We start from the raw sequence: 115,343 nt of genomic DNA on the forward strand, positions 1-115,343 counted from the left end.
GGACGTCAGGGGCGCTTGCGACCATGACGCCCGTAGGGTGAGCGCAGCGAATCAGCCCCTCTCTCACCGCCATCTTTAAAGAAGAGCTCGCATGCAAATGCGGGCTTTTTTTTCGCCCGAAACCCGTTGAGAGATGGGTGAGAACCCTCGACCCGAGGTTCGACAAATGCTTTAGCATTTGGACGTCAGGGGCGCTTGCGACCATGACGCCCGTAGGGTGAGCGCAGCGAATCAGCCCCTCTCTCACCGCCATCTTTAAAGAAGAGCTCGCATGCAAATGCGGGCTTTTTTTTCGCCCGAAACCCGTGGAGAGATGGGTGAGAACCCTCGATCCGAGGTTCGACAAATGCTTTAGCATTTGGACGTCAGGGGCGCTCGCGACCGTGACGCCCGTAGGGTGAGCGTAGCGAATCAGCCCCTCTCTCACCGCCATATTCCAAGAGAAAGTCTGAATTCGCGTTCAGACTTTTTTTTGCCTAAAATCCGGCATCGTTCATGCCTTGACCAAACGGTATAGAAACAGAAGATTAAACTTGACCGAATGCGGTCTACTCCCTATAGTAGCGCCCCGTTGCCCCGTGATATTGGCAACTGATTCAAAACGGTGAGGTGTCCGAGTGGCTGAAGGAGCACGCCTGGAAAGTGTGTATACGGCAACGTATCGAGGGTTCGAACCCCTCTCTCACCGCCATATTTAAAGAAGAGCTCGCATGCAAATGCGGGCTTTTTTTTCGCCCGAAACCCGTGGAGAGATGGGTGAGAATCCTCGACCCGAGGTTCGACAAATGCGCCAGCATTTGGACGTCAGGGACGCTTGCGGCCATGACGTCCAAATGCTGGCGCAGCGCAGTCAGCCCCTCTCTCACCGCCATACTCCAAGAGAAAGTCTGAATTCGCGTTCAGACTTTTTTTTCGTCCTTAATTTGTCATCTGATACCGCTTTGTCCATAAAAAAACCCGAACCTTAGTTCGGGCTTGTCAGTGCTGTTATGCCTTACCTTTGCTAAACCGTTTTCGTATCACCACAAAGAACACCGGCACAAAGAAGATGGCGAGCAAGGTTGCCGAGAGCATTCCGCCCATTACCCCTGTCCCCACTGCATTCTGCGCCCCGCTACCTGCACCGCTGCTTAATACCAGTGGCATCACCCCCAGAATAAATGCCAGTGATGTCATCAGGATAGGTCGCAGACGCATCCGTACTGCCTCAAGCGTGGCCTCTATTATCTCTTTGCCTTCCTTTTCCATCAGGTCCTTAGCAAATTCGACGATTAGAATTGCATTCTTCGCCGACAGACCAATAGTGGTCAACAATCCGACCTGGAAATAAACGTCGTTATTCATTCCCCGCATTACCGCCGCCAGAAGTGCGCCAACCACGCCTAATGGCACAACCAGCATGACCGAGAATGGTATCGACCAGCTTTCATAGAGTGCAGCCAAACAAAGGAACACGACCACTAACGAGATGGCATAGAGTGCAGGAGCCTGGTTTCCAGAAAGCCTTTCCTGATATGACATTCCCGTCCAGTCATAGCCTATTCCAGCGGGTAACTTTGAAGCCAATTGCTCCATTAACACCATGGCCTCTCCGGTGCTTTTACCCGGTGCAGCTTCGCCCAATAGTTCCATCGATGGCAAACCGTTATATCGCTCAAGACGCGGCGATCCATACATCCAGTGCGATGACGAAAATGCCGAAAGTGGAGCCATTTGACCAGAGCTACCACGGACATAGAGATTATTAATATCCTGCGGCAACATGCGGAAGCGGGCATCAGCTTGCACATAAACCTTCTTCACGCGGCCGTGATCGATAAAATCGTTCACGTAAGTACCACCCAGTGCACTGGCTATGGTTTGATTAATATCCGCAAGGCTAATGCCAAGGGCTTGCGCCTTTTCCTGGTCAATTTCCAGCTTGTACTGTGGGGTGTCTTCAAGCCCATTAGGGCGAACTCGCGTCAATATATCGGGATATTTGGAGATCATCGCCAATAATTGATTACGTGACTGCGTTAATTGCTGATGGCCAAGGTTTGCCTGGTCAATCAGTTCAAAGTCAAAACCCGTCGCCGTACCTAATTCGATAATCGCCGGTAAGTTAAACGGGAACACCAGTCCATCATGAATCCGACCAAATGCTTTGGTCGCGCGTTCAACAATCGCACCGACCGCATTCTCTTTTCCAGACCGTTCCTCCCAGGGTTTCAGGCTAATAAAGGCAATCCCGGAGTTTTGCCCCTGCCCGCTGTAGCTAAAACCATTCACCGTAAACACGGATTCGACGTTGGCTTTTTCGGTATTCAGGTAGTAATCGGTGATTTGATCGAGCACTTTTTGTGTTCTTTCCTGCGTCGCACCAGCGGGCAGCTGCACCATCGTCATAAACACACCCTGATCTTCTTCGGGCAGGAATGCGGTAGGTAAACGCAGGAATAGCACCGCCATTCCTGCAACAATAATCACATACACCAGTAAATAACGCCCGGTGCTGCGTAAAATGTTACTGACACTATCTGTGTAGTGATGAGCACTTTGGTTGAATTTCTTGTTAAACCAGCCAAAGAAGCCCGTTTTTTCATGCGCCTGCGGGTCAACTGGTTTTAGCAAAGTCGCGCAGAGTGCTGGTGTCAGGATCAAAGCAACCAACACCGAAAGCGCCATTGCCGAAACGATAGTAATCGAGAACTGGCGATAAATAGCTCCGGTCGAGCCACCGAAAAAGGCCATCGGAATAAACACCGCCGACAGCACCATAGCGATACCGACTAACGCCCCCTGGATCTGGCTCATCGATTTCTTGGTGGCTTCTTTCGGTGAGAGATGCTCTTCGACCATCACGCGCTCAACGTTTTCCACCACCACGATCGCATCATCAACCAGCAGGCCTATCGCTAACACCATGCCAAACATCGTCAGGGTGTTTATCGAGTAGCCAAAGGCGGATAGGACGGCAAATGTCCCCAGTAATACGACCGGCACCGCGATAGTCGGTATCAGCGTGGCGCGCAAATTTTGCAAGAAGAGATACATTACCAGGAACACCAGGATGATCGCTTCGAACAATGTTTTCACCACCTCATGAATGGATATTTTCACAAACGGCGTGGTGTCATAGGGATAAACAACCGTCATCCCTTGGGGGAAGTAAGGTTGCAGCGAGGCCAGCTTTGACTTGATAGCAGCAGCGGTATCCAGCGCATTCGCCCCCGTCGCAAGCTTAATTCCCAGGCCTGCCGCAGCCTGGCCATTAATTTTCGCAACCGTATTGTAGTTTTCACCACCCAGCTCAATGCGTGCCACGTCGCTTAAATGAACGACTGAACCATCCGGGTTCACTTTCATGGTTACTTTGCCGAACTCAACCGGATCACGTAAGCGTGTCTGCGCAATAATCGATGCGTTAAGCTGCTGATTTTTAACCGCAGGTGTGCCACCGAGTTGCCCGGCAGCCACCTGGTCATTCTGCAATTTAAGCTGATTGACTACATCGCCCGGATTAAGCTGGTATTTGTTCAGCGCATTCGCATTAAGCCAAATACGCATCGCGTACTGAGCGCCAAATAGCTGCACATCCCCCACCCCGTTGGTTCGGCTGATAGCATCTTTAATATTTGATGCCACATAGTCGGAAATATCATCCTGTGTCAGGCTTGGGTTATTAGAGATAAAACCGGCGACCAGCAAGAAGCTGCTCGAGGATTTTTCGACACTAATCCCCTGCTGTTGTACTTCCTGTGGCAACAGTGGCATCGCCAGTTGCAGCTTATTCTGTACCTGAACCTGGGCAATGTCCGGGCTGGTGTCTGATTTGAAGGTCAAGGTAATAGTCACGCCGCCCGCAGAATCACTGGTGGAGGACATATACATCAGGTTATCGATACCGTTCATATTTTGTTCGATAACCTGCGTCACGGTATCCTGCACCGTCTGGGCATCAGCACCAGGATAGGTTGCCGTCACCGCAACAGCCGGTGGCGCAATCGTTGGATACTGTGCGACGGGAAGCTGTAAAATTGCCAAGCCACCAGCAATCATCAAAATGATCGCCAGCACCCAGGCAAAAATTGGTCGTTCGATAAAAAACTTAGCCATTGTGCAGACCTTAGCGTGTTTGAGTGGCAGCGCTATCTGGCACTATCTGAACAGCAACCCCAGGACGCACGCGCTGAAGCCCACTGACGATGATTTTATCGCCAGGCTTCACACCTTTGGTTACCAGCCATTTATCGCCAATCGCCTGAGGGGCCACCACTTCGCGGACGGCCGCTTTATTATTCTGGTCGACCACCATCACGGTGGCGTCACCACGCGGATTGCGCGTCACCCCCTGTTGCGGCACTAAAATCGCTTCGGGCTGAATGCCTTCATCGATTTTTGCCCGCACATACATACCTGGCAGCAATTGATGCTGTGGATTGGGGAATACGGCTCGCAAGGTAATGGAGCCGGTCGTTTGATCAACAGTGACATCGGAGAACTCCAGATCGCCATTTAGCGGATAGGGTTGGCCATCCTCCATAAGCAATTGCACCGTAGTTTTACCGTTTGCTTTTTGCAAACTGCCCTTTTCCACAGCTTGTTTCAGTTGCATAAAGTCAGTGCTGGATTGCGTGACATCAACGTAGATTGGGTCAAGCTGTTGAACGGTAGCCAGCGACGAGGCCTGCCCGTTTGTCACTAATGCCCCTTCGGTGACATTCGATTTTCCAATACGCCCATTGATTGGCGAGGTGACTTTGGTATAAGCGAGGTTAATTCGCGCATTTTCCACTTCAGCCTGCGCAGCTTTCACTTCTGCATCAGCCTGTTGTGCGTTCGCGACTGCCTGATCGTATTCCTGCTTGCTGATGTAATTGGTACCGAGCAATGGCACATAACGTTTCACTGTTAAATGTGCAATGTTTGCAGCAGCTTTAGCCTTTGCGAGTGCGCCTTGTGCGCTATTCCAGGCGGCCTGATACGTGGCCGAGTCAATTTGATAGAGTGAATTTCCAGCAACGATATCGCTGCCTTCAATAAAGTTACGTTTCAGGATAATGCCGCTCACCTGCGGGCGAACTTCCGCCACACGAAAGGCATCTGTACGCCCTGGAAGTTCAGTCGTCACAGCCAGTGGCGCCGCTTTAACGGTAAACACATTGACCTGCGGCGTCGGCATTGCTGCCTTCTCGTCGCCTTTATCATTACAACCCGTTAAGGCACCCGTCGCTAACAACAGCATGGATGACAGGATGATGAACTCGCCATATTTCTTCATTACGATTCCTTAAAGCATGACTCTTAAAGTAAAAACCGAACGTCGATGGGGAAATGAAACCCACCGGCAACGTATTCCTGTTATTTCGCCTTACCAAAGCGGCGGCTAATCACGACAAAAAATACCGGGACAAAAAAGACCGCCAGCAGCGTTGCGGAAATCATCCCGCCCATAACGCCTGTACCGACGGCATTCTGCGCACCACTCCCCGCCCCACGGCTAATCACCAGAGGCATAACACCGAGAATAAATGCCAGCGAAGTCATGAGAATTGGGCGCAGACGCATACGCACCGCGTCGAGCGTGGCTTCAATTAATCCTTTACCTTCTTTATCAATAAGATCTTTGGCGAACTCGACTATCAGAATGGCGTTTTTGGCCGACAGTCCAATGGTGGTCAACAACCCAACCTGGAAATAAACGTCGTTATTTAATCCGCGCAGCGTGGCGGCAAGCAGTGCACCGATGACGCCAAGTGGTACCACCAACATGACTGAGAACGGAATTGACCAACTTTCATAGAGTGCCGCCAGGCATAAGAAGACAACCAGCAACGAGATGGCGTACAGAGCCGGGGCCTGATTACCGGATAAACGTTCCTGGTAAGACATGCCGGTCCAGTCAAAACCAATACCCGCGGGTAATTTCTCGGCCAGACTTTCCATCAGCAACATAGCTTCACCGGTACTTTTACCCGGAGTCGCTTCACCAAGGATCTCCATAGAAGGCAGACCGTTGTAGCGTTCAAGTCGTGGTGAACCATAGATCCAGTGTGAACTGGCAAAAGCGGAAAACGGCACCATTTGCCCACTGCTTCCGCGCACATACCAGGTATTGATATCGCTCGGCAGCATACGGTTCGATGCCCGCCCCTGAAGGTAAACTTTTTTCACACGTCCGTGGTCGATGAAGTCATTGACGTAAGTGCTACCCAATCCAGTGGCAATAGTCTGATTAATATCGGAAATGCTAACGCCCAGCGACTGTGCCTTTTCCTGATCAACGACCAACTTAAATTGCGGCGTGTCTTCCAGCCCATTCGGGCGCACGCGCACCAGCAAATCCGGACGTTTGGAAATCATGCCTAAAAGTTGGTTTCGCGCTTGCGTCAACGCCTTATGGCCCTGACTTGCCTGATCGATTAATTCAAAGTCAAAACCTGTGGCAGTGCCCAGCTCCGTAATTGCGGGCAGATTAAAAGCGAATACCATTCCCTCGTGAATTCGGCTAAAAGCGCGGGTTGCGCGACCCACGATAGCCGTCACTTCATTCTCTTTGCCAGGGCGTTTACTCCAGTCTTTCAAACGCACAAAAGCCAGGCCGTTGTTCTGGCCTTTGCCGCTGAAACTAAAGCCATTAACGGTGAAGACTGAATCAACATTGGCGGATTCATGAGTCAGGTAGTAATCGGTTATCTGATCCATGATTTTCTCAGTTCTGGCCTGCGTCGCCCCTGCGGGCAAAGTCACCATAGTGAGGAAAACGCCCTGGTCTTCTTCGGGCAAAAATGAGGTAGGTAAATGAAGGAAGAGTGCTGCCATGCCCGCAACAATCAAGACATAAACCACCATATAGCGCCCGGTAGAACGTAAAATCAGCCTTATGCTATTGGTGTAATGGTGGGTACTTTGCTCAAAACGAGCATTAAACCAACCGAATAGGCCATGGGTTCTACCATGGCTGCCTTTGACGACCGGCTTGAGCAAAGTGGCACAAAGCGCAGGGGTGAGGATCAACGCAACCAACACCGACAGGGCCATTGCCGAAACAATGGTTATCGAGAACTGGCGATAAATAACCCCAGTTGAACCACCGAAAAAGGCCATCGGAATAAACACCGCCGAGAGCACCATCGCGATCCCTACCAGCGCCCCTTGTATCTGCGACATTGATTTTTGGGTTGCTTCTTTAGGGGACAGTCCCTCTTCAGCCATCACGCGTTCAACGTTTTCCACCACCACAATGGCATCGTCCACCAGCAAGCCTATCGCCAGCACCATGCCAAACATCGTTAATGTATTAATGGAGTAACCGAACGCCGCGAGCACAGCAAAAGTGCCGAGCAACACAACCGGTACGGCAATGGTAGGAATCAGTGTTGCGCGGAAGTTCTGTAAAAATAGATACATCACCAGGAAGACCAGAATGATGGCTTCAACCAGGGTTTTAAATACTTCGCGAATGGAGATTTTGATAAATGGCGTGGTGTCGTAGGTGTACACCACTTTCAAGGAGTGCGGGAAAAAGGGTTGCAGGCGGGCCATTTGTGCCTGAACAGCTTTGGCGGTATCCAGCGCGTTAGCACCCGTCGCTAATTTGATCCCGATACCCGCAGCTGGTTTTCCGTTGTAGCGGGCGATAACGTTGTAATTTTCGCCGCCCAGTTCAATGCGAGCGACATCACGTAACTGAACTTTGGAGCCGTCTGCCTTCACCTTGAGCTGAAGGTGCCCGAACTGTTCGGGGTCACGCAAGCGAGTCTGCGCAATAATAGAAGCATTCAGCCGCTGGCCAGGAATGGCTGGCGTGCCACCCAGTTGCCCAGCTGCCACCTGTGCATTCTGGGTTTTTATCTGGTTAATCACATCAAGCGTGGTGAGTTGGTATCTATTTAGCTCATTAGGATCAAGCCAGATACGCATTGCATATTGTGCCCCGAAAAGCTGCACATCTCCCACCCCCGCAGTGCGGCTAATCGGGTCTTTAATATTCGAAGAAATATAGTCAGCGATGTCGTCCTGACTCATGCTGCCATCTTCCGAGATAAAACCGGCAACCATCAGGAAACTGCTGGAGGACTTCTTCACACTGATTCCTTGCTGCTGCACTTCTTGCGGCAGTAAAGGCATGGCGAGCTGAAGTTTATTCTGTACCTGAACCTGCGCGATATCTGGATCGGTGCCTGACTTGAAGGTAAGCGTCACCGTCACACTACCCGAGGCATCGCTGGTAGAAGACATGTACATCAGGTTATCCAGACCATTCATGTTCTGCTCGATAACCTGGGTCACGGTATCCTGAACAGTACTGGCATCGGCTCCAGGGTAGGTTGCGTTAATGGCAACCGCAGGTGGAGCGATTGTCGGGTACTGCGCCACTGGCAAATTAATGATCGACAGGACACCCGCCAGCATCAAAATGATCGCCAGCACCCAGGCAAATATGGGGCGCTCGATAAAAAACTTCGCCATGTGAAAAGTTCTCTGTTTAAAGTCTAATTTTGTAATGGATATAGAGAGAATTAGCTTAACAGAGGCTTTATCGATTAATGATTCATGCTTGTATGTATAATCTTCTATATCGCTACTGGACAACGAAAAATTTAAAGCCCACAATAATTCCTCATTTAATTAAAAAACCGTTTTTAAATAAAACCTAAAAGAAAAATAATATTTAAACCTGTTAATTCTTGTAACTAAAATCCACAAAGAGTTAATTAACCATGGCAAGAAAAACCAAAGCTGAGGCATTAAAAACGCGTCAGCATCTGATCGATGTCGCAATCACGCTTTTTGCTAAAAATGGCGTATCTACTACCACTCTTGCTGACATTGCCGATGCGGCGGGCATGACTCGAGGTGCGATTTACTGGCATTTCGATAGTAAGGTCTCGTTATTTAATGAAATCTGGAACGCTCAACCTTATATCGGTGAAGAGATAAGAAAGAAACTTAAAGCGAAATATCACGATAACGATTTAATACTGCTTCGTGAAAGGATTATTGAGGCCTTAAGATTCATTGCTACCGATCGTTGCCAGCACGAATTACTACAAATTCTTTATCATACGTGTGAATTTACTGGGGACATGTATTCAGAGAGGGAGATAAGAGAGCGTTTTTGGTTTAACCGGGAAAGAATGAGGAAGATATTACGCAATTGTATTTCGAAAGGTCAAATTCCTGTTAATACTAATATCGATCTCACTATAACGCTTATTCATGGCTATCTGAGTGGGATCATTAAAAACTGGCTAATGCAGCCGGAGAATCTTAATCTTTATGAGCAAGCACCTGATGTGGTCGACAGTCTTCTCATCATGCTGACAAAATCGGTCTGACAAAAAGGGCAATGGTTTGAACCATTGCCCCTGGAGACTACAAATCTTTAAACGAACCCAACCGATAACCACGTTCTGCAATCGCATATTTTAACGACGGTGAGGTCAATACATCCAGTTCAGCAAGACGTGGATAGCAATACTTGCTGTTAAGAATGGTGTTATCAATAAAGGAAGGGTGACTCATTATTTCTAACGATTGCTCACCACGCGCCATGGAACGGTCAAGTGTATCGAGGAATAACGTTTCCGATATCGCCTCACCATAAAAACCACTATCAAAACCTTCCGCTGTTTTTACGCCCAGGCACTCAAGCCCGCCAGGTATTGCAGCATCGTAATCAAAGCGGATTGCCACGCCCTGCTCTTTCGCAAAGACTTCAACTATCGGATAGATCTGCGGGATCATATGCACATGGTGATGGCTGTCGAGATGCGTAGGTTTGCGGCCAAATAATTCGACGAATCTCGCGAACTGACATGCCAACTCTTGCTCAATTTCCGCAAGTGGCAGAGTGTCTTCTTCCGCTCGCTGCCAAATCCATTTACCCAGCTCGCCCTTTTCATCAACCAGGCCTGGCATAGCAGACAATGGTCGACCCAACGTCAGTACAAAATGCATCCCAATAGCCAGACCTGGATGTTTTGCACTGAGTGCAACAGCATGCTCAATGCCTGCGGCGTTAACCATCGCGGTGGTAGACGTCACTACACCGTTGGTGAATGCGTCGATAATTCCGTAATTTTGCGCCTTACACAGCCCAAAATCGTCCGCGTTAACAATTAATAACTTATCCATTGTCGCCTCGGTAAGCTGCCTTCCCTTTATAGGGAAGGCTTCCAGTTATTTAAGTGCAGCAATCGCCTGCGCAAAGTTTGGCAAATTCGCTTCGTGAGCTAACAGCATATCGCGGGCAATTTTCTCGGCATCTTTATCAGAATGAATCAGCGGGCTTAGATTTAACGCCAGCAGAACATCATTAAAGTTTCCGCTAAGCGCCGCTTCACTGGCCGCCACTTCGAAACCTTTGATGGTGTAAATCAGGCCCAGCACTTTTTCATCAAAATGAGTGATGCGTGAGCTTGGTGTTGCGCCATCACGGCCGATGGTACAGGTCATTTCAACCGCCCAGTCAGCAGGAATATTATCAACATGCCCATGGTGTGGCACGTTAACGTAATGCTCGCTTTGCTTGTCGTTATAGATATCGCTGATAACTTCACAAGCCGCATCAGAGTAGTAAGCCCCGCCACGCAGTTCCAACTCTTTTGGTTTCACATTCAAAGCAGGGTCTTTGTACAGCTCGAAGAGCTGCTTCTCGACCTTCTGCACCACTGTTGCGCGCGCGCCGCCTTTGTAGAACTCGCCCATTTCGATAGCCAGCATCTCTTTTTGCTTGAAGTAATAAAGCAAGTAAGAGCACGGCAGCAGGCGCAGAGAACGAATCAGACCTTCACTGAATGGCAGATCAAAGATGTTTTTCACTGAACCTGCGGTTAGCGTACCGGATGCCACGCCATCAAGCAGTTCGTCAAAGCGAGAAGTGCCGTTAACGATGACATCTTTGATGAAGACCATGTGGTTCAGACCGAACAAATCGATATTCAACTCATCTGTTGGTGCGAGTTTCAATACATCTTTAATGAACATTTTCATGCCCACTGGAATGTTGCAAACACCGATGAATTTTTTGAAGTCAGTGTGGCGATAAACCGCTTCGGTTACCATACCGGCCGGGTTAGTGAAGTTGATAACCCAGGCGTCCGGGCAGATCTCTTTCACATCATTAATGATGTCGAAAATCACCGGAATAGTACGCAGGCCTTTAAACAAACCACCCGCACCGTTAGTTTCCTGGCCCAAATAGCCGTAGCTTAGTGGGATACGCTCATCAAGTTCACGGGCTTTAAGTTGCCCAACACGCAATTGCGTAGTAACAAAATCGGCATCAACCAAGGCTTCGCGGCGATCAAGGGTTTTATACAGTGCAATTGGCACTGCCGCGCGTTCAATCATACGCAAGCAGAGATCGAAGATAATATCTTGTTTCTCTTTACCCGCCTCAACATCAACCAGCCATAATTCAGTAATCGGCAATTCTTCGTAACGTTTAATAAAACCTTCGAGTAATTCAGGGGTATAGCTGCTACCACCACCGATTGTGACGACTTTCAATTTTTTACTCATGAGGACTCCGCTAGAACTTTCGCTCGATATAAGTGAGATCTATAGATGTATTATTGAAGGTTATATCCAGTAATTAATTTTACTGGAGCCAAAGACCAACCATCATTAATACATTTACAAGTTATTTAATGCTATATAACTGCTTCCGATAATGCTGTGGTGTAAATGATGTCAACTTTTTAAAGTTTTTAATAAACATACTGGCACTACTGTAACCTGATTCAAAAGCAATATCGGTAACAGAATAGTTCGTGATCTCCAGTTGTTTCTTGGCAAAATTAATTCTTATCTCATTGATAATTTGCATCGGTGTTTTGCCATAGTGGCGCTGTGTAGCACGGGTTAAGTACTCCTGTGACTTACCGGACAACTCCACCATATTCACTAATGCTTTATCACCAAACATCGACTTGCCATGCATCAACTCGACGGTATTTTTTAGCCAACCAGGAATATCACCACCTGACTCAGATTCTTTATGATGACGCAGGCGGTTCACAATATAAAACGTCACCATTTCAAGAAACTCACTAAACTCGCCCTGACGGAAGTTTAATGAAGCAGTCACAGATTCAATATAAGTCAAAAATTCATTCTTAATTTGATAAACCTGTGACGCAATAAAATATGCTGGGAATAACGGTAAATAATGCTGTTCGAAAAAAGCCTTGCTAATCCCAACATTCAAAATTCGGGTCGCACCAAAATCATAAAAACTTTGATGATAAGAGCCGAGTGGAATGAAAACAAAACTCCCTCTCTCCAGCAGCACACGTTTACCGTTGATTTCTTGGTAATAACGTCCCGTCAATACCACCGTGAATTCGTAATAATCATGCTGGTGCAGCCCGGAGACACTTTCGACTTTGTTGTGGATGAACATGTGGAAATGTTGACCATCAAAAAGCTGGCTCTCGCGTGCCGTGTTGATTTCCATACTGATTACCGGTGGCTGCATAGGGACTCCAACTTATTTTATTTTTTCGTGAAGCTCAATAAGTTCTGTCACCAGTTCGCGCGCCAGCATAGACGTCATCAGGTGATCTTGCGCGTGAACCAGCACCAGGCTGACTTTGGTTTTGCCTTCGCCCTGGTCGCCTTCAATCAGTTTGGTTTGTACCAGGTGGGCTTCATTCAGTGCTTCGCGGGACTGAGCCATCAGTTCCCAGGCTTTTTCGAAATCGCCAGTTTTAGCGATTTTCAGTGCGCCGTATGCCAGGCTGCGCGCCTGACCAGAATTGATGATTAAACCCATCACCACTTCTTCAAGATCGTTGGTATCGACTTCGTTATCGACCGCATTTTCTAAATCAAACATCAAATTCTCTCCCGGTACATTTAAAGTGGTTGGGGACAGGGGGCCATCCCCAACCAAAGTTACTTATAATTGAAGATTAGAATTTCAGTGCGTTAGCAATATCTTCTTCGCTTTCTTCTTCTTCGATGACAGCCTGCGCTTTGTTAGACAGGATGACGAACGGTATGTAGACACAGGTCGCGACACCCAGGTTGAACAGCGCGACTAACAGAGCAGCGATACTACCGTTACTGTTAAAGAAGGCGCCCAGACCGGTTGGCATTGTCCACGGTGCAAGGTTGGTAACCGGCGGGATAATACCCATCGAATACGCCGCAAGAGTGATAGCCGCCAGAATCGGCTGTACCAGTACGAACGGGATAAACATAACCGGGTTCATGATGATTGGCAGACCGAACAGGATAGGTTCGTTAATCTGGAAGATGCCTGAAGGCAGTGCCAGTTTCGCCACCTGACGGTGATCTGCACGACGTGAAACCATGAAGATTGCGATAATCAAGCCAAGCGTCGCACCAGAACCACCCAACAGGATGTAGGAGTCGAGCATTGGTTTAGCCCAGAAGTGGAACTGTTTACCCGCGTCAATTGCCGCCTGAACAGAACCATACTGGTTATAGAGTGCGATGTTTTCCAGCGCCCATGGCGTCATGATGCCGTTATCCAGCGCGGTCAGCGCCAGTGAACCATGCACACCGAAGAACCACAGTAAGGAGTTAAAGATAACGTACGCCCAACCTACTACGGCACCCATTGACGCCAGCGGCGTTGAAATGGAATCCATAATAATCTGGTGGAAGTTGCTACCGTGGTTTGCCAGCAGCCAGGAAATAATCCCGAAGATAGACAGGATAATAAAGCCTGGAATTAATGCAGAGAATGAACGTGATACCGAAGTCGGCACGCTATCTGGCAAAGTAATAACCCAATTGCGACGAATAACAAATGTAAATAATTCCGCCACTACCAGGCCAATAACAATACCGGAAATAATATTCTGACCACCTAACCAGTTCGCGCCGACAGCATAAGCTTCGCCAACACTATATGGAGTCACAGTCATGAATGCCGCAACGGATAATAAACCGGCAGCCAATGGATCAACTTTCCGTTCTTCAGCCAGCGCCATGCCAATGAAAAAAGGCGCCATTAGCGACATAATACCTAACGTACCGTTATATACGTTGCCGCCAATGGCTTTAAACCCATTAAGGGTTGCAATGGTTGAGGGGTCTAAACGAATACCTAAAGAATAGAAAAATGAACCTGTATCAAAACTCAGAAAAACGTTATTGATTAAAACAAACATTGCCCCAGCGAGGGTCAATGGCATTAATTTGATGAAGCCGTTTTTAATTGCGTTGACGTGCGGTTGCTTCCCAATTTTCACTGCGAAAGGAAGCAATATCTTTTCAAGTGAATCAATGACTTTACTCATTTGGAATTTCCTTTATTGCCGCAAGAGTCTTGCGGCCAGGTTGTGTAAGGTCGTTCTTTGACGGAAAAATAAAACAAAATAAAAAGTTAACTATTTGCTGCTGCTTTCTTGATCGATGCGACTGCTGCTTTCAGCACGCCTAATCCATCAATTTTGCCGTACATTGCCGAGTCAATAACTTCGACTGGTTTGCCCGGTAATACTTTTTGAATTTCTGGAAGCATGTACGCAATTTGTGGCCCGAGTAATACCAGATCCGCATCCTTGCCTTTTTCAGCAGCCAGAGTTTCAGGCCAGGCTTCGATAATTACAGGCACTTCATACTTCTCTGCCTGCGCCTTCATTTTTGATACCAGCAATGAGGTGGACATCCCGGCAGAACAAAATAGGTAGATACGTCTTTTGGTCATAATAAATTCCTCACGTTGCAATAGCCTGCATGTCTGAAATCAGCACAACCCACGCCTGCAAAAGGGACTGATTGGAAAGTTCTGATTGTTTCTTGTTGAGAGAAGTATACGGCAACACGTCGGCGGGGAATAATATTATGGAGCCCAAAATTGTCTCTCCTTGACCATCCGTTTTGATACCCTTCACATTTTGGGTAAATAATTCGCGCAAAGAAAAAAGCCCAAACAGAGTTTGGGCTTTACAATTCTTTCACACCAGAAATCAGTCGTAGGCATTCAATGCGCGCTGGCAAAGGGCCGAGCGCACACAATCTTGTTTGCCAAAGCGGACCACACCTACCATTTCATCTTCTTCAAAACGTTCCAGAGCATCACTCAGGCCGGACTTAACACCCCGCGGCAAATCGCATTGCGTGATATCGCCATTGACGATGACCGTCACATTTTCCCCAAGGCGCGTTAAGAACATTTTCATTTGCGCTGCGGTGACATTCTGCGCCTCATCAAGAATAACCACCGCATTTTCGAAGGTACGTCCGCGCATATAAGCGAACGGCGCAATCTCTACTTTGCCAATTTCGGGACGCAGACAGTACTGCATAAAAGACGACCCTAAACGTCGCACCAGGATGTCATACACCGGGCGGAAATAAGGAGCGAATTTTTCCGAAATATCCCCAGGTAAGAAGCCGAGATCTTCGTCAGCTTGCAGGACCGGGCGGGTGACAATTATCCTGTCGACATCCTTATGTATCAGGGCCTCAGCGGCTTTCGCCGCACTGATATACGTTTTGCCGCACCCGGCTTCACCGGTGGCGAATATCAGATGCTTTTTCTCGATGGCGTTAAGATAGTGCTCCTGAGCCTCATTTCGCGCCGCTATCGGTGAGTTATCACGGCAATCTCTTGCCATACCGATAGATTCAACGCCGCTCATCTGCACAAGCGTTGTGACCGATTCCTCTTCGCGTTGTTTGTGGCTACGCGAATCCCGTCTCAGCACACGTTTTGCTTCACGACGAGCTTTGATCACTGCTTTCTGTCTTCCCATGGATGGCACCTTACAGTTGGTTTCATTTCCCGCGCCACAACACAGTGCGCGATTATGTTCACTAACGGATGAGGTTTGGCTTCCTTTTAAGCCATGAACTGCCGGTTGAGAGGATGCACCAGTTAGACGAATTACGCCGCTTAGCGCATCGTTAATACATTGAGTTGTAAAAGGATCAGGTTTTTTAGCGGTGAAGATAGCGAAGCCGGAGGAGACACCTCCGCGCTGGGTAGTGCGGGTAAGAAGTTTGCTCAATCGTCCAGTACAGGACCCTACCATTCGCGATCTCCATTGTGATTAAGATTCACAGCCGGGAACTACCGCTCGTGCTTTAATTACATCAAAAATTATCTAAATTGCAACTTTTATTTTACTTTAAATCAACATTCGCGTTTCGTCATGCGCTTATCAAATTTATGACATAAAAATATTACAGTTTTATATCAATGGGGTAGTCATAGATAAATTGAATGGATACCTGGCAGGCAAATTGTTAGCAAATGAAAAATTAGCAGGAGAAGAGAAAGTTAAGCATCCCCTTCTTATATAGAAGAAGGGGATGCTTAGGATGAAGTGATTTCGAGATTACAGAATCATGCTTCCAGAAGCCCTTGCCCTAAATAGTGCTGCTTATCCACAACACCCGGCAATACAAAGAAGTACCCACCGCCAATTGGCTTCACGTACTCCTCCAGCGCTTCGCCGTTAAGACGTTGCTGCACAGCCAAAAAACCCTTCTCAAGGTCATGCTGGAAGCAGACAAATAACAATCCCATATCCAGTTGCCCGGACTTTGATACACCCAATGAATAGCTGTAACCACGGCGCATCATCAGGTTGGACTGCGTCTCTTTAGTGCGCGGGTTCGCCAGACGAATATGAGCATCCAGCGCAATCACATTACCGTCTGGGTCTGCTGCATAGTCTGGTTCGTCGTGCTCATTCTTCATACCAAGCGGCGCACCACTGTGTTTATCGCGGCCAAAAATAGTCTGCTGCTCTTTTAGCGGCGTTCGGTCCCAGGACTCAACATGGAACTGAATAATACGCACGGCCTTATAGCTGCCGCCTACCGCCCATGCTGGCTCTTGCTGATCTGCCGTCACCCACACCACATCATTCATCAGCGGTTTGTCTTCGCTGTTAGGGTTCGCCGTACCGTCTTTGAACCCTAACAAATTGATAGGCGTCTCTTTGCCACGCGAACGCGCTGCGTGGTTGGAGATAAACCCTTCGCGCTTCCAACGCACACTTAGCAGATCCGGCGTGTGTTTGATGATATCTCGCAAGGCATGGATAACCGTATCCGCTGTATTCGCGCAAATCTGGATCAGCAAATCACCATGACACAAGCTGGCATCCAACGAATCATTAGCGAAGCGCTCCATCTTTTGCAGCTTTTTCGGCATCTGCCCTTTCAGCCCAAAGCGCTCATCAAACAACGATGTTCCCGCAGAGAGCGTGAAAGTCAGGTTATCCGGGTAAATCTGCGCACCAAGAATCCCTGAGTCCATCGGTGGCATCCGTGGATTAGGGGTATCCGGCGCAGGCCCACCCGTGGTGAGGAAATCGAAACGCGCAGACAGCAACTTGAATAAACGTTCAAGGTCAGCTTTATCACTGGCCAACACATCAAAGGCAACCAACATCATTGCCGCTTGCTGCGGCGTCAGTACACCAGCCTGATGCTCACCGTAAAACGGCTGTTTTTCCATGCGCGCATCTGGGGGTAATGTGCCAGGAGAAGTCTCTTGTTTCGCCGCATGAGCCACTGGGCATCCGCCCGCAACGGCAAGGGCGCCACCGAGCGCGCCCAAACCTTTCAGTAAGCGGCGGCGAGCCGGAATATGCCCGCCGTTTTTATTTTTATCTTCCATAAAAACTAGTCCAGACCCAGTACGCCACGCAGTTGTGACAAATCTTCTGCCAGCGCCGTTACCGGCCCTTTCAGCGCATTGCGGTCTGCATCGGTCAGTTTGTCATAAGTCTCGAAGCCGTCTTTAGTACGGTATTTAGCAAGAATGGTGTCCACTTTCTTGAAGTTGGCATCCACTTTTGCCAGCAATGGCGCGTTATCTTTAGTCAGCAACGGGCGCAGCAAGTTAACAATTTTCTGTGCACCATCAACGTTTGCCTGGAAGTCCCACAGGTCAGTGTGGCTGTAGCGATCTTCTTCACCACTGATTTTGCTGGCCGCCACTTCTTCAATCAGGCCCGCAGCACCGCCGACAACTTTGCTTGGTGGGAATGCCAGTTCAGAAATACGTGTTTGCAGATCCAGCACGTCGCTGTTGAGCTGATCGGCATATTTTTCCATGCCTTTAGTGGAGTTATCACCAAACAGCGCTTTTTCCAGACGGTGGAAACCAGTGAATTTTGGATCATTGGCTTTCTGCTCGTAATCATCTTCGCGGGCATCAATGCTGCCGTCGAGATCCGAGAACAGTTCAGCAATAGGTTCGATGCGCTCGTAATGCTGGCGTGTTGGCGCATACAGAGATTTAGCTTTTTCGATATCGCCAGCTTTCACTGCGTCAGTAAAGGCTTTTGTGCCTTTAACCAATTCTGCAACTTCGGCAGTCACATAAGCTTTGTATTCGGTGATTGGCCCGGCCAATGCCATCAGGTCATTTTTCGGTGCAGCCTGATCGCCCGCCGCTTTAACGATAAGCTTACCCTTAGGGTTGCTTAGCAGGCCGCAGGTCATGTCGTACTCGCCCGCTTGCAGGTTAGCCGTCATTTTCTGAGAGAAACCAGGTGCGATGTTCTCACGCTCTTCAACTACCATCACCCCTTTCAGGATTTCCCACTCAAGTGCTTTCTGGCTGTTGTTTTGAATGATGAACTGGGTTTTACCGGCGTTAACAGTAATGTTCATCGGTTCGCACTGTTTATCAGTCACAGTGACTTTTACCTGAGGAACATCAGCGGCCTGTACGGCAAATGCAGAAGATGCCAGCGCGAAAAGCGCGGCGTGCAAGGCTTTACGACGAAAGTGTGTAGTCATGGCCAATCCCTATCAAAATTAGTATGTTGTAACTAACGGATGTTATTTGTTGCCTGAACGCTCAAGCGAGGCGGCATAAAGAACAGCACCAGCACGGGGATCAGGTAGATAAAGTACATCGCCACTTCGCTGACGCTCGGCGCTTCCTGGTAACCGAAAATACCTTCGAGCAGCGTACCGGTCAGAGAATGAGTGGTAAGAACATTACTGAGGTCAAAAGCGATATCCTGGAAGTGATTCCAAAGTCCCGCTTCGTGGAAAGCACGTACTGCACCTGCTGCAAGCCCTGCGGCCACCAGCAGAATAAACAGGCTGGTCCATTTGAAGAACACGGCCAGGTTCAGACGAATACCGCCCCAGTAAAGTAAGAAACCAAGCACAATCGCGGTGCCCAGGCCAAGCATCGCACCGAGTGGTGGCATGATGCCCACGTCCTGCTGGAATGCTGCCAACAGAAAGAATACTGACTCCAGTCCTTCACGGGCGACAGCGAAGAACACCATAAAAATTAGCGCCCAACCGTGGTTGCCTCTGCTGTGCAGCGCTTCGTCAACTTTCTGCTCGAGTTGCCCTTTCACATTGCGCGACACTTTGCGCATCCAGAACACCATCCACGTAAGGATGAAGACCGCGATGACTGCCACGATGCCTTCAAATAACTCCTGCTCTTTTTGCGGGAATTCACCAGTGGTTTCGTTGATAAAGATACCCAGCGCCAGGCACAGTGCAGCTGCCGCCACAACGCCAATCCACATGACGCCAATCCATTGACCGCGTTGAGTACGCTTCAGATAACTGGCAATCAGGCTAACAATCAGCGCGGCTTCCAGGCCTTCGCGTAACATAATGAGAAACGGGACAAACATTACTGACACCCCAACTGTGAACTCAGGTCAAATGGCGTAAAGAAAAGTAAACCATAACGATTGTGATTATCATTACCGAAAAAATAAACACAAGCAGAGAATTTGTATATTTTTGTACAGCTGTAAAAAAGGCCGCGATAAGCGGCCTTCAAAGGGTGTTATGAATTACTCAGGTTGTAATTTGCTCGGCGGTGCGGAGTGATAAATTTCGTCCGCTTGTTCGAAGCGTTTTTGCATAGTCGCACTTGGCGCTTTGCCAAGCAGGCTTACCGCGACAATACCGATGCTGCCGAAGATGAAACCTGGGATGATTTCATACAGCCCCAACCAACCGAACTGTTTCCAGACGATAACAGTCAGCGCACCAATGATCATCCCTGCCAGCGCACCATTACGCGTCATGCGTGACCACATTACCGAGAACAGCACAACCGGGCCAAACGCGGCACCGAAACCTGCCCATGCGTAACTGACCAGGCCAAGTACACGGTTTTCAGGGTTAGCCGCCAGCGCGATGGCAATCAGAGCGACTAACAGCACCATAAAGCGCCCGACCCACACCAGCTCTTTTTGCCCCGCATCTTTACGGAAGAAGGCTTTATATAAGTCTTCAGTGATCGCACTGGAACAAACCAGCAACTGGCAGCTCAGAGTGGACATCACCGCCGCCAGAATGGCCGACAGCAAGATACCGGCAATCCATGGGTTGAACAGAAGCTGTGCCAGTTCAATGAACACACGCTCGCTATTCTGATTGACCGCACCCGCAAGCGCCGGGTTGTTGTTGAAATACGCGATACCAAAGAAGCCAACGGCACACGCCCCCGCCAGGCACAGAATCATCCACGTCATACTAATGCGACGTGCTTTAACGATTGTGTGATGTGAATCTGCCGCCATGAAGCGCGCAAGAATATGCGGCTGACCAAAGTAGCCCAGGCCCCAACCCATCAAAGAGATAATCGCGACGAAGTTCAGCCCTTTGAGCATATCGATATTTTCAATGCTCTTTTGCTTGATAACCGCCATCGAATCGTCAAATCCGCCAACCGCAATCACCACCATTACCGGTGTCAGGATCAGAGCAAAGATCATCAAACTCGCCTGTACGGTATCCGTCCAGCTTACTGCCAGGAACCCACCAACGAAGGTATAAATGATGGTTGCCGCAGCACCTGCCCAAAGTGCGGTTTCGTAGCTCATGCCAAAGGTGCTTTCGAACAGACGCGCACCGGCCACGATGCCAGATGCACAATAGATGGTGAAGAACAGCAGAATCACTAACGCGGAGATAATGCGCAGCACACGGCTTTTATCTTCAAAACGCCCGGTGAAATAATCTGGCAGCGTCAGCGCATTGTTGTTCACTTCTGTGTGAACACGCAGGCGCCCGGCGACCAGTTTCCAGTTGATATATGCGCCAACCGTCAGGCCGATGGCAATCCAGCTTTCCGAAATACCGGAAAGGAAGATGGCACCCGGCAACCCCATCAGTAGCCAGCCGCTCATGTCGGATGCGCCAGCTGATAATGCAGTAACCACACTACCCAGGCTGCGACCGCCCAGAATGTAGTCATCAAAGTTTTTCGTTGAACGCCAGGCGATAAACCCTATCAATATCATGCCAAAGATATAGATAAAGAAGGTCACCAGCATTGGTGTGCTCATGGTGGTCATGCAAGTTCTCCAAAATTTTTTTGCCATACCGGAACGCAGCATGGAGCTTTAATAGTTTCTTACCGCAAGCGTTTTAACACACTATTCACAATAAATTCACCGTACAAAAAATAGCTTTTTTCACCAGGTTGCACTCGCTCACGCTTTTCACGGTTGCACCCTTAGAAAGTGTTAACTCTGTCAGTTAATTCACCCTGTCTGCGAATAATTAGCCCGCTTGTTTTCTAATTCCAAATTTAACAATTCAATCTATTTCCCAGCTTGCTATCTGGCTCACATTTAACAAGGTTGCACAAAGTTGCAACATGATAGATATTGCCCGATAACTTTTATCAACCCTTCAATATTTACCCGAGTGATAACGGGTATGGGAGTTACTGGCATGGCCACCACCATGGGCGTAAAACTGGACGACGCTACCCGCGAGCGTATTAAAGACGCCGCTTCACGTATTGACCGCACACCACACTGGCTAATTAAACAGGCGATTTTTAATTATCTCGAACGCCTGGAAAATAACGATGAACTGCCAGAACTTCCGGCCATGCTGGCTGGTGCCGCGAATGAAAGCGAAGAAGCTGCCCCGCACATTGAAGAAACACACCAGCCGTTCCTTGATTTTGCAGAACAAATTCTTCCTCAGTCCGTAACTCGCGCAGCTATTACCGCAGCCTGGCGCCGCCCGGAAACCGATGCGGTGCCGATGATTCTGGAACAGGCGCGTTTGCCTCTGAATATTGCGGAACAAACTCACAAACTGGCGTACCAACTCGCTGAAAAGCTTCGTAATCAGAAGAGCGCATCAGGCCGGGCGGGCATGGTACAAGGTTTGCTGCAAGAATTCTCACTTTCCTCACAAGAAGGTGTGGCATTGATGTGTCTGGCCGAAGCATTACTGCGCATCCCGGACAAAGCCACGCGCGATGCGTTAATCCGCGACAAAATCAGCAACGGCAACTGGCACTCGCATATTGGCCGTAGCCCATCACTGTTTGTGAACGCTGCCACCTGGGGTTTGCTGTTTACCGGCAAACTGGTGTCCACCCACAATGAAGCGAGTCTGTCGACATCCCTGAACCGCATCATCGGGAAAAGCGGTGAGCCGTTAATACGCAAAGGTGTGGATATGGCGATGCGCCTGATGGGCGAGCAGTTTGTGACCGGCGAAACCATTTCCGAAGCATTAGCTAACGCTCGCAAACTGGAAGAGAAGGGTTTCCGCTACTCCTACGATATGTTGGGTGAAGCAGCACTTACTGAAGCCGATGCACAGGCTTATATGGTTTCTTATCAGCAAGCGATTCACGCGATTGGTAAAGCCTCTAACGGGCGTGGCATTTACGAAGGCCCTGGCATTTCCATCAAGCTTTCCGCACTGCACCCGCGCTATAGCCGCGCGCAGTACGATCGCGTAATGGAAGAGTTGTACCCGCGCCTGAAATTCCTGACGTTGCTGGCCCGCCAGTATGATGTCGGCATTAACATCGACGCCGAAGAGGCCGATCGCCTGGAGATCTCACTCGATCTGCTGGAAAAACTCTGCTTCGAACCTGAACTGGCGGGCTGGAACGGTATTGGTTTCGTGATTCAGGCGTACCAAAAACGCTGCCCGTTTGTGATTGATTACCTGGTCGATCTCGCCACCCGCAGCCGTCGCCGCCTAATGATTCGTCTGGTGAAAGGCGCGTACTGGGACAGCGAAATCAAACGCGCCCAAATGGATGGGCTGGAAGGCTACCCGGTTTATACCCGCAAGGTTTATACCGACATCTCTTATCTCGCCTGCGCGAAAAAACTGTTGGCAGTACCAAACCTGATTTACCCACAGTTTGCGACACACAACGCCCATACGCTGGCAGCAATCTACAATCTTGCCGGGCAGAACTACTATCCTGGCCAGTATGAGTTCCAGTGCCTGCACGGCATGGGTGAACCACTTTACGATCAAGTGGTGGGCAAAATTGCCGATGGCAAACTGAATCGACCTTGCCGTATTTATGCACCTGTTGGCACCCACGAAACGCTACTGGCGTACCTGGTGCGTCGTCTGTTAGAAAATGGCGCGAACACCTCGTTTGTTAACCGTATTGCCGACAACACCTTGCCGCTAGATGAGCTGGTTGCCGACCCGGTTACCGCCATTGAAGCTATCGCGGTTAAAGAAGGCCGACTCGGTCTACCCCATCCAAAAATCGCTATACCGAAAGAGCTATACGGAGTGAATCGCACCAACTCCAGCGGCCTGGATCTGGCGAACGAACACCGCCTCGCCTCTCTCTCCTCTGCCCTGCTTAATAGTGCGGCACAAAAATGGCAGGCGCTGCCGATTCTGGAGAATGCCGTCGCACCAGGCGATATGGTGGCAGTGAAAAACCCAGCGGAACCGACAGATGTCGTTGGTTATACGCGTGAAGCCACGCACGGAGAGGTTTCACAAGCACTCGTGAGTGCCGTTAACAATGCACCAATCTGGTTCGCCACCCCGCCACAAGAACGCGCCGCGATTCTTGAGCGAGCGGCCGTGATGATGGAAGGCCAGATGCAGAAGCTGATTGGCGTTCTGGTGCGTGAAGCCGGTAAAACCTTTAGCAACGCAATTGCCGAAGTGCGTGAAGCCGTAGATTTCCTGCACTACTACGCAGGCCAGGTACGCGATGATTTCGATAACGAAACCCACCGCCCGCTTGGCCCAGTCGTTTGCATCAGCCCATGGAACTTCCCTCTGGCTATCTTTACCGGGCAAATTGCTGCAGCCCTCGCCGCCGGTAACAGTGTGCTGGCAAAACCGGCTGAGCAAACCCCGCTGATTGCCGCCCTCGGTATCAATATTCTGCTGGAAGCCGGTGTGCCTGCGGGCGTGCTGCAACTTCTGCCAGGCCGTGGTGAAACCGTTGGCGCACAGTTAACAGGCGATGCCCGCGTACGTGGCGTGATGTTTACCGGTTCCACCGAAGTGGCTACTTTGCTGCAACGCAATATTGCCGACCGCCTTGATCCACAAGGTCGCCCGACGCCGCTGATTGCTGAAACCGGCGGTCTGAACGCGATGATCGTCGACTCCTCAGCGCTTACCGAACAAGTGGTGGTTGATGTGCTGGCTTCGGCCTTTGATAGCGCAGGCCAACGCTGTTCCGCACTGCGCGTACTGTGCATTCAGGAAGATGTCGCCGAGCACACGCTGCAAATGCTGCGTGGTGCAATGGCGGAATGCCGCATGGGCAACCCAGGCCGCTTAACCACGGACATCGGCCCGGTTATCGACGCCGAAGCAAAAGAGAATATCGAGAAGCATATTCAAACGCTGCGCAGTAAAGGCCGCAAAGTATTCCAGGCGGCTCGTGAAAACAGCGTGGATGCGAAAGAGTGGCAGAGCGGTACTTTCGTCGCGCCTACGTTAATTGAGCTGGAAAGCTTCGATGAGATGCAAAAAGAGGTGTTTGGCCCGGTATTGCACGTGGTGCGTTACAACCGCAGCAACCTGGAAACGCTGATTAACCAAATCAACGCCGCAGGTTATGGCCTGACGCTTGGTGTACATACGCGTATTGACGAGACCATTGCTCAGGTGACCGGTTCTGCGCATGTCGGCAATATGTACGTTAACCGCAATATGGTCGGTGCAGTCGTCGGTGTGCAGCCATTTGGTGGCGAAGGTTTATCGGGCACCGGTCCAAAAGCCGGTGGCCCACTGTATCTGTATCGCCTGCTGGCAAACCGCCCGGACAACGCGCTGCAAACTACCTTTAACCGCCAGGATGCTGAGCTACCGGTGGATTCCACGCTTAAAGCCAGCCTTCAGGAAACTCATCAAGCGTTCGCACAGTGGGCGGTAAAAAAAGGCGAATTGCCTGCTATCTGCGCACGCTTCGCGCAACTGGCGCAAAGCGGCACGCTGCGCCAGTTGCCGGGGCCAACCGGTGAGCGCAACACTTACGCATTAATGCCGCGTGAGCGCGTGCTGTGTATCGCAGATAACGAGCAAGACGCGCTGGTGCAACTGGCAGCGGTAACCAGCGTGGGCAGTCGTGCGCTATGGGCTGAGGACACACTGCATCGCGAACTGGCGAAAGCGCTACCGGATTTGGTACAGAAGCATATCGACTTCGCGAAAGAAGATACGTTGCTGAACCAGCCGTTTGATGCGGTGATTTACCACGGTGATTCCGACCAGTTACGCGCATTGTGTGAAAAGGTAGCGGCGCGGGATGGGGCCATTGTTTCGGTGCAAGGCTTCGCACGCGGCGAAACTAACCTGTTGCTGGAGCGTTTATACGTTGAACGCTCACTGAGCGTGAACACGGCAGCAGCAGGTGGTAACGCCAGTTTGATGACAATCGGCTAAGGTTTCACTAAGCTTTCGGGAACAATTTGCAAGGTCTTGTAGGGTGGATAAGCGAAAGCGTCTTCCACCCTACCAAGGCCCTTTTCTTCGAGGATTGATGATGAAACGCTTTTGTTTACTGATGACGGGCCTGTTGCTAAGCGCAAACGTTCTGGCCGATAGTTGCGACTCGGCAACTTCACAAGCAGGGCTTAACGAGTGCGCCGGTAACGAATATAAAAAGCAGGATGATTTACTTAATCAGGCTTACAAAGAGGCGATAAAACTCGCCACGGATACCCAGAAAACCCAGCTCAAAGCGGCGCAAAATGCGTGGATTGCTTTTCGCGACGCCGACTGTGCATTCTTAACCTCTGGTGCTGACGGCGCATCAGTCGCACCGATGGTTCACGCGCAATGTATGACGGATAAAACCCGCGAACGCACTGAACTGCTGAAAAGCACGCTCCAGTGCGAAGAAGGCGATGTGAGCTGTGTCTTCCATTCAAGCGCGAATTAACGCACTCGAATACCTTCAATAATCATCCGCTGCACGTTTTCCACCGTGCGGCGGAAAAATACTTCATCGTTTAAATTGCTACCTGCCACTGCTTCAACCTGGCTTGCGAAATCAGCATAGTGTTGTGTGGTGGCCCACAGCATAAAGATCAGATGATGCGGATCGACCGCCGCCAACTTCCCGTTCTCAACCCAACCGGCAATAATCGCCGATTTCTCATCAACCAGCGCTTTCAAATCGCCAGTCAATTCCTCTTTCAGCAATGGTGCACCTTGCAGCATCTCAAGGCAGAACAGACGCGAGGCTTGCGGGTAATCTCGAGAAACTTCCAGTTTTAACCGGATGTATTCGCCTATCGCCACCAGCGGCTGCAAATCCTCGCGAAACGCACGCAAAGGGGCAAGCCAGATATCAAGGATCTGCTTAAGCACTGCAATATAGAGCGCTTCTTTGGAAGGGTAATAATAGAGAAGGTTTGTTTTTGACACTTCCGCACGCTCAGCTACCTGTTCGATGCTGGTGCCGTGAATGCCAAATTGGGAAAAGAACTCAAGTCCTGCCGCCAGAATAGCCTGCTTTTTCGCCGCTACCGCTTTTGAACGCCGTCCGGTTTCTTTCGTTGCTGCCGCACCTTGTGCCATGCGCCCTCTCATCGTTCTGTTTTGCCCGACAGCATAGCAAAGACCACGCCAGAAGTGCGCGTTGTATGCACCCTGAACGCGCACGAACGCCTGTTTTTTGTGCACCAGTTTTGACCAAACAGTCTGGTTTTAACACACCAAAAATAGAAGCCAATAATCAACATAATGATAACAAAAGCATTTTCCAACCTGGCATCAGGTTTGCAAAGACTGAAATGACAAATCAATACCCATTAGCATTCGAGTGGCAGCAAGGCGGCAAACGCCGCTGCGGCTTGAAGGATGATGGGTATACCACCTGTGATGAGAGGTCTGCGATGAAAATTGGCGTATTCATTCCTATCGGCAACAACGGCTGGTTAATTTCTACTACCGCGCCGCAGTACATGCCCACGTTTGAGCTGAACAAAGCGATTGTGCAAAAAGCGGAATACTACGATTTCGACTTTGCCCTTTCGATGATCAAACTGCGTGGCTTTGGCGGAAAAACTGAATTCTGGGATCACAACCTTGAGTCGTTCAGCCTGATGGCAGGCCTTGCGGCAGTGACCTCCAAAATTCAGATCTACGCCACTGCCGCCACGCTGACCTTGCCGCCCGCCATTGTGGCTCGAATGGCATCAACCATTGACTCCATCGCGCCGGGCCGTTTTGGCGTCAATCTGGTGACCGGTTGGCAAAAACCTGAATACGAGCAAATGGGGATCTGGCCAGGGGACGAATATTTCGCACGCCGGTATGACTACCTTTCGGAATATGCCACCGTGCTGCGCGATTTGTGGGGAACCGGGCAAAGTGACTTAAAAGGCGAGTTCTTCACCATGAACGACTGCCGTTTAAGCCCGCGCCCTGCTCAACCGGTAAAAATGATTTGCGCCGGGCAAAGCGACGCGGGGATGGCGTTCTCCGCCGAATATGCCGACTACAACTTCTGCTTTGGCAAAGGTGTGAATACGCCAACTGCTTTTGCCCCTACCGCCGCGCGCATGATGAAAGCGGCTGAGAAAACCGGGCGCGATGTCGGCTCTTACGTGCTGTTTATGATCATCGCCGATGAAACCGACGAAGCCGCTCGCGCGAAATGGGAGCACTACAAAGCCGGGGCCGACGAAGAAGCATTGGCGTGGCTCACCGAGCAAAGCCAGAAAGACACCCGTTCGGGCACTAACACTAACGTACGGCAAATGGCTGACCCAACCTCAGCGGTGAATATCAATATGGGCACCCTGGTTGGCTCTTATGCCACGGTCGCCCGCCTGTTGGATGAAGTGGCTACCGTGCCGGGCGCTGAAGGAGTACTGCTAACCTTTGATGATTTCCTGAGTGGCATTGAAGCCTTCGGCGAAAAAATCCAACCGCTGATGCAATCACGCGCGCACCTTTGCCCATCAACCCGCGAGGTGGCGTAATGAAAAACATCACCCTTGATGCACGCCCGGAAGCCATTACATTCGCACCTGAACGGACGGCACTGATTGTCGTGGATATGCAAAACGCTTATGCAAGCAAAGGTGGCTATCTCGATCTTGCCGGGTTCGATGTTTCGGCAACTAAGCCGGTTATCGAAAACATCAAAACTGCTGTTGCCGCCGCTCGTGAAGCGGGGATGTTGATTGTCTGGTTCCAGAACGGTTGGGATAGCGATTACGTCGAAGCGGGTGGCCCGGGCTCGCCTAACTTCCATAAGTCCAATGCATTAAAAACCATGCGTACACAGCCGGAATTACAGGGAACGCTGCTGGCAAAAGGCGGCTGGGACTACCAGCTGGTGGACGAACTGGTACCACAGGCAGGTGACATCGTTCTGCCCAAGCCTCGTTACAGCGGTTTCTTTAACACGCAGCTCGACAGCATCTTGCGTTCGCGCAGTATTCGCCACCTGGTATTCACTGGTATCGCCACAAACGTCTGCGTGGAATCGACGCTGCGCGACGGGTTTTTCCTTGAATATTTTGGCGTGGTGCTTGCCGATGCCACCCATCAGGCCGGGCCTACTTTTGCGCAGCAGGCCGCATTATTCAATATCGAAACCTTCTTTGGTTGGGTAAGCGACGTCGGCACATTTTGCCAGGCGTTGCAGCCGTAATCTTTCGCCCGCATTGCCTGATAAGGAATAAACCCATGCCGAAATCCGTAATCATTCCGCCAGGAACCACAACGCCTATTGCCCCATTTGTACCCGGCACGCTCGCCGATGGCGTGGTGTATGTCTCTGGCACGCTACCGTTCGATAAACAAAATAATGTGGTGTACGTCGGTGATGCCAAAGCCCAGACGCGCCATGTACTGGAAACCATTAAGTCGGTGATTGAAACCGCAGGTGGCACCATGGATGACGTTACCTTTAATCAAATTTTTATTACCGACTGGACGAACTACGCCGCAATAAACGAAGTGTATGCCGAGTTTTTCCCAGGTGATAAGCCTGCACGGTTCTGCATTCAGTGTGGTCTGGTGAAACCGGATGCGTTGGTCGAAATCGCAAGCATCGCGCACATCGGGAAATAGCTTATGCAGATTGAGCTGACTCAAGCGCCCTTCCCCAACGCCCCGGTCTTGCTGCTAATAGCCGGGCTCGGTGGCATGGGCAGTTACTGGCTGCCACAACGTGCGGCACTGGCTGAACACTACCAACTGGTGGTTTATGACCAGCGCGGCATCGGTGTGAATAAAGAGCCGTTACCCAATGATTATTGCCTCGCGGATATGGCACATGAAATCCACACCGCCATGCTGCAACAGGGCATCGTGCATTACAGCGTGCTTGGACATGCACTGGGTGGTCTGGTCGCGATGCAGCTGGCGTTGGATTACCCCGCAGCCATCGACAAGCTGGCGATAATCAACGGCTGGTTGCAGCTCAATGCCCATACCCGGCGCTGCTTTTCGGTTCGCGAAACGCTGCTGCACGATAGCGGCCCTGCGGCTTATTTGCAGGCTCAACCGCTGTTTCTTTACCCGGCAGACTGGATGGCCGCCAACCAGCCGCGCCTTGAAGCCGAAGAAGCGATGCATAACGCGCACTTTCAGGGGCAAGAAAATCTTACTCGCCGCTTGAATGCGCTGAAGGCCGCTGACTTTTACGCCACAGCCGCCCGCATTCACCAGCCGGTGCTGCTGATTTGTTCCCGTGACGATCTGCTGGTGCCGTGGAATTGTTCTGAAGAATTGTACCATGCACTACCGGACAGCCTGCTGGAAATCATGCCTTGGGGCGGACACGCCTGTAACGTCACCGCGGCCAGTGATTTTAACCAGCGACTACTGAGTTTGCTGGCAACCGAACCTGCTTATCACAAGGAAATTGTATGAGTCATGCTATTACGTCCGAAGCAATGGAAACCTTGTTCACGGGTGCGCATACCCATAGCGCGTGGCTGGATAAACCAGTGAGTGATGAACAAATTGCTGAGATTTATAACCTGCTGCGCCTGGGCCCAACATCAGCCAACTGTTCACCTGCCCGCTTTTTGTTTGTGCGAAGTACTGAAGCGAAAGCGCGCCTGAAACCCACACTTTCTGCGGGCAATATCGAGAAAACTATGACCGCCCCGGTTACCGCGATTGTGGCGTGGGACCCGGCATTCTTTGAGCAACTGCCGAAACTGTTCCCTTACGCCGATGCCCGTGCGTGGTTTACCTCAAGCCCGGAACTGGCGCAGGAGACCGCATTTCGCAATAGCTCGATGCAGGCGGCTTACCTGATTTCTGCCTGCCGGGCACTCGGTTTAGATACCGGGCCAATGTCCGGTTTTGAGCGTGAAAAAGTGGATGCCGAGTTTTTTGCCACAAGCGGCTGGAGAAGTAATTTGCTGGTTAATATTGGCTACGGTGACCCGGCGAAAACCCATTCACGCTTGCCACGTTTAGCGTTTGAAGAGGCATGTGTTCTCGCCTGAGGAGTTAAAGATGATCGAAAAACAAGACTTTCGCGATGCGATGTCATGCCTTGGCGCGGCGGTGAATATTGTCACCACCGATGGCCCCGCCGGACGTGCTGGGTTTACCGCCTCGGCGGTATGTAGCGTAACGGATGAGCCACCAACATTGCTGGTTTGCCTGAATCGTAGCGCTTCCGTGTGGCCGATTTTTAGCCGCAATCAGGCGCTGTGTGTCAACACGCTTGCGGCCGGGCATGAAGATCTTTCGAATTTATTTGGTGGGAAGACGGCGATGAGCGAACGCTTTTCAGCTGGCCGCTGGCGGCACGGTGTAACCGGCTGCCCGCAACTGGAAGGCGCACTCGTATCGTTCGACTGCCGCATTGGCCAGGTCGTCAGTGTAGGTACGCATGACATTTTATTTTGTGAATTAGTCGCCCTTGAACGTAACGACGATACCCATGGCCTGGTGTGGTTTGACCGTGGCTACCATCAACTGATGCGGCCTGCCTGTTAGCCGACACGATATCTGCTGGAGATGAATATGGCGAATACCTGGTTTCCACAATGGCGTAAAAAAACTGCGGTAGAAGGTGGTGTGGTGGCTCCGGACGAAACGTTGCCGCTGGGCCAGACGCTGGTGATGGGGGTGCAACATGCGGTAGCGATGTTTGGTGCCACGGTGCTGATGCCGCTACTGATGGGGCTTGACCCGAATCTGTCGATATTGATGTCGGGTATTGGGACATTGTTATTCTTTATCGTGACTGGCGGACGGGTGCCGAGTTATTTAGGCTCAAGTGCTGCGTTTGTTGGTGTGGTGATAGCCGTTACTGGTTTTAACGGGCAAGGGCTGAATCCACATTTGAGCGTAGCGCTCGGCGGAATTATCGCCTGCGGTTTGGTATATACGCTGATTGGTTTTGTGGTGATGAAAGCCGGAACAGCCTGGATTGAGCGTTTAATGCCACCGGTCGTGACCGGTGCGGTGGTGATGGCGATCGGCCTTAACCTCGCGCCAATCGCGGTGCGCGGCGTTTCAGCCAGCAGTTTTGATAGCTGGATGGCAGTCATGACGGTGTTGTGTATCGGGCTGGTCGCGGTGTTTACCCGCGGCATGATTCAACGCTTACTGATTCTAATTGGCCTGATCCTCGCCTGCGCCATTTATGCGGTTCTGGCGAATGGGTTTGACTTCGGCAAACCGGTCGATTTCGCACTGCTAAGCTCAGCCACCTGGTTTGGCATTCCGCAAATCACCTCCCCGACATTTAACGCGCAGGCGATGATGTTGATCGCCCCCGTTGCGGTGATTCTGGTGGCTGAAAACCTTGGGCACCTGAAAGCCGTCGCCGGGATGACGGGAAAAAACATGGACCCGTATATTGGCAAAGCCTTTGTTGGCGATGGACTTGCAACGATGCTTTCGGGTTCCGTTGGCGGCAGCGGTGTCACGACCTATGCCGAGAATATCGGCGTGATGGCAGTAACCAAAGTCTATTCAACGTTGGTATTTGTGGCGGCATCCGGGATTGCGATGCTTTTGGGGTTTTCACCTAAATTTGGCGCCTTGATTCATACCATTCCTGCCCCGGTTATCGGCGGGGCCTCTATTGTGGTATTTGGTTTGATTGCCGTGGCAGGCGCACGCATTTGGGTGCAACACAATGTTGATTTAAGCCAGAACGGTAACCTGATTATGGTGGCGGTAACCCTGGTTTTAGGCGCTGGGGATTTCGCCTTAACACTGGGTGGCTTCACGCTTGGCGGCATTGGCACGGCAACGTTCGGCGCGATTATATTGAACGCTATTCTGAGCCGACGCCCGGTTGTTATAGGCCAAAGTACAGTCATTCCGTAGGCCGGATAAGCGAAGCGTCATCCGGCACAATTGCTGGAGTGGGTGGATGGCGCTATCTTACAAAGCTGATAATGATGTTTCTTTCTTCTTACGTTTAAGCTTCAGCTCACTTACCAGAACACCCAATACAATTAACGCGCCGCCAAGCAGAGCTAAAACGGGTAAGCGCTCCCCTGCTATACGCCCAAAAATTCCCGCCCATACTGGCTCACCGGTGTAAATCACCGTGGCACGGGTTGGTGAAACGCTGCGTTGTGCCCAGTTCATCGTCACCTGAATAATGGCGCTGAAAATACCTAGCCCTAATGCAATCACCAGCAAACCCGGGGTAAACGATGGCACTCTTTCCCCGGCGGGGATCATGGTGGCAAACGCCACAATCGAGGCAGTAGCAAGCTGAACAATGGTGACACGCTTAATATCCACTTTGCCCGCCCAGGCGCTGATGAGGATAATTTCTGCGGCAATCGCAAGAGCGCTTATCAGCGTGATAATTTCGCCCGCACCGAGCGTGAGTGAGGTATTTTCCGGCCCGGCAAGGAAGACCAAGCCAATAAATGCCAGCACCACACCCCCCCAGGACATCACACCCGGCATTTTGCCGAGACAAATCCATTGCAGCACTGGCACCAGCGGGACATACATCGCCGTGATAAACGCCGATTTACTGCTGGGAATGGTTTGCAAACCCCATGTTTGCATGCTGTAACCGATGGCAATAGAAACCCCGATAAACACGCCAGCCTTCACTTCAAGCCAGGTCAGGCCACGCAGCGATTTTATCGACAGCAACCCAACGGCTAACGCAGCCGTCGCAAAACGTAAACCAACAAAAAAGAATGGCCCGCTCATGGTCATCGCATATTGCACGGCGAGGAACGTTCCGCCCCAGAACATGGTGATGAGGATCAGAATCGCTTCTTGAGGTTTGACGGATAGTTGATAACGACGAAGTAAGGCAGACATGACATAACCTGGACGAGATAAGCAAGCCGGATAGTTTGCGATGAGGTGCTGAGCCATGCAATGGGAGAGGCAAAATAAAACCGCCGGTGAAAACCGGCGGTTGGGGTTAGTCTGGCGAGTGACTACTTACTACTGCCTTTGCCGTGACTATTTTTGCCCCCTTTTTGGCCTGCTTCTGAGGCGCGCTGCGGGTCATTCTTGAAATTCCCGCCACTATGCTGGCCACCTTTACGACCTGCTTCTGATGCTCTTTCACGGTCTTCAGCGAAATTACCTGAACCACCACGATGGTTTGCCATTTCTAACCTCCGGATTGGTGAAATAGTTAAGTCATCATATTGCATTCAGTCAAAGAAGATTCTTTCACCGCGCAGCTTAAGTACCGCTACGTGGAACTAAGCTTAGTGCAGTCAGGGCAATTGACCAGTTAACCGTAATATCTTGCAACATGTAATCGCCAAAACGGGTGATTTTTTTGCCGCTTAATCCATAAGACTTTCTTATTTTTAATGAAATAGTCACCTAATGAAAATGTGACGTAATTTTACGGAAATAGGCCCCCCTCTTGTGCAGAATCAAGGAAACGGCGCTCTAAGTTGCACTCTGAGCCACAGCACATATCTTTAGAGGAGTGCAGCAAATCGCTGCGTCACAGTAGGAGTGAAGCGAAATGGCTAAAGTTCTGGTGCTTTATTACTCAATGTACGGACACATCGAAACCATGGCACACGCTGTGGCAGAGGGTGCACAGAAAGTAGATGGCGTGGAAGTGACGGTGAAGCGAGTCCCGGAAACCATGTCAGGTGAAGCTTTCTTAAAAGCCGGGGGTAAGACGCAAAATACCCCGCAAGCCACACCGCAAGAGCTTGCCGATTATGACGCTATTATTTTTGGCACTCCCACTCGCTTTGGCAATATGGCAGGCCAGATGCGCACATTCCTCGACCAAACTGGCGGCTTATGGGCATCGGGCGCTTTGCACGGCAAGCTTGCCAGCGTGTTTAGTTCGACAGGCACCGGCGGCGGACAGGAACACACTATCTCATCAACCTGGACAACTCTTGCTCACCACGGGATGGTCATTGTTCCCATCGGCTATGCTGCGCAAGAATTGTTTGATGTCTCTCAGGTTCGTGGCGGGACGCCGTATGGTGCAACAACCATTGCCGGAGCTGATGGTTCGCGTCAGCCAAGCCAGGAAGAGCTTTCCATTGCTCGCTATCAAGGTGAACACGTAGCGGGCCTTGCCGTTAAACTAAATGGTTAAATAATTCTGGAGGAGTACATGCAGAATCAACAATCAAAAGTTCATCACGTAGGTGAATGGGCGAGTTTACGTAACACCTCTCCTGAAATCGCTGAGGCTATTTTTGAAGTGGCTAAATACGACGAAAAAATGGCGGAGAAAATTTGGGAAGATGGCAACGACGAGGTACTGGCGTTGGCATTTGAGAAAACAGATAAAGATTCGCTATTTTGGGGCGAACAGACGATAGAACGCAGAAACGTTTAGTCTGCACCGACCTCCCCCGCATCACGCGGGGGAGACAGTAACTTCCCTACAACTTCCCTACTTCACGCTCTGCGCCAATACTTGCGTAAATTTATCCCACGGACAAAAACCATTCGCATCAGTTGGACAACCATTAAGCTGGAGCGTAACCCGCTGCGGTGGCTGTTGTAGACTTAGCACATCGGCTTTACGTAGTTGTTCCGCGCTTTGATAAACGTATTCCACCTTCATCAATTCACGATTGTTATTCGCATCATGCCAGCGCTGGAACATAATTTTCCCGCCAATTGGCGTGCGTTCATACTGTTCAGGCAACTGATAAGGTTTGAAATCCAATGCCGTCAAAAGCGATGCAATATTGGAGTCATGCCCCACCAGCAAAGTGATTTTTGGCCCTTTGTTATTACTTCCCGCCAGCGCTTTCTGAATATATTTAATCAGCGGAGCTGCCACATTCTGAGCAACCTGCGGCGAGGTGAATAACGTGTCCTGATAGCCATTTTTCAACTGCGATAATACTTTCCACTGCTGATCCGTTTTGATTTGCCCCCAGGCAACTTGATCCAGTGGGAACCCTTCGTAATATTGCAATGTGAACGCATCTACCAGCGAGTTCCCCACTTTTAGTGGGCCACTGACTCCCGGCTCCTCTGTGGCATTAGCAGTGAATTTATCTTTTTCAGCCGTGAGATCGCATTGCTGCTTTTCTTTACAGCTCGGCGAGTCTTTAAAAGCAACTATCTGCTCAAGCAGCTGATAGCTGTCACCCAGTTTGTACTGCTCGCGCTGGGTTTCCATCGCCTTCACAGCTGCTTGTTGAAACTCTGGTGAACCATTGGTGATCACCGGATTAAACGTTGGGTCCATCGTGCCCATTTTCTCCTGGTGATGGACAGGCACATCACAACCAGGGAACGCTCCAGTGATAAAGAACTGCGCGGTGGCAACGGTGCGTTGCAAACTGTTCGCGTAGGCATAAATGCTTTGTGGCGTTGGGCATTCACCGCTTGTCACCAACCCCTGCTCCGCAAACCATTCACGTAAATAATGGCCCATATACACTTCCAACACGCCACCTTTGGTGGTGAGTTGGCCGCCTGGCACGTCCCACTCGGGCCATGATTGCGCAGTCGACTGTTCCAGTACGCTGCCATTATTGGCAAGAGGCGCGCGCAGATTATGACGACTCATTAGTAAAACCTGTTGAAGCTGGTAACCCTGTGGTGCTGTTTCGGCTTGAGCCAACGCAGGAGCGAAGTAAGCCATTGCCAGTAATGCCGCGATCGTTTTTTTATTCATCTCTTCATCCTCAAGATGTTATTGCACAAAAGTGCCGCATTCAGTTTGGCAGAAAAAACTGACACCGCCTTCAGGGCCGCTCGCAAAACCGAGCAATGAATGAAAACTACTCAATCCCGGCAGGAGGTTTTATAATAAAACTAATAACGGCCCTAAGCCTGTGGAGGATTAATGAAACGCAAAAGTATGGAAGGTAGCGTCTGCCCGGTTGCCCGTTCACTGGATATCATCGGTGACTGGTGGTCATTGCTTATCGTGCGCGATGCTTTAAACGGCCTGACACGTTTTGGTGAGTTCCAGAAAAACCTCGGCATCGCCAAAAACATGCTTACTCAGCGACTCAAGCAACTGGTGGAACAAGGTATTTTGACCGTGCGTCCTGCCACCGACGGCAGCGCCTGGAATGAGTATGTGTTGACCGAAAAAGGACGAGCATTGCAAACAGTGCTGGTTGCCCTCGCCCAATGGGGAGGTGATTACTTGTTTGATAGCCATGAAAAATGCAGCGTACTTGTTGATGACGAGCACCATCAGCCGCTGCGTAAACTCCAACTACAAGCGCAGGATGGCCGCACGCTTGCGCCTGATGAGGTGATAGCACAGCACCCTGAGTTAGTTTAAAAACGAGATATCTGCGGCGACTAGTGCAACGACATCCACTATTCGCAGATTCCCTTTTATTATCAATCCGTTAACCAACCAGTAAGCGTTCATCTCAATGCAGAAATAAAAAAATGCAGGCAATATGGTTGCATTATAAAACCAACAAGCCTAACTTTAATTTGGTTTCATTATGAAACCACAAATCAACTTCCACGACGAGGCTTTACCATGACCACTTCCCCTTCTGTTGCAGTCATCACGGGCGCATCTTCAGGTATTGGCGCGATATATGCAAAGCGCTTTGCCGCTCGCGGTTTCGACCTGTTATTAGTTGCACGCCGTGAAGAGCGTTTACGTGAGCTGGCGAGTAAGCTTGAAGCCCTGCATGGCATCTCCGTCCAGATACTACCGGCCGATCTGGCTGCAGAAAGCGGTATTCAGGTGGTAGAAGAGGCGCTGCGCAGTAATGAGCGAATCAGTGTGCTGGTCAATAATGCCGGAACCGCGCACCTTGCTCCTTTCACCGCGGGCAGCGCTGAGTTACACCAGACGGACATAATGCTCAATATCACCGCGCTGACTCGTCTAAGCCTCGCCGTCCTCGGCCGTTTCCAGGCGCAAAATAGCGGCACCATTATCAACATCGCTTCGGTCGTCTCACTCCACGCCATCGCGGGGAGCGCCGTGTATAGCGGCACCAAAGGCTATGTGCTGAATTTCACACGTGGTTTGCAGCAAGAGATTGCGGGCAGTAATGTGCGCATTCAGGCGGTATTGCCTGCGGTCACCGCAACGGAAATCTGGGAGGTATCAGGTGTATCAATGGATCATTTAGCCCCGGATTCCATTATGACCGCTGAAAATATGGTTGATGCCGCACTGGCGGGATTGGATCAAGGTGAGGAGGTGACGGTGCCACCACTGCACGATCTGGCATTGTGGGAAGCCTACGAATCAGCGCGACTGGCGATTTTCGATGCTTCCCGAACAGGAATTCCTGCTCCGCGATATCAGAAACAATAAGTGTAAAGCGCGGGATTCGTCCCGCTTTTCTGAAAGCCTACATTTTATTGAAAAGATGGTAAAAGCCGAACCTGATTAAGTTTCTCGCGATTGAGACGAATATTTTCTGTTCATATTTCCCTGCATTCTAAATACCTCAAAAATCACCAGGGCCAGACCTCAGTATTCCTTCCAGATATTGGCGAAAGCGCAATCCACCTGCTACAAATTGTAGTGTCAAAATAGAATTGGCTATAACAAATATTGTTCACAATACATACGCTCCAGTAATGGCACACCATGTAAGTGGTTACAATAAAATACATCATCTCTGATGGTATTTGATTAGCGTTGTTTATCAATCCGCAGGCTCGAAGTACTGACGCTATTACATTCTCATGCGGCGGATAAACATTAATCATTAAGACGGAGATAATAATGAAGCAAAAGGCATTCCCAAGTACCTTGCCAATTCTAACAACGGCAATACTTACCCTCCCGTATGCGCAAGCTATCAGCAAAAGTAAGGCTGCAGGCACATGAAAAAAATCGCCGTAATATTCTCTGGGTTGTTCTTTTCAACATTTTCACACGCAAGTGCACTCTACTTTTATGAAATCGGTACGGAAGATACGGCGCTAGCCGGAGCCGGTCAGGCCGCTCGTGCGCAGGATGCGTCAACGATTGTGACCAACCCGGCGGGGATGACTCGCCTGCCGGATCATATGTTCACCGGTGGCCTGCAAGCATTAGGTGGCGACATAGACTATCAGTTAGATAATTCAGCACAGCGCAGCCCTGGCAACGTGATGAATGTGATGCCAAATGCCAGTAGTTTTTACAGCCAAAAAATTAATGACGACCTCTACGCGGGGATCGGGCTTTATGGTAACTACGGGCTAGGGATCGATTTCGGCAATTGGGCAGGCGAGCGCCTTGTCAAGAAAAGCACATTGATGGCGATGACTCTTAGCCCTTCTCTGGCTTATAAGCTCAGCGATCGCGTCTCTATCGGGGCTTCTGCCAATATTAACTACGGTTTCCTGTCATTAACCCGTGATGTCGATGGCGTTGATGACAAACAAAAAGATCATGACTGGGCGATGAGTTACCGTCTTGGCCTGTTGATGCAGTTGACCGACCAGACTCGGGCAGGCGTCACCTGGAACAGTCAAACCGAATACGATTTTAATATAGACGGCAAGGCTCGCTTGCCGAACTTACCAAACGTGCAATATGACCTGCCGATTACCGCCCAGGTAAATGCGCCACAGCAGATAATGTTGGGCCTGGTGCATGACATTAATAAACAGTGGTCAGTGATGGGTGACTTCGGTTGGCAGGACTGGAGTGAGTTTGGTGCACCGCAAATTACTGTGGTCGGCCAGCAGGTGGATAAAAGCAGCCGTATGAAAGATACCTGGCATACCGCGCTTGGTGTGCAGTATCGACCGACGGAACAATGGCGTCTGAATGCCGGGGTCGCATTTGATAGCACGCCGTACAACGATCAAAGCGATGTGGCAATGACCATACCAACCGGTGATGAATGGCGCTTTGGTACTGGTGCGCAATACCAGATTACGCCAGCGAGTAATATTGGTTTTGCTGTCGAATACCTGCATATGCAGTCTTCAAAAGTCCAGTCACCCGAGATCCTCCAGGGGAGTTATGACCACCCTTATCTCTGGTTTACCAGTGTCAATTACAGCTATCAGTTCTAAACTTTAAAGCTGGGTCTGTTAGCAGGACTTTTATGTTTGCTTACGTCTGCCTGTTACGTCGTCAAGACCATTGGAGGCCACAAGTCACTTATGACTGTCCCGTTACCTGGCGCTCACATCCTGCTGGCAGCACTGCTGTTCAGCCCGGTTTGTTTTGCATTAGACGGCAATCGTCTTAAGCAGCGCGCAGATGCGGTTCTCACTCTAATGAGCTACACCGTTGTGCCCGACATTACCGCCAGCGATCTTAATATTGGCAGCGGTAACAATGAGAGCCATGAACTTTCCATCACCCAATTTGGTGGTGGCGCAACACTCAGTGAATCCTTTCCCCTCTATCTTGAAGGAACGATGAGCTACAGCCGTTATGACCCGCAATTTATCCTGACCAACGGTGAAGAAAGCCGCAAGATCCCAACAAAATGGAACAGCGTTACCGCAAGCGGTGGTATTGGCTGGGATTTTCATCTGTATACCGATAAACGAGGGGGAAATCTGGTGCTGCGCCCTATTGCCAATGTCATGTTGGGCACCATGGTGAGTGATTTGCGAGTTGGCACTTACGTGCTGGAACAGCGTAGAGATAGTGATTTTGATTTTCTTGATGGTGGGCGACTCAATGCTTATGGCCTGGGAGGCTCTGTGATGCTCGACTACGAGCTATTTTCCAGGCCCCAGGACATCGATATTGAATTGCGCTATTCCGGAATGAGCCTGCAAACCTTCGGTAATACCTCAAGTGCCGTCAAAGGGCACGCCAGCACGGAAAACCTCGGGCTTTATCTGCGTCGCCGGGCACCGTTATTTGACTGGAAGTTGCTTAAAAGCCCGGTTCGCTATGTGCTCGAAGGGGCACATACTGAATATCTTGGCGATCAACGCGGCCAACTCGGCTTTAATAGTCTCTCATCTGTGGGGCTGGGTTTTGAACTTGATAGCAGTAAGTATGATGTTTTTATTACCCGAACTCGCGTGGTGGCTCGCTACATGTTCGGTAATAACACCACGGGTTATGGTATCGGCCTGGCTATGAGTTTCTGACTACCAGCAATTGTAAAATCCCCTGAATAGCCTCTCGCAATTAATATCGCAAACTAAGGTTTTTATAAGGTTGATCCTGTCTGATTAATAAAAAATAAAAGACGGGAGTTCATATGGCTATTAACCCTGATTTATATGTGAGAATTAATGATTATTTCTCTGGCGACTTCACAACTCACCTCTTGCCAGAGTACAACCGTGTTTTTTGCATGATACGCTTCCCAAGTCAGTTTTCGTTATTTTCCCTACGGCAGGTTATATGAAGCGTAGATTACCTTTTCAGGTAAAACTCTTTTTATCTCTGGTGATCTTTTCGTGCCTGCTATTGGCTTTGCTGGGCGTGATGTTGTTCCACTTTATGGACCGGCAAATACAACACGATCTGGGTCAACGTGCACGTGTTCAGGCCAGTGAAATCGCACTGATACCGGGGCTGGCGGAAATGGTAGCAACCCGTGACATGACGGCAATTGCCCGTTTAATCCAGCCATTACGTAAACAAAGTGACGCCAGTTACATTGTGATAGGCGATGTCCGCGAACAGCATCTTTACCACTCTGAATCCCCGGAACGCATTAACCTGCCAATGATTGGTGGAGATAACGCCGAAGTTTTGCAGGGCAAAACGATTATTTCTATGCGTAAAGGTGGCATCGGTGTTTCATTACGTAGCAAAGCGCCAATCTTTAACGCTAAAAACCAAGTGATTGGTATTGTCTCTGTTGGTTATCTCACTTCATATATCGCCAATATTAATGCCAACCGGCTCTGGCAAGCGGGTTTATATGGCCTGCTGTTATTGATTCTGCTGTTTATTTTTTCATGGGTATTCACCCGCAATGTCAAAAAACAAATGTTCTGGCTGGAGCCAAAGGATATTGCTCTGCTAGTGCTCCAACAAAAAGCGTTGCTCGAAGCGATGTATGAAGGTGTATTTGCCGTTAACGCGCAGAAGCAGCTGATATTAATTAACCGTGCCGCGCGCGAGTTGCTGGATATTCGCCAGCCCGAAAATGAACTACTCGGCAAACCATTGGATGAAATATTACAAACACCACCCACATTTTTTAATCAACATGGCGTGACAGAAAATAACAGCCATCACGATCAAATAACCGTGCTGAATCAACGGCAGGTAATTGTAAACCGTGTACCGATTGAACTCGAACCAGGGGCGGAAAGCGGCTGGGTTTTTAGCTTCCGCGACAAAAACGATATGAACACTCTCAGCAGCCAATTAAGCCAGGTGAAGCGCTACGCAGATAACCTGCGCATCATGCGCCACGAACAATTGAACTGGACTGCAACACTCGCCGGTTTGTTGCAGATGCAGCGTTATGACGATGCGATGCGCTATATCCAGGCGCAATCCGAGGGGGCACAGAATGTGCTGGATTTTGTCTCAGCACGTTTCACCTCCCCTGCCCTTTGTGGCCTGTTATTGGGGAAATACGTCAGTGCGCGCGAAAAAGGTATTGAGCTTACATTTGACCCGGCCTGCCAGTTAACCCGAATTCCCGCGACAGTTGGTGAAACCGAACTCATGTCGGTGATCGGCAATTTACTCGATAACGCTGTGGACGCTACGTTGAAAGCCTCAACACATTCAGCGCCTGTGGAACTCTATATTTCAGACAGGAATCAGGAACTGGTGATTGAAGTAGCCGACCAGGGTTGCGGTGTGGATGACGAACTAAAACCCCACCTTTTTGAGCAAGGCGTCACCACTAAACCGTCAAGCATTCATGAGATGGCAGGCTCAGAACATGGCATCGGTCTATATCTGGTTGCCAGTTACGTCCATCAGGCACACGGCAGTATCGAAATCACAGACAATACGCCGCAAGGTACAATATTTTCTGTTTTTATCCCCTTTCCGGTAAGTGTTTGAGCAGGGTAATACCATGAATAACAGCAACTCATTTGATGTCGTCATCGTGGAAGATGAACCCCATCTTGCCGGTTTGCATCGCGATTTTATCGAGCAAAATTTTCATCTGCGCGTCGTGGGAATTGCCGCGACACTCGAGCAGGCGCGCTCCCTGCTTGAGTTACATCAGCCACGACTGATATTGCTCGACAACTTTTTGCCGGATGGCCAGGGGGTGGATTTAATCGACAGCCCGCAACTTAAGAGCTTCGACTGTTCGGTGATTTTCATTACTGCTGCCAGCGATATGCAAACTTGCAGCCAGGCGATGCGCAGTGGCGCGTTTGACTACATCATTAAGCCCGTCTCATTTCACCGCTTGCGCAGTTCGCTGGAGCGCTTTATGCAACTGGTCAAAACGTTGCGTCATGTAAAGACAGTTGATCAGAATGCGCTGGACCGATTGTATAACCTACCCGCGATCAATGCGGCCTCAGCCCCATCCACGAAAGGAATTGAGCCAAATACGCTGGAGAAAGTTCAACGCATTTTTACCAGCAGACCTGATATCAGTTGGTCGGTAGAACAGGTGGTAGAGGAAGTCGGGATAAGCAAAACCACCGGGCGCCGTTATCTGGAGTATTGCGTGGAGATGGGTATTATCGGCGTCGAGATGCAATACGGAAATATCGGCCATCCGCGACGTCTGTATCGCAAAATTGGGGGATAACACCTGCGTTTTCTCCCACCTTCAACGGTGGGTAAATGCATATTTTTGTAGCGCGAATCAGCGTAGCGTCATCCGATATAGCTGCACGTTTTCGCGGTTTTAATGGTGTTAATTGCCTAAAAAAAGCCCCGAATCACAATTCGGAAAGTTAAAAAACTCCCCCCATTGTCTGTCAAACCCCATGCGCTATGTTGACCATTAGTTACTCAAATACAGCTAAAGGTTAATAATAATGTTAAATAAAATACATCTCTCTGTAATCACTACCGCTGTACTGATGTCTTGCTCCGCAATGTCTGCACTTCCTCAAGGCTACCCGGCTGACTACCAAAAAGTCGTCGATGCTGCGACTAAAGAAGGCAAAGTGGTCATCTATTCAACCACCGATACCAAAGCCGCTGGCCCGCTAATTCAGGGGTTTGAGACTACATACCCAGGTATTAAAGTTGAATATAACGATATGAACAGTACCGAACTGTATAACCGTTATATCAGCGAACAAGCGGCGGGTGGCACCAGCGGCGATGTGGTCTGGAGTTCCTCAATGGACACCGCGCTGAAACTGGCTGTCGACTACGCGCAGGAATATAAATCCCCTGAGCAAGGTCAGTTGCCAAAATGGGCTGTGTGGAAAGACAAAGCCTACGGCACAACTTACGAGCCGGTCGTGTTTATCTATAACAAACGTTTGATTCCGGCGAATGAAGTGCCAGATTCCCACACCGCGCTGGCAAAACTTATCGCCAGCCAGCCTGATAAATTCAGCAAAAAAGTCACCACTTACGACATTGAGAAATCCGGTCTCGGCTTCATGCTTTCTGTACAGGATTTCAGAGCTGACCCGAATTATTTCAAAACTCTGGCTGATATCGCTAAAGGCGGCCTGTCTGTGCAGTCGTCCACCGGCACCATGATGGAGAGGGTCTCATCAGGTGAAAACCTGATCGGCTTTAACATTCTGGGTTCCTACGCAGAAGCTCGCGCCAAAACCGATCCGTCTCTGGGGATTTCCTATCCGAAGGATTACACCCTGGTGCTGTCGCGCGTGTCGTTTATCAGTCAGCAAGCGCAAAACAGCAATGCCGCGAAACTGTGGTTGGACTACGTGCTGTCTGAAAAAGGGCAAAGCATCCTGGCCAATCAGGCCGACATCCCATCCATCCGCAACGATATCGAAGGCAAAAATGATATCGACGGCATGACGAAAATGTTAGGCAATGCACTCAAGCCAATCCCTGTGGATGAAACACTACTGGAATATCTGCAGCAGAAAAAACGTCTGGATTACATCAAACAGTGGCGTGCTGCCGCGGCTAAATAAATTTCCCCTACGTGATTCACGCTACAGGCTGCACTCGCTCACCCGAATCACTTACTCGAGTAAGCTCATCGGGATTTTCTCGATTGCCGCATGCCTGTAGCGCGAATGACTTGGGTAAATCAGTCGTTGAAAAAAGGAAGTCGTATGAGTGCATTGCTAAGAAAATGGCAGAGCTTGCCACGCGGCATTGTGGTGTTAATAACAGCGCTGGTTATCTACATACCACTGTCGTTCATCGTGATACAAAGTTTCCTCTCTGCACCGTTCTTTTCGCCCTCAAAAGAGTGGAGCCTTGAATCTTTTGGCTTCATCTTTACCGACCCTGATTTCTACAGGGCACTGAAAAGCGGATTTATTCTGGCTATCGGCCTTGTGGTTATTGCCATCCCACTGGGTGGAATTCTGGCATTCCTGATGGTGCGCACCGATTTGCCAGGCAGACGTTTGATTGAACCGCTGATCCTGGTGCCTATTTTTGTTTCGCCGATGGTTCTGGGGTTTGGCTATGTGGTCGCTGCCGGGCCGGTAGGTTTCTTCTCGCTGTGGGCCCAATCCATTCTTGGTTTCGTGCCGTGGAATATCTACGACATGTCGAGCATTGTGGTAATCGCCGGGCTAACGCATGTTCCGCACGCATATCTCTATATTTCTTCAGCGCTGCGCAGCGTGGGGTCTGATGTCGAAGAGGCTGCACGTATAGCCGGTGCCTCGCCGTTACAGGTAATGAGTGCCGTCAGTCTGCCGATGGTGCGCCCTTCTATTCTGTACGCCACCGTCTTGCTGTTCTTCCTTGGGCTGGAAGTGTTCGGCCTGATGCTGGTGCTGGGCGATCCGGAAGGCAACATGGTGTTGGCCACTTATCTGTATCAGTTGACCAATAAACTCGGCACACCTTCCTATCACCTGATGGCCGCGGTTGCCGTGGTGCTGATTTGTATCACCATTCCGCTGGTGATGTTGCAACGTCGCCTGATGCGTACCGCCAACCGCTTTGTAACGGTGAAAGGCAAAGCATCACAGGCACGCGCATTACCGCTGGGGAAATGGCGCTGGGTAGCCGGTGCGGTAGTGGCATTCTGGCTAACAGTGACTATCGGTGTACCGCTAATTGGCGTGATGCTGCGCGCGTTTATTTCTAACTGGGGCGTAGGCGTATCCATCTGGGATGAACTGTCGCTTCAAACTTTCCGCACTATCTGGGAGCAGCCGAACCTGCTGCGCGCCATTGTTAACTCGATGGCGATTGGTGTTATTGGTGGCGCACTGGCTGTTGCCTGTTATTTGTTTATCGGTATCGCTATGCACCGCAAACCGGACAACATCACGCGTTTCCTCGACTACAGCGTGCTGGTGCCACGCGCGGTTCCAGGGCTACTGGCGGGTCTGGCATTCCTGTGGGTATTCCTGTTCCTGCCGATGTGGCTCGACAATGCACTCAAATCTGGCTGGCTTTCCGGAATGCCGTGGTCGCAGTGGTTGCGCGATAACCTGGTGGTATGGCTGCGTTCGTTGCGCAGTACTATTTTCAGCGTCTGGCTGGCTTATACCGTCGTATGGATGGCGTACGGTCTGCGGCTGATTTCCTCAACGTTGCTGCAAGTCGGGCCTGAACTGGAAGAAGCTGCGCGCAGCACCGGTGCGACTCGCGGGCAAATCACTCGCCACGTCACTATTCCGTTATCGCGCTACGGCCTGATTGGATCATGGTTGCTGATGTTCCTGATTTTTGAGCGCGAATATTCAACCGGCGTGTACCTACTTGCACCAGGTACAGAAACCATCGGCTCAATGCTGGTTTCCCTGTGGGCCGCCGGAGCCATTGATATTGTTGCCGCTCTCTCATTTATTAACATCCTGCTGGTGGTGGTAGGTCTGGGGATTGCCCTTCGTTTTGGAGTCAAACTGCATGATTGAATTAACGGTCGAGAACCTGCACTTAACCTACGGTGACAACCCGGTATTAAAGGGTGTTTCCATGAATCTGAAACGTGGCGAAGTCGTCTCTTTGCTCGGGCCATCAGGCAGCGGCAAAACCACATTATTACGCGCCGTCGCCGGGCTGGAAAAACCCACCCAGGGCACGATTACCATCGGGAAAAACAAAGTTTACGACGGCACACCGCGTAGCGAGATCCCTGCCGAAGAGCGCAACCTTGGGCTGGTATTCCAGTCTTACGCACTGTGGCCGCACAAAACCGTATTCGAAAACGTGGCCTACCCGCTGAAGCTGCGCAAAGTCGCTGCCGCTGAAATCACTCAGCGCGTACAAGACGTGCTGAACCAACTTGGCCTTGGGCATCTGGGTAAACGCCATCCACATCAACTCTCTGGTGGTCAGCAACAGCGTGTAGCGATTGGCCGAGCGCTGGTTTACAACCCGCCGGTGATTCTGCTTGATGAGCCACTATCAAACCTTGATGCCAAATTGCGTGAAGAAGCCCGTGTATTCCTGCGCGAGTTGATTATCAAACTGGGATTGTCAGCCCTAATGGTCACGCACGATCAGAATGAGGCGATGGCGATATCTGACCGAATTTTGTTGCTCAATAACGGCAAAATCGAACAGCAAGGCACTCCACAGGAAATGTACGGCTCACCAAAGACCCTCTTTACCGCAGAATTTATGGGTAGTAACAACCGTCTGCACGGCAAAGTCACCGAGGTGCGTAACGGAAAAGCGCGTATCGAAGGCAAAGGCTGGACGTTGTGGGGACAAGCTGGGGAAGGTGTGCAAAGTGGTCAGGAAGCGACGGCGGTTATCCGCGTGGAACGCGTAATGCTGGTTGACGGCCCTGGCGAAAACCAACTTGAACTCCCGTTGCTGACCAGCATGTATCTTGGCGATCGCTGGGAATATTTGTTCCGTACCTCGGGCGATGATTTTGTCATTCGCGCCTATGGCACCAGCCTTCGCGATCCCCAGCATTGCCATCTGGCATTACCTGAGGAACATGTCTGGATTTTCCCTAAATCCTGATGCTTGCAGGGAGCAGTGATTCGCTGCTCCCCGCACTAATTAGTTCTATATGAATAAATTTTGCAAATCACTAACGTATCAAAATTATCCCTCACGCTTATATATCATCAGCAACTTACGCATTGCTTTTCATTTCGTTATTGGTTTAAATCACCACGCAACAATCTAAAGCCGCGACTAATTTATATTTTTCATGACGAATACCAAATATTTTGTCAAAAAAATGTGAAGACAATTAACAATAAAATGCTTTAGGTAAACACATCATTACTTAATGAAACTTGTCTATATAAAATAAAACATCGTTAATGGAAGAGATATTTATTTTATATATCGATAAGTATTTCTTTTTGTGTGCAACAGGAATAAATGTGGAAATAAATCTCTTTCAGGTTTTATCAACGATTGCATTAGCGATCGAAACCAGTGCGCCTGAATTGAATGGTCATCATAAACGGACGGCGTTCATCGCGAATGAGTTGGCGGCTGAGCTCAAGCTAGTGCCTAAATACCGCGAAGATGTTTTTATTTCTGCATTGCTGCATGATATTGGTGGTCTGGTAAAAAAAGATTATTTAATCGCCATCGACGATCAAGAACCTTATAGTCACGCACATGCAACCTATGGTGCTTCCATTTTTAAGATGGTGCCGTTATTGGCGGATAAAGCATCAATCATCCTCCATCACCATAGGAAATGGGGTTATGGGCAGGGTGAATACCAGGATGATGAGCGTATTCCCTTCGCCAGTCATATCATCTACCTGGCTGACCGCATCGATATTCAATATCTTAAATTAAGAAATAGTGGGCATGAGTCGCCAGCTGAACGCTGCGTTGAATTGATAAAAGATGAAGTAGAAACACGTTTTCATCCACTCGTATTAGAAGCGTTTCTTCGCCTGGCAAATAAAACTTATTTTTGGCTGGCATTAACCAGACCATTGCCATTACATCTCTTGAGAATGTACTCACCCATAGCTGATAAAACAATCAGCCTCGATGAGTTAATGGATTTTGGGCTACTACTTAATACCATTATTGATATGCACTGTAACTTCACTTGCCGCCACTCATTACACGTAGGAATTGTCGCCAGATTTCTTGCTGAGAAATGCCACTATTCTGAAGTTGAGTGTAAGAAAATTGAATTGGCAGGCTATCTGCATGATATCGGGAAACTGGCTATTCCGATGAGTTTACTGCACAAAGAAGGCAAACTTGATGATGCAGATATCGCGATATTAAAAAGTCATAGTTATCATACCTTTGAGCTACTTTCATCCATCGACGCTATCACTGATATCGCGCGCTGGGCAGCACTTCATCATGAGAAACCTAATGGCTATGGTTATCCATTTAGTCTGGCTGGTGATGAGATTGGGCAAGAGTGTCGGATAATTTCGGTTGCCGATGTGTTTGTGGCACTGACTGAAAACCGCCCTTATCGCACTGCAATGCCTGCGAAGAGAGTGAGCGAAATCCTTCATCAGGAAGCCGAAAATAACTCGCTTGATAGCGAACTGGTTAATATTTTGCTGGAACACCGACAAGAGGTGATGACTCTTACTGATAATATGGATTTGGAACAATTGTATTGATAGAGTAAATAGCGCCCATACTGTTAATTACCAGATATCCAGCTATCTTAAATATGGGCGCAAGTAATATTACTTCTGTAATTACAGCTTAACTCTAAATTGCATATATATCTTATCGATTCAATATTTCCTGCGGAATTGGTTCGCCATGATACTTTTCGTATATAGCATTTAACTTTCCATTTTTAATATTGGTTTCAATCCACTCATTAAGTTTTTCTTTTAACTCAGGCTGGTTTTTTTGCAGCCCAATCGCCAAATCAAAAACGGTCAGCGTCATCTTTGGTTCAAAATTCAGTTTTGGATTCTGTTTTTTTATGTGATTAACGAGAGTCGCTGGAGTTGCAACGGCGTAAGCCTGCCCGCTGACGACTGCGGTAACTAAAGTTGCATCGTCATCGTAGCGCTGAACGGTTAGCATCTTTGCTTAGCATTGAGTCCTGCGCCGCGATGACTGCACGTAATCCTGCATACGCTCTGGTGAAATCTATGACTTCTGCTCGCTGAGGCGTGACTGACAGCGTCGATATAACAATATCCTCTGTACCCTTAGTTTAAAAAACACTTGTACCTGGACTGGTGGGTGGCGCGTTGATGATGAAGGGGTAAGCCTGGAGTGATAAACGACAGAAACGAAAAAGCCCCAGCTTATTTCTAAGCTGGGGCTAAAATGTTGGTGGAAGCGTAGAGATTCGAACTCTAGAACCCTTTCGGATCGCCGGTTTTCAAGACCGGTGCCTTCAACCACTCGGCCACGCTTCCAACGAGGCGAACTATAAACATCCCCATACTTCATGTAAAGCACGATTTTGTTCGTTCGCCTGATTAATCACCAATTCGGTATTGTTTGGGTAAAACTTCAACAATTTGATTGGTTTAATAGCAGATTTTACAGCAACTTTATCGTTGGTGCTGCCGCCAGCATCAGTGTTTTTTGATGTACATATCCCTAGTAAAGTACTGACCGAGATTGTTTGGCGCGTATCCGCCAACAAAAGGTTTCACTAATTGGGCTAAAACATAATGGTAGACCGGAATGGCTGGTACATCTTTCGCCAGCAGGTCTTCGGCTTGTTGGTAGAACTTGCCGCGATCTGCAACATTATCTGCCTTAGCCGCATTATTCAGCGCCTCATCGTAAGCCGCATTACTATACTTTGAGTTATTCTCGCTATTACCGGTACGGAAGGTATTTAGGAAGGTGGAGGCATCGTCGTAATCAGCAACCCACGCATATCGCACGACGTCAAAAGTCCCGTTGTGCATGGTATCAAGCATAGTTTTCCATTCCTGATTTTGCAGCTTCGCTTCAACACCCAGATTTTTGCTCCACATCGAGCTGACCGCAATGGCTATACGCTTATGGTTTTCAGAGGTGTTGTAGAGCAAATTAAAGCTCAATGGATGAGAAGCATTGAATCCCGCCTCTTCAAGCAGTTTTTTGGCTTCGGCAACGCGTTTCTCATGGGTCCAGCTTGCGTACTCAGGGGATTTTATCTCCACACCGCCAATTTTCTTCTGGCTAACCACCCATGCTGGGATTTGCCCCTGTCCTAATACTCTTTCGGCAATAATGTCTTTATCGAGCGCCATGTTCAGTGCCCGACGTACACGCGGATCATTGAAAGGCGCTTTGGTAGTGTTGAACTCGTAATAGTATGTCGCCAGTTTCGGCGTAACGTGAACCTGGTCAGGAATGGATTTTTTTAAAGAGCCGAACTGTGTTTGCGACAAAGTATAAACAATGTCTATCTCTCCCGCTTTATAGCGATTGATATCCGCAGTTTCAGATGCGATCGGCAAATAAGTCACTTTATTGATGACTGTGTGGCTGTCGTCCCAGTACTGCTTGTTACGCAAGCCAATAACTTTCTCGTTCACCACCCATTGTGAAAGTGTATATGCACCGCTACTAACGAAATTACCCGGCTGCGTCCATTTATCACCAAATTTCTCAACTACCGTTTTATCAATTGCTACTAAAGACGGGTGCGCCAGCATGGCGAGGAAAGCAGCCGTCGGTTGTGTCAAAGTAATTTGTAGCGTGTTGGCATCGAGCGCTTTAACACCGAGCGTATCAGGAGCTTGTTTTCCAAGTGCTATATCCGCAGCATTCGCGATATGCATACCACCGAGATAGCTGGCATATGGGGAGGCTGTTTTGGGGTCAGCCAGGCGTTGCCAGCTCCAGACTACATCTTCGGCAGTAATCGGCTCACCGTTGGACCATTTAAGGCCAGGGCGAAGATGGAACGTCCAGACGGTGTTATCTTTCTCTTCCCATTTTTCAGCAAGCCTTGGTTCAATCGAACCATCGTTACGCACGACCACCAGCCCATCAAAGAAGTCACTAATAAGATTGAACTCAACATCACTTTCGACTTTATGAGGATCAAGCGAGGCTGGCTCGCTGCCGTTGTTACGAACTAATTCCTGTTTTGCGGCCAACTCTGTTCCTGCTGGCACATTGGCAGCCCAGGCTCCAGAAATTGCACAAGCTACGCCAAGAGCGACAAACGATCTGATAATTGTGATGTGGTTATTTGCTTTCATTAAACACGCCTTATTTGAGTTATTAACGACGGTACGGTTAACACTCTTAGCATCGGAAATGATTAAAGCAATAATTTTCAGCCACATATAAGTGAGTTTTATGACAGATATCGAATCTGTGAATTAAATCAGAGCAAGGTAAAGATGGGTAAAAGGGCTTCCTTGCAATAAAGGAGGCTATTATTCTCAGTCACCATATACACCTGTAATAAGAGAGAGTTTCTGAATGGATCGCATAATTACTTCCTCGCGTGACCGTTCGTCACTGCTAAGTACCCACAAGGTACTGCGTAATACCTATTTCTTGCTCAGCCTGACGCTGGCGTTCTCTGCGATTACCGCAACCGCAAGCACCGTGTTGATGCTGCCATCTCCAGGTCTGATTCTGACGCTGGTTGGTATGTATGGTCTGATGTTTTTAACTTACCGCCTGGCTGATAAACCGACGGGTATCCTTGCTGCCTTCGCGTTCACCGGGTTCCTGGGGTATATCCTAGGCCCAATGCTTAACTCCTACATCTCTGCCGGTATGGGTGATGTGATTGGTATGGCATTAGGTGGCACGGCGCTGGTGTTCTTTAGCTGCTCCGCTTATGTGCTGACCACCAAAAAAGACATGTCCTTCCTCGGCGGTATGCTGATGGCAGGCGTAGTCGTGGTGTTGGTGGGTATGGTTGCGAACATCTTCCTGCAACTGCCTGCTCTGCACCTGGCAATCAGCGCGGTATTTATTCTGATCTCTTCTGGCGCGATTTTGTTTGAGACCAGCAATATCATCCGCGGCGGTGAAACTAACTACATCCGCGCAACGGTGAGCTTGTACGTTTCTCTGTACAACATCTTTATCAGCCTGTTGAGCATCCTGGGCTTCGCAAGCCGCGACTAATCGCTGCTTGTTCCCCATCCAAAGCCTCGCTATCGCGGGGCTTTGTTTTTTCTGACACGCCAAAATTTGCTACACTGCCGCCAGTTTGTCTGGAGCAAAGAATAATTATGTTGATGTTTGAAGGCCGAGAAATAGAAACAGATGCCGATGGTTATCTGAAAAATAGCCAGGAGTGGAGTGAACCGCTTGCCGAAGCTATTGCCGCCAATGAAGGTATTACCCTTGCAGTTGAACACTGGGAAGTAGTGAGATTCGTGCGCGAGTTTTACCTCGAATTTAATACCTCCCCGGCGATTCGCATGTTGGTTAAAGCGATGGCTAACAAATTTGGCGAAGAGAAAGGCAATAGCCGCTATCTGTACCGTTTGTTTCCAAAAGGGCCGGCTAAGCAGGCAACCAAAATTGCAGGCCTGCCAAAGCCGGTGAAGTGCATTTAGTAGCGAATACTGAAATCGGTGCATTGGCGATCGGGTTGATGCGGCTCAGTCAGCACTTTATCGACCCGAGCGCTGCGTGGCCCTCCCGCTTTTAGCCACGCGATAAGTTTATCAACCTGCAGCTCTTCGCCGCAGGCTAAAACCTCAACGCTACCATCATCCATATTACGGGCATAACCGGTTAACCCCAGTTTTAACCCTTCACGCTGGGTGCTGTAGCGGAACCCAACCCCCTGAACCAGGCCGTGGACCCAGGCAAGTGTGCATACTGTGGCCATAACTTCCTCCGTTTCGGGTTCTTGCGTTGCATTTAGCCGGTCTAACCCGGAAAATGGCGCCAAATTCTTAGCAAGAAAGCATAGCAAATTATGAGTGTACGTTTAGTGTTAACCAAAGGGCGCGAAAAATCGTTATTGCGCCGTCATCCGTGGGTGTTTTCTGGTGCTGTTGCACGCATGGAAGGCAAAGCCAATCTCGGTGAAACAATTGATGTCGTGGACAGCAATGGCAAATGGCTGGCACGCGCCGCTTATTCACCATCTTCGCAAATCCGTGCGCGCGTCTGGACTTTCGATGCGAATGAAAGCATCGACATCGATTTCTTCACTCGTCGTTTGCAGCAGGCACAGGTGTGGCGTGAATGGCTCGCGGCTCGTGACGGGCTGGATAGTTATCGTCTGATTGCTGGCGAGTCTGATGGTTTGCCAGGCGTGACGATTGACCGCTTCGGCAACTTCCTTGTGCTGCAATTACTTTCCGCTGGCGCTGAATATCAACGCCCTGCGCTGGTTGCTGCTTTGCAAAATCTCTATCCAGAATGCGCTATTTACGATCGTTCCGATGTTGCGGTTCGTAAGAAAGAAGGAATGGAATTGACGCAAGGCCCGATCAGCGGTGAACTGCCACCTGATTTGTTGCCAATCGAAGAACACGGCATGAAGTTGCTGGTCGATATTAAAGGCGGCCATAAAACGGGTTACTACCTTGACCAGCGCGACAGCCGCTTTGCAACTCGCCAGTATGTGAAAGATAAGCGCGTGCTGAACTGCTTCTCTTACACCGGCGGTTTTGCGGTTTCCGCATTAATGGGTGGCTGCAGCCAGGTTGTCAGTGTTGATACATCCCAGGATGCATTAGATGTTGCGAAGCAAAACGTTGAGCTGAACAAACTCGACCTGAGCAAAGCTGATTTCGTGCGTGATGATGTATTCAAACTGCTGCGCAAATACCGCGATCGGGGTGAGAAGTTCGACGTTATCATTATGGACCCACCAAAATTCGTCGAGAATAAGAACCAACTGATGGGTGCCTGCCGTGGTTACAAAGATATCAATATGTTGGCAATTCAGCTGTTGAATCCGGGTGGCATTCTGATGACGTTCTCATGTTCTGGTTTAATGACGACAGATTTATTCCAGAAAATCATCGCTGATGCCGCCGTAGATGCCGGGCGTGATGTACAATTTATAGAGCAGTTCCGCCAGGCCGCAGATCACCCTGTGATCGCCACCTACCCGGAAGGGCTGTATCTGAAAGGGTTTGCCTGTCGCATCATGTAACTTGAATTACAAAAACTTGCCCGCACATTAATGGCAGGTAATGTTTCTCAGGAGGTGACTATGATTGCCAGCAAATTCGGCATAGGCCAGCAAGTACGACACTCTTTGTTGGGTTATCTGGGGGTAGTGGTCGATATCGACCCGGAATACTCTCTGGATGAACCTGCAGAAGATGAACTGGCCGACAACGATGCCCTCCGTAGTGCGCCCTGGTATCATGTAGTGATGGAAGATGATGATGGCCAGGCTGTGCACACCTATCTTGCTGAAGCCCAGTTAAGTGGGGAGTCACAAGACGAGCATCCCGAACAACCGTCGATGGATGAATTGGCGGCTTCGATACGGCAGCAACTTCAGGCACCTCGCTTACGTAATTAGCAAAAACCCCGCAATCGCGGGGTTTTTATTATTTAGCCAGACCTAGTCTTGGTATTTCAATCGCCGGACATTTATCCATCACCACGTTTAAACCGGCATCTTGCGCAAGGACAGCAGCTTGCTCATTAATCACGCCTAACTGCATCCATAACGTTTTGGCGCCAATGGCTATCGCTTCGCGTGCCACTTCCCATGCTGCTTCCGAATTTCTGAACACGTCGACCATATCAACTTTCTTAGGTATTTCTGCAAGTGAGCCATAACCCTGCTGCCCTAACAGGGTTTTACCCGCCACTTTTGGGGACACCGGGATCACTTCATATCCTTGATCGAGCAAATACGCCATCACCCGATAGCTTGGGCGATCTGGCTTATCACTGGCACCGACCAGCGCAATGGTTCGGGTATCTTTTAGAATAGTTTCGATATCAGCCTGTTTCATCACTCTCTCCGCTGGGACTCAGTAATCAAAAGTGTATGTCATCCGTTACTGACTCACCATCTTTCCCATACGCAGGTAGTAGAGCAATTATTGAGAATATGTCTATATGTTAATGAACCGTCCATATGAAAAACTTTGAAACATTCAGTAAGGGATGGTCCTATTTACCCTCAGGCAGGAGAAATTGATGAGAACCGTGTTCTTAATCGCACTATGTTGGATCCTTCTTTTGCCTGGTGAATCGAGGGCGACAACCCTGCGTCTGTCCACAGAGATTGACTTGCTGGTACTGGATGGGAAAAAAGTTTCCAGTTCTTTGCTAAGAGGTGCTGATAGCATTGAGTTGGACAACGGTCCGCATCAGCTAGTATTTCGTGTAGAAAAAAATATCAGAACCAACACGCGAGAACAGCGCCTTTATATTTCCCCACCTTTAGTGGTGAGTTTCAATACCAAAGAAGTCAGCCAGGTAAATTTCAATATCCCACGGATTGAAAATGATAAAGACAGCGATGAATTTGACCTGGCACCTCATCTTCAGTTGCTCGATGGTGATGCTGGAGTCATCCCATCGAAAGTGGATATTTTGCCGGTTAAAAACGCATCACAGGGAATCGACTACGAGCGGGATACTCAGGTCTACAACAAATCGGGGAAAACGGCAGCGGTAAAAGGATTTGCCACGATGATGGCAGACGACAGCGAACTACTCTCGAAAACATCTGAACTCGACGCTCCGCCTCGTCAATCCGATACGTTAATCGAGCAGCGCCTCAGATATTGGTTTCTACAAGCAGATAAACCTACCCGAGACCGTTTCTTGCAATGGGTAAAAGATAATCCAACGCAATAATTGACTTCCAAATCCCGCATTTTTGACACCCTTCTCTTGCAGCATCAGTGGCTTCCAGTAAGCTGTAGCCAATATAAATCAATCAGGATTAACCAATGGAATTAACGACCCGCACCCTGGGGGAAAAAAAACATATTGCGCTGGTTGCGCATGACCACTGTAAAGATGCCTTATTGAAATGGGTTGAGCGCCATAAAGTTAATCTTTCACATCACGTATTGTACGCGACCGGCACCACCGGAAATCTCATCCAGCGTGGCAGCGGTCTTGATGTCAACGCTATGCTTAGCGGCCCGATGGGTGGCGATCAGCAAGTCGGTGCTTTGATTTCCGAAGGGAAAATTGATGTGCTGATTTTCTTCTGGGACCCGCTTAATGCAGTTCCACACGATCCTGACGTTAAAGCATTGCTACGTCTGGCAACTGTGTGGAACATACCTGTTGCAACTAACTTATCAACCGCCGATTTTATTATTCAGTCACCGGGTTTTAATCAGGCAGTTGAAATTTTAATCCCCGATTACGCACGTTATCTGGCAGAACGACTGAAGTAATTACGGTCGGTTTGCTGCGGGCACGCCAAGATGTTTCAGGATATCGACAAAACTGGACGGTTCCTGTTTGTTGAATAAAAGCCAGACTCGATGACGGGCCCGCGTCATCGCCACATACAATAATCGCCTTTCTTCAGCATCAGGATAATCTTCCGGCTGCGGCAATAATGCCTTTTCCATTACCGATTCTCGTGCTACAGCCGGGAAACCATCTTTACCCTGCTGTAAGCCCAACACCACAACGTAGTCAGCCTGCTGCCCTTTACTGGCATGAATAGTCATAAAATCAATGGTGAGCTTTGGCCAGCGTGTTGCTGCCTTTTCCAGAATCGCCGGGCGTAAATGATGGTAACGGGCCAGAACCAGAATGCGCTGCTGCGGATTCACATATCCGCTCATCTTATCCAGCAGTGCTTCGAACTGGTCATCAGCCAATAACGTGACGGATTTTTTATCACCTTTAGATAGACTGTTTAATGGCTTAGCCAACTGATGCGGATTTTGCTGTACGAACAGATTCGCTATTTCACCTATGCGATCGTTGAAGCGATAAGTGGTATCTAACGCGCACTGGTCTGCATCGCCAAAATGGTGAGCAAAAGCGGTGGTCAGCGACATTTCTGCACCACTGAATCGATAAATTGCCTGCCAGTCATCACCCACCGCATATAGCGAAGTATGCGAGTTTTGTTTTCTGAGTGCCGCCAGCAGTGCTGCACGCTGCGGCGAGATGTCCTGAAATTCATCCACTAAAATATGCTTCCACGGGCTAATAAACCGCCCCTTTTCCAGCACATTAATTGCCTGATGAATTAAGCCCGAAAAATCGACTGCTTCTTCAGCTTTCAGCGCAGTTTTCCAACTTTTCAGTAACGGGGCCATTAGCTTGACGCGTTTGGCAAAGAGATCGCGGATATCCTCAGGCGCTGCAGCAATCATTTCTGCCTGCGAACCACCATGCATACGCATTAACCCCAACCACCGATCTAACCGACTTGCCAGACGTTTAGCTAAACGTTCATCTTTCCAGTATTCACCTTCCGGCACTTCCCATTGCAGCTCATCTCGCAACCACTCACGCCAACCTTTAGCCTGCGCTTTTTTCTCACGACACTGCTGTTGCCAGCTTTCAATTAGCAATTGGTGGCGTGCCGTAGTATCGGATTCCAGCTCGCTAACACGCGGCACTTTTTTGCTTCCTTGCTGAATGATATGCAATGCAAGAGCATGAAACGTACGCGCGGAGATAGCATCGGTATTCAAGCGTTCAGCAATCCGCTGATCCATCTCCTGCGCAGCTTTGCGCCCAAATGCCAGCAGCAGGATTTGTTCTTCACTGGCTTCGCCGCGTTGTAATAGCCAACCGGCACGTGCAACAAGAACGGAGGTTTTGCCACTCCCCGCCCCCGCGAGCACTAATAGCGAATCTTCGCCATTGACGACGGCACGAGCCTGAGAAGGATTCAGAGGAGAACTTTCTATGTGCTGGAAAAAGTCAGCATACTTTTCCAGCATGTGATTGGTAAAAGCGGTATTGCGTTGATGGCGGCGCGTATCACCTTGTTCAAGCCAGGCTTTACAATGAAACCAAAGTTCGCGGCAATTTTCGAATTCATCAAGCCGTGCTAATGGCAGCGGTAGTGCTGAAAACGCAGCGCGAACATTTTGCTGTAACGCCTGCATATCACTGCGTTTGAACCATTTCTCTTGCTGAATCCTGCGCGTTATTTCGGCATATTGCTGTTGTAGCACCTGAGCTGCCACTTCGCTCATTTCAGTGCTCCAGTTCTGCCAGAGTTCGTTCAGGTGATGATAAAAGTGCTGCGTTTCACTCCATTCCGTACCATGCAAACGCACGACTTTATCATCGGGCAAGACAAATTCCAGCTCGCCCCAAACCAGACCACGCTTGCAATTAATTGCGATTAACTGATTGAATGGAATAAGGTATTCATGACGATCGCCCTTTACCTCGACACCCGCAGTCAGTAATCTCACCCGATTGTAGGGATGTTGTGCTAAATGTTTGCCAAGGGAGGTCGCTTTCAATTCCATTACGCTTTGCCTGATCCAAAAAATGGTTGTGGTTAAGTTTACCCGTCGAAGGAATGACGCTCCAGAGTAAAAACGCGTTACAATTGCTGTGGTTATTCATTTATCTACATTCATACCAACAAAGAGTGATTATGCGTACAGTCCTTAATGTATTGAACTTTGTACTGGGTGGTTTCCTCACCACTCTCTCTTGGTTGCTGGCCACTCTCGTCAGTATCATTTTTATTTTCACTCTCCCGCTGACTCGTTCCTGCTGGGAGATAACTAAACTCTCGTTCGTTCCGTATGGCAATGAAGCGGTTCATGTTGATGAGCTCAACCCGCAGGGTAAAAGCGCCATCCTGAACACCGGCGGCACGCTGCTAAACATTCTCTGGCTAGTATTTTTCGGCTGGTGGCTATGTGTGCTGCACATTTGTACCGGGATTGCACAGTGCATCACTATTATCGGTATTCCTGTAGGAATCGCTAACTTCAAGATAGCAGCGATTGCACTTTGGCCAGTGGGTCGCCGTGTCGTTTCTGTAGAAACGGCACAGGCTGCACGTGAAGCTAATGCACGACGTCGTTTCCAGTAAATTTGACAAGAATAGTGAGTATTAATGCTTAGCCCAATTCTGCGCCGCTATACCTGGAACAGCACCTGGCTCTATAACTTACGTATTTTCATTGCGCTTACGGGCACCGCTGCCTTCCCATGGTGGTTGGGCGAGGTCAAGCTCACTATTCCGTTAACGCTTGGCGTTGTTGCCGCAGCTCTTGCAGATTTAGATGACCGTCTCACCGGGCGTTTACGTAATCTTCTGATTACTTTGGTTAGTTTCTTCATCGCTTCCGCATCGGTGGAGTTGTTATATCCATGGCCTGTACTGTTTGGTATTGGGCTAATGGTTTCCACCAGCGGGTTTATTCTTCTGGGAGGATTAGGTCAGCGTTACGCCACTATCGCTTTTGGGGCGCTGCTTATCGCCATCTATACCATGCTCGGCATTTCTTTGTACGATCACTGGTATCAACAACCTATTTTGCTGTTGGCAGGTGCCATCTGGTACAACTTACTGACACTTGCTGGGCATCTTATATTCCCGATTCGACCGCTTCAGGATAACCTGGCACGCTGTTATGAAAGCCTCGCGCGTTATCTCGAAGTCAAAGCAACCCTATTTGACCCCGATATCGAAGAAGAAAGTCAGGCACCAATGCTTGAACTTGCGATGGCGAATAGCCAGCTTGTGACAATGTTGAATCAAACCAAAGGCTCGTTGCTGACACGCTTACGCGGAGATCGTGGGCAGCGAGGCACTCGGCGGACTCTGCACTACTATTTTGTCGCTCAGGATATTCATGAGCGCGCCAGCTCTTCCCACATCCAGTACCAGGCACTGCGCGATAAGTTTCGCTACAGCGACATCATGTTTCGCTTTCAACGCCTGTTAACCATGCAATCTCAGGCCTGTTTGCAGCTTTCACGCTCCGTTTTATTACGCGTGAAATATCAACATGACCCACGGTTCGAGCGAGCGTTTACCCATCTTGACGCCGCCATTGAGAGATTAAAAACGGATCAGTCTCTGGCCAGCGAATTAAAAGCACTTGGCTTCCTGGTGAGTAATTTGCGCGCCATTGATGCTCAGTTAGCAACTATTGAATCTGAACAAGCCCTCGCCGCTCCGCACAGCGATATTGAAAACCGACTGTTGGATGATCGCTTAACTGGCTTTGGTGATATCTGGCAGCGATTAAAACGGAATTTAACACCAGAATCAGCGTTATTCCGCCATGCGGTGCGCATGTCCGTTGTACTATGCGTCGGCTATGCGTTTATTCAATTCACCGGGTTAAAACATGGCTACTGGATACTGTTGACCAGCCTTTTTGTTTGCCAGCCTAACTACAGCGCCACTCGCCGACGCTTGGCTTTGCGTATTATTGGTACTTTGGTGGGCGTGGCCGTCGGGCTTCCGGTATTGTTCTTTGTGCCATCAATTGAAGGACAGCTTGTTTTAATTGTGATTACCGGCGTGCTGTTCTTTGCTTTTCGCAACGTACAATATGCGCACGCCACCATGTTTATCACCTTGCTAGTGTTGCTCTGTTTCAACCTGTTGGGCGAAGGGTTTGAAGTCGCAATGCCACGTATCTTCGATACCTTATTAGGATGTGCCATAGCCTGGGCCGCAGTAAGTTTTATCTGGCCTGACTGGCGTTTTCGCAGATTGCCATTAGTGGTGGAGCGTGCATTTAACGCTAACTGCCGTTATCTGGATGCGATTCTTGAGCAATATCACCAGGGTCGTGACAATAGGCTTGAGTACCGTATTGCACGCCGGGATGCACATAACAAAGATGCTGAACTGGCTTCTGTTGTGTCGAATATGTCGTCTGAACCGCGTGTTTCACCGGAGATGCGGGAAACAGCATTTCGACTATTGTGCCTGAATCATACCTTCAACAGCTATATTTCAGCGTTGGGTGCACATCGTGAAAGACTGACCAACGAGGATATTTTGCTCCTGCTTGATGATGCTGTGTGCTACGTCGACGATGCACTTCATCACCTGCCAACAGATGAAGAGCGAGTACAAAAAGCACTTCAGGGACTATCTGAACGTATAACCACACTTGAACCGCAACCAGACTCCAAAGAGCCACTGGTGCTTCAGCAGGTTGGTCTGCTGGTTGCGCTATTACCTGAGATATCGCGCCTTCAACAACTTGTGTCGCAACAACACGATTAACGCCTTTGGCGTTTCTCGTAATGATGCCCCCACTCGACCAACTCCTGGCGCGTTGCCGCCGGGAGTGCAGCCTCATGAATTCCGCAAATAGCACCAGCTAATGCCAGCAATACCTGTACGCCAAGCCCTTTCTTAATGCCTCTAAGCTTTATCCAGGAGCGCTTTGCGCCGTAGGCATGAAGGGTACGCACATCGGCAATACCGACTTCCCACAACATCATTTCCAGACTGTGCGTTAAATTGGGTAAATCTTTAAGCCTTTGCTGAGCACGCTGCCGGGATTTTTGGCGCCGGGCACTGAATAGAGCATCCATTGACAGTTGCACTAGCTTTTCCCGATCGCTCCACAACCCCTCATCAACGCGGTAATAATTGAGTTCAATAGTACGTCCACGTTTATTGTAAAGCAGAGGCGGTGAGGCTCGTTTAACAAAATAGACTTCCGTTTGTTCACAAGCTCGCAGGTAGAGCTCCCCTTCTGAAACCATAGCAAACACAACATTTTCTACCGTCAGGCTATATCCACCAAATAGCGATCGGCAGCCTATTTCCCCTAGTGGAGATAAGTATTCTTTGGACTGATGAATCCTTGCATATGATTTATTTTTCATGAATATATCCCTAAATATCATGTAGTAACGCATCATCACGGTTTATTACTGCTTCCTGTAGTACGAAAATAAGTAACCTAATCACTCACCGCAATCACATTCTCACTTTCCGTCGAATTACATGATGAAATTGCGAGACACTTTCCGAAATTTAGATTGATCTTTATCCAAACAGGCATTACTGTATATCCATACAGTAACCCATCAGGCGGGATTAACTATGCATTCACATAACGTTCGAACTCAGGTTGCCACTGTTACAAATGCTGTGCCTTCTGTGGCCCAGTCATCAGCAGGTAACAAAATTAAAGGGTTGATCAGTGAAGTGATCTACAGCGAAGATCAGCCATGGGTTACACAGCTGGTTTTATTGCCACTGCTTCAACAACTGGGGCAACAGTCACGCTGGCAGCTGTGGCTAACACCACAGCAGAAATTAAGTCGTCAGTGGGTACAATCAGCAGGTCTTCCGCTGGCAAAAGTTATGCACGTGAGCCAGTTAGATCCACTTTTCACAGTAGATGCTATGGTAAAAGCATTACAGACAGGAAATTACAGTGTTGTTATCGGTTGGTTACCGGAAGAATTGACGGATGAAGAGCATTCGCAACTGTCATCTGCCGCCGAAATAGGGAATGCGATCGGCTTCATTATGCGTCCAATCCGTATCTCGGAAACAGGGTGTCGACCACGAAGTGAGCTAAAAATTCATTCTAGTTTGTATCATTAAGTAAATTTAAGAGAATTCCTGGAACTTTTTATGAACTCTTGACAATTCATTGTGAATTATCAAGAATCCGCGTCCCAAGCCGCTCCAGGCGGCCTTCCAGCAAATCTTTAGAGTGTGAATTACGCGCAAAAATGTTAAAAAATGTGTATACAAGTCGTTTTTTTTCATATGCCTGACGGACTTCACACTTGTAAGTTTTAAACTACGTTGTAGACTTTAGCTCGCCAGGGTTGCTCTTCATAACACCGATTGATCGGTAGAGTAACAAGTGAGCATAAACTCGGGCGAAGGATTTAACCCTGGGCTTTAGAGCGATTTTAAAGCTCATGGCCTTTTTGGATGATAATGAGGCGCAAAAAATGAAAAAGACAGCTATCGCGATTGCAGTGGCACTGGCTGGCTTCGCTACCGTAGCGCAAGCCGCACCGAAAGATAATACCTGGTATGCAGGTGGTAAGTTGGGTTGGTCCCAGTTCCATGACACCGGTTTCTACGGAAACGGCTATAAGGACAACAACGGCCCAACTCACAACAGCCAACTGGGTGCTGGTGCGTTCGGTGGTTACCAGGTTAACCCGTACGTTGGTTTTGAAATGGGTTACGACTGGTTAGGTCGTATGCCATATAAAGGCAGCGTTGATAACGGTGCTTTCAAAGCGCAAGGCGTTCAACTGGCTGCTAAATTGAGCTACCCAATTGCTGACGATCTGGACCTGTATACTCGTCTGGGTGGTATGGTTTGGCGTGCAGACTCTAAAGGTAACTACAACAACGGTACTACTCGCCTGAGCGATCACGATACCGGTGTTTCTCCTTTGGCTGCTGTTGGTCTTGAATATGCAATCACCCGTGATATCGCAACTCGTCTGGATTACCAGTGGGTTAGCAACATCGGTGACGCGCAAACAGTGGGTACTCGTCCAGACAACGGCATGCTGAGCCTGGGTGTTTCTTACCGTTTCGGTCAGGGCGAAGTTGCAGCTCCAGTAGTAGCTCCAGCTCCAGCACCAGCTCCAGAAGTACAGACCAAGCACTTCACTCTGAAGTCTGATGTTCTGTTCAACTTCAACAAAGCAACTCTGAAACCAGAAGGTCAGCAAGCACTGGATCAGCTGTATACTCAGTTGAGCAACCTCGACCCGAAAGATGGTTCTGTTGTAGTTCTGGGCTTCACCGACCGTATCGGTTCCGATCAATACAACAACAAACTGTCTGAAAAACGTGCACAGTCAGTTGTTGATTACCTGATCTCTAAAGGTATCCCAGCTAACAAGATCTCCCCACGCGGTATGGGCGAATCTAACCCAGTTACTGGCAACACCTGTGATAACGTAGCTCCTAAAGCTAAACTGATTGATTGCTTGGCTCCAGATCGTCGCGTAGAGATCGAAGTTAAAGGTATCAAAGACGTTGTAACTCAGCCTGCGGCATAAGTTACCGTTATAAAAAAACCCCGCTAAGGCGGGGTTTTTTGTTTTTATTCTTTGGTGGATACCCAGAACCCAAAAATAGAACTCTGGGTCAATACAACCGCCCCTCTACTCTTTGCCTAGCAAAGCCTGGAGATCCTGTTTGAGCGATGACATCTGATTGGCGTATTGCTCTTTACGCTCAGCATCTTCAATCAATTGCACAATAGTTTCTGAGAGAGTGCATCCTCGTCGATGAGCAAGCCCTGCTAACCGCTGCCAAACCAAATATTCAAGGTCGATGGACTTCTTACGGGTATGTTGATGCTCGGCATTAAAGTGCCTTTTACGCCGCGCACGGATAGTTTGCTTCATACGATTATGAAGCTCTGGATTCATATGTTTCTCAATCCAACTCAACACAAGCACAGGTTCATTTTCGAAGCGTAACAGTTCATCAACGGCTTCTTTCGCCGCACTAGCTTCGATGTAACGTGTAATTAATTCGCCTTCGCGGTGTTTTTTGACCAGATACTTCCACTTCCAGCCGCTCTCGAGATTTTCCAACTGTTGATATTTCATTGCGATCTCAGTGTGACCGTGTAACTCATTTCAGAATAACAGTTTTTTTTATTTTCGCTTACCTGAAAAATGAAAGCTGTGAGCTAAGTAAACTTGCCGCTCCGCATAAACCGTGTGCTGCCTTCCCTATTCTTGTATAATCGCGCCTTTGACATCTAATTAATAAATAGCGACTTTGACGACTAATCGACTTGAATGGCGTGCTCTTGTACCTGATACCGAAAGCTATCAGGAAATTTTCGCACAGCCTTATGATTCCGAAACTGCCCCTTTCTCCGCTGTGCAACCCCGTCTGTCTTACGGACTGGTGCAGCTCAGCCAACCGGTAGCCTCGGCCGATCTGATGCTGGTAAAAGCCGCTGAAGAAGCCGAATACCTTAATCTTATTACCGAAGCAGCACGCGAGTGCTGGTCGCATGACAACGCTCTGACGGGCGGTCATTATCTGGTAGAAGGCAGTCACGTAACGTTACGCCCGGCCGAGTCCGCAGAAGACAATTTTGCGGGGCTGTCTGAGGTTGTCGCTGCCGACTGGATTGAAGCGGACCAGCTGTTTGGCTGCGTGCGTCAGTTTGCAGGCGAAATTACTCTGACTCCAGGCCTGGTTCACCGTGCAAACGGTGGCATTCTGGTGCTGTCATTGCGCAGTGTGCTCGCACAACCGCTATTGTGGTTACGCCTAAAGCAAATGGTCATTCAGGGTCGCTTCGACTGGATTTCACCTGACGAAACGCGTCCTCTGCCAATTAATATTCCTTCATTACCATTGAGCCTGAAACTGGTTCTGGTAGGCGAGCGCGAATCGCTGGCAGACTTCCAGGATATGGAACCTGAGCTGGCTACTTCGGCGATTTATAGCGAATTTGAAGAAAACCTGCAGATCGCCTCTGCTGATGATATGGCGTTATGGTGCCAGTGGATTTACGCGGTAGCCAAATCAAAATCTCTGCCTACCCCTGCAACTGATGCATGGCAAGTGTTAATCCGTGAAGCCGTGCGTTATACCGGTGACCAGGAAACACTGCCGCTATGCCCATCGTGGATTAGCCGTCAGTTGCGCGAAGTTGCCGCCTTTACTGAAGAAGAAAGTTTCGGTGCTGACGAACTAACGCAAATGCTGGCACAACGTGAGTGGCGTGAAGGTTATCTTGCTGAACGTATGCAAGATGAAATTCTGCTTGAGCAGATCCTCATCGAAACTGAAGGTGAAATGGTCGGGCAGATCAATGCCCTGTCGGTGATTGAGTTCCCTGGGCATCCACGTGCATTTGGTGAACCTTCTCGTATCAGCTGTGTGGTGCATGTCGGTGATGGTGAGTTTACTGACGTTGAACGCAAAGCGGAGCTGGGCGGCAATATTCATGCGAAAGGCATGATGATCATGCAGGCATTTTTAATGTCTGAATTACAACTTGACCAGCAAATCCCCTTCTCTGCATCTCTGACTTTTGAACAGTCTTATAGTGAAGTGGATGGCGACAGCGCCTCAATGGCCGAACTTTGCGCATTAATCAGCGCACTGGCAAATGTACCTATTTATCAGCATATTGCGGTGACAGGTTCCGTAGACCAGTTTGGTCGAGTGCAACCGGTTGGCGGCCTGAATGAGAAGATTGAAGGTTTCTTCCGTATTTGCCAGCAACGCGAGTTTACCGGCAAGCAAGGCGTGATTATTCCTGTTTCCAATGTGCGTCACCTTTGCCTGCACCAGGACGTTCTGGATGCTGTAGAACAAGGGCAATTCACCATTTGGGCCATCGATGATGTCACTGATGCACTACCCTTATTAACAAATCTGCCCTGGGATGGCGAAGGGCAAAATACGCTCATGCGTGCGGTACAAGAGCGAATCGCTCAGGCATCCGCGCAAGATATTCGGCACCGCTATCCATGGCCACTGCGTTGGCTCAATTGGTTCAATCAAAACTGATCGGACTTGTTGAGCGTACACGTGTTAGCTAACATGCGTGCTTCATTACAATAAGGCTTACTGTAAACATGGTAGATAAACGCGAATCCTATACAAAAGAAGATCTTCTTGCCTCTGGTCGTGGCGAACTGTTTGGTGCTGAAGGCCCACGTTTGCCTGCGCCATCCATGCTGATGATGGACCGCGTCGTCAAGATGACCGAAGACGGTGGTAACTTCGATAAAGGTTACGTTGAAGCAGAATTAGATATTAATCCTGACCTGTGGTTCTTCGGTTGCCACTTTATCGGCGATCCAGTAATGCCTGGTTGCCTGGGTCTGGATGCGATGTGGCAACTGGTAGGTTTTTACCTCGGCTGGTTAGGCGGTGAAGGTAAAGGCCGTGCACTGGGCGTGGGTGAAGTTAAACTCGCCGGCCAGATTCTGCCTACAGCGAAGAAAGTCACCTACCGTATTCACTTCAAACGCGTTATCAATCGCCGCCTGATTATGGGCCTGGCAGATGGTGAAGTGTTGGTTGATGGCCGTGTAATTTACACCGCCACCGATCTGAAAGTGGGTCTTTTCAAAGACACCACCGCTTTCTAAGCCTGATTTTATACCCAAAATAATTCGAGTGGCATCGAGGCGGCAAGAGAGCAAGTCCCGATGAGCTTACATAAGTAAGTGATTCGGGCGCGTGAACGAGCCAACAAAGATGCAGCTCGAAGTATGAAGGGTATAAACGCGAAACCTCCGCTATGCGGAGGTTTCTTTTTCTAAAGAGACAGTGATTACGCGGTAACCGCCCTGTCTTCCATGGCTTCTCGCCAGCCTCCCATCCAGTACGACCTTTGATTCAGTGTCTGATAGGGACACATCTCTTTGGAGCGTCCGACGATACCTGCTTGATAACCACGTTGATGAGCCCGTTCCAGGCGATCTCGTTTTTGTCTCTTCATGCCTCGTTTCCCTCATTTCTATATAATCTGGTGGAAAGAAAACAGTGGCCACAAAACGTGCAACCACATATAAGCAATAACTCCTAAAGCCTCTATCGTCAATGCGCAAAATTCACGCCAATGTCATAAATGTGAGCTACAAGAGTTTTGTTTTGCACAAAAAGTGTGAGAACGCATGGGTAACAAATTAATGCCAAAAGAAAAGCTGCGTTCCGCTTAGTAGGCGAATGACGCAGCTTTTTTGTGCTACTGAGGTAATTAGTTAAAGCGTGTCAGCTCACCAGCGATACTTTTCGCTTCTTGCTGCCAGGCCTGAGCTAAGGTTTTCACCATGGCATCGTAACCATCAGCTTCTTGCTTCAGCTCAACGTGGAACGGACGTTTAATCAATTGCCCCTGATGTTTGAGCAACCACTCGCCACTTACAATCACTTTCCCGTCATAACGTCCGTGAAAACCGGTCACGTTAACATTCAGAGTATCCTGATCATTGCCTAGTGGTTGTGATGCCACAACCCAACCAGGTAACGCGCTACTCAGATTGCTGACAAGAGTATTTCGCAATTGCTGATCCAACGGACTTGCCCACAAATTGCTGGAGGCAATGACGTACTGCACCTCACTGGTCTGATAAACCACGCCATTGCCGGCGAGGTAATCAGGAACTGCAACCTGCTCTACCCACAATAAATGAGTTCCAGGCTGGCTCACAGCCTGCATAGCAGGTGCGGAGCTTTGAGGTAGCTGGTAATAGGTCTTTCCATTATCGCTGCTGCTACAGGCCGTTAGAGCCAATGCAACAAAGAGTGGGAGCCATTTTTTCATTCTTTCGCCCTCTTCGGCTGGGGATCTTTTTTATCCTTCGCTTCAAAGACCAGCGAATTGCTCTTATCGTTCAACGTGCGCAGTACAGGCTGCAATTCACGCAGAACCTGATCAAGACGCTGCATATCGGCCACCATCTTGTTGTAGGCCGCAGAACCCGGCTGGAAGCCCTGCATACTGCGATTGAGTTCACGCAGCGTTGACTGCATATCTTCAGGCAACGATTGCATCGACTTATTCGCGGTGATCTTGTTCAGATTATCCAGCGTCTGCTGCAAGCGCTTCATCGTTTTCTGGCTTTCAGCAAGCGAATTGGTGGTCTGTTCAATCATCGGATTGAGCGGCAAGTTGTTAATCTTATCCAGTGTCTCCAGCAAGCGTTGTTGGATTTGCGCCAGTCCACCACTCATCGTTGGGATTATCGGGTAACCCGCAAATGTCGGTAACTCGGTTACTGGCGGCGCTTTAGGATTGAAATCCAGGTCGATAAACAGTGCCCCGGTAACAATGCTGCCCGTTTTCATAGACGCCCGTAAACCACGTTTAATCAGGGCTGTCATGTTGTCCTGAATATGGACATCATCACCGACCAGATTTTGCAAACGCTCAGGTTCAAGACGGATCAGAACCGGAATACGGAAGTCATCATTGATCTTCTGGCGCATTCCATCGGTAAAGAATGGCACCTTCGCCACGGTTCCCAATCGAATACCGCGGAACTCAACTGGTGCACCTGGTTGCAGGCCACGCACTGAATCTTTAAAGAACATCAGGTAGTCAATGTGATCGGTATACAGAGAATCCTGAATGCTTTTCTGATCGTCGAAGAGGTTGAACTCGCTACCCGGTTTCGCAGGTTTACCAAGCTCCCAACCTTCTGGCACGTCAAAACTAACACCGCCGCTAAACAGCGTTGTAAGAGACCCCATCTCTACGCGCATACCTTGTGAAGACATATCAACGGCAATACCGCTGTCTTTCCAGAAGCGTACGTTACTGGTCACCAGGCGATCGTTTGGCGCACTGATGAATAGCTGATAACTGATGCTACGTTTCGCAGGATCAAAGGTGCTCGTTTCCACTGACCCAACTCTGTAGCCACGGAACAGCACCGGGTCACCTGGAGAAAGCTGCCCTGCTTTATTACTGTCGAGGGTAACGCGGATACCTTTAGCATCAGGTGGTGCCAATGGAGGAGCATCCAGCAAATCATATTTAGCGGATTGCGATCCCTTATTGCCCGGTTGCAGTTCGATATAAGCACCGGAGAGCAGAGTACCAAGCCCGGAAATACCTTCACGCCCGACTTGCGGCTTAACGACCCAAAATACTGTGTCATTATGCAGAAGTTTTTCCATGCCCGAATTCAGCCGGGCTGTAATTTCGACGTGAAGCAAATCGTCTGACAACACCGCACTTTCCACCACGCCCACATTAACGCTGCGGCTTTTAATCATGGTTTTCCCACCTTCAATACCTTCGGCATTAGTGGTAATCAGCGTGACTTCAGGCCCTTGATGGCTGTAGTGATAAAATAAGATCCACGCACCGATTAGCACGGTTACGATAGGGAAAATCCATACCGGGGACCAATTTTTCACCTTTGCTACTTTTGCTTCCCCGCTTTTATTTTCCATGCTCAGACGACTCCTCATGAGTTGAATCCGGTGCGCGATCCCAGGACAAGCGAGGGTCAAAGGTCATCGCTGCAAACATTGTCAAAATCACTACAAATGCAAACATCACGGCTCCGATCGCCGGGTAGATACTCATCAATCCTCCCATACGCACCAGGGCCGATAATACCGCTATAACGAACACGTCGATCATTGACCAACGCCCGACAAATTCGACCACCTCGTAGATCAAATGCATTCTTTCACTGTCACGCTGACCGTGGCCTTTAGCATCCCAGCACAACCAGGCAATCGCTAACATTTTCAGTGTCGGAACCAAAATACTGGCGATGAAAATAACTCCAGCAACCGGATAAGAGCCTTCGCTCCACAACAAAATAACCCCGGCAATAATCGTCGACGGGATTTTGCTGCCCAGTACTTCAGTTATCATGATGGGCAATATATTTGCGGGTAGGTAAAGCATAATTGAAGTCAGCAGCAGAGCGAGTGTCCATTGCAAGCTATGACGGCGACGAACATACCCTTTGGTTTCGCAGCGCGGACAAATTTCCTGATCCTCTGGCACGATTGCTGTGCAGCATGAACAAGAGCGCAACCCCTGGCGAAGGCCTGATACACCGACTTTAAGCGGTACCGAAATCGACGGTTCAGGCGCAATATCATCCCAAAGCCAGCGCCGGTCCACACACTGGAAAGCCCGGAGTTGCAACACACAGAACAGGCACCACGGAATAAAACTGCTCCCGACGCCAATGTCGCCGTAAGCCATTAATTTGACGAAACTCACCAAGACGCCCGCAAGAAAAATTTCGGCCATACCCCAGGACTTTAGCTGGAATAGGATTCGTGCCAGGCGCTTTTTAAGAGTTAGTGGTAATGCCACCTGGTTAACCAATAACAAAATCGTGATTAAACAGAACGTAGGCACCGCCTGCACAAAGACCATAAAGAAAGTGCCGAGGCTTGCGTAGTCTTCATTGAACATGACGCCTGGAATTTCAAGCAGCGAAACTTCACTGCTCAGTCCTGCTACTTTCATGTTGATAAAGGGAAATAGGTTGGCGAGCAACAACATAAACAGTGCTGCCAGCGCATAAGCTGTGGGACGTTGACGTGGTGAGGACCACTGAGTGAGAAGTGTTGTACCGCAACGTGGACAGACGGCCTTATGGCCGTCCTCCAATACCGGTAGCGCGACCAGTAAGTCACATTGTGAGCATAATATGTGTGAACGATGATGATGCGTGGCACACATATCGTGTCTCCTTGTGTTACGCGCCGTTTTTCAGAGCTTCAAGATATTCCCAGCGTTCAAAAGCCTCTTCCAGTGCTTTTTCTGCCGTGGTCAGGTCGCTCAATGTTTTTTGTGTGACGTCGTGTGGCTGGTTGAAAAACTCAGCATCCCCGACCTTAGCCTGGATAGCTTCCAGTTCCGCCTCAAGTTGTTCAAGACGTTGTGGTAATTGCTCTAATTCACGTTGCAGGTTATAGCTTAGCTTGCTACTTGCACGTTTAACAACTTCCGCCTTTGCAGGCTGGTTGTTTTGCGCCTTATCTGCCACAGAGTGGCGCAAAGTTTGCGCAGATGCCTGTTGGCCTTTGGCGTCATGATAACCACCGACGTAACGACCAATCTTGCCTTCGCCTTCAAAAATCCAGCACTCGGTAACCGTGTTGTCCACAAATTGACGATCGTGGCTCACCAACATAACCGTGCCCTGGTAACCATCAATCAACTCTTCAAGTAATTCGAGCGTTTCGACATCCAGGTCATTCGTCGGTTCATCGAGAATCATCAAGTTGCTTGGTTTTAGGAATAACTTCGCCAGTAAAAGGCGGTTACGCTCACCACCAGACAACGCACGAACCGGAGTCATGGCGCGTTTCGGGTGGAAAAGGAAGTCCTGCAAGTAACCCAGTACATGGCGTGGCTTGCCGTTCACCATCACTTCTTGCTTACCTTCCGCCAGGTTGTCCATTACCGTACGATCAGGATCCAGCTCCGCGCGGTGTTGGTCAAAGTACGCAACTTCAAGCTTGGTACCGCAATGCACGCGCCCGCTATCCGCTTTCAACTGATCTAACATCAGTTTCAACAATGTGGTTTTGCCACAACCGTTTGGCCCCACCAGCGCGATTTTGTCGCTGCGCTGCACCTGGGCTGAGAAATCCGACACCAGGTTTTTGTTAGCGATCTGGTAAAACACGTTTTCCATTTCAAAGACGATCTTGCCGGAACGCGCCGCTTCACCAACTTGCATTTTGGCGCTGCCCAACACTTCACGGCGCGCGCTACGTTCATTACGCATCGCTTTCAAGGCACGCACTCGGCCTTCGTTACGCGTACGGCGTGCTTTAATGCCCTGACGGATCCACACTTCTTCTTGAGCAAGTTTGCGATCAAACTCGGCGTTTTGCAGATCTTCAACACGCAGAGCTTCTTCTTTTGCCAACAGATACTGATCGTAATCGCCAGGGTAAGAAACCAGTTTGCCGCGATCAAGATCGACGATACGCGTCGCCATATTGCGAATAAATGAACGGTCGTGCGAGATGAAAATAATGCTGCCCTGGAACTCTTTCAGGAAACCTTCCAGCCAGTCGATAGCTTCGATATCCAGGTGGTTAGTTGGCTCATCAAGCAACAGAACGCGCGGAGAACTCACCAGCGCACGGCCCAGTGCCGCTTTACGCAACCAGCCGCCAGAAAGTGCCGACAGTTCAGTGTCAGCTTCCAGACCTAATTGTTCGAGCACTTCATTAATGCGGCTCTCCAGTTGCCAGAGATTCTGGTGATCAAGAATCTCCTGGATACGCGCCATTTCATTGAGGTTTTTATCGCTCGGGTCGGTCATCACTTTGTGGGAGATATCGTGATAGGCCTTGAGATACTCGGCCTGCTCTTCCACGCCTTCTGCAACGAAATCGTAAACCGTGCCCGCGACATTACGCGGAGGATCTTGTTGCAAACGCGCGACAATCAAATCCTGTTCGTAAACCATGCGCCCATCATCAAGCGGCACTTCACGGTTGAGGATTTTCATCAGTGTGGATTTACCTGCACCGTTACGGCCAACCAGACAGACGCGTTCGTTTTCTTCGATATGAAGTTCAGTGTTATCTAACAACGGTGCGTCGCTAAACGACAACCAGGCACCGTGCATACTAATTAATGACATGACAATTAATCCTTGGCTACGTGAGTAACGAGCCAGCAGTTATGAATTTGGCGATTACGGGCAAAATCTTGTGACAAGGTTTTCTGCGTGATTTCCTGAGCACTCAGACCCAGATTAGCCAGCCCGTCAAAGTCCATTTTGAAGCCACGTTTATTGTTGGAGAACATAATGGTGCCGCCCTGGCGCAACAGACGCTTAAGGTCTTTCATCAGCACGATATGGTCGCGCTGGACATCAAAAGATTCTTCCATACGTTTTGAGTTTGAGAACGTCGGTGGATCGATAAAAATCAGATCAAACTGTTCATCGGTTTCACGCAACCAGCCCAGGCAATCAGCCTGAACCAGGCGGTGTGCACGGCCACTCAAGCCGTTAAGACGCAAGTTACGCTCAGCCCACTCCAGGTAAGTACGAGACATATCGACGGTAGTCGTCGTTTTAGCACCACCTAACCCTGCGTGAACTGTCGCGCTGCCGGTATAAGCAAACAGGTTAAGGAAGTCTTTCCCTTTGCTCATTTTTCCCAGCATTTGGCGCGCAATACGGTGGTCGAGGAACAAACCGGTATCAAGATAGTCAGTCAGGTTGACCCATAGACGAGCGTTATATTCGCTCACTTCCATGAAGTCGCCCTTCTCATCCATTTTCTGATACTGACTTTTCCCTTTCTGGCGCTCACGGGTTTTCAGAATCAGACGGTTGGATGGCAATTCCAGTACAGACATTGTTGCAGCAATCACATCAAACAGACGCTGACGTGCTTTATTAGCATCAACCGTTTTCGGCGGCGCATATTCCTGAACCACAACCCACTCGCCGTAGCGGTCAACAGCAACGTTATAGTCTGGTAAATCGGCATCGTAAATTCGGTAGCATTCGATGCCTTCCTGCCGCGCCCATTTATCGAGTTTTTTGATATTTTTGCGCAGGCGGTTCGCGTAATCATCAGCGATCTGGCCTGATTGCGCACCCGTGCTGGTGGCAGATAATTGATAGTTTTTCTGCACACAATCCAGCGGGCCGTTCTTAGCTTTAAACTGGCGTTCGGCGCGCAATTGCAGGCAGCTTAGCAAATCCGGAGATGCACTAAACAGCGACAAATTCCAGCCGCCAAAATGGTTTTTCATATTGCGGCCAAGCAGGCTGTGCAACGCAATCAGCGCAGGTTCGCTATCCAGACGCTCACCGTATGGCGGGTTACTAACAACCGTACCAACCGGGCCTTCCGGCAGCGGATTGGTCAATTTAGCCACGTCTTTGACTTCGTAGCTGATGATATCGCCCAGACCCGCACGACGGGTGTTGGCGCGGGCGCGTTCAATCACGCGTGAGTCGTTATCCGAACCATAGAAACGCGAAGTGTATTCGCCGAGACCTTTACGTGCACGAACCTGCGCTTCGGTGGTGATCTCTTTCCACAGATCGAAATCATGGTTCGCCCAACCAAGGAAGCCCCAATGTTTGCGATGTAAACCAGGCGCACGATCGGTGGCGATCATCGCAGCCTCAATCAACAGCGTGCCGGAACCGCACATTGGATCGAGCAGCGGAGTACCCGGCTGCCAGCCTGAACGCATAACAATAGCTGATGCCAGCGTTTCTTTAATAGGAGCAGCGCCAGTGCTATCGCGGTAGCCGCGCTGATGTAGACCTTCGCCACTTAAATCCAGTGCAATACTAGCGGTGTCTTTATTCAGCCAGACGTTAATTCGCAGGTCTGGTTGTTCACGTTCAACGTTCGGGCGGGGCAGATTTTTACGGGTGAAGGAGTCGACAATTGCATCCTTCACTTTTAACGCGCCGTACTGACTGTTACGGATGACGTCATTCAGGCCGCTGAAATGCACTGCGAATGTGGCATCCGAGCCAAACAATGCAGGCCAGTCGATAGTCTGTACGCCCAGATATAAATCCAGGTCGCTATAAACACTGCATTCATTTAATGGCAGCAAAATGCGGGACGCAAGACGGCTCCACATCAAGCTTTGATAGAGCAGACGTGAGTCCCCCTGGTAATGTACGCCGCCCTGAACCACCTGGCATGCTTGCGCACCAAGGCCCTCCAGTTCAGTTTTTAATAGCTCTTCAAGCCCACGCGCCGTACTGGCAAACAGAGAATTCATATCGTCACTTAATCAGGTATAAAAAGAAAATTGTGGCGCATTATAGCCAATCCGCCACGCATGTCATAAAGTTGGCCTCTTATATTCTCTTTTTCTTCATTTATGCAAGGAGCGCGTGCGTATCATGATCACCCTATCCCAGCTTTATATTCACCCGGTGAAATCGATGCGCGGCCTTGCGCTCTCCCATGCACAGGCAACAACCAGCGGTTTAGCTTTTGACCGCATCTTTATGGTGACAGAACCTGACGGCACTTTTATTACCGCACGTCAGTTCCCGCAGATGGTGCTATTTACTCCGGCCATTATCCACGACGGTCTCTTTTTGAGTGCGCCAGACGGCAGTTCCGCCACAATACGCTTTAGCGATTTCCGGCCTGAGGCTGCGCCAACGGAAGTCTGGGGAAACCATTTCACCGCGCAAATTGCTCCAGATGACATTAACCAATGGCTAAGCGGTTTTTTCTCACGCCCGGTACAACTGCGCTGGCTGGGTGAAAATTTAACGCGCCGCGTTAAACGCCATGAAGAGGTACCACTCTCTTTTGCCGACGGTTTCCCATTCTTGCTGGCTAATGAAGCATCGCTGCGCGATTTGCAAAATCGCTGCCCGGCGAGTGTAAAAATGACGCAATTTCGCCCGAATATTGTGGTCACCGGCGCACAAGCCTGGGACGAAGATACCTGGCAAGTGGTGCGGATTGGCGGCGTAACATTTGATGTAGCAAAACCATGCAGCCGCTGTATTTTCACCACCGTCAGCCCGGAGCGTGGCCGTAAACATCCGAGTGGCGAGCCGCTGGCAACATTACAAAAATTCCGCACCGCACTGGATAATGGTGATGTCGATTTTGGCCAAAATCTGATTGCCCGCAATAGCGGTGTGATTCGTGTGGGTGATGAACTCGAAGTGCTGGCGACTAAACCTGCAAAAGTTTATGGCGCAGGAGTGACCGAAGAAACTCTTGAGCCTTTCGAGCAGCAAGAAAGTTTGGTGGCGATTGACTGGCAGGGTCAACAATTTCGCGGTAACAACCAACAAATTTTGCTGGAGCAACTCGAGCAACAAGGCATCCGTGTGCCCTACTCTTGCCGCGCCGGGATCTGTGGCAGTTGCCGAATTAAGTTAGTCAGCGGGGAAGTCAAAGCGTTGAAGAAAAATGCTATCAATGATGATGGCACAATCCTTTGCTGTAGTTGTATTCCTGCAGGAGATGTAGAGTTAGCGGGAAATTAAACCGCCTGATCAAGGTTAAGGGCGTGACTTGTTGGTTGCGGCCTTAATCTGTCATTCATCACTTTAATCGCATCACCGAGCTGCATGGTGCGGCCAGCAAGTTGCAAGCCTGGCTGTGCTAATAAACAAAGTGCAGCGTTATCACCCGTTTCTACCACCAGCAAATTCACCTGCTGCATATCGTCGCTTAACCACACACAGGCTGCATCGCCCGGTATTGGCTGCCAGCATTCCCCATGAGAAAGAAAGTGCCAGCTTTTTGGCATCTGCGGCTTGAGATAACGAATCGCTACGAGTGCATTTAATACCAGTTCAGCGCGCTGCTCTTTGCTTAATACGAGATCACGACATTTTTCTTCAAAAGAGAAAAATAGTGCTGCATCATCAACACAAAACCCTGTTTTTTCAAAGGCATCGGGAGTAAGCATTTTACGAGGGAAACGGGAACGGAAAAGCATGCCATTGGCTAAATCGAGCATCATTCGATCATGCTCCTCATCATAATACCAACGCCAATTATCGTCCGGTTTAATCCGCATAATTATTTGCCCTTATCCCCATATACCTGCGATTAGAAATATCCTTATCACCGCTTCGTAAATGAACACATTAATAAAAGACCAATATGTTCAAATTAGCAACAATGACGGAATATAAAACAACCGGGACTCAAAATAAAGCCCCGGTTGTCCGAAAGTAAAACATTCAGAGATTACAAACCTGAAATAATTTCTTTAATCAGAGGTGGGCCTTTAAATATGAACCCGGAATATATTTGTACTAAAGAGGCACCCGCTGCCATTTTCTCACGAGCAGCAATCACCGAATCAATCCCACCGACGCCAATAATCGGCAAACGACCATTTAATTCTTGCGATAGGCGGCGAATAATTTCTGTGCTTTTTAACTGAACCGGACGACCACTTAAGCCCCCCATTTCATCGCAATATTTCATGCCCTGAACCAGGCTACGATCCAATGTGGTATTGGTGGCAATTACCCCATCAATATTATGGCGAACTAAACTATCAGCCACCTGGATCAATTCTTCTTCAGAAAGATCTGGCGCGATCTTCACTGCCACAGGGACATATTTATGATGCAATTCCTGAAGCGCTTGTTGCTTATTTTTGATTGCAGATAACAGATCATCCAGCGCATCGCCGTATTGCAGCGTGCGTAATCCAGGGGTATTTGGTGATGAAATATTAATCGCTATATAACCCGCGTATGGATAAATTTTATCCATGCAGATCAAATAGTCATCTTTCCCTTGTTCAACTGGAGTGTCTTTATTCTTACCAATATTGATGCCAAGGACCCCGTCAAAATGGGATTTTTTGACATTCTCAACCAAGTTATCAACACCGTGGTTATTGAAACCCATACGGTTAATTAATCCTTCAGCCTCTACCAGACGAAAGATCCTTGGCTTGTCATTACCAGGCTGTGGGCGAGGCGTTACCGTGCCAATTTCAATGGAGCCAAAGCCCATTGCACCCAACGCATCAATGCACTCACCATTTTTGTCCAGACCTGCAGCCAGGCCTAATGGGTTCTTAAAAGTCAATCCCATACAAGTGACAGGTTTCGACGGCACGTTTTGCCGCACCAGCCATTCGAGAGGTGTACCTGATACACGACGCAATTGCTGGAATGTCACTTCATGAGCGCGCTCTGGATCGAGCTTGAATAGGGCTTTACGAACGAAGGGGTAGTACATGAACTCTCCTGGATTCCCGGTATGCAAACCGGGGCCGTATTATCGTCGATAACGTCATTGAATGGAATTGACCTGTGACAAAAAAGGCTGAATCAGCGCAATCGTTTCCCTCCCTCCCTGTTGTTATGCGTTTTTTAGCAATTGTTTTCCAGATAAATCATTTAGTGGAATAAGAGTTCTGCGCGAATATCACACTCAATTGTTATCAATGTTATCTAAAAGCAAACAATTAGTTATAAGGAAACGATATGCGTGTGATTACCCTTGCTGGAAGCCCGCGCTTCCCATCCCGTTCTAGTGCACTGCTGGAATATGCCCGCGAAAAACTGAGCGCTCTGGATATCGAGGTGTGTCACTGGCATCTACAGAATTTCGCGCCTGAAGATTTGCTGTACGCACGTTTCGATAGCCCCGCTCTTTTAGCGCTCATTGAGCAATTGCAGCAGGCCGATGGCGTGATCATCGCAACACCTGTTTATAAAGCTTCATTTTCTGGCGCTCTGAAAACGCTGCTCGACCTGCTGCCTGAGCGCGCACTGGATAAGAAAGTCGTTCTGCCTTTAGCCACTGGCGGTACGGTGGCGCACATGCTGGCAGTCGATTACGCCCTAAAGCCTGTCCTTAATGCGCTAAAAGCACAGGAAATCCTGCATGGCGTGTTTGCTGATGACAGCCAGATAGCGGATTACCAGCACAAACCGGTGTTCAGCAACAACTTACAACAGCGCCTCGATAACTCGCTGGAAACCTTCTGGCAGGCTCTGCACCGCCGGGATTTCATTGTCTCCTCCCCTTTTAAGACGCAAGGAGTTGCTCATGTTTAACTTTCTGAAACGAACCGCTCCCTGGCTTGCACTCGCAGGAACATTAAGCCTGAGCGCTACACTTCACGCGGCTGATACTGGGCCTGAGCAGCTACGCATTGGTTATCAAAAAGGCTCGGTCAGCATGGTGCTGGCGAAAAGCCACCAGCTGCTGGAAAAAGAGTATCCGAACACAAAATTCCAGTGGATTGAATTCCCGGCTGGCCCGCAAATGCTCGAAGCGCTGAACATCGGCAGCATCGATCTCGGCAGCACCGGCGATATCCCGCCAATCTTCGCGCAGGCTGCGGGCGCCGATCTTGTGTATGTCGGGTCTGAACCGGCAAAACCAAAAGCCGAAGTGATTCTGGTGCCGGAAAACAGCCCAATAAAAACCGTAGCGGACCTTAAAGGGCATAAAATTGCTTTCCAGAAAGGTTCCAGTTCCCACAACCTGGTACTACGAGCGCTGCAAAAAGCCGGGCTGAAATTTACCGATGTCCAGCCTGCTTATTTAACGCCAGCGGATGCGCGTGCCGCATTCCAGCAGGGCAACGTTGATGCCTGGGCGATTTGGGACCCGTACTATTCTGCAGCCTTGTTAAATGGCGGCGTGCGCGTGTTAACCGACGGCAGCGAGCTGAATCAGACCGGTTCGTTTTATCTCGCTTCACGCCCTTATGCCGAACAAAACGGTCCGTTCCTGCAAAACGTTCTGAAAGCCTTTAGCGATGCCGATGCGTTAACCCGTAGCCAACGCGATGCAAGCGTTGCGCTGCTGGCAAAAACCATGGGATTGCCGGAAAACGTGATTGCTACCTATTTCGATCACCGCCCACCAACGGTGATTACACCTGTCAGCGCCGAGACTGCGGAAAAACAACAGCAAACCGCAGATCTGTTTTATGACAACCATTTAGTGCCAAAGAAAGTCGATATTCGCACCCGCATCTGGCAACCCTAACCACAGAAATACCCGAATAATTCGAGTTGTATCGCGGCGGCAAGAGAACGCATCCCAATGAGCTTACTTAAGTAAGTGATTAGGGTAAGTGAACGCAGCCAACAAAGAGACAACTTGAAGTATGAAGGGGATTAAGGAAATAAATCATGAGTTTAAATATGTTCTGGTTCTTACCTACCCATGGCGATGGCCACTACTTAGGTAGCAACGATGCAGCGCGCCCCGTTGACCACGGGTACCTGCAACAGATTGCACAGGCTGCGGACAGACTTGGCTTTACCGGCGTACTCATCCCAACGGGTCGCTCTTGTGAAGATGCCTGGCTGGTTGCCGCATCCATGATTCCCGTGACGCAGCGTTTGAAATTTCTTGTCGCGCTGCGCCCAAGCGTGACCTCACCAACCGTGGCTGCACGCCAGGCCGCAACGCTCGACCGACTTTCCAACGGGCGTGCTTTATTTAACCTGGTGACCGGTAGCGACCCTGAAGAGTTAGCTGCAGACGGCGTGTTCCTCAATCATAAAGAGCGTTACGAAGCCTCCGCAGAATTTACCAACATCTGGCGCCGCTTGCTGGAAGGCGAAACGGTGGATCACGAAGGCAAACACATTCAGGTTAAAGGGGCAAAACTGTTGTTCCCACCGGTGCAACAGCCTCGTCCACCGCTCTACTTTGGTGGGTCATCGGATGTGGCACAGGATCTTGCCGCCGAACAAGTGGATCTCTATCTCACCTGGGGCGAGCCACCACATTTAGTGAAAGAGAAAATTGAACAAGTCCGTGCGAAAGCGGCAAAACATGGGCGCACCGTTCGTTTTGGTATTCGCTTGCATGTGATTGTGCGTGAAACCAACGAAGAAGCGTGGGATGCCGCTAATCGCCTGATTTCTCAGCTGGATGATGAAACTATCGCCAAAGCGCAGGCCGCATTTGCGCGCACCGATTCCGTCGGCCAGCACCGCATGGCGGCGTTGCACGGCGGCAAACGCGACAACCTGGAGATTAGCCCGAATCTATGGGCAGGCGTTGGCCTGGTGCGTGGCGGTGCGGGTACTGCATTGGTAGGTGATGGCCCAACTGTTGCGGAGCGCATCAACGAATATGCGGATCTGGGAATCGACAGCTTTATTTTCTCCGGTTATCCACATCTGGAAGAGGCGTATCGCGTGGGCGAATTATTGTTCCCGCACCTGGATGTCGCCATTCCGCAAATTCCACAGCCGCGCCAAATTCATGAGAAAGGCGAAGTGGTGGCGAATGACTTTATTCCACGCAAAGTCGCGCAAAGCTAAGGAGCCGCCAATGACCCTTTCAACGCACAAACTGTTGTTGAGACTGGCTCCATGGGCACTGCCCGTCGCCATTATCGCGATTTGGCAAATCTCTTCGAGTGCTGGCTGGCTCTCCAGCCGCATCCTTCCTTCTCCGGAAGGAGTGGTGGTCGCATTCTGGAGTCTTTCCGCAAGCGGCGAATTGTGGCAACACCTGGCGATAAGTTCGTGGCGTGCGGTGATCGGTTTCAGTATTGGTGGCTCTCTGGGATTAGTGTTGGGGCTGATTAGCGGCCTGTCGCGTTGGGGGGAACGTTTGCTGGACAGTTCGATTCAGATGCTGCGTAACGTCCCGCACCTGGCACTGATCCCGCTGGTGATTTTATGGTTCGGCATTGACGAGTCCGCAAAGATTTTCCTGGTCGCCCTCGGCACGCTGTTCCCAATTTATATCAATACCTGGCACGGCATTCGTAATATCGACCAGGGTTTGCTGGAGATGGCTCGCAGTTATGGGTTATCTGGTTTTAGTCTGTTCGCCCAGGTGATTCTGCCCGGTGCGCTGCCTTCGATTATGGTCGGTATTCGTTTCGCCCTGGGCCTGATGTGGCTGACTTTAATTGTCGCCGAAACAATTTCTGCTAACTCAGGAATTGGCTATCTGGCCATGAATGCCCGCGAATTCCTGCAAACCGATGTGGTTGTCGTCGCCATTATTCTTTACGCCCTGCTCGGCAAGCTGGCTGACATCGCCGCGCAATTGCTCGAACGCGTCTGGTTGCGCTGGCACCCGGCTTATCAGTTACAGGAGGAAACCGCATGAATACCGCTCGTTTAAATCAGGGGATTCCCCTACTCCTTAACAGCGTGACTAAACGCTACGGCGATAAAACGATTCTTGATGAGCTGGAGTTACACATTCCCGCCGGGCAATTTGTGGCGGTGGTTGGGCGCAGCGGCGGCGGCAAAAGTACCCTGCTGCGTTTGCTGGCCGGGCTGGAAAACCCAAATGGCGGTTCACTGATTGCGGGCAATGCGCCGTTGCGTGATAGCCAGGATGAAACCCGTTTGATGTTCCAGGATGCGCGTTTGTTGCCGTGGAAATCGGTGATTAACAATGTTGGCCTGGGGTTGAAAGGCAACTGGAAAGAGGCGGCAACTCAAGCACTGGAAGCGGTGGGTCTGGCAAATCGCGCGACTGAATGGCCGGCTGCCCTGTCCGGCGGCCAGAAACAACGTGTCGCGTTGGCGCGAGCATTGATTCATCGCCCACGCCTGTTGTTGCTTGATGAACCATTGGGCGCGCTGGATGCGTTGACGCGTATCGAAATGCAGGAGTTGATTGTCTCTTTGTGGCAGGAACATGGGTTTACGGTATTGCTGGTGACGCACGATGTTAGCGAAGCCGTTGCGATGGCAGATCGAGTGTTACTGATTGAAGAAGGAAAGATCGGTTTGGATCTGACGGTAGATTTGCCACGTCCACGTAAGCTCGGCTCTGTCCGGCTGGCTGAACTGGAATCTCAGGTGTTAGAGCGAGTGATGAAACGGCATGTTATAGAAGAACTGGCACGCGTGGTGCGCACCGGTTAAATTATGTCGGATGTCGCTTACGCTAATCCGACCTGGTCAAACTTTTGTAGGGTGGATTAGCGGTAAGCGACATCCACCTTATAAAAGCGATATTAAGCTAACGCTTTAGAAATTTTCTCGAACAGATCGCCTGACAAATTCTCCAGCCCTTTCAGCTGTTCCAGCGCTGCACGCATCATTCCCTGACGTTTCTCGTCATAACGTTTGAGGCGAATCAACGGCTCAATCAAACGAGACGCAACCTGCGGGTTACGGTGGTTCAACTCGCTGAGCATTTCCACCATAAACTGATAACCGCTGCCGTCGAGCGCGTGGAACGCTGACGGGTTAGCCGCGGCAAACGCGCCAATCAGCGAGCGCACACGGTTTGGATTACCCATGCTGAATGAACGATGGTTTAGCAATTCACGCACTTTGCTCAGCGTGTCAGCCGCAGGACTTGTCGCTTGCAGCACAAACCATTTATCCATCACCAGACCGTCCTGATGCCATTTCTCATCAAATGCGGCCAGCAGTTCTGCACGGCACGGCAATTGCGCAGCAACAGATGCAGATAAAGCGGCAATAGAGTCCGTCATGTTATCAGCGCTTGCGAACTGGTTACGCACCAGTTGCTCAGCAAGCTGTTTCTCCCCAAACGCCAGATAACGCAGGCAGGTATTACGCAGCGCGCGTTTGCCGATATCCGCATGCTCTACGCGATAAGCATCGAGTTTGTTGGCGTTATAAACTGCCAGGAACTCATCAGCCAGCTCGTTTGCCAAAGTACGAGTCAGTGCTTCATGCACTGCAGCAATTGCCTGTGGATCGATTTTCTGGAACAGCTCGGCGATTTCGTTCTGCGATGGCAGCGTCAGAATTTCTGCCGCCAGTGCCGGGTCAATTTTCTCATCCAACAAAATTGCACGGAACGCATCAGCAACATGCAGCGGCAGCGACAATGGCTGGCCCTGCTGGCTGCGGTTGACGTTCAGCTTGATGTACGTCGCCAGCAAACTTTGCGCAGCATCCCAACGAGAGAAATCGTTACGCGCATGACGCATCAGGAACGTCAGTTGCTGGTCGCTCCATTTGTATTCCAGTTTCACCGGTGCTGAGAACTCACGCAGCAAAGACGGAACCGGCTGGAAATAGACGTTATCGAAAACAAATGTCTGCTCTGCCTGGGTCACATTCAGCACATGGTGAATCGGGTGACCATTTTTCTGCAACGGAATCACTTTGCCTTCGTTGTCATACAGTTCGATGTCGAACGGAATATGCAACGGATGCTTTTCCTGCTGCTCCGCAGTTGGCGGCGTGGTCTGGCTGATGGTCAGTGTGTACAGCTCGTTTTCCGGGTCGTAGTCATCATGCACGGTGACTACTGGCGTACCGGCCTGGCTGTACCAACGGCGGAAGTGCGATAGGTCAACGTTCGACGCATCTTCCATCGCCTGCACGAAATCATCACAGGTTGCTGCGCTGCCATCATGGCGCTCAAAGTAAAGTAGCATCCCTTTCTGGAAGTTCTCTTCACCGAGCAGGGTGTGCAGCATACGGATAACTTCTGAACCCTTCTCGTACACCGTCAGTGTGTAGAAGTTGTTCATTTCAATGACTTTGTCCGGGCGAATCGGGTGCGCCATCGGGCTTGCGTCTTCAGCAAACTGCGCGGCACGCATGGTGCGCACATTCTGAATGCGGTTTACAGCACGTGAACCAAGGTCAGAACTAAATTCTTGATCGCGGAAAACAGTCAGCCCTTCTTTCAGGCTTAGCTGGAACCAGTCACGGCAGGTCACGCGGTTGCCGGTCCAGTTATGGAAGTATTCGTGGCCGATAACGCGTTCGATGTCGAGATAGTCTTTGTCGGTCGCGGTTTCTGCACGGGCCAGCACATATTTGGAGTTAAAGACGTTAAGCCCTTTGTTCTCCATCGCCCCCATATTGAAGAAGTCGACGGCGACAATCATATAGATGTCGAGGTCGTATTCCAGGCCGAAGCGGGTTTCATCCCATTTCATCGACGCTTTTAAAGACGTCATCGCCCAGCCAGCGCGGTCGAGATTGCCGCGATCGACGAACAATTCCAGTGCGACATCGCGGCCAGAACGCGTTTTGAACGAGTCACGTAAGACGTCGAAATCACCCGCCACCAGCGCAAACAGGTAGGAAGGTTTTGGGAACGGATCTTGCCACTGAACCCAATGACGACCGTTATCCAGTTCGCCTTCGGCAATGCGGTTGCCGTTAGATAAAAGGAAAGGATATTTGGATTTATCGGCAATGATTTTGGTGGTGAAGCGCGCCAGAACGTCTGGTCGGTCGAGATACCAGGTAATGTGGCGGAAACCTTCGGCTTCACACTGAGTGCAAAGCGCATCGCCTGAAAGATAAAGCCCTTCGAGCGCGGTGTTAGTCGCGGGGCTGATTTCATTAACGATGGTCAGCGTGAAGGCTTCTGGCAGCGATTCAATAATCAATGCGCCCTCTTCCTGGCGGTAATGCTCCCAGGCCGCACCATTCACATCAATTGAAACCAGTGTCAGATCTTCACCATCAAGACGCAGCGGCGCACCAGCGGTGCCCTGGCGGGTAATCTGGCTAATGGCAGTGACCAGGGTTTTTGTGGCATCAAGGTCAAAGGTCAAATCGATATCGGTAATCGTGTAATCCGGCGCACGGTAGTCGTGGCGGTATTTGGCTTGTGGCTGTTGTGTCATAAAAAACCTTATACATCATCCGTAAGTTTGCGGAGTTCAGTCTATACCCAAGTCACTTTAAGATACAGGTAGGCGGCAATCGAAAGAATCCCGAATCACTTACTAAAGTAAGTGATTCGGGTGAGGGACAGCAGCCAACACCCTTGTAACTTAAAGGGTGCAAGGTATATTCCTGTTGCCCAAATGTTGCCACGCTGAATCATCAACTTTTCTGGGCATCTGGCGCATATTGCTACATTTATATAACAAGCGGCACGAATTGCCATCGACCCGGATCGGTTCGTGTGTTGTGATCCAGGTTTAATAAACAGATAATCAGGGTATACTCCTGCGTCTTTTATCTGCTTAGCCCTTATGGAAACGCTCCTGTGAGAGGATGCTGCAACGCGCCATGACACGATACGCTTCCCCGATTTTGCAAACGCTTCTGGATACTGACGCCTATAAGCTTCATATGCAGCAGGCGGTTTTCCACCGTTATCACGACGTGAGCGTCGCGGCCGAGTTCCGTTGCCGCGGTGACGATCTGCTGGGCATTTATGCAGATGACATCCGTGAACAGGTTGATTTAATGCAGCACCTCGCGCTTAGCGACGAGGAATTTACCTTCCTGGAAAGTCTGCCGTTCTTTAAAGCAGATTATCTCGCGTGGCTGCGTACTTTTCGCTACGACCCCTCGACAGTCCATATCCGCAATAACAATGGTCATTTAGACATTCGTCTGACCGGCACCTGGCTGGAAGTAATTATGTGGGAAGTGCCGCTGCTGGCCGTGATCAGTGAAGTGGTGCATCAGCATCGTTCACCCGGCGTCACGCCGCAAATGGCGCTGGAGAGTCTGGAAAGTAAGCTGGTTCAATTCAAAGAACTGACAGCAGATATCGACCTTTCCACATTCCGTCTGATGGATTTTGGTACCCGCCGCCGTTTCTCCCGTGAAGTTCAGGAGGCGATTGTCAGCCGCCTGCAACAAGAAACGTGGTTTGTCGGTACCAGTAATTACGATCTGGCGCATCGACTGAATTTAACCCCAATGGGTACTCAGGCCCACGAATGGTTCCAGGCACATCAGCAAATCAGCCCTACACTGGCGAACAGCCAACGTGCAGCACTCCAGGCATGGCTTGACGAGTATCCTGACAAACTCGGTATCGCATTAACGGATTGCATCACTATGGATGCCTTCTTGCGCGATTTTGACCTCTCGTTTGCCAGCCAATACCAGGGATTGCGCCATGATTCAGGGGATCCAGTCGAATGGGGCGAAAAAGCTATCGCGCATTATCAGAAGCTGGGCATTGATCCAAAAACCAAAGTATTGGTGTTCTCTGATAATTTGGATTTGCCAAAAGCTATTGAGTTGTATCGCCACTTCGCAGCGCGCATCAATTTAAGTTTTGGTATCGGTACTCGCCTGACCTGCGATATTCCACATGTGAAACCGCTGAATATTGTGATCAAGCTGGTAGAGTGTAACGGCAAGCCGGTCGCTAAACTTTCTGACAGCCCGGGCAAAACCATTTGCCACGACAAAGCGTTTGTCCGTGCGCTGCGTAAAGCCTTCGATTTGCCACAGGTTAAAAAAGCCAGCTGATTCAGATAAACTCATGGGTGATATTCATTGAGCCCATGAGTTTTCCTATTTATCCCCCCACGCCCCCTTCTTTATTGTATTTCTTGCTCTCTGATGATTTTTCTACTTGTCTGATTGCTCGCGACAGGTAACATAGATAACCCCCCATTGTGGGTAATTTATTTTTGTCATTGACCAATTAATAGAGAGAAAAATATGAGCGTTGTGCCTGTAGCCGACGTACTCCAGGGCCGTGTAGCCGTTGACCAAGAAGTCACCGTGCGCGGATGGGTGCGTACTCGTAGAGATTCAAAAGCTGGTATCTCCTTCCTCGCCGTCTATGACGGTTCCTGCTTCTCTCCTGTACAGGCCGTCATTAATAATACTCTGCCTAATTATAATGAAGACGTACTGCGCCTGACCACTGGCTGTTCAGTCGTTGTCACAGGTAAAGTTGTAGAGTCTCTCGGTCAGGGCCAGAGCTTTGAAATCCAGGCATCTGAAGTTGAAGTGACCGGTTGGATTGATGATCCTGATACATACCCGATGGCGGCTAAACGCCACAGTATTGAGTATCTGCGTGAAGTTGCCCACTTGCGCCCGCGTACCAACATGATCGGCGCTGTTGCACGCGTTCGTCATACTCTGGCCCAGGCGCTGCATCGCTTCTTCCATGAGCAAGGTTATTTTTGGGTTTCTACACCACTGATTACTGCCTCAGACACCGAAGGCGCAGGCGAAATGTTCCGCGTGTCTACGCTGGATATGGAAAACCTGCCACGCACTGACGCTGGCAAAGTCGATTTCGATAAAGACTTCTTTGGTAAAGAAGCGTTCCTGACCGTATCTGGTCAGTTGAACGGCGAAACCTATGCGTGCGCGTTGTCCAAGGTTTATACCTTCGGCCCAACCTTCCGTGCTGAAAACTCTAACACCAGCCGTCACCTGGCTGAGTTCTGGATGTTAGAACCGGAAGTCGCTTTCGCAAATCTGGACGACGTAGCAGGTCTGGCAGAAGCGATGCTGAAATATGTCTTCAAAGCGGTGCTTGATGAGCGCATGGATGACATGGAGTTCTTCGCAGAGCGCGTTGACAAAGATGCAGTCGCACGTTTACAGCGTTTCATTGATGCTGATTTTGCCCAGGTTGATTACACTGACGCTGTTACAATTCTCGAGAATTGTGGCCAGAAATTCGAAAACCCAGTTTACTGGGGCGTTGACCTTTCTTCTGAGCATGAACGTTACCTTGCTGAGCAACACTTCAAAGCACCGGTAGTCGTGAAAAACTACCCGAAAGATATTAAAGCGTTCTATATGCGCCTTAACGAAGACGGTAAAACCGTTGCTGCAATGGATGTGTTAGCGCCAGGCATTGGTGAGATCATCGGTGGTTCTCAGCGTGAAGAGCGTCTGGATGTGCTGGATGCGCGCATGGCTGAGATGGGTCTGAATAAAGAAGACTACTGGTGGTACCGCGACCTGCGTCGTTACGGCACCGTTCCACATTCGGGCTTCGGTCTTGGTTTTGAGCGCCTGATTGCCTATGTAACCGGTGTTCAGAACGTTCGTGACGTGATTCCATTCCCACGTACACCGCGTAACGCAAGCTTCTAAGTAGTCGTTTTTCTAAGGCCAGCATTGCTGGCCTTTTTTCTGCCTGTCGTACAAACGTCTTTTTTCTTCAACGAAAGTTAAACAAACGTCAATTTCAACCCCTTCCTGCAACTTGCCCGTTACCAATTGTGTCCATGAAACAGACAAACACAAAATAACCTTACTTTCCGCTTGCATCTTCATTCTGATGTTTGACTTAGCACATTCGGCCAAAATTCGCACAGGCGTCTGGACATCCAAAAAACACTCGAGAAATGTGCAAATGTAAGCGAAGAATTCACTAAGTTTCTCCTTATACGGATTAAACATAAGTAATTCATATATATAGGAATGGAAAGGTCGAATTTCATACGAAGCGGCTAAGAAGTTTGAGTTAGTTCACAAAGTTCCATAAAATACACATTTAGTTACACATAGTTTCTTCTTGTAACTCACTCTCGATGTTTGTAGCACTTTCAGACTAGCGAAACGGTTTCATGGATGGAAAGATGCCTGACAGATACAGAAAGACACCAAACTCTCATCAATAGTTCCGTATAGAATTATTGACGGCAGTGGCAGGTGTTACAAAAAAACCTAATGAGGGTAATAAATAATGATGAAGCGCAATATTCTGGCAGTGTTAATTCCTGCTCTGCTGGTAGCCGGTGCAGCTAACGCTGCAGAAATCTACAACAAAAACGGCAACAAACTGGACTTCTATGGTAAAGCTGTAGGTGAGCATGGCTGGACGACTAACGGTCACAGCACAAACGCTGACTCTACCTATGCCCGTATTGGCTTCAAGGGTGAAACCCAGATCAATGACCAGATGATTGGTTACGGTCAGTGGGAATACAACATGACCGCTTCCAACCCGGAAGGCGCTCAGAGCCAAAATACTCGTCTGGCATTTGCTGGTCTGAAATTTGGTGATGCAGGTTCCCTGGATTACGGCCGTAACTATGGCGCAATCTACGACGTAGCGGCTTACACCGATATGTTCGTTGTTTGGGGTGGCGATTCATGGGCTGCTACCGACAACTTCATGACTGGCCGTACTAATGGTGTTCTGACTTACCGTAACAGCAACTTCTTCGGTCTGGTTGACGGTCTGAACTTTGCTCTGCAATACCAGGGCAAAAACGATCGTAACAGTCCAGTTACCGTTAACTATGACGACACTACTGGTACCCCAATCTCAGCTAGCCTGAGTGGTAACGGCGCTAAAGCTAACGGCGAAGGCTACAGCACTGCTGTAACTTATGACTTTGCAGAAGGCTTCAGCGTAGCTGCGGGTTATGCAAACTCTGACCGTACCGATGCACAAAAGAATGCAGAAACAGCATCAACTCCAGCGGGTGTTCGCTATAACGGCGGCGCAAGTGGTGATCAAGCTGAAGCATGGTCTACTTCTGCTAAATACGATGCAAACAACGTGTACGCAGCAGTTATGTATGCAGAAACGCAGAACATGACTCGTGAACCAGATGCAAACTTCGCTAACAAAACTCAGAACTTCGAAGCGGTTGTTCAGTACCAATTCGATTTCGGTCTGCGTCCATCCGTGGGTTACGTGCAGTCTAAAGGTAAGGACCTTGTTGGTCGTAAAGGCTTTGCAGGCGGCGATGCTGACCTGGTTAAATATGTCGAAGTCGGTACCTGGTACTACTTCAACAAAAACATGAACGTTTACGCGGCATACAAATTTAACCTGCTGGACGACAACAGCTACGCACAAGCGACTGGTCAAGAAACTGATGACCAGACCACTGTTGGTATCGTTTACCAGTTCTAATTATCCAGCAACTTTGTTGCAAGGATGATTTAAAAACAGGGCTTCGGCCCTGTTTTTTTATGCCTGAAAAGTAGAAAAACTTATCTTGTGACGGGGGCTGTTTCTTTTTGTTGCAAACGGTTGGCATTTGCTAAAACAGCAGTTAACCTGAGAGCGTTACTCCCTCGATATCACAATGGAAACCCGTCATGTTTGAGAACATTACCGCTGCTCCTGCTGATCCAATTCTTGGTTTGGCCGATCTGTTTCGCGTCGATGACCGTCCGACTAAAATTAACCTCGGCATCGGTGTTTATAAGGATGAAACGGGTAAAACTCCGGTTTTAACCTGTGTTAAGAAGGCGGAGCAGTATCTGCTGGAAAATGAGAGCACCAAGAACTACCTCGGCATCGACGGTATTCCAGAGTTTGGTAGCTGCACCCAGGAATTGCTGTTCGGGAAAAACAATGCTCTGAGTGCTAACAAACGCGCTCGCACAGCACAAACCCCAGGTGGTACTGGCGCGCTGCGTGTTGCCGCTGACTTCCTCGCTAAAAACACCACAACCAAACGTGTGTGGGTGAGCAATCCAAGCTGGCCGAACCATAAAAGCGTCTTTAACTCCGCTAGCCTGGAAGTGTGCGAGTATGATTATTACGATGCACAGAACCACTCTCTGAATTTCGATGGCCTGGTCAACAGCCTGCAAGCTGCACAAGCTGGCGACGTGGTGTTGTTCCACGGTTGCTGCCATAACCCGACCGGTATCGACCCAACAGCTGAGCAATGGAAAGTCCTGGCAGAGATGTCTCTGGCCAAAGGCTGGTTGCCACTATTCGATTTCGCCTACCAGGGCTTTGCCCGTGGTCTGGAAGAAGACGCAGAAGGCTTGCGTATCTTCGCAGCAAGCCATCAAGAGCTGATTGTGGCGAGTTCCTACTCCAAGAACTTCGGGCTCTACAATGAGCGTGTAGGTGCGTGTACGCTGGTTGCTGCTGATGCAGATACTGTTGACCGTGCATTCAGCCAGATGAAATCTGTGATACGTGCGAACTACTCTAACCCACCTGCTCACGGTGCATCGGTTGTAGCAACGATTCTTAGCAACGATGCCCTGCGTACTCTTTGGGAACAAGAGCTGTCCGACATGCGCCAGCGTATTCAGCGTATGCGTCACCTGTTTGTAAATACCCTGCAAGAGAAAGGCGCTAATCGCGACTTCAGCTTCATCATCAACCAGAACGGCATGTTCTCGTTCAGCGGCCTGACTAAAGAGCAGGTACTGCGTTTACGTGAAGAGTTTGGTGTGTATGCAGTAGCATCCGGCCGAGTAAACGTAGCAGGTATGACTCCAGACAACATGGCGCCACTATGCGAAGCGATTGTCGCTGTGCTGTAAGCCAGAATAGATAAAAAAAGAGCCGCACAATGCGGTAATGCCAGTCAGTTAAGCAACTGACTGGCATTTTTGTTCCAGGCTTTACCATATTTTCGTGGCCTTTCCTTTACCACTCTCGGGAAGGCTCTTTCTCTTCTTATCGGCAGCTTTACCATCTGCGCCATGCTCTCCATGTCCCGCATCAGTTCAGGGATCCGTCCCGGTGACGCCCCCTGCAATGTCATCAACATCCGCATCACCATTCCGCATGATCCCGAGAAGCTCAGCTGATTCGGCCAGTAACCTTTCAGACTGCCTGCCATTTTTATCATCTGATAACGCACAAGATTATACGCCAGCAGCACACCCCACAGTTCCTGCTCCACAAGCTCCGGCTTTTTACTCCGCAGCGTCAGCCTGCTCAGTTGCATTGTCTGTTTGATTTCCCGGTAACCCAGCTCGATTTCCCACCGATGGCTGTACAGCTCCGCCAGCTCCCCACCCGGATAGCGCATCGCATCTGTCATCGAGGTCAGCAGATGGCTGACTTTTCCTTTCCGGGTGACCGTCAACAGTCGGGCCGTCATTTCCTCTCCCAGCGCCGGCCACTTTTTCCGCGCCTGCGGGCTGGTTTTCAGCCTCACCAGATGGTCGCCTTTTCCCAGCTTCTGTATTGCCTCGTACTGCGCGCCTTTCCTCAGTGGGACATCCAGTGGCGTTGTTTCCCTGCCTGGCTCCAGGCGTTCAACAGGCCCAGAGAGTAATAGCCTTTATCCAGCAGGGTCAGGGTGTTATCGCCGGTCTGGTTTATCAACTGCTCTGCCAGCGTGTATTCACTTTCCTTCATCGTGCCGAAAGCGGCGGCCGTTAACAGATGGCTGGTCAGCTCCATCTGGCAGACCATTTTAACCTGAGGGTAGAGTCCGGGCTGACCGGCATACGTCTGACGCGGGAACGCTGTGTCGTTTTCGGCTGTGTCCGGTGTTCGCCAGACCACGCCATCCACGGCCAGCATTGTCAGGCCACACCAATGGGGATGAGTCGTGGCACCATGCCAGAGTGGTGCAGTTTGCAGGAACACCTGGCGAACAGCCTCGCTTCCCAGCCGCTGACGGGCCTGGATAACGGCGCTGGGGGCGACGAAGGGACGGTCACCCGGCAGCATGATATCCAGCCGGTTAACGATTTGATGAAGTGGCTCTTTACGCTCGAGTGCCATACCGATAACGCACCAGACCATCATTTCCAGCGGCAGACGGCGCTTACGCAGAGTGACAGTGCCGGACTCGGCAAGACAGCGGGAGATGAGCTCCGGGTCAAGAAAATCCCCGAGAGAAGTCATTGGGTTACGCAGAGAGTCGTAACGTGAAACGAGATCAAGAGCCTGTGCGATATGCATAAAAAATCCGGAAACGGGTGAGCATTTCCGGATTCTTACACAGCCACTGGATCGGTCAACCGATCCTTAACTGATCGGCATTACCGCACAATGAGGCTCTTTCTATTTCTGCGGCCTGATTTACCAAACCGGTAATTCGTCTTGCAAGAAGGGATTGTGCAGGCGTTCGTAACCGAGCGTCGACAATGGTCCATGACCCGGAATAAACGTCACATCATCGCCCAATGGCAATAACTTACGTTTAATTGAGTCGATGAGTGCTGCATGATTACCCTGAGGGAAATCGCTACGCCCCACTCCACCTTTGAAAATCACATCACCGGAAATCAGTAACTGGGATTGAGCATCAAAGAACACAACGTGGCCAGGTGTATGGCCCGGGCAATGCAGAACCTGGAGGGACACATTCCCTACCGACACCGTGTCACCTTCGTTCAGCCAGCGATCTGGCGTCAGCGGCAAACACTCTTCGAGGCCAAACATTTGGCTTTGCGCGGGTAAACCCTGCAACCAGAATTCGTCTTCTTTTTCCGGCCCAACCACAGGAACACCATAGTGCTCAGCCAGTTCAGCAGCCGCTCCAACATGATCAAGATGGCCATGAGTTAACAGGATCTGCGTAATTGTCACGCCTTTCGCAGTAACTTGCTGTTTGATCTTTTCGGCTTCTCCACCAGGATCAACCAATGCTGCCTGCTGAGTTTCTTCGCACCAAATCAGAGAACAGTTTTGGCCGAATGCGGTGACCGGAATAATGTGATAGTTCATGACGCTCCAATACCGGCAACGCTCGCCGGATTCCGTTGTTTTACCAATGCCTTAGTGGCCCGGTATCAATATGCACAAAGTTGCTGCTTGGGTAGTATCCTACACCACCAGCGCGCATAGATAATGCTGCTTTGCGAACATTGCTTAACGAAATCCCTTCAATATGGAAATCCATTGCCTGGCCTTTGGTGTGATAGCTCTTTTTAGCTACACCTCGGCTGTGGGCACGTAACTCATTGTTCGTGTCCAGGGAGCGATAACCAGATACCAGCTGCACCGGTTTGTTGGTTCCTAACAAACCTTGCAGGCGATAAAGCTGGTCAAACAATTTAGGGTCGATGGATTTGATTTTGTTTGCGCGATAATCACGGAAGAAATGATTAAGCCTTGCTAATTCATCCTGAATATAGCCTTTACCATCGAAAAATTCAGCCTTCAATGACTCCCCGGTATGCAGGTTATTAAGAGTCAGAATGCGTGGGCGCGGTGTTGATAGCATGGCAAACGCTTGTGTTGGTAACAGCGAGGCACCTAAAGCCACACCACCCAACGCCAGCAGCTTGCGGCGGTTTGCGTCAAATTTGTCCATGATGTCCAGGTCTACAGGTAAAAAACGATCGAATAATATGCACTTTGGGCGCACTGCTCCGCACCTTAACCGCCAAAACAAAGCGAGTCAAGGCGTGCAAAACCCAGTAAAACCGGGCCCTGTAGAGGCCCCGGAAGGGCTAAGCGATTATTACGACCGCTAATTCATTAGAATTACTGCATTTAGCGGATTAATAGTTCAGCTTTTGAAAGGATTTGTGCGCCTGATCGCGCGGTAAGATCATAATTGTAAATATCTGTACGGTACTGCGTGCGCCCGTCGTCACCGACAAAAGCGGTCAGGTAATAGAGACTCACCGGGATGGTCTGGCGAATGTTAACGTATTTAGTATTGCCATCTTTCAGTTGACTCGAAATCCGGGCATCGTTCCAGCCCGCATCTTGCAACAACATGCTTGCCAGCTCAGAGGCTTTGTTGACTCGTACACAGCCTGAACTCAACGCTCGCGCATCTTTCTGGAACAAGGTGTGGTTAGGCGTGTCATGCAAATAGATAGCGTCAGAACTCGGCATATTAAACTTGTAACGCCCTAACGAGTTCTGCACCCCAGGTTTTTGCTGGAAGCGGAAAGGCAAGTTGCTGGCAGTAATAGTTTCCCAATCAACATGCCATGGGTCGATTGCTTCTGCATTATTACTCCAACCGCGTAGCACGCTGTAACCATGACGGTCGAGATAGCCTGGGTCCTGGCGCACTTTTGGCAAAATATCGTTGCGTGCAAGTGTTGGTGGAACATTCCACGGCGGGTTAACGACCACATTATTAAGCGCACTGCTCATCATTGGCGTTTTGCGATCTGGCCGTCCAACGATGACGCGTGAAGCCAATACTTCACTGCCGTTAAGGTAATAGCTCAGAGAATAGTTAGGGATATTTACCATAATGCCGGTATCGAGTTTTTTCGGCAGTAAACGTAAACGTTGAATGTTTAATGCAACCAGCGACGCACGTTGTTGCGGTGTGACATTCAGCCAGTCACGTGTTAATTGCCCGATTGAGCCATCAACACCCAAACCTTGCCATTTCTGGAAACGTTTTACGCCTTCAACCAACTCTTTGCTGTAGGCACTTCGAACAGCTGGAGTTGATTTCTTTTTCTTCCCAGCCACTGCATCTGGCGTCTGTTGCGCGGTTTGCTCGCCATCTATCTGAATAGCTGAAGGACTGACGACAACCGCAGCCTTAGCAGCACCGTCACGCTCAGGTAACGGAATCGAAGGTTCGGCCTGCAACATACCGGTACGCGCGAGTATTTCCCGTAGCGCTGGAACATCATTGCTCCACTGGCCGGGACGCAGAGTTTCAGCGCTGGTCAATTGAGGCCATGGGCGCGAGTCAGTGAGTAAGTGCACCAACGACTGGTGCAGCTTGGCGTATTGCGGATGCTGAGGGGCTAGCGTTTCAACAAAACTGACTAGCGTCCCTTGATCTACCGCCACTTGCCATTGGTTAATAACCGAGATAGGCGGAGTTTGCAGCTTGTAAGGCTTAGCGCTGTACAACCAGCGATTGCCTTCCGTCGGAATGCCATAAACAAATTGCAAATAACCCATCATCGCATCAGACAATACAATATCGCGCGATAACCCCGTGACAGACGGATCGGTAAGCAGTTCTACCCAGGTAGTAAACTGTGGTTGGATGCCAGAAATGGCAACTTCGGCAAGTTGCTGCTGGAAAGCCTTCACGGCATCGCGATTCTCCCACATCGGTTTCATCTCGCGGGCAGCATAAAATGCAGACAACGCATTCAGATAAACCGGGGTGTAGCCCGCAGGCAAATGCGCCACGAGCTGAGAACGGCTTTGTGCGGCAGACATGCCGGTAGAATTTAGCGGTAACACTCCCACCATAGTAGCGGTAGCAGCAGATTGCGGTAGTGGTTGGTCTGGGGAGCTGGTTGGTTCAATGCTCACAGCAGAGCTGTCAGAAGGAACGACCGCTGGCTCATCGGCCTGCGCCATAAACAGTGGAGCGAAACTCAGTGCCAGCCCGTAACCGAGCGCTGACAGCTTAAAACCGTGCAATTTTGTTAGCAACATCCCTTGCCCCCTGTTTATACCTGTTTTTACATCACCCAGCTTTTGTCGCTGGGTTTTAATAATCAGTATATAAACAGCGAATATTATTTGCCCGTATAAATGTAAATAAAATTAAAGATTAAGAATTCTGAGAAAAGAAAACGCGGGCCGTAGCCCGCGATTTTTATGACGCATCTATTGTGCCGGCAACCGGCTCAGGAAGCGGTGGTGCAAAGCCCCTGAGTCCTACAACATGGACGTGTTCATGGTTCTGAACAACCTTACGTACCAGCTTGTAGGTGGTGCCTTTTTCTGGGCTGATGTTCTCTGGCGCTGCAATGATCAGTTGCATTTCAAGTCTCTCACACAGCTCAAACAGCGTAGCAATTGACTTAGCATCCAGTCGTGCCGCCTCATCGAGGAACAGTAAACGACATGGGGAGATATCTTTACCACGCAGTCGACGCGACTCTTCTTCCCAGCTTTGAACGACCATCACCAGAATTGACATACCGGTACCGATAGCTTCACCGGTCGATAATGCGCCACTTTCCGCACGCAACCAGCCATCTGAACCACGGTTTACTTCAACTTCCATTTCCAGGTAGTTGCGGTAATCGAGCAGCTCCTCACCAATAGTTTGTGGAGTGCGCTGGCCCATATCAATTTGCGGATTCAGGCGTTGATACAGTTTCGCTAATGCTTCCGAGAAGCTCAGGCGATTGCTATTAAACAGATCCTGATGCTGCTCATGTTGTTCTGAAAGCACATTCAGCAATGTCGCATGCGTTTCGCGAACGTTCACATTTAAACGCACGCTGTTTACCTGGCCAAAGGAGACGCTTTGCAACCCTTGGTTAAGCATGCGGATGCGATTCTGCTCGCGCTGAATCGTCTTGCGAATGATGTTCGCCGCACTGCGTGAACTGATGGCCAATTTTTGCTCACGAGAGGTCAACTCTTCCGTCAGGCGGCTCAGCTCAATTTCCATCTGCTCGATAGCTTCGACAGGATCATCGGTACGGATAATGTCCTGACGAATACGTTCGCGCAGATGCTGATAAACCGCGACAAAGAACTGAATTTTGCGCTCTGGTCGTTTTGGATCTTCTGACATGCGAAGCACATCGCGCAGATGTTCGTTATCCGCAACAGCAAGGCGCAAAGCACCCAACGCTTTATCCGAGATTGAACGAAGCTCGTCGCCGGTGACATAGGCCAACTCGCGGCGATGCAAACGACGCTCTACGCCGTTTTCTTTCACCATGCGCATCACGGCACACCAGCCAGCTTTCGCGGTGACAACATGCTCACGCATTTCGAAATAGCTGCGCTCTAGTTGCTTGAGCTTGCGGTTCAGGTTGCTCATTTCCGCTTCACACATGGTCAGCGCTTTTTCGAGCTGATTACGGCGTGAACGGTTATTACTCAATGCCGTGTGCAGTTCATCACGACGCGCACGCGCACGCTCTTCTGCACCCAGATCTGCACGAACACCGATATCGCTTAACTCTTTGTGCAGGTCGGTTAACAGCTCTTTTTTGGTATCAAACGAACTTTTCAGCGACGCCATTAACTGGCTGAACTGACTCAGTTGCTGCGCATGGCTACGCAGTGCCTCACGGGAACGGGTACGTTCAGCTTCAGCATGTTCCAGACGGTTACGCAGTTTTTCATTCAAATCGCTATTGCCATCAAGCATAGCGGCTGAGTCAGAGTAACCAAAGTGCGCACGACGTTGCACCACTTCGGTCAATGCGAACGCCTGTTGGCGCGCATCGCGCTGGACTTGTTGCGCGTACTGATAATCTTCTTTTAGCTGTTCGAACTGCTCAGGGTCACTTTGCAATACCGAAGCCACAGCTTCGAGTTTAGCCAGCTGATTACCGAACTGATGGAGGAAACGCGCGGCTTCATCTGCTTCGTCCAGACGTTCACGAATTTCATCACAACGATCGGCCAGCGTTTCGTCATTGAGCAAACTGATGCGAGGCAACAGGCGGTTAAGTTGATCAACCCCCTCTTTAGCCTGTTCAAATTGCTGACGCTGCTGCTGGTTGTCATTTTCATGACTGTTGATAGCGCGTTCAACTTCGCCGCGGCGAGTATTGAGCTGTCGAATTTCTTCTTCAGGGTCGTCGTCAAACGCCACGCCCAAATGCTGGCCGATGAAACGGCTAAATGACTGATGTAAACGCTGAGATTTCTGAACATCAAACGACAGCGTTGCGAAACGCTCCGCCAGAGTTTCACGCTCAGCATGGAGATTTTCAAGACGATTCTCACGGGCTGCACGGCCAAACAGAGGCAACACCGGCAAACGAGAATAACGCCACTGACGCTCGGCAGTTTTTACCAGAACGGCAGCATTAAGCTCTTCAACGGTAAACACGCTGTCATCGAAGGAAGATGGGTCCCCTTCAATCAGATACAGATCTTCCGGGCAATCTTCGAGATTATCCAGTTGATCACGAACCAGTGACAAATCTGGAACCACGATTGCATGACGCGATGGGCCGTACAACGCAGAGAAGTACGGTGCGTCATCGATGCTAATGTCGTCATAAATCTCTGACAACAACACGCCGCCAAAGCGTTCAGCCAAGGCATTCAGACGCGAGTCTTCAGCGCCACCAGGTTGGCTAAGACGTTCAATTTCATCGTCGATAGCACGTTTACGCGCCCCCACTTCATCACGCTCAACCGTAACTTCACGCTCGCGCTCAAGCAGTTGCTGCATGTATTCCGTAACTTGCTGGCTGCTTTCAAACTGCTCATGACTCTGCTCGCACAACTGGGTAAGGCTGGTTTGTGCTGCCAGCCAAATCGGTGCGCGCTGTTGCAGGCGTTTAATACGAGCCTGAATTTGCTCTTGTTCCTGGCGCAAGTTGGCACGCTGGTCACTGGCATCAGAAACGCGTTGCTGCAATGTCTCGATGCGTTCAGAAAGTTCTTCGTGCAACACTTCCAAATCTTCAGGATCGAAGTGTTTGCCCTGGCGCTTACAGAACTCAGCAAACATGCGCTCGGCTTCTTGCTGTTCGCGCAGGCGTTGTTCAAGTTCATTAAGGCGCGCTCTGAGCGGCTGAACTTGTTCCATCAGGTGACGCTGGTTGTTACTGTCACGCAGTAATTCACGCGCTACATTCCAGGCCTCACTACGGCTCACCGGGCCATTGATAGCAGTCACTAGCTGATAAGCATGCTCAAACTGGCTATGCGCTGTTTGTGCCACACTCATTTTCTGCTCAAGTGTCAGCAGTTTTTCGGTTGTTTCCTGCTCTTTCACCTGGAAGGTTTCCAGCCACTCTTCCGCGCTTTCAGCAGTCAAATCTGGCAAGTGACAAAGCGCACGCGCGCGCTCAAGTGCTTGCAACGCTTGCTGGTATTGAATAGCACGTGTCTGTTGTACATCGAGTGCTTGCTGGTAGTCGGCCAGCTGGCTTTTCAGCTCATCGACTTCCAGCTCGGCAGCTTCCGCGCGGGCTTCGTTCTCTTCTTGCTGCTCTGAGGCTTCGGCAACAATTTCATTTTGTTCTTCGAGGCGCATTTGCAGTTCATCGAGATCAGCTTCATAGCGCTCGATTTTTTCCTGCTGGCGAATCGCCGTTTGTACCAGGTTCAGGTGGTCACTGGCCGCCTGATAATCAGTTTCCAGATCCCCTTCCGCACCGCTGTGTTCTGCAAGCTCGCGAGCCATTTCGACATGTTTGTATTGCTCTGCGGCAAGTTGCTTGCGGCTGGTCAATAGTTCACGACGGAATTCGAGCGCTTTATCCAGGTGGATACGACGTTCATTGGCATGACGCATGTAGTCCGCAGCCACATAGTTGGTGGCTTCAGAAATCAAATGCTTAAACAGGTCACGGTCTGACTGGGTGACGCGAATCGCTTCAAGCGTCATTCGGTTTTCACGCAAAGCCGCTTCCATATCCTGGAAGGCTTTACGCACACCGCCGTTTTCTGGCAACAGGTAGTCGCGCAGTGAACGAGTAATGGCGCTGGAAATCCCGCCGTACAGCGAGGCTTCGATAAGACGGTAGTACTTACTACGGTCGGAAGCACTGCGCAGACGACGCGCAACAATGCCCAAATCGAACATCAGCGAGTGGTAATCAGTAATCGAGTTGAACTGTTTAAATTGAACGCCTTCAATGGCTTCCACTTTATCTTTCAGTTCTTGCAGACTCAGAACGCGAGCCTGACGTTCGTTTAGCGTTTCCGTCAGCAACTGAGTCGGCTGAATAGAAGAAGGTAAACCTTGAATCGCAAACGGCTTGATATCGACTTTACGGTCGCGGCCAGCCACTTGTTGCAGGCGCACACCGACCACAACTCGCTGATTACGTGAGTTAACCACATCGAGCAAGGAGTAGCAGACACCCGCTTTTAACTTGCCGTGCAGACCTTTGTCACGTGAACCTGATGTGGCCCCCGCTTCGGTGGTGTTACGGAAGTGCAACAGTGTTAAGTCCGGGATTAGCGCGGTTACGAACGCCGCCATAGTAGTGGATTTACCGGCACCATTACCGCCGGAAAGCGTGGTCACCAGTTCATCTAAATCAAAAGTACGCGCGAAGAAACCGTTCCAGTTAATCAGCGTTAGTGAGCGAAACTTACCGCGTTCAATCATTCCTGTTCATCCTCCGCGTTATCTGAAGCCAATTGCGACTCTTCAGTTTCATCATTGAGTTGCAAACGAGTCTCTACCGGCATCGCTTCACCATCACGGATCATGCGGAGTTGCGCTTCACGCGCATCGTCGCCAGCACGTACATCGGCACCAAAGCGGAATACTGATTCAGTAATGCGGAATTTGCTGCTGTCATGGCCCATAAACCAGATCATGCCAAGACGACGTAAACGCGTTAACGAGGCGCGGACTTTTTCTTGCAGTTTTTGACGGTCGAGATCTGAGCCTGTGGAACGGTTGTTCACAAGCTTAAGCAGCTTGCTTTCATCCGCAAGCGTCAACAGTTCATCGTACAACTCGGCCTGTGTGAAAATACCTTCGTTCGCCAACCGTTCTGGACTGAGATAGAGGTAACAGAGAATTTTACCCACCATCATGTCCAACTCAGACAGCACTGAGCGCGGGATCAATGTGGTGGAGCGCGGGCGCAAATAGAAGAAACCTTCAGGCGCGCGAATTAACTCCACGTTATAACGGGTATAGAACTCTTCCAGTTCATCCTGGAAGTCCATCAAATAAGCATGATTATCCAGTTCATCGAGCCCAACATGGCGACCGGCGCGCAGTTGGCTATCGAGTGCTGGGAATAACGGATTGGCCAACGCCTGTGCCAGTTTTACTGGCATCACTTTTTCAATATTTGTTGATGACATGCGCCTGTACCTTGGCTCCGTAATCGTTAATTGCCTGCCACTGTGGCGGCAAGCCAGTAAAGTCTGCTTCAGCCACACCCAGACGTACCGCCTGGTCGACTACGATTCTCGCCACATCAAAATGGCGTGCGCGTGGGTATTGCGCCAGATAGTCCCGCATGACAACGCCCAAATCTAGTGGCACTTGTCTGGTTTTGTAGACCTGAAGTGCAGCTTCGATCATTGCGGCGAGTTGTTCACGAATTTCATTGAACTCTTCAAATTCCAGATCGCTTGGCAGTTCGCCCATAACTTCATCGTCACGCAACGTCATTTCTTCATCGCGCATATCCAGTAGACGATCGGCGTTAGCGTAGGTCAGAGCCCATGGCGCATCGAAATAGTTTTGAACCGACACACGCAGGCGTTGCGCAAAGACGCGGTTTTTATCCATATCAATGGCGGTACGAATGAATTTATGAACATGGCGGTCATAGCCAATCCACAGGTCGATAGCCTGCTGGCCCCAACTGACGATGCGGTCGAGTTTGCTTTGCAGATCAAACACCAGACGGTCAACAAAGTGCAAATCGTCGCGCCCCAGAATCGAATCCTGAATACGCAATAAATTTGCCTGCAATTTATCACCCGCAGCTTCCAGGGTGTCCTGCAACTCACGTAACGTACCCGATGTTTCGGACAGCAGCATTTCACAACTGGAGATGGCTGCACGCCAGTCTTTGTTCAGCAACTGTGCAATATCATCTTTAACCTGTTGCTGGTGTTCATCCATGATGCGCTGCGTGAGATCGATGCTGTCAAAAATCTCGGCGACGGAATATTTCAATGGCGCGAACACGTTACGATGCCAGTGGAATTCATCCCCACCTTCATCTGCTGAATCAGCTGCACGCTTCAATTCACCGGCGACAATCGATAACTGCATAGATAAACGCAGCGTTGAAAACTCACGTTGGCGAATGTAGTAATCGGTAATGCCAATACCGAGAGGCGTCAGGCGATAAATTGCATTGCCTTCATTAATTTCACTGACGAAACGGTTGATCAAACGCTGGCGCACCATGTCATTGATGGCGTTATTGGCACGAACGTTAATTGTTTCGCTAGTTTGATCAAAGCCTTCGCTCACGTAACGGAAAGCGTCAATCAGCTCGCCTTCACTCATTTCGCCATCTAGCCGCTCACCGTTTAAGGTCGCGATCGCCAACAGAAACGTCAGACGCTCTGTAGGCAGCGAAATCGAGTAGTCATTTTTCCTGGCCCAGGCAACCAGCTCCGGCACTGTCTGGGAAACATCACTCATAATTTTTCCTTGGCTCAAGCGGCTTGATTGCTGTCACGTGGATATAGCGGCCGAGGCTAACAAAAGGTTCCTGGCGGCAATAACGCGTTTCCAGTTCAAGCAAATTCTCAAAACCATCGTGTTGTTTATGCTTATCACGCAAGTAATCGTGAAATACTCGCACACCGGTTTTACCGGTAATCTGCCAGCCAATTTGCTCCAGCCAGTGATAGACCTGTTCTGGCTGTAGCGGATTGTCAGGCGAAAGCGTTTTCCGTTTGTTCTTTTTCATACCCTGAAGAACATATTCAAAGTTGCCGACAAACATGTTTCGCATCAGCAAGCCGTTAGCATTGTAGAACATCAGGGATAATGCACCGCCGGGTGCAAGGCAATCCCATAATGTTTTGAGTACGGCTTGCGGATCTACGACCCATTCCAGCACCGCGTGAAACAATATCAGATCAACCGGTTTTTCCAAATGTTGGCCAATATCCTGAGCGGAGGAATGTACGAAATGCATGTTGCCGCTCACACCTTTCTCATCAGCCTGAGCTTGAGCACGAGAAATCATCTGGGCAGAAACATCACAAAGCAGAACTTCATGGCCCCGCTCAGCAAGACCACACGCAGTTTGCCCTTCGCCACCACCCGCATCCAGAACGCGGATTTTTTCAGGCATAGTTGCCAGCAAAGCATCAAGGTCTTGCCATAAGATGGCCTGGCGGAGCTGTCCTTTGGTTGTACCGTAAATATTGCGTGAGAACTTCTCAGCAATATCATCAAAATTGCGGTCACGCACGGGCACGGCTCCATGGGGGAAAAGGGTTCATACGAGAAAGCAGGTATTTTGGCACAGCTGCGCCAGGAATGAACCCGTCTGGTGTAATATCACCAGCGTTTGCCTACTATATGGCTAAAAAGGACCCATAATTCATGCTTTTTATCCTGAAAAAATTTATCGGCGGGCTACTGCTGCCCCTCCCTTTTTTATTATTGATGATGGGGGCGGCACTTTGCTTGTTGTGGTTCACTCGTTGGCAAAAAAGCGCCAAAACGCTATTAAGTGTGAGCTGGTTAGTTTTGCTGCTGATTAGCCTACAACCGGTGGCCGATAAAATGCTCAAGCCCATCGAGGATACTTACCCAACGTGGCGCGGTAGCGAAAAAGTCGATTATATCGTGGTACTCGGCGGCGGCTATACATGGAACCCAGAATGGGCACCAAGTTCCAATCTTATCAGCAATAGTTTGCCGCGCCTGGCGGAAGGGGTGCGCTTATGGCAGGCAAATCCTGGTGCAAAAATGATCTTCACGGGCGCCAGAGCAATGACCAATCCGGTGAGTACCGCTGAAGCGGGTGCGCGAGTTGCCGAAAGTTTAGGTGTACCGCGCTCGCAAATAATTACCCTTGATGAACCAAAAGATACTGAAGAAGAAGCCGCTGCGGTGGCAAAAACGATTGGCCAGCAACCATTCTTATTGGTGACTTCAGCTTCCCATCTGCCAAGGGCGATGATTTTCTTCCGCAATGCCGGTTTGCACCCTATTCCAGCACCAGCTAACCAACTGGCAATCGAATCACCGCTAAATCCTTGGGAGCGCATAATTCCATCGCCAATTTGGTTAATGCATAGCGACCGTGTTGGCTACGAAACCCTTGGCCGCATCTGGCAGTGGTTGAAAGGGCCGTCAGGCGATCCAGGGAAGTAAGTTTTTCGCAGCCATATCGAAGGCGGGTCGATTAAGTCGGCCCGTCTGTAGTAATTGCGCTACGCCATCCCACAGAATATACAACCAACGTCGCCACAGAAATGACTCCGCAACCGGAGCTCGTTGTAAATAATGCCACAGCAGGTTTTCTGACTGGCCGGGCTCAAACAAACGAAATATTTCATATTCACGCGGCGCCCAAAGTGTGATTCCAGGATTGACCATCGCCAGAAGCTGATCGCTGCGCCCATCTTTTAACATACTGCTAAGCGTAAAGTTGCCATGTACCAGTACACAGTTGTCGTTAAAGTCTTCGAATAAACGTGGCAAACATTCACGGGTGCGGAACAAAATGCGCCTGTCTTGCATCGTCAGGCCATTATTAGGGTATTGATTGACGGTTGCCCACAGTGTTTCAACATGCTGCCGATACCATGAAGGCCAGATATTTTCTTGTGTGCTGTCGACGTTACCGACACACCCACGGCTATCGACGCGATGCCAGGCGAGAAGCCCTTCAACAATTTGATCTTTTAGATGCTCCCAACGATCGGGTGTGCGAGTTGGCGCTTCAACAGGAACACCCCGTAGACGCTCCATCAACAACACATCTGGCCCCGGCGTCTCGTCATGAGTCACCACGCCGTAAACCACAGGCATGCGAACCGTTCCGGAACGCGCTAGCATAGACATTTTCCAGGCTAGCTGAGCTGCGAGACCCGGAGTACTAAAACTTTTCGCCAGCAATGACATCGCATTGCCGTCACTGTCATACAGCGACCACAAGGTGCTATTTGGCTGTTCATTGATACATTCAATCCGGCTTAGTTTTTCACCCAGCAGATGACTCAATTCCTTGCGTAGCAACTCCATGACTCATTACCCCTTGCAACACTGGTGTTTTTATAATGAGCTTGCTGGCGCAGGATGTCATCACTCTCAGATCAATATGCCTTCAGATAATAAAAAACCGGCGCTAAGCACCGGTTTTTTTCTAAGCATTGATACCTGCAGATTAAATCATCGCTTGTCGTACACGTTCTAAATCTTCTGGCGTATCAACACCAATACTCGGGACTTCTTTCGCAACCGCAACATGGATTTTTTCACCATTCCACAGTACGCGCAGCTGTTCGAGCATTTCGATTTGCTCAAGCTGGCTTGGCTCCCAAGTCACGTAGCGGCGGATGAAACCTGCGCGGTAGCCGTAGATACCGATGTGGCGTAAAAGGGAATCACCGATCTGTTCACGCGATTGTGCAAAGCGGTCTCTGTCCCATGGAATGGTCGCACGAGAGAAATAGAGCGCGTAGCCCTGCGCATCCATCACCACTTTTACTGCATTCGGGTTAAACGCTTCTTCAGCGGAGTCGATTGGCACAGCAAGCGTTGCCATACCCGCCTGACTGTTCGCAAGATTGCTGGCAACCTGGCTAATGATCGCCGGTGGGATCATTGGCTCATCGCCCTGCACATTCACAATCACGGTGTCATCGCTAAAACCACATTTTTCAATAACTTCAGCAAGACGCTCGGTGCCAGACTGATGATCAGCACGAGTCATACAAACTTCGCCGCCCGCTGCCTCCACGGCACGAGCCACGTCCTCATGATCGGTTGCCACAATGATACGCTCAGCACCCGATTCGCGAGCACGTTCCATAACGTGAACGACCATCGGTTTGCCATTGATATCTTTAAGCGGTTTACCCGGTAAGCGTGTAGAGGCATAGCGGGCAGGAATTATTGCCACAAAACTCATGGATTTTTCTCGTCAGAAGTCAGAACTCGAGCTTCAGTCTCCAGCAGCACCGGAATACCATCGCGCAGAGGAAACGCCAGATGATCAGGTTTGCAGATAAGCTCCTGCTTTTCCTGATTAAAGTAGAGCTTGCCGTTACAAACCGGACAAGCAATGATTTCAAGTAATCGATGATCCATGGTTACTCCAGAATGGCTGCCATCAAAGGCAGCAGAATAACATAACTTACTCGCTCTCCGGGCTAATTTCCCAGCCTTCACCCCATGATGCCGCTAACGTGGCGGGAATATTCCCGAGCCGAATCAAGGTTGCACCCTGCCAGTGAGCAAAATCGGTTATGGCCGTATGCAGGCCATTAATCAACGAGATACCAGACTTAACACCTTCTTCAAGATACAAGCTGATAATTTCCAGCTCGTCACTCTTGCGATGCATTTTGGCGTCCATTCTTCCCATCAGAACTCCTTGATGCAGCAACGGCAGGACGAAATAACCGTATTTACGTTTCTGAGCAGGGGTATAACACTCCAGGCGATAAGAGAAGTTAAAAAGCTCTTCAGCGCGTTTACGATCCCAGACTACAGGGTCAAACGGTGATAGCACCGCACTGTGGGTCGCTCGCAAGGTGTTTTTCTCAGCCTTTTCCAGCAATGGCCATTGGTCGCGATGCAACCACATCTCGCCAATACTTTCGACATTAACAGAAATGACGATGCCTTTTTCCTGCCATTGGGCTAGCAGTGGCTTAATTGAGACATTCTTCAGGCGATAATAATCGGCCAGCCATTCAGTACGAAAAATACCAAGGCTACGTGCGCTGTTTTCTAGCATTTGCTGTTCAGCATCTGCCTGATGAATCAAATGTAACTCGTCGTTCCAGTGCGGCAGTACGCGTGTAGTCAGGTCATAGACTCGTTGGAAGTTGCGCCGCTCAATCACCATTACTTTCCCGGCAGTGAATAGACCTTCCAGATGTTTCTTGTGTGGTTTCCATTCCCACCAGCCACTGGAACCTTTGTGGGTGTGTTCAAAATCAGCGGAGCGCACCGGACCGTTGCTCTCGATGTGCGTTAAGAGTTTTTCAATCTCATCGGCGTGCTCCACCATCCATTCCGCGCGGTATTTCCAGCCCATTTTTTCAGGATTGAGCATGCGGTGACGTATCAGCGAAAAATCTGTTCTCGGTAAAAAACAGGCTTCATGCGCCCAATACTCCATCAAATAACCATTCACCAGCGCATCATCAAGCCAGGTTTGTGGGTAACTGCCTAATCGGCTGAACAGCACCAGGTAAGGGCTGCGCGCAACAATATTGATGGTATCAATTTGCAGAAGGGACATACGGGAGATGGTGGCAACAACATCGGCGGCTCTAGCACGGCGACGAGGCTTTACTAATAAGCCCTGCGCCGCAAGATGAAGGTTACGAGCTGCACGTAAAGTCAGTTGCGGTACGGACATGAAGGGATCCTGTCGTCAGCAAACTCGAATTCTGGTGCGGAAATGAACTCTTATCGCACCAGCGCCAATAGTGATTGCAATAATTCGTCGGCCTGAGGCTGGGCAAGGTGCGCATCAACCGGCAAATACCACCAGTTATCGTGCTCTGTAACGAAAACACGGCATTTAACGGCATCTTTTTCAGTCATCAGTAGGTTTTGCCCCGGCTGGACTAATTTAACCACATCACTTTCACTCAGAGCCTGATGGTCTGCGAGGCTAACCGTATTAACTGGAGTTACGCCACATTGCTGCAAAGTAGCAAAAAAACGGGGGGGGTGGCCAATTCCTGCCATAGCAACCACGTTTTGCAACGAGTGCACAGGCTGGTGTTCACCGGTTAATAAATTTACCGCATCACCCGGCCGTAGCGTCATGGCAATTTCGCCGGACTGGGCATCACCACCGTTGGTAATGACGGCATCAACCGATTTCAGCCGCCCTGTACGTTCACGCATTGGCCCGGCAGGAAGCCACCAGCCGTTACCGAACCGCCTGACACCATCAACAACCACAATTTCTTTATCACGCCCAAGGGCGTAATGCTGCAAACCATCGTCGGTGATAATCAGCTGCGGTTGTACTTTCTCCACCAGCATTTGCACAGCATCACTTCGACGGGGGGCAACCGCTACAGCAGCACCAGTGCGTTGATAAATAAGGACGGGTTCATCGCCTGCCTGCAACGTCGTTGTGTACTGATCAAGCAACAGCGGATAATGCTCAGATTTTCCGCCGTAACCACGAGAAACAACACCAACACGAATGCCGCACTGCTGCAACTGTTCAACCAGCCAAATCACCACCGGTGTTTTACCATTACCACCTGCGGTCAGATTCCCGACAACGACAACAGGGACAGGCGCACGCCAGGTTTTTTTAAAGCCTAACCGATAGCTAAGACGAATAGCACCGCTCACCAGGCCATAAAGCCAGGAGAGCGGTAAGAGCAAAAGGTAGAGAGGAGATTTCCCCGACCAAATGCGTTCTATCATTGGCCGAATTGCATCCTGTGCAGTTGCGCGTAAACACCGCGATGCTCAATCAGTTCTGCGTGTGGGCCACGTTCCACGATACGGCCATCTTCAACAACCACGATTTCATCCGCCTGTTCAATGGTTGATAAGCGGTGAGCAATTACCAGCGAAGTACGGTTTTTCTGAAGTTCATCAAGTGCCGCCTGAATGGCACGTTCTGATTCCGTATCCAACGCAGATGTCGCTTCATCCAGAATCAGGATTGGGCTGTCACGCAATAACGCGCGAGCGATGGCAATACGCTGGCGCTGACCACCTGAAAGAAGCACGCCATTTTCACCGATGATTGTATCGAGGCCGTTTTCCATCTTATTGATGAAGTCCATGGCGTAGGCCATGCGCGCGGCATTCTCGATATCGCTACGGCTATACTGTTCAGTACGCGCGTAAGCAATGTTGTTGGCAATCGTGTCGTTGAACAAGTGGACGTTTTGCGAAACGAGAGCAACCTGATTACGCAGAGAAGATAAAGTGTATTCACGAATATCTACGCCATCAATGGTAATGCTACCTTCTTGAATATCGTAAAAACGCGTCATCAGACTGGCGATCGTTGATTTACCAGAGCCGGAACGTCCTACCAATGCCACTGTTTTGCCAGCAGGAATGGTCAGGTCGATTTTACGCAGAGCAGGTATTTCGCGGCCAGGATAGGTAAAGGTCACGTCACGGAATTCAACATCCCCTTTAGCACGATCAATTACGCGAGTTCCTTCGTCTTTCTCTTGCTCTGAATCCAAGATAGAGAAAAGAGTCTGACATGCCGCCATACCGCGCTGGAACTGAGCATTGACGTTAGTCAGCGATTTCAGTGGGCGCATCAGTGCAATCATGGAAGAGAACACAACGGTGATGGTACCAGCGGTCAACGTTTCCATAACACTCGGGAAGCTTGCCGCGTAAATTACGAAGGCCAACGCCAGAGAGGCAATGAGCTGGATAATCGGGTCAGAAATAGACGAGGCCGATACTAGTTTCATACCCTGGCGACGCATACGGTTACTGACTTTGTTGAAGCGCTCGGTTTCCACTTCCTGGCCGCCAAAGATCAACACCTCTTTGTGACCTTTCAGCATCTGCTCAGCACTGGTCGTTACCTGCCCCATGGTGTTCTGCATATTTTTGCTGATGTTACGGAAACGTTTAGAAACCATGCGAATCGCAAAGGAAACGATAGGTGCCAGAACTATCAGAATCAGCGAAAGCTGCCAGCTATACCAGAACATCAGCACAAACAGGCCAATGATGGAGGCACCTTCACGTACAACCGTTATCAGAGCACTAGATGAGGATGATGCAACTTGTTCAGAGTCATAGGTAATGCGCGAAAGCAGTGTACCTGTGGACTGTTGATCAAAAAACGAAACTGGCATTCCCATCATATGGCTGAACAAGCGACGACGCATGTTCATTACTACCTGCCCTGAAACCCAGGAAATGCAGTAGCTTGAGACATAGCTTGTGATACCGCGCATCACCATAAGCCCGATGACAACCAGTGGCATCCATAACAAAACGGATTTATCCGTTTTACCAAAACCATCATCCAGTAACGGTTTGAGCAGCGATAACATAAACGTATCGCTGGCTGCGTTGAGGATTAACGCAATCCCAGCCACGATCAGACCAGCTTTAAAAGGCGCAATCATCGGCCATAGACGGCGGAAGGTCTGCAATGTGGAGAGATCTTTATCGTTCTGCATTAAGTCGAACCAGCATTTGATGAAATAGCCGCATATTCTACCCATTATCCCGAGATACACCAAACCACTGATGATACCAACGGGGTGAAATTTGTGCTCTGAAGCTATTGATTTGCCATTTATCACTATTTATGTCGATAGTGAGTTGGCCCGATTGCGCGGTGTCATACCATTTGTACCCCTGCGACTGGTAGCGTTGAACTACTTTTGCGGAGGGCAAATGCCAGGCGTTATAGCGCGATGAAGAAGATAACGCAGCACTTCCAGCGACGGCACGTAACAAAGGTGCACTCGAAGATGTACGGCTACCATGATGAGGGACCTGAATAATATCAGCATGTAAGGTACCCCATCGCCTCTTCAGCATAGCTAATTCCGCTTGAGCTTCCACATCTCCGGTTAATAAAATACGAACGTTACCGTCACTGACCATCACAACACATGAGCCGTTATTACCTTTCATCAGCGGCTGTGCGGGAGGCCACTGTACGGTAAATTGCAAACCCTGCCATTGCCACTGGTCCCCTTGAAAACATGAGTGATGTCCTTCCCAGCGCAATGGGCTGCGAATTTTTAGTGCTGGCCATTCCCTTTGCAAACTAAGCAAACCGCCACGGTGATCCAGATGCTCATGGCTGATGATCGCTTGCTCGGGAGATAAATGGTGCCAACGCAGCCACGGGATAATCACTTGTTGAGCAGCATCGCCGCCAGGCCAGGCATTCCCTGCATCATAAAGAAAGACTTTCCCATGGCGGACAATGGCTATCGCCAATCCGTGCCCAATATCCAGCATGTTCACTTGCCATGAATTGTCTCTCTTCTCAGCCCGTATTGCCGAGGTGAATAAAGACAACGCCAGAACAATCACTGATAGACATGAACTACGCCACAGCGATAAACGATGGATAATAACTGCGAGCCAACCACTTAAGCTCAGAGCCTGAAAACGCTTATCGACCTCTAGCCAACCATCGGGCAATAAAGATAGCGCGGTAAAAAGAAGAGCCAGCGAACGGTCGACACTCCACCAGAGATATTCTCCAAGCCACGGAACCAACGTAAATACCAGTCCCGCCAAAAGTAGAGGAACCACAACAAATGAAATGAGCGGCACTGCCACCAAGTTCGCAAGCAAGGCGCTGACACTGATGCCATGAAAGATAAAAATTTGTGGTGGCAACAACAAAATCATAATGCCAATTTGCAAATGTATTAGCGCTAACGGGTAACGATACAACCACTTAGCAGTTGCGATATATCGAGGGAGCGGCATCCACTGATACCAGAAAATAAGTGCCGCAACAGCTAGTGCGGATAACCAAAAACTGTCCGATAAAACAGTCAAAGGATCATAAATCAGGATACAGGTAATGCAACAAAGCCAAACCTCCCAACCCGACCAATTCCGGCCGTGTAACCGCAAAAACAGCCAGATAACAACGCCAATCAATGCTCTCACTGCCGGAGGATTTCCTCCCGCGAGCCAAGTATAAATCCCAGCGGCAAGTACACTTGCGAATAATGGCATTCGGAAATAAATTCTGTGGGCGGGAAGAGCCAATTGCAGTAAACGAGCGATTAACCAGCCAATCATCGCTGCCAATGAAATATGCATCCCGGAAATAGCCATCAGATGTGCAGTTCCACTTTGGCGAAGCATATTTTTTTGCTCGTCACTCATCCCATAACGTTCACCAAATGCCAGTGCAAGAATAACGCCTTGATAGGGTAACGCCTGGGTTGCAGTTTCAACGGCAGACAACCACCAGGCACGTAAGCCACACTGCTGTGTAATACGAAGAGCTGAAATAATCCGCGCCCTTAAAGGTTGGTGCTGCGCAAGAGCATAACGCTGGCTATCGAAGCCTCCTTCGTTGAGTTGCCCATGCACAGGGCGAAGATATACTTTCATGCGCCAGCGTTGCCCTGCACAGACACTTTCTGGCAAATAACTACTCTGGCTCCTGATACCTAAAGCTGGAAAAACCATTCTCCCTGCAACTGAAATTATCTGCATTTCATGATCTTGCTTGCCATCACTACGATTAATGACGGCTTCAACAACAACAGGTTTACCCGTCCATTCCTCAACGGGGATCAAGATTTCTCTAGCAGAAAATAAGGCCCAGCAGCAACAAAGTATGCTCAACGCAAAATAACGTGCCAATGGATGACGAATGAGTGCTACACCCAGGGCAGCCATGAACAATATTGCAATGACTGGCCACCCTGGAATAGTGGGCAACCACAGCAGAGGTAGGGTACCAATAATTGCACTACAACATAGCCCGATAAGATTCCTCACAGTGCCTCCTTGTTGCAGGCAGTCTGAGGTATCCTGGCATTTGCGTCAGCCTGGGTTTATTGATTACACGAGAAGGGTTCCACAGATTTTATGCTATTTGAAAATGAGCTGAATATTTTTGCGAGGGGACTCGGAATTACAAATTTCAGACATAAAAAAACGGCACCCGAAGGTGCCGTTCTTAAGAATCAAATCCGAAGATTTAATTGCCGTAAATATTGGCGCGGTCACGTAATTCTTTACCTGGTTTAAAGTGCGGAACGTATTTGCCTTCCAGATCCACTTTGTCGCCAGTTTTAGGGTTACGTCCGGTGCGAGGTGCGCGATAGTGTAAGGAAAAACTGCCGAAACCCCGGATTTCAATACGCTCACCTTGGGCGAGAGTAGAGGCCATATGCTCCAGCATCTCTTTCACTGCATCTTCTACAGCTTTCGCCGGGATGTGAGATTGCGAAGTTGCCAGTCTTTCTATCAATTCTGACTTGGTCATGATTCCTCCGGTTTCCTTTCAGGAAAATTAACTTACAGCTATCAATCGAACAAGGGCGGCCGTAGCCGCCCTGATTTAGTGCTCAGACGATTACTCGCCTTTAGCTGCTTTAAATGCTTCAGCCATAGCGTTAGAGAAGTTCGGTGCATCTTCCTGTTTGTTGTTAACAGTAGCGATTGCATCTTTCTCGTCAGCTTCGTCTTTAGCACGAACAGACAGGCTCACAACACGGTTTTTACGGTCAACGCCGGTGAATTTAGCTTCAACGTCGTCGCCTACGCTCAGAACCAGAGTTGCATCTTCAACGCGGTCACGGGAAGCTTCAGAAGCACGCAGGTAGCCTTCTACGCCATCTGCTAATTCAACTGTAGCACCTTTCGCGTCTACTGCTGTTACTTTACCAGTAACGATAGTACCTTTCTTGTTCAGTGCAACGTAGTTGTTGAACGGATCTTCTGCGAGTTGTTTAACACCCAGGGAGATACGCTCACGTTCTGCGTCAACTTGCAGAACCACAGCCGCGATTTCGTCGCCTTTCTTGTATTCACGAACTGCTTCTTCGCCTGCAACGTTCCAGGAGATATCAGACAGGTGAACCAGGCCGTCGATGCCACCGTCCAGGCCGATGAAGATACCGAAGTCAGTGATAGACTTGATTTTACCTTCAACGCGGTCGCCCTTGTTGTGGGTTTCAGCGAACAGCTGCCATGGGTTAGATTTGCACTGCTTCAGACCCAGGGAGATACGACGACGTTCTTCGTCGATATCCAGAACCATAACTTCCACTACATCACCAACGTTAACAACTTTGGATGGGTGGATGTTTTTGTTGGTCCAATCCATTTCGGAAACGTGAACCAGGCCTTCAACGCCTTCTTCGATTTCTACGAAGCAGCCGTAATCAGTCAGGTTAGTCACGCGACCAGTCAGTTTGGTACCTTCTGGATAACGCTTAGCGATTGCGACCCATGGATCTTCGCCCAGTTGTTTCAGACCCAGAGACACACGAGTACGCTCACGGTCGAACTTCAGTACTTTAACGGTAATTTCATCGCCAACATTCACGATTTCGCTTGGATGCTTAACGCGTTTCCATGCCATATCAGTGATGTGCAGCAGGCCGTCAACGCCGCCCAGATCAACGAATGCACCGTAGTCAGTAAGGTTCTTAACGATACCTTTAACTTCCATGCCTTCTTGCAGGTTTTCCAGC

96 protein-coding genes, 2 tRNA genes and 1 pseudogene (1 of these 99 cut by a window edge) are annotated in these 115,343 nt (G+C 49.7%); 46 read left to right on the top strand and 53 right to left on the bottom strand.

Annotation, left to right across the window (positions count from 1 at the left end):
• The first annotated feature begins 603 nt into the window (after positions 1-603).
• Positions 604-691, top strand: a tRNA-Ser gene (locus tag GC128_RS00430).
• A 296-nt stretch (positions 692-987) separates the two neighbouring features.
• On the opposite strand, the gene GC128_RS00435 is transcribed toward GC128_RS00430, so the two are convergent.
• The 3 genes from GC128_RS00435 to GC128_RS00445 form a co-directional block, all read right to left on the bottom strand.
• Positions 988-4,098, bottom strand: coding sequence for an efflux RND transporter permease subunit (locus tag GC128_RS00435; protein ID WP_151992644.1), 3,111 nt, complete (start codon positions 4,096-4,098; stop codon positions 988-990).
• Positions 4,099-4,108: 10 nt separating this feature from the next.
• Positions 4,109-5,263 carry an efflux RND transporter periplasmic adaptor subunit gene (locus GC128_RS00440; protein WP_151992645.1) on the bottom strand — a complete coding sequence of 385 codons (1,155 nt, stop codon included), beginning with the start codon at positions 5,261-5,263 and terminating at the stop codon, positions 4,109-4,111.
• 80 nt (positions 5,264-5,343) lie between these two features.
• Positions 5,344-8,454: an efflux RND transporter permease subunit gene (locus GC128_RS00445; RefSeq protein WP_151992646.1), complete on the bottom strand. Its 3,111-nt coding sequence runs from the start codon at positions 8,452-8,454 to the stop codon at positions 5,344-5,346.
• A 251-nt stretch (positions 8,455-8,705) separates the two neighbouring features.
• Between GC128_RS00445 and envR the strand changes: the two genes are divergently transcribed.
• Positions 8,706-9,323, top strand: a complete 618-nt coding sequence (gene envR / locus GC128_RS00450) for an acrEF/envCD operon transcriptional regulator (protein WP_151992647.1) — start codon at positions 8,706-8,708, stop codon at positions 9,321-9,323.
• Between the two features lie 37 nt (positions 9,324-9,360).
• Here envR and chbG read toward each other — a convergent pair whose 3' ends face one another.
• From chbG to putP, 11 genes are all read right to left on the bottom strand, one after another.
• Positions 9,361-10,122 carry a chitin disaccharide deacetylase gene (chbG, locus tag GC128_RS00455; protein WP_151992648.1) on the bottom strand — a complete coding sequence of 254 codons (762 nt, stop codon included), beginning with the start codon at positions 10,120-10,122 and terminating at the stop codon, positions 9,361-9,363.
• A 45-nt stretch (positions 10,123-10,167) separates the two neighbouring features.
• Entirely contained in the window at positions 10,168-11,511 is a 1,344-nt protein-coding gene (locus tag GC128_RS00460; RefSeq protein WP_151992649.1) for a 6-phospho-beta-glucosidase, read from the bottom strand.
• A 121-nt stretch (positions 11,512-11,632) separates the two neighbouring features.
• Positions 11,633-12,469 carry a transcriptional regulator ChbR gene (gene chbR, locus GC128_RS00465; RefSeq protein ID WP_051880561.1) on the bottom strand — a complete coding sequence of 279 codons (837 nt, stop codon included), beginning with the start codon at positions 12,467-12,469 and terminating at the stop codon, positions 11,633-11,635.
• A 12-nt stretch (positions 12,470-12,481) separates the two neighbouring features.
• Positions 12,482-12,829, bottom strand: a complete 348-nt coding sequence (gene chbA, locus GC128_RS00470; RefSeq protein WP_120066696.1) for a PTS N,N'-diacetylchitobiose transporter subunit IIA — start codon at positions 12,827-12,829, stop codon at positions 12,482-12,484.
• Positions 12,830-12,905: 76 nt separating this feature from the next.
• Positions 12,906-14,264 (bottom strand): PTS N,N'-diacetylchitobiose transporter subunit IIC, encoded by a 1,359-nt coding sequence (gene chbC / locus GC128_RS00475; protein WP_120066697.1) that lies wholly within the window; start codon positions 14,262-14,264, stop codon positions 12,906-12,908.
• An 86-nt stretch (positions 14,265-14,350) separates the two neighbouring features.
• Positions 14,351-14,674: a PTS sugar transporter subunit IIB gene (locus tag GC128_RS00480; RefSeq protein WP_151992650.1), complete on the bottom strand. Its 324-nt coding sequence runs from the start codon at positions 14,672-14,674 to the stop codon at positions 14,351-14,353.
• A 262-nt stretch (positions 14,675-14,936) separates the two neighbouring features.
• On the bottom strand, positions 14,937-15,725 hold the full coding sequence (gene phoH, locus GC128_RS00485; protein ID WP_193216204.1) for a phosphate starvation-inducible protein PhoH: 789 nt from the start codon (positions 15,723-15,725) through the stop codon (positions 14,937-14,939).
• Between the two features lie 593 nt (positions 15,726-16,318).
• A complete protein-coding gene (gene efeB / locus GC128_RS00490; RefSeq protein WP_151992652.1) occupies positions 16,319-17,602 on the bottom strand; it encodes an iron uptake transporter deferrochelatase/peroxidase subunit in 1,284 nt (427 codons plus the stop codon).
• Positions 17,603-17,607: 5 nt separating this feature from the next.
• Positions 17,608-18,732 (bottom strand): iron uptake system protein EfeO, encoded by a 1,125-nt coding sequence (efeO, locus tag GC128_RS00495; RefSeq protein WP_151992653.1) that lies wholly within the window; start codon positions 18,730-18,732, stop codon positions 17,608-17,610.
• 32 nt (positions 18,733-18,764) lie between these two features.
• Positions 18,765-19,598: an iron uptake transporter permease EfeU gene (efeU, locus tag GC128_RS00500; protein WP_151992654.1), complete on the bottom strand. Its 834-nt coding sequence runs from the start codon at positions 19,596-19,598 to the stop codon at positions 18,765-18,767.
• A gap of 165 nt (positions 19,599-19,763) precedes the next feature.
• On the bottom strand, positions 19,764-21,266 hold the full coding sequence (putP, locus tag GC128_RS00505) for a sodium/proline symporter PutP (protein WP_151992928.1): 1,503 nt from the start codon (positions 21,264-21,266) through the stop codon (positions 19,764-19,766).
• 391 nt (positions 21,267-21,657) lie between these two features.
• Between putP and putA the strand changes: the two genes are divergently transcribed.
• Positions 21,658-25,617, top strand: a complete 3,960-nt coding sequence (gene putA / locus GC128_RS00510) for a trifunctional transcriptional regulator/proline dehydrogenase/L-glutamate gamma-semialdehyde dehydrogenase (protein WP_151992655.1) — start codon at positions 21,658-21,660, stop codon at positions 25,615-25,617.
• 100 nt (positions 25,618-25,717) lie between these two features.
• Entirely contained in the window at positions 25,718-26,116 is a 399-nt protein-coding gene (locus GC128_RS00515; RefSeq protein WP_151992656.1) for a lysozyme inhibitor LprI family protein, read from the top strand.
• Here GC128_RS00515 and rutR read toward each other — a convergent pair.
• Positions 26,113-26,757 (bottom strand): HTH-type transcriptional regulator RutR, encoded by a 645-nt coding sequence (rutR, locus tag GC128_RS00520; RefSeq protein ID WP_151992929.1) that lies wholly within the window; start codon positions 26,755-26,757, stop codon positions 26,113-26,115. The two genes, GC128_RS00515 and rutR, sit on opposite strands and share 4 nt — an antisense overlap.
• A 317-nt stretch (positions 26,758-27,074) precedes the next feature.
• Between rutR and rutA the strand changes: the two genes are divergently transcribed.
• The 7 genes from rutA to rutG are packed head-to-tail and all read left to right on the top strand — an operon-like array spanning position 27,075 to position 32,499.
• The gene (gene rutA, locus GC128_RS00525; protein WP_151992930.1) at positions 27,075-28,166 is read left to right on the top strand and encodes a pyrimidine utilization protein A; all 1,092 of its coding nucleotides are present in this window, start codon (positions 27,075-27,077) and stop codon (positions 28,164-28,166) included.
• Positions 28,166-28,843: a pyrimidine utilization protein B gene (gene rutB / locus GC128_RS00530; protein WP_151992657.1), complete on the top strand. Its 678-nt coding sequence runs from the start codon at positions 28,166-28,168 to the stop codon at positions 28,841-28,843. Before rutA ends, rutB begins: the two co-directional genes overlap by 1 nt.
• 35 nt (positions 28,844-28,878) lie before the next feature.
• Entirely contained in the window at positions 28,879-29,265 is a 387-nt protein-coding gene (gene rutC, locus GC128_RS00535; protein ID WP_151992658.1) for a pyrimidine utilization protein C, read from the top strand.
• 3 nt (positions 29,266-29,268) lie between these two features.
• Entirely contained in the window at positions 29,269-30,069 is an 801-nt protein-coding gene (rutD, locus tag GC128_RS00540; protein ID WP_151992659.1) for a pyrimidine utilization protein D, read from the top strand.
• Positions 30,066-30,656, top strand: a complete 591-nt coding sequence (locus GC128_RS00545) for a malonic semialdehyde reductase (protein ID WP_151992660.1) — start codon at positions 30,066-30,068, stop codon at positions 30,654-30,656. The genes rutD and GC128_RS00545 overlap by 4 nt, the downstream gene beginning before the upstream one ends.
• A 10-nt stretch (positions 30,657-30,666) precedes the next feature.
• The gene (gene rutF, locus GC128_RS00550) at positions 30,667-31,155 is read left to right on the top strand and encodes an NADH-dependent FMN reductase RutF (RefSeq protein WP_151992661.1); all 489 of its coding nucleotides are present in this window, start codon (positions 30,667-30,669) and stop codon (positions 31,153-31,155) included.
• Positions 31,156-31,182: 27 nt separating this feature from the next.
• A complete protein-coding gene (rutG, locus tag GC128_RS00555; RefSeq protein WP_151992662.1) occupies positions 31,183-32,499 on the top strand; it encodes a pyrimidine utilization transport protein G in 1,317 nt (438 codons plus the stop codon).
• A gap of 57 nt (positions 32,500-32,556) precedes the next feature.
• On the opposite strand, the gene GC128_RS00560 is transcribed toward rutG, so the two are convergent.
• Both GC128_RS00560 and GC128_RS00565 read right to left on the bottom strand, forming a co-directional pair.
• The gene (locus tag GC128_RS00560; protein ID WP_151992663.1) at positions 32,557-33,465 is read right to left on the bottom strand and encodes a DMT family transporter; all 909 of its coding nucleotides are present in this window, start codon (positions 33,463-33,465) and stop codon (positions 32,557-32,559) included.
• A 122-nt stretch (positions 33,466-33,587) separates the two neighbouring features.
• A complete protein-coding gene (locus tag GC128_RS00565; RefSeq protein ID WP_034456279.1) occupies positions 33,588-33,764 on the bottom strand; it encodes a con-10 family general stress protein in 177 nt (58 codons plus the stop codon).
• A gap of 371 nt (positions 33,765-34,135) precedes the next feature.
• Here GC128_RS00565 and wrbA point away from each other — a divergent pair, with 371 nt between their 5' ends.
• Complete coding sequence (gene wrbA, locus GC128_RS00570; protein ID WP_151992664.1) at positions 34,136-34,732, top strand: NAD(P)H:quinone oxidoreductase; 597 nt, start codon at positions 34,136-34,138, stop codon at positions 34,730-34,732.
• A gap of 18 nt (positions 34,733-34,750) precedes the next feature.
• Complete coding sequence (locus GC128_RS00575; RefSeq protein ID WP_064517714.1) at positions 34,751-34,978, top strand: YccJ family protein; 228 nt, start codon at positions 34,751-34,753, stop codon at positions 34,976-34,978.
• A 57-nt stretch (positions 34,979-35,035) separates the two neighbouring features.
• Here GC128_RS00575 and agp read toward each other — a convergent pair whose 3' ends face one another.
• Positions 35,036-36,277, bottom strand: coding sequence for a bifunctional glucose-1-phosphatase/inositol phosphatase (agp, locus tag GC128_RS00580; RefSeq protein ID WP_151992665.1), 1,242 nt, complete (start codon positions 36,275-36,277; stop codon positions 35,036-35,038).
• A 171-nt stretch (positions 36,278-36,448) separates the two neighbouring features.
• Between agp and GC128_RS00585 the strand changes: the two genes are divergently transcribed.
• The 10 genes from GC128_RS00585 to GC128_RS00630 all read left to right on the top strand — a co-directional run bounded on the left by GC128_RS00585 (position 36,449) and on the right by GC128_RS00630 (position 49,146).
• Positions 36,449-36,898 carry a winged helix-turn-helix transcriptional regulator gene (locus GC128_RS00585; protein ID WP_151992666.1) on the top strand — a complete coding sequence of 150 codons (450 nt, stop codon included), beginning with the start codon at positions 36,449-36,451 and terminating at the stop codon, positions 36,896-36,898.
• 210 nt (positions 36,899-37,108) lie between these two features.
• Complete coding sequence (locus tag GC128_RS00590) at positions 37,109-37,903, top strand: SDR family NAD(P)-dependent oxidoreductase (RefSeq protein WP_151992667.1); 795 nt, start codon at positions 37,109-37,111, stop codon at positions 37,901-37,903.
• Positions 37,904-38,421: 518 nt separating this feature from the next.
• Complete coding sequence (locus GC128_RS00595) at positions 38,422-39,606, top strand: OmpP1/FadL family transporter (protein WP_151992668.1); 1,185 nt, start codon at positions 38,422-38,424, stop codon at positions 39,604-39,606.
• Between the two features lie 90 nt (positions 39,607-39,696).
• Positions 39,697-40,647: a hypothetical protein gene (locus GC128_RS00600; protein ID WP_151992669.1), complete on the top strand. Its 951-nt coding sequence runs from the start codon at positions 39,697-39,699 to the stop codon at positions 40,645-40,647.
• A gap of 259 nt (positions 40,648-40,906) precedes the next feature.
• Positions 40,907-42,538: an ATP-binding protein gene (locus GC128_RS00605; RefSeq protein ID WP_151992670.1), complete on the top strand. Its 1,632-nt coding sequence runs from the start codon at positions 40,907-40,909 to the stop codon at positions 42,536-42,538.
• 13 nt (positions 42,539-42,551) lie between these two features.
• On the top strand, positions 42,552-43,247 hold the full coding sequence (locus tag GC128_RS00610; RefSeq protein ID WP_151992671.1) for a response regulator: 696 nt from the start codon (positions 42,552-42,554) through the stop codon (positions 43,245-43,247).
• A 232-nt stretch (positions 43,248-43,479) separates the two neighbouring features.
• The gene (locus GC128_RS00615; protein ID WP_151992672.1) at positions 43,480-44,568 is read left to right on the top strand and encodes an ABC transporter substrate-binding protein; all 1,089 of its coding nucleotides are present in this window, start codon (positions 43,480-43,482) and stop codon (positions 44,566-44,568) included.
• Positions 44,569-44,712: 144 nt separating this feature from the next.
• A complete protein-coding gene (locus tag GC128_RS00620; protein ID WP_151992673.1) occupies positions 44,713-46,482 on the top strand; it encodes an ABC transporter permease in 1,770 nt (589 codons plus the stop codon).
• Entirely contained in the window at positions 46,475-47,545 is a 1,071-nt protein-coding gene (locus tag GC128_RS00625; RefSeq protein ID WP_151992674.1) for an ABC transporter ATP-binding protein, read from the top strand. The genes GC128_RS00620 and GC128_RS00625 overlap by 8 nt, the downstream gene beginning before the upstream one ends.
• A gap of 308 nt (positions 47,546-47,853) precedes the next feature.
• Positions 47,854-49,146 (top strand): HD-GYP domain-containing protein, encoded by a 1,293-nt coding sequence (locus GC128_RS00630; RefSeq protein ID WP_151992675.1) that lies wholly within the window; start codon positions 47,854-47,856, stop codon positions 49,144-49,146.
• Positions 49,147-49,258: 112 nt separating this feature from the next.
• On the opposite strand, the gene GC128_RS00635 is transcribed toward GC128_RS00630, so the two are convergent.
• The 4 genes from GC128_RS00635 to GC128_RS00645 all read right to left on the bottom strand — a co-directional run bounded on the left by GC128_RS00635 (position 49,259) and on the right by GC128_RS00645 (position 51,699).
• The gene (locus tag GC128_RS00635) at positions 49,259-49,567 is read right to left on the bottom strand and encodes a transporter substrate-binding domain-containing protein (RefSeq protein ID WP_267901616.1); all 309 of its coding nucleotides are present in this window, start codon (positions 49,565-49,567) and stop codon (positions 49,259-49,261) included.
• Positions 49,542-49,682: a hypothetical protein gene (locus GC128_RS23265; RefSeq protein ID WP_407643431.1), complete on the bottom strand. Its 141-nt coding sequence runs from the start codon at positions 49,680-49,682 to the stop codon at positions 49,542-49,544. The genes GC128_RS00635 and GC128_RS23265 overlap by 26 nt, the downstream gene beginning before the upstream one ends.
• Positions 49,683-49,820: 138 nt before the next feature.
• Positions 49,821-49,908: transfer RNA gene (locus tag GC128_RS00640), tRNA-Ser, on the bottom strand.
• A 162-nt stretch (positions 49,909-50,070) separates the two neighbouring features.
• Positions 50,071-51,699, bottom strand: a complete 1,629-nt coding sequence (locus tag GC128_RS00645; RefSeq protein ID WP_151992676.1) for an ABC transporter substrate-binding protein — start codon at positions 51,697-51,699, stop codon at positions 50,071-50,073.
• A 226-nt stretch (positions 51,700-51,925) separates the two neighbouring features.
• Here GC128_RS00645 and yccA point away from each other — a divergent pair, with 226 nt between their 5' ends.
• Both yccA and tusE read left to right on the top strand, forming a co-directional pair.
• Positions 51,926-52,585 (top strand): FtsH protease modulator YccA, encoded by a 660-nt coding sequence (yccA, locus tag GC128_RS00650; protein WP_034456301.1) that lies wholly within the window; start codon positions 51,926-51,928, stop codon positions 52,583-52,585.
• Between the two features lie 107 nt (positions 52,586-52,692).
• A complete protein-coding gene (tusE, locus tag GC128_RS00655; RefSeq protein ID WP_064517637.1) occupies positions 52,693-53,022 on the top strand; it encodes a sulfurtransferase TusE in 330 nt (109 codons plus the stop codon).
• Here the strand turns inward: tusE and yccX are convergent.
• Positions 53,019-53,300: an acylphosphatase gene (gene yccX, locus GC128_RS00660; RefSeq protein ID WP_151992677.1), complete on the bottom strand. Its 282-nt coding sequence runs from the start codon at positions 53,298-53,300 to the stop codon at positions 53,019-53,021. The genes tusE and yccX overlap by 4 nt on opposite strands.
• A gap of 90 nt (positions 53,301-53,390) precedes the next feature.
• On the opposite strand from yccX, the gene rlmI reads away from it, so the two are divergent.
• A complete protein-coding gene (rlmI, locus tag GC128_RS00665) occupies positions 53,391-54,581 on the top strand; it encodes a 23S rRNA (cytosine(1962)-C(5))-methyltransferase RlmI (RefSeq protein WP_151992678.1) in 1,191 nt (396 codons plus the stop codon).
• A gap of 60 nt (positions 54,582-54,641) precedes the next feature.
• Positions 54,642-54,959 carry a heat shock protein HspQ gene (gene hspQ / locus GC128_RS00670; protein ID WP_034456306.1) on the top strand — a complete coding sequence of 106 codons (318 nt, stop codon included), beginning with the start codon at positions 54,642-54,644 and terminating at the stop codon, positions 54,957-54,959.
• 28 nt (positions 54,960-54,987) lie between these two features.
• Here hspQ and GC128_RS00675 read toward each other — a convergent pair whose 3' ends face one another.
• On the bottom strand, positions 54,988-55,401 hold the full coding sequence (locus tag GC128_RS00675; protein WP_064517615.1) for a CoA-binding protein: 414 nt from the start codon (positions 55,399-55,401) through the stop codon (positions 54,988-54,990).
• Positions 55,402-55,588: 187 nt separating this feature from the next.
• Between GC128_RS00675 and csgI the strand changes: the two genes are divergently transcribed.
• Both csgI and mgsA read left to right on the top strand, forming a co-directional pair.
• The gene (csgI, locus tag GC128_RS00680) at positions 55,589-56,254 is read left to right on the top strand and encodes a curli synthesis inhibitor (RefSeq protein WP_151992679.1); all 666 of its coding nucleotides are present in this window, start codon (positions 55,589-55,591) and stop codon (positions 56,252-56,254) included.
• A gap of 95 nt (positions 56,255-56,349) precedes the next feature.
• Positions 56,350-56,808 carry a methylglyoxal synthase gene (gene mgsA, locus GC128_RS00685; RefSeq protein WP_064517611.1) on the top strand — a complete coding sequence of 153 codons (459 nt, stop codon included), beginning with the start codon at positions 56,350-56,352 and terminating at the stop codon, positions 56,806-56,808.
• Here the strand turns inward: mgsA and helD are convergent, their stop codons facing one another.
• Positions 56,809-58,863 carry a DNA helicase IV gene (helD, locus tag GC128_RS00690; RefSeq protein ID WP_151992680.1) on the bottom strand — a complete coding sequence of 685 codons (2,055 nt, stop codon included), beginning with the start codon at positions 58,861-58,863 and terminating at the stop codon, positions 56,809-56,811. It abuts the gene before it with no gap.
• A 131-nt stretch (positions 58,864-58,994) separates the two neighbouring features.
• Here helD and GC128_RS00695 point away from each other — a divergent pair, with 131 nt between their 5' ends.
• Together GC128_RS00695 and yccS are read left to right on the top strand one after the other, a co-directional pair.
• Entirely contained in the window at positions 58,995-59,441 is a 447-nt protein-coding gene (locus GC128_RS00695) for a YccF domain-containing protein (RefSeq protein WP_034456313.1), read from the top strand.
• 24 nt (positions 59,442-59,465) lie between these two features.
• Entirely contained in the window at positions 59,466-61,601 is a 2,136-nt protein-coding gene (gene yccS, locus GC128_RS00700) for a YccS family putative transporter (RefSeq protein ID WP_151992681.1), read from the top strand.
• Here yccS and GC128_RS00705 read toward each other — a convergent pair.
• Positions 61,598-62,212, bottom strand: a complete 615-nt coding sequence (locus GC128_RS00705) for a TfoX/Sxy family DNA transformation protein (RefSeq protein ID WP_151992682.1) — start codon at positions 62,210-62,212, stop codon at positions 61,598-61,600. The two genes, yccS and GC128_RS00705, sit on opposite strands and share 4 nt — an antisense overlap.
• 220 nt (positions 62,213-62,432) lie before the next feature.
• Here GC128_RS00705 and sulA point away from each other — a divergent pair, with 220 nt between their 5' ends.
• Together sulA and ompA are read left to right on the top strand one after the other, a co-directional pair.
• Positions 62,433-62,942 carry an SOS-induced cell division inhibitor SulA gene (gene sulA / locus GC128_RS00710; protein ID WP_151992683.1) on the top strand — a complete coding sequence of 170 codons (510 nt, stop codon included), beginning with the start codon at positions 62,433-62,435 and terminating at the stop codon, positions 62,940-62,942.
• A gap of 359 nt (positions 62,943-63,301) precedes the next feature.
• A complete protein-coding gene (ompA, locus tag GC128_RS00715) occupies positions 63,302-64,375 on the top strand; it encodes a porin OmpA (RefSeq protein WP_151992684.1) in 1,074 nt (357 codons plus the stop codon).
• Between the two features lie 105 nt (positions 64,376-64,480).
• Here the strand turns inward: ompA and matP are convergent, their stop codons facing one another.
• Positions 64,481-64,933, bottom strand: coding sequence for a macrodomain Ter protein MatP (gene matP, locus GC128_RS00720; RefSeq protein WP_151992685.1), 453 nt, complete (start codon positions 64,931-64,933; stop codon positions 64,481-64,483).
• A gap of 175 nt (positions 64,934-65,108) precedes the next feature.
• On the opposite strand from matP, the gene GC128_RS00725 reads away from it, so the two are divergent.
• Together GC128_RS00725 and fabA are read left to right on the top strand one after the other, a co-directional pair.
• Complete coding sequence (locus GC128_RS00725) at positions 65,109-66,863, top strand: AAA family ATPase (RefSeq protein WP_151992686.1); 1,755 nt, start codon at positions 65,109-65,111, stop codon at positions 66,861-66,863.
• A 68-nt stretch (positions 66,864-66,931) separates the two neighbouring features.
• Entirely contained in the window at positions 66,932-67,450 is a 519-nt protein-coding gene (gene fabA, locus GC128_RS00730) for a bifunctional 3-hydroxydecanoyl-ACP dehydratase/trans-2-decenoyl-ACP isomerase (RefSeq protein WP_034456318.1), read from the top strand.
• A 185-nt stretch (positions 67,451-67,635) separates the two neighbouring features.
• On the opposite strand, the gene rmf is transcribed toward fabA, so the two are convergent.
• From rmf to rlmKL, 6 genes are all read right to left on the bottom strand, one after another.
• Positions 67,636-67,803 carry a ribosome modulation factor gene (gene rmf / locus GC128_RS00735; RefSeq protein ID WP_034456319.1) on the bottom strand — a complete coding sequence of 56 codons (168 nt, stop codon included), beginning with the start codon at positions 67,801-67,803 and terminating at the stop codon, positions 67,636-67,638.
• A gap of 258 nt (positions 67,804-68,061) precedes the next feature.
• Positions 68,062-68,628, bottom strand: a complete 567-nt coding sequence (gene pqiC / locus GC128_RS00740) for a membrane integrity-associated transporter subunit PqiC (protein WP_151992687.1) — start codon at positions 68,626-68,628, stop codon at positions 68,062-68,064.
• Positions 68,625-70,265 carry an intermembrane transport protein PqiB gene (gene pqiB, locus GC128_RS00745; protein WP_151992688.1) on the bottom strand — a complete coding sequence of 547 codons (1,641 nt, stop codon included), beginning with the start codon at positions 70,263-70,265 and terminating at the stop codon, positions 68,625-68,627. Before pqiB ends, pqiC begins: the two co-directional genes overlap by 4 nt.
• Positions 70,255-71,523 carry a membrane integrity-associated transporter subunit PqiA gene (gene pqiA / locus GC128_RS00750; protein ID WP_151992689.1) on the bottom strand — a complete coding sequence of 423 codons (1,269 nt, stop codon included), beginning with the start codon at positions 71,521-71,523 and terminating at the stop codon, positions 70,255-70,257. The genes pqiB and pqiA overlap by 11 nt, the downstream gene beginning before the upstream one ends.
• 16 nt (positions 71,524-71,539) lie before the next feature.
• Entirely contained in the window at positions 71,540-73,447 is a 1,908-nt protein-coding gene (locus GC128_RS00755) for an ABC transporter ATP-binding protein (RefSeq protein ID WP_151992690.1), read from the bottom strand.
• 5 nt (positions 73,448-73,452) lie between these two features.
• A complete protein-coding gene (rlmKL, locus tag GC128_RS00760) occupies positions 73,453-75,570 on the bottom strand; it encodes a bifunctional 23S rRNA (guanine(2069)-N(7))-methyltransferase RlmK/23S rRNA (guanine(2445)-N(2))-methyltransferase RlmL (protein WP_151992691.1) in 2,118 nt (705 codons plus the stop codon).
• Between the two features lie 124 nt (positions 75,571-75,694).
• On the opposite strand from rlmKL, the gene GC128_RS00765 reads away from it, so the two are divergent.
• Complete coding sequence (locus GC128_RS00765) at positions 75,695-76,807, top strand: YcbX family protein (protein WP_151992692.1); 1,113 nt, start codon at positions 75,695-75,697, stop codon at positions 76,805-76,807.
• Here the strand turns inward: GC128_RS00765 and zapC are convergent.
• Positions 76,804-77,346 carry a cell division protein ZapC gene (gene zapC, locus GC128_RS00770; RefSeq protein ID WP_151992693.1) on the bottom strand — a complete coding sequence of 181 codons (543 nt, stop codon included), beginning with the start codon at positions 77,344-77,346 and terminating at the stop codon, positions 76,804-76,806. The two genes, GC128_RS00765 and zapC, sit on opposite strands and share 4 nt — an antisense overlap.
• A gap of 173 nt (positions 77,347-77,519) precedes the next feature.
• Positions 77,520-78,530 (bottom strand): quinone-dependent dihydroorotate dehydrogenase, encoded by a 1,011-nt coding sequence (gene pyrD / locus GC128_RS00775; protein ID WP_151992694.1) that lies wholly within the window; start codon positions 78,528-78,530, stop codon positions 77,520-77,522.
• A 248-nt stretch (positions 78,531-78,778) separates the two neighbouring features.
• On the opposite strand from pyrD, the gene ssuE reads away from it, so the two are divergent.
• The 5 genes from ssuE (at position 78,779) to ssuB (ending at position 83,161) form a co-directional block, all read left to right on the top strand.
• Positions 78,779-79,354, top strand: a complete 576-nt coding sequence (ssuE, locus tag GC128_RS00780; protein WP_064517580.1) for an NADPH-dependent FMN reductase — start codon at positions 78,779-78,781, stop codon at positions 79,352-79,354.
• The gene (locus GC128_RS00785; RefSeq protein WP_151992695.1) at positions 79,347-80,297 is read left to right on the top strand and encodes a sulfonate ABC transporter substrate-binding protein; all 951 of its coding nucleotides are present in this window, start codon (positions 79,347-79,349) and stop codon (positions 80,295-80,297) included. Before ssuE ends, GC128_RS00785 begins: the two co-directional genes overlap by 8 nt.
• Positions 80,298-80,443: 146 nt before the next feature.
• Complete coding sequence (ssuD, locus tag GC128_RS00790) at positions 80,444-81,589, top strand: FMNH2-dependent alkanesulfonate monooxygenase (protein ID WP_151992696.1); 1,146 nt, start codon at positions 80,444-80,446, stop codon at positions 81,587-81,589.
• A 10-nt stretch (positions 81,590-81,599) separates the two neighbouring features.
• Positions 81,600-82,391, top strand: a complete 792-nt coding sequence (gene ssuC, locus GC128_RS00795) for an aliphatic sulfonate ABC transporter permease SsuC (protein WP_151992697.1) — start codon at positions 81,600-81,602, stop codon at positions 82,389-82,391.
• Positions 82,388-83,161, top strand: a complete 774-nt coding sequence (gene ssuB, locus GC128_RS00800; RefSeq protein WP_151992698.1) for an aliphatic sulfonates ABC transporter ATP-binding protein — start codon at positions 82,388-82,390, stop codon at positions 83,159-83,161. The genes ssuC and ssuB overlap by 4 nt, the downstream gene beginning before the upstream one ends.
• Positions 83,162-83,253: 92 nt before the next feature.
• Here the strand turns inward: ssuB and pepN are convergent, their stop codons facing one another.
• Positions 83,254-85,866 carry an aminopeptidase N gene (pepN, locus tag GC128_RS00805; RefSeq protein WP_151992699.1) on the bottom strand — a complete coding sequence of 871 codons (2,613 nt, stop codon included), beginning with the start codon at positions 85,864-85,866 and terminating at the stop codon, positions 83,254-83,256.
• 391 nt (positions 85,867-86,257) lie between these two features.
• Between pepN and pncB the strand changes: the two genes are divergently transcribed.
• From pncB to GC128_RS00825, 4 genes are all read left to right on the top strand, one after another.
• Complete coding sequence (pncB, locus tag GC128_RS00810; RefSeq protein ID WP_151992700.1) at positions 86,258-87,460, top strand: nicotinate phosphoribosyltransferase; 1,203 nt, start codon at positions 86,258-86,260, stop codon at positions 87,458-87,460.
• Positions 87,461-87,655: 195 nt separating this feature from the next.
• Positions 87,656-89,056 (top strand): asparagine--tRNA ligase, encoded by a 1,401-nt coding sequence (gene asnS / locus GC128_RS00815; protein ID WP_151992701.1) that lies wholly within the window; start codon positions 87,656-87,658, stop codon positions 89,054-89,056.
• A gap of 598 nt (positions 89,057-89,654) precedes the next feature.
• Complete coding sequence (locus GC128_RS00820; RefSeq protein WP_193216210.1) at positions 89,655-90,833, top strand: porin; 1,179 nt, start codon at positions 89,655-89,657, stop codon at positions 90,831-90,833.
• A 188-nt stretch (positions 90,834-91,021) separates the two neighbouring features.
• Positions 91,022-92,212, top strand: a complete 1,191-nt coding sequence (locus GC128_RS00825) for an amino acid aminotransferase (protein ID WP_151992703.1) — start codon at positions 91,022-91,024, stop codon at positions 92,210-92,212.
• Between the two features lie 44 nt (positions 92,213-92,256).
• On the opposite strand, the pseudogene GC128_RS00830 reads toward GC128_RS00825, so the two are convergent.
• The 8 genes and pseudogenes from GC128_RS00830 to cmoM all read right to left on the bottom strand — a co-directional run bounded on the left by GC128_RS00830 (position 92,257) and on the right by cmoM (position 104,419).
• Positions 92,257-93,590 (bottom strand): annotated as a pseudogene (locus GC128_RS00830) (IS4 family transposase).
• Positions 93,591-93,710: 120 nt separating this feature from the next.
• Positions 93,711-94,358, bottom strand: coding sequence for an MBL fold metallo-hydrolase (locus tag GC128_RS00835; RefSeq protein WP_151992704.1), 648 nt, complete (start codon positions 94,356-94,358; stop codon positions 93,711-93,713).
• Between the two features lie 40 nt (positions 94,359-94,398).
• Entirely contained in the window at positions 94,399-94,947 is a 549-nt protein-coding gene (locus tag GC128_RS00840; RefSeq protein WP_034457197.1) for a YcbK family protein, read from the bottom strand.
• 182 nt (positions 94,948-95,129) lie between these two features.
• Positions 95,130-97,010 carry a L,D-transpeptidase gene (gene ldtD / locus GC128_RS00845; protein WP_151992705.1) on the bottom strand — a complete coding sequence of 627 codons (1,881 nt, stop codon included), beginning with the start codon at positions 97,008-97,010 and terminating at the stop codon, positions 95,130-95,132.
• A gap of 163 nt (positions 97,011-97,173) precedes the next feature.
• Positions 97,174-101,622, bottom strand: coding sequence for a chromosome partition protein MukB (gene mukB / locus GC128_RS00850; protein ID WP_151992706.1), 4,449 nt, complete (start codon positions 101,620-101,622; stop codon positions 97,174-97,176).
• Positions 101,619-102,335: a chromosome partition protein MukE gene (gene mukE, locus GC128_RS00855; RefSeq protein ID WP_034456346.1), complete on the bottom strand. Its 717-nt coding sequence runs from the start codon at positions 102,333-102,335 to the stop codon at positions 101,619-101,621. Before mukE ends, mukB begins: the two co-directional genes overlap by 4 nt.
• Positions 102,316-103,638, bottom strand: a complete 1,323-nt coding sequence (gene mukF, locus GC128_RS00860; protein WP_064517543.1) for a chromosome partition protein MukF — start codon at positions 103,636-103,638, stop codon at positions 102,316-102,318. The genes mukE and mukF overlap by 20 nt, the downstream gene beginning before the upstream one ends.
• Complete coding sequence (cmoM, locus tag GC128_RS00865; protein WP_151992707.1) at positions 103,631-104,419, bottom strand: tRNA uridine 5-oxyacetic acid(34) methyltransferase CmoM; 789 nt, start codon at positions 104,417-104,419, stop codon at positions 103,631-103,633. Before cmoM ends, mukF begins: the two co-directional genes overlap by 8 nt.
• Positions 104,420-104,553: 134 nt before the next feature.
• On the opposite strand from cmoM, the gene elyC reads away from it, so the two are divergent.
• On the top strand, positions 104,554-105,330 hold the full coding sequence (elyC, locus tag GC128_RS00870) for an envelope biogenesis factor ElyC (protein ID WP_151992708.1): 777 nt from the start codon (positions 104,554-104,556) through the stop codon (positions 105,328-105,330).
• Here the strand turns inward: elyC and GC128_RS00875 are convergent.
• The 9 genes from GC128_RS00875 to rpsA form a co-directional block, all read right to left on the bottom strand.
• The gene (locus tag GC128_RS00875) at positions 105,310-106,203 is read right to left on the bottom strand and encodes a YcbJ family phosphotransferase (RefSeq protein WP_151992709.1); all 894 of its coding nucleotides are present in this window, start codon (positions 106,201-106,203) and stop codon (positions 105,310-105,312) included. The genes elyC and GC128_RS00875 overlap by 21 nt on opposite strands.
• Positions 106,204-106,345: 142 nt before the next feature.
• The gene (gene kdsB / locus GC128_RS00880) at positions 106,346-107,092 is read right to left on the bottom strand and encodes a 3-deoxy-manno-octulosonate cytidylyltransferase (protein WP_064517535.1); all 747 of its coding nucleotides are present in this window, start codon (positions 107,090-107,092) and stop codon (positions 106,346-106,348) included.
• Positions 107,089-107,271: a protein YcaR gene (gene ycaR, locus GC128_RS00885; RefSeq protein ID WP_034456356.1), complete on the bottom strand. Its 183-nt coding sequence runs from the start codon at positions 107,269-107,271 to the stop codon at positions 107,089-107,091. The genes kdsB and ycaR overlap by 4 nt, the downstream gene beginning before the upstream one ends.
• A 46-nt stretch (positions 107,272-107,317) precedes the next feature.
• Complete coding sequence (locus GC128_RS00890) at positions 107,318-108,553, bottom strand: winged helix-turn-helix domain-containing protein (RefSeq protein WP_151992710.1); 1,236 nt, start codon at positions 108,551-108,553, stop codon at positions 107,318-107,320.
• 50 nt (positions 108,554-108,603) lie between these two features.
• Positions 108,604-109,587 (bottom strand): tetraacyldisaccharide 4'-kinase, encoded by a 984-nt coding sequence (gene lpxK / locus GC128_RS00895; protein WP_151992711.1) that lies wholly within the window; start codon positions 109,585-109,587, stop codon positions 108,604-108,606.
• Positions 109,584-111,332 (bottom strand): lipid A ABC transporter ATP-binding protein/permease MsbA, encoded by a 1,749-nt coding sequence (gene msbA, locus GC128_RS00900; RefSeq protein ID WP_151992712.1) that lies wholly within the window; start codon positions 111,330-111,332, stop codon positions 109,584-109,586. The genes lpxK and msbA overlap by 4 nt, the downstream gene beginning before the upstream one ends.
• A gap of 37 nt (positions 111,333-111,369) precedes the next feature.
• Positions 111,370-113,640 (bottom strand): ComEC family protein, encoded by a 2,271-nt coding sequence (locus tag GC128_RS00905; RefSeq protein WP_151992713.1) that lies wholly within the window; start codon positions 113,638-113,640, stop codon positions 111,370-111,372.
• Positions 113,641-113,842: 202 nt separating this feature from the next.
• Positions 113,843-114,130, bottom strand: a complete 288-nt coding sequence (gene ihfB, locus GC128_RS00910; protein WP_034494322.1) for an integration host factor subunit beta — start codon at positions 114,128-114,130, stop codon at positions 113,843-113,845.
• A gap of 90 nt (positions 114,131-114,220) precedes the next feature.
• Positions 114,221-115,343, bottom strand: partial view of a 30S ribosomal protein S1 gene (gene rpsA, locus GC128_RS00915; protein WP_064517522.1) — the 3' portion only. 554 nt of this gene lie beyond the right edge of the window; the window shows 1,123 of its 1,677 coding nt (coding positions 555-1,677); the start codon falls outside the window, past its right edge; it ends in the stop codon at positions 114,221-114,223.

Origin of the sequence: Buttiauxella massiliensis (genome assembly GCF_902500225.1) — a bacterium.
In the GTDB taxonomy this organism is placed as follows: domain Bacteria; phylum Pseudomonadota; class Gammaproteobacteria; order Enterobacterales; family Enterobacteriaceae; genus Buttiauxella; species Buttiauxella massiliensis.

Excerpts from the sequence above, each read along its gene's own strand:
- GC128_RS00435 (WP_151992644.1), bottom strand. The coding sequence starts at position 4,098 with ATGGCTAAGTTTTTTATCGAACGACCAATTTTTGCCTGGGTGCTGGCG.
- GC128_RS00440 (WP_151992645.1), bottom strand. The coding sequence starts at position 5,263 with ATGAAGAAATATGGCGAGTTCATCATCCTGTCATCCATGCTGTTGTTA.
- GC128_RS00445 (WP_151992646.1), bottom strand. The coding sequence starts at position 8,454 with ATGGCGAAGTTTTTTATCGAGCGCCCCATATTTGCCTGGGTGCTGGCG.
- envR (WP_151992647.1), top strand. The coding sequence starts at position 8,706 with ATGGCAAGAAAAACCAAAGCTGAGGCATTAAAAACGCGTCAGCATCTG.
- chbG (WP_151992648.1), bottom strand. The coding sequence starts at position 10,122 with ATGGATAAGTTATTAATTGTTAACGCGGACGATTTTGGGCTGTGTAAG.
- GC128_RS00460 (WP_151992649.1), bottom strand. The coding sequence starts at position 11,511 with ATGAGTAAAAAATTGAAAGTCGTCACAATCGGTGGTGGTAGCAGCTAT.
- chbR (WP_051880561.1), bottom strand. The coding sequence starts at position 12,469 with ATGCAGCCACCGGTAATCAGTATGGAAATCAACACGGCACGCGAGAGC.
- chbA (WP_120066696.1), bottom strand. The coding sequence starts at position 12,829 with ATGTTTGATTTAGAAAATGCGGTCGATAACGAAGTCGATACCAACGAT.
- chbC (WP_120066697.1), bottom strand. The coding sequence starts at position 14,264 with ATGAGTAAAGTCATTGATTCACTTGAAAAGATATTGCTTCCTTTCGCA.
- GC128_RS00480 (WP_151992650.1), bottom strand. The coding sequence starts at position 14,674 with ATGACCAAAAGACGTATCTACCTATTTTGTTCTGCCGGGATGTCCACC.
- phoH (WP_193216204.1), bottom strand. The coding sequence starts at position 15,725 with ATGGGAAGACAGAAAGCAGTGATCAAAGCTCGTCGTGAAGCAAAACGT.
- efeB (WP_151992652.1), bottom strand. The coding sequence starts at position 17,602 with ATGGAAGATAAAAATAAAAACGGCGGGCATATTCCGGCTCGCCGCCGC.
- efeO (WP_151992653.1), bottom strand. The coding sequence starts at position 18,732 with ATGACTACACACTTTCGTCGTAAAGCCTTGCACGCCGCGCTTTTCGCG.
- efeU (WP_151992654.1), bottom strand. The coding sequence starts at position 19,598 with ATGTTTGTCCCGTTTCTCATTATGTTACGCGAAGGCCTGGAAGCCGCG.
- putP (WP_151992928.1), bottom strand. The coding sequence starts at position 21,266 with ATGAGCACACCAATGCTGGTGACCTTCTTTATCTATATCTTTGGCATG.
- putA (WP_151992655.1), top strand. The coding sequence starts at position 21,658 with ATGGCCACCACCATGGGCGTAAAACTGGACGACGCTACCCGCGAGCGT.
- GC128_RS00515 (WP_151992656.1), top strand. The coding sequence starts at position 25,718 with ATGAAACGCTTTTGTTTACTGATGACGGGCCTGTTGCTAAGCGCAAAC.
- rutR (WP_151992929.1), bottom strand. The coding sequence starts at position 26,757 with ATGGCACAAGGTGCGGCAGCAACGAAAGAAACCGGACGGCGTTCAAAA.
- rutA (WP_151992930.1), top strand. The coding sequence starts at position 27,075 with ATGAAAATTGGCGTATTCATTCCTATCGGCAACAACGGCTGGTTAATT.
- rutB (WP_151992657.1), top strand. The coding sequence starts at position 28,166 with ATGAAAAACATCACCCTTGATGCACGCCCGGAAGCCATTACATTCGCA.
- rutC (WP_151992658.1), top strand. The coding sequence starts at position 28,879 with ATGCCGAAATCCGTAATCATTCCGCCAGGAACCACAACGCCTATTGCC.
- rutD (WP_151992659.1), top strand. The coding sequence starts at position 29,269 with ATGCAGATTGAGCTGACTCAAGCGCCCTTCCCCAACGCCCCGGTCTTG.
- GC128_RS00545 (WP_151992660.1), top strand. The coding sequence starts at position 30,066 with ATGAGTCATGCTATTACGTCCGAAGCAATGGAAACCTTGTTCACGGGT.
- rutF (WP_151992661.1), top strand. The coding sequence starts at position 30,667 with ATGATCGAAAAACAAGACTTTCGCGATGCGATGTCATGCCTTGGCGCG.
- rutG (WP_151992662.1), top strand. The coding sequence starts at position 31,183 with ATGGCGAATACCTGGTTTCCACAATGGCGTAAAAAAACTGCGGTAGAA.
- GC128_RS00560 (WP_151992663.1), bottom strand. The coding sequence starts at position 33,465 with ATGTCTGCCTTACTTCGTCGTTATCAACTATCCGTCAAACCTCAAGAA.
- GC128_RS00565 (WP_034456279.1), bottom strand. The coding sequence starts at position 33,764 with ATGGCAAACCATCGTGGTGGTTCAGGTAATTTCGCTGAAGACCGTGAA.
- wrbA (WP_151992664.1), top strand. The coding sequence starts at position 34,136 with ATGGCTAAAGTTCTGGTGCTTTATTACTCAATGTACGGACACATCGAA.
- GC128_RS00575 (WP_064517714.1), top strand. The coding sequence starts at position 34,751 with ATGCAGAATCAACAATCAAAAGTTCATCACGTAGGTGAATGGGCGAGT.
- agp (WP_151992665.1), bottom strand. The coding sequence starts at position 36,277 with ATGAATAAAAAAACGATCGCGGCATTACTGGCAATGGCTTACTTCGCT.
- GC128_RS00585 (WP_151992666.1), top strand. The coding sequence starts at position 36,449 with ATGAAACGCAAAAGTATGGAAGGTAGCGTCTGCCCGGTTGCCCGTTCA.
- GC128_RS00590 (WP_151992667.1), top strand. The coding sequence starts at position 37,109 with ATGACCACTTCCCCTTCTGTTGCAGTCATCACGGGCGCATCTTCAGGT.
- GC128_RS00595 (WP_151992668.1), top strand. The coding sequence starts at position 38,422 with ATGAAAAAAATCGCCGTAATATTCTCTGGGTTGTTCTTTTCAACATTT.
- GC128_RS00600 (WP_151992669.1), top strand. The coding sequence starts at position 39,697 with ATGACTGTCCCGTTACCTGGCGCTCACATCCTGCTGGCAGCACTGCTG.
- GC128_RS00605 (WP_151992670.1), top strand. The coding sequence starts at position 40,907 with ATGAAGCGTAGATTACCTTTTCAGGTAAAACTCTTTTTATCTCTGGTG.
- GC128_RS00610 (WP_151992671.1), top strand. The coding sequence starts at position 42,552 with ATGAATAACAGCAACTCATTTGATGTCGTCATCGTGGAAGATGAACCC.
- GC128_RS00615 (WP_151992672.1), top strand. The coding sequence starts at position 43,480 with ATGTTAAATAAAATACATCTCTCTGTAATCACTACCGCTGTACTGATG.
- GC128_RS00620 (WP_151992673.1), top strand. The coding sequence starts at position 44,713 with ATGAGTGCATTGCTAAGAAAATGGCAGAGCTTGCCACGCGGCATTGTG.
- GC128_RS00625 (WP_151992674.1), top strand. The coding sequence starts at position 46,475 with ATGATTGAATTAACGGTCGAGAACCTGCACTTAACCTACGGTGACAAC.
- GC128_RS00630 (WP_151992675.1), top strand. The coding sequence starts at position 47,854 with ATGGAAGAGATATTTATTTTATATATCGATAAGTATTTCTTTTTGTGT.
- GC128_RS00635 (WP_267901616.1), bottom strand. The coding sequence starts at position 49,567 with ATGCTAACCGTTCAGCGCTACGATGACGATGCAACTTTAGTTACCGCA.
- GC128_RS00645 (WP_151992676.1), bottom strand. The coding sequence starts at position 51,699 with ATGAAAGCAAATAACCACATCACAATTATCAGATCGTTTGTCGCTCTT.
- yccA (WP_034456301.1), top strand. The coding sequence starts at position 51,926 with ATGGATCGCATAATTACTTCCTCGCGTGACCGTTCGTCACTGCTAAGT.
- tusE (WP_064517637.1), top strand. The coding sequence starts at position 52,693 with ATGTTGATGTTTGAAGGCCGAGAAATAGAAACAGATGCCGATGGTTAT.
- yccX (WP_151992677.1), bottom strand. The coding sequence starts at position 53,300 with ATGGCCACAGTATGCACACTTGCCTGGGTCCACGGCCTGGTTCAGGGG.
- rlmI (WP_151992678.1), top strand. The coding sequence starts at position 53,391 with ATGAGTGTACGTTTAGTGTTAACCAAAGGGCGCGAAAAATCGTTATTG.
- hspQ (WP_034456306.1), top strand. The coding sequence starts at position 54,642 with ATGATTGCCAGCAAATTCGGCATAGGCCAGCAAGTACGACACTCTTTG.
- GC128_RS00675 (WP_064517615.1), bottom strand. The coding sequence starts at position 55,401 with ATGAAACAGGCTGATATCGAAACTATTCTAAAAGATACCCGAACCATT.
- csgI (WP_151992679.1), top strand. The coding sequence starts at position 55,589 with ATGAGAACCGTGTTCTTAATCGCACTATGTTGGATCCTTCTTTTGCCT.
- mgsA (WP_064517611.1), top strand. The coding sequence starts at position 56,350 with ATGGAATTAACGACCCGCACCCTGGGGGAAAAAAAACATATTGCGCTG.
- helD (WP_151992680.1), bottom strand. The coding sequence starts at position 58,863 with ATGGAATTGAAAGCGACCTCCCTTGGCAAACATTTAGCACAACATCCC.
- GC128_RS00695 (WP_034456313.1), top strand. The coding sequence starts at position 58,995 with ATGCGTACAGTCCTTAATGTATTGAACTTTGTACTGGGTGGTTTCCTC.
- yccS (WP_151992681.1), top strand. The coding sequence starts at position 59,466 with ATGCTTAGCCCAATTCTGCGCCGCTATACCTGGAACAGCACCTGGCTC.
- GC128_RS00705 (WP_151992682.1), bottom strand. The coding sequence starts at position 62,212 with ATGAAAAATAAATCATATGCAAGGATTCATCAGTCCAAAGAATACTTA.
- sulA (WP_151992683.1), top strand. The coding sequence starts at position 62,433 with ATGCATTCACATAACGTTCGAACTCAGGTTGCCACTGTTACAAATGCT.
- ompA (WP_151992684.1), top strand. The coding sequence starts at position 63,302 with ATGAAAAAGACAGCTATCGCGATTGCAGTGGCACTGGCTGGCTTCGCT.
- matP (WP_151992685.1), bottom strand. The coding sequence starts at position 64,933 with ATGAAATATCAACAGTTGGAAAATCTCGAGAGCGGCTGGAAGTGGAAG.
- fabA (WP_034456318.1), top strand. The coding sequence starts at position 66,932 with ATGGTAGATAAACGCGAATCCTATACAAAAGAAGATCTTCTTGCCTCT.
- rmf (WP_034456319.1), bottom strand. The coding sequence starts at position 67,803 with ATGAAGAGACAAAAACGAGATCGCCTGGAACGGGCTCATCAACGTGGT.
- pqiC (WP_151992687.1), bottom strand. The coding sequence starts at position 68,628 with ATGAAAAAATGGCTCCCACTCTTTGTTGCATTGGCTCTAACGGCCTGT.
- pqiB (WP_151992688.1), bottom strand. The coding sequence starts at position 70,265 with ATGGAAAATAAAAGCGGGGAAGCAAAAGTAGCAAAGGTGAAAAATTGG.
- pqiA (WP_151992689.1), bottom strand. The coding sequence starts at position 71,523 with ATGTGTGCCACGCATCATCATCGTTCACACATATTATGCTCACAATGT.
- GC128_RS00755 (WP_151992690.1), bottom strand. The coding sequence starts at position 73,447 with ATGTCATTAATTAGTATGCACGGTGCCTGGTTGTCGTTTAGCGACGCA.
- rlmKL (WP_151992691.1), bottom strand. The coding sequence starts at position 75,570 with ATGAATTCTCTGTTTGCCAGTACGGCGCGTGGGCTTGAAGAGCTATTA.
- GC128_RS00765 (WP_151992692.1), top strand. The coding sequence starts at position 75,695 with ATGATCACCCTATCCCAGCTTTATATTCACCCGGTGAAATCGATGCGC.
- zapC (WP_151992693.1), bottom strand. The coding sequence starts at position 77,346 with ATGCGGATTAAACCGGACGATAATTGGCGTTGGTATTATGATGAGGAG.
- pyrD (WP_151992694.1), bottom strand. The coding sequence starts at position 78,530 with ATGTACTACCCCTTCGTTCGTAAAGCCCTATTCAAGCTCGATCCAGAG.
- ssuE (WP_064517580.1), top strand. The coding sequence starts at position 78,779 with ATGCGTGTGATTACCCTTGCTGGAAGCCCGCGCTTCCCATCCCGTTCT.
- GC128_RS00785 (WP_151992695.1), top strand. The coding sequence starts at position 79,347 with ATGTTTAACTTTCTGAAACGAACCGCTCCCTGGCTTGCACTCGCAGGA.
- ssuD (WP_151992696.1), top strand. The coding sequence starts at position 80,444 with ATGAGTTTAAATATGTTCTGGTTCTTACCTACCCATGGCGATGGCCAC.
- ssuC (WP_151992697.1), top strand. The coding sequence starts at position 81,600 with ATGACCCTTTCAACGCACAAACTGTTGTTGAGACTGGCTCCATGGGCA.
- ssuB (WP_151992698.1), top strand. The coding sequence starts at position 82,388 with ATGAATACCGCTCGTTTAAATCAGGGGATTCCCCTACTCCTTAACAGC.
- pepN (WP_151992699.1), bottom strand. The coding sequence starts at position 85,866 with ATGACACAACAGCCACAAGCCAAATACCGCCACGACTACCGTGCGCCG.
- pncB (WP_151992700.1), top strand. The coding sequence starts at position 86,258 with ATGACACGATACGCTTCCCCGATTTTGCAAACGCTTCTGGATACTGAC.
- asnS (WP_151992701.1), top strand. The coding sequence starts at position 87,656 with ATGAGCGTTGTGCCTGTAGCCGACGTACTCCAGGGCCGTGTAGCCGTT.
- GC128_RS00820 (WP_193216210.1), top strand. The coding sequence starts at position 89,655 with ATGAAGCGCAATATTCTGGCAGTGTTAATTCCTGCTCTGCTGGTAGCC.
- GC128_RS00825 (WP_151992703.1), top strand. The coding sequence starts at position 91,022 with ATGTTTGAGAACATTACCGCTGCTCCTGCTGATCCAATTCTTGGTTTG.
- GC128_RS00835 (WP_151992704.1), bottom strand. The coding sequence starts at position 94,358 with ATGAACTATCACATTATTCCGGTCACCGCATTCGGCCAAAACTGTTCT.
- GC128_RS00840 (WP_034457197.1), bottom strand. The coding sequence starts at position 94,947 with ATGGACAAATTTGACGCAAACCGCCGCAAGCTGCTGGCGTTGGGTGGT.
- ldtD (WP_151992705.1), bottom strand. The coding sequence starts at position 97,010 with ATGTTGCTAACAAAATTGCACGGTTTTAAGCTGTCAGCGCTCGGTTAC.
- mukB (WP_151992706.1), bottom strand. The coding sequence starts at position 101,622 with ATGATTGAACGCGGTAAGTTTCGCTCACTAACGCTGATTAACTGGAAC.
- mukE (WP_034456346.1), bottom strand. The coding sequence starts at position 102,335 with ATGTCATCAACAAATATTGAAAAAGTGATGCCAGTAAAACTGGCACAG.
- mukF (WP_064517543.1), bottom strand. The coding sequence starts at position 103,638 with ATGAGTGATGTTTCCCAGACAGTGCCGGAGCTGGTTGCCTGGGCCAGG.
- elyC (WP_151992708.1), top strand. The coding sequence starts at position 104,554 with ATGCTTTTTATCCTGAAAAAATTTATCGGCGGGCTACTGCTGCCCCTC.
- GC128_RS00875 (WP_151992709.1), bottom strand. The coding sequence starts at position 106,203 with ATGGAGTTGCTACGCAAGGAATTGAGTCATCTGCTGGGTGAAAAACTA.
- kdsB (WP_064517535.1), bottom strand. The coding sequence starts at position 107,092 with ATGAGTTTTGTGGCAATAATTCCTGCCCGCTATGCCTCTACACGCTTA.
- ycaR (WP_034456356.1), bottom strand. The coding sequence starts at position 107,271 with ATGGATCATCGATTACTTGAAATCATTGCTTGTCCGGTTTGTAACGGC.
- GC128_RS00890 (WP_151992710.1), bottom strand. The coding sequence starts at position 108,553 with ATGTCCGTACCGCAACTGACTTTACGTGCAGCTCGTAACCTTCATCTT.
- lpxK (WP_151992711.1), bottom strand. The coding sequence starts at position 109,587 with ATGATAGAACGCATTTGGTCGGGGAAATCTCCTCTCTACCTTTTGCTC.
- msbA (WP_151992712.1), bottom strand. The coding sequence starts at position 111,332 with ATGCAGAACGATAAAGATCTCTCCACATTGCAGACCTTCCGCCGTCTA.
- ihfB (WP_034494322.1), bottom strand. The coding sequence starts at position 114,130 with ATGACCAAGTCAGAATTGATAGAAAGACTGGCAACTTCGCAATCTCAC.